The organism is Mesorhizobium sp. WSM4822, from assembly GCF_055811155.1.
This window is the reverse complement of the sequence record NZ_JBVVQM010000009.1, coordinates 1-108,655: the sequence shown is the minus strand read 5'-3', so window position 1 is coordinate 108,655 and position 108,655 is coordinate 1. Positions and strand designations below refer to the sequence as shown.

Here is a 108,655-nt window from a genome sequence, read left to right as displayed (position 1 = left end):
GGTCGCCGCGGTCAAGGCCGCCGGCCTGGTCGACACGCTGCAGGGCGCTGGCCCGTTCACAGTCTTCGCCCCGACTAACGCGGCGTTTGCGAAACTGCCCAAGGGCACCGTCGACACGCTGCTGAAGCCGGAGAACAAGGGCAAGCTCACCAAGGTGCTGACCGCGCATGTCGTGGCAGGCAAGATTTCGGGCGCCGAAATGATGAAGAAGGCCAAAGCGATGGGCGGCAAGTACGAGATGAAAACCGTCTCCGGTGACACGCTTACCGCTGAAGTCAAGAAGGGCAAGCTCTACATCATGGATGAGTCAGGCGGCGAGGCGCGAGTGACGATCGCCGACGTCAACCAGTCGAACGGCGTCATCCATGTCGTCAACAAGGTGCTGTTGCCGAAGTAACGGCTTTCGGCAAAGGGGATCAAGGCAGGTCCGTCGGGGCTTTCTCGGGCCTGCCATCCCCACCTCATGACGAGGTGCCATGTTTCTTGGGAAGTCGTATCGGCATCGGCCGGGGTCCTGTCCCTCACAGGCCCCCGGTTTCTTTTGGTTCATGGACCGAAGACCGTAGAGAACAAATACCTGAACGGAGCGGGTAGCCGAGATGCCGGTTAGCCGTAAGCTGGCACGGACCGCCGCGCACCGGAATGTGGCGTCGCGATGCGACTGCCAACGCGGTTGAGGGGTAGAGAGACAACGCTCACCTAGCGCCCGCAGATGTGACATACTGACTGCATATCGATTTCGTGGCCTTGTTAGGAACACGACGTGGATTGGTTTACCCAACGCAAGCCTTTCCCAAATGCCGCAAAGTCAGCTTTCGGAGTTGGAGCGCTTGGCGATATAGCTGCTGAGGAATTGACTCCCATCGTCGACGACACTTACCGAACAACCTCGAGGCATCTCACATCTGATGGGATCAGCATCTACATTCCCTATCGGTTGCATTTTCTGCCGACCGTAGCTGTCGATTTCGCTAGCTTTTCGCCGGGGTCGCAGTGCTTGCTGACACGTTCGACAGACGGTTATCTGAGGCAAAAATCAGCCAAAATTATCCTTCCGCTGAACGAGCCTTGGACGGTTCCATTCATCGTTCTTCTCTTAGGCGAGTACGTCGTCGAAATTCTCGACGATATCCATTTGGCGATGCCGTATTTCGATCAGACAGCTTACGCCAGTTTCGTCCGGCAGAACCGGCAGGTAATGCGTGCAATACGCGCTAAGGCGACAAGCTATTGGAATGCCTACTACCGCCAAAGTTATCCCGGCAGGAAATCGTATCCGGCGATTGCCGTCCTCAATCAGCTGGATACTTGGGCAACCTAGCATCACGTGCAACGGGACAGCCGACGACGTCGCCATACGTTGTATTTCCATTTTGTCGACAGTGACGCATTCGAAACTTGCTTCAACAAAAGGCCCTCGACCAAAACATCACTCCATCACGGCGCTGTGGTCGATCTTCGCCGGAGTCGCCGGCTTGCGCAGCAACAGAACCAGCGGAATGGCGGCAAGCGACAGGATCATCATCAGCTTGAAGTCGTTCATATAACTGATGATTGTCGCCTGCAGCGTCACCACGCCGTCGAGCGCGGCGCGGCCCGCGGCGCTGTAGGGATCCATCGCCTGGAAGATGGCCGGATTGCTGAAAGCCTGGTTGTAAGGCGTCACATAGGTGGCGATGTTGGCGTGGTTGATCTGCACGTTCTCCGTCAACAGCGCGGTGACGACGGATATGCCGACGCTGGAGCCGATGTTCCGCGACAGATTGTAAAGGCCTGTGCCTTCCGCGCGCCGCTCCGGCGCCAGCGTGGCGAAGGTGATGGTGGTCAGCGGCACGAACAGGAAGCCCAGGCCAGCGCCCTGGATGAAGCCGGTGCTGATGATCGTCCATTGCGACACATCAGGGGTCCAGCCGGTCATGTCGTACATCGCCCAGGCGGTGACCAGCAGGCCGGTCAACAGCAGCCAGCGCGTGTCCACCTTGCCGATCAGCCTGCCGACCAGGAACATGCAAGCCATGGTGCCGAGACCGCGCGGCCCCATGACGATGCCGGCCGTCACCACCGGATAGCCCATCAACGTCTGCAGATAGGGCGTCATCAGGGCCAACGAGGCCAGATAGGTGATGCCGATGATGAAGATGAAGATCATGCCGACGGCGAAATTCCTGTCGAGGAACAACCGCGGGTTCACGAATGTGTTTTTGGCGGTGAAGGTGTGGACGAGGAAGATGTAGAAGGCCGACGCGCAGATCAGCGCCTCGACGATGATCTCGGACGACGAGAACCAGTTGAGCTGCTCGCCGCGATCAAGAAACATCTGCAGCGATGCGATGGTGACGCTGAGCATGCCGAAGCCCAGCCAGTCCAGCCTGGCCTTGAGGTCCGTCTTGGTTTCCTGGACGAACATCGAGACGCCGGCGAAAGCCAGGACCCCGATCGGGACATTGATGTAGAACACCCAGCGCCAGCTGACGTTTTCGGTGAGCCAGCCGCCGATGACCGGCCCGAGCACCGGCCCGACCATCACCGAAACGCCGAACAGCGCCATCGCCGAGCCGCGCTCCTCGACGCTGTAGATGTCGAGCAGGATGCTCTGCGCCAGCGGAACCAGGGCCGCGCCGAACAGACCTTGCAGCAGGCGGAAGCCGACGATCTGCGGCAGCGACTGCGCGAAGCCGCACAGCACCGACGCGACGACGAAGCCGGTGATGGATATCAAAAGGATGCGCTTGCGGCCGAAACGATTGGCAAGATAGCCCGAAGGCGGAGTCATGACGGCCGCCGCGACGATATAGGACGTCAGCACCCAGTTTATCTGGTCGGCGCTCGCCGAAACGCTGCCCTGGATATAGGGCAGCGCGACATTGGCGATGGTCGTGTCCAGCGCCTGCATGATCACGGCCAGGATCACGCAGGCGGTGATGGCGCCGCGATTGGCGACCACGCCACCTGTCGCGGACGCGCCGGTCATGACTTTTGTCCGAACCGGCCGAGCAGGTCCGTCACGAAGTCCGGCAAGCCGCGCGCATGACCGGTATCGATGCCGACCACGACGCTCATCCCGCCACGCAACGGTGGCTTGCCCTGGAGATCGTCGACCGTCACGCGCATCGGAATGCGTTGCACGACCTTGACCCAGTTGCCGGTGGTGTTCTGCGCCGGAAGCAAGGAGAAGCTCGACGACGACGCCGGGCTGATCGAGGCGACCGTGCCGTGCCAGACGGTGCCGGGATAGCTGTCGACGCTGATCGTCCCCGTCTGTCCCGGCCGCACATAGGTCAGTTCGGTTTCCTTCGGCTCCGCCGCGATCCACAGATCGGTCACCGAAATCAGGCTGAAGGCCGGCTGCGAAGCCGGCAGGTACTTGCCGACCTGAAGCGCGTCGACATTGGTGACGATGCCGTCGAACGGCGCCTTGACGATGGAATCGGCAAGATTGCGCTGGGCATCGTCCACCGCCGACTGCGCCTGGAGGTAGAAGGGGTTCTTCTCCACCGGCTGGCTGGCGTCGCCGCCAAGCTGGGCAAGCGTCGCCTGTGCCTGCGCCTGGGCAACGGACACTTTCTGGCGGGCGGCGACGAGGTCGTGCTGGGCGCTGTCGAAGGTCGCCTTGGAGGAGGTGGAAGTCCTGAGCAGATCCTGCTGGCGCTGGAACGCGGCCTCGTAATAGGGGATGTCGGCCTGCGCCTGCTCGATCAGCGCCTGCGACTGCTGATAACTCGCCTGCAGGGTCACCACCTGGTTGCGCACCGTGCCGAGCTGCGCCTGGGCGGCGGCAAGAGCGGTTTCGAAAGAGGCCGGCCGCAGCCGGAAAAGCACCTGGTCCTTCTTCACCGCCTCGTTCTCGTGCACGTCGATCTCGGACACAGTGCCGGAGACATCGGTGGAAACGCCGAGCGACTGCGCCTGGATGTAGGCATTGTCGGTCGTCATGACCTGGCCGCCGATGACGTAGTAATAGCCGCCGACGACCAGCGCGACCGGAAGCAGGGCAAACAGGATCGGCCGTGCCCGGCCGCGCTTGGGCTTGACCGGCGCCGGCGGCGCCACCGTAACCGTGGCCTGTCGTGGCTCCTTGGACGGCGCCTCGAGCGCCGCCGGCTCCAGGGCGACCGGTGCTTCGAGTTCGTCATTGCCGATGAGGGTGCCGGCTCGCCTTTGTTCGCGTTCGCTGTCCAGTCGGATGATCTGGTCGTGCGCCCGGCCGGCGGAGGATCCGTCTTCTTCGACAGGCTTCTTTGGTGAGGTTGATTCAGCCATGTGTTTTCTCCCGGTCGGCGGCAGGCTGGGTGCAAGCCGCGAGCAGATTGGATTTGATGAGGGATAGGGTTTGCAGCAGATGCAGCTGGGCATCCGCGGAAAGACCGACAAAGGCCTCGTCCCGCGTCTTCTGCCCATTGCTGCGCATGATTTCGATGAGCGGATGAGCTTGCGGCTTCAGGTAAAGCAGCCATGCCCGGCGGTCAGCGGGATTGGGCCGGCGCTCGATGAAGCCGCGTGCCTCCATCTTATCGAGCAGCCGGGCGAGCGGGATCGGCGTGATCTCGATAAGGTCCGCCAATTTGTTCTGGTGGATGCCTTCATGCAGGCAGAGATAGGCCAGCACCTGCCATTGGGCGCGGGTCAGCCCCGATGCCCGCGACCTCTGCTCGAACCGCTTTCGAAGCAGGCGCGCGACATCGTGCAGCACGAAGCTGATGTTGGGTGGCGATGGCATGGGAGGTACTGGAGTTTCGGCGCAACTTTTAGTGAGCATGCTTATTATCATCATGCACATAATCCCGCTGGACGCGGTGCGCAAGACGGACTAAGCCCGCCTGGAAAAAATGACGCATGGGCTGCGACCCACAAAAAGGCTCAGGTAGCAGGCCGTTGCCGGGCGAGGATACGACGATGAATCGGCTGAAGATCGCGACCGTGGCGGCCATCGCGGGATGGCCCGGCATTGCGCTCGCAAAGGACGCCGTCAGCTGCGGCGGCGCCGCGATGCTGGGTGGCGCGCAATTGAACTGCAGCCACGTCGAACCCCAGGCGTCGCCTCAGTTTTGCACCTATAGCTGGGCTCTCCACATGCCGGCCGGCGATCAGAAAATCGTCGAAGGCAGCTTCATGCTGCCGCCCGGCGCGGCGAACGTCACCGTCTATCAGGGCAGCGGTTTCGACAGCGCAATGTCCGATCCGATCGTGATCTGTCGCGGCGGCAAATGAGCAAGGCCGTCAAGGAAAGCTCGCTCGTCGCCCGATTGGTGCTATAGGGCGGATCACGCTATTTTGAACGGGCGCATTCGAGTTTCGGATGCGCCTGGCGGCCATTTCTCTGACGGATTTCGACATGGACGGACCCAACCCAGACATCAAGCACCCGATCCCGATGCATACCCGCGTCGGCTTCCTCAAGGGACTGGTGAATGCGCCGAACATCGAGATCGGCGACTTCACCTATTATGACGACCCGGACGGCCCCGACAAATTCGCCGAAAAATGCGTCCTGCATCATTATCCGTTCATCGGCGACAAGCTGATCATCGGCAGGTTCTGCGCCATCGCCGAGGGCGCGCGCTTCGTCATGAACGGCGCCAACCACGCCATGTCCGGCTTTTCGACCTATCCGTTCAATATCTTTGGCCATGGCTGGGAAAAGGGTTTTGACCCGGCGACGTGGTCGAAGGAAGTGCGCGGCGACACCATTGTCGGCAGCGACGTCTGGATCGGCATGGAGGCGGTGATCTTGCCCGGGGTGGAAATCGGCCACGGCGCCATCATCGCCGCGAAATCGGTGGTGACTCACGACGTGCCGCCCTATGCGATCGTCGCCGGCAATGCGGCCAAGGTGGTGAAGATGCGTTTCGACGACCGGACAATCAGGCGGCTGCTGGCGGTGGCGTGGTGGGACTGGCCGGTGGACAAGGTCAGTCGCAACCTCGATGCTATCCGGGGCGCCGATATTTCTCTTCTGGAGGCAGCAGCTTGAACGCTCTGAACAGCAGCATAATCGGCACCGAACTGTTTACGCGGGGGTGGATCTTCATCCGCGGCGTGCCGGCCATGAAATTCCTGCCGCCTGAAGGGCCGCCGGAAATCGCCTTTGCCGGCCGCTCGAATGTCGGCAAGTCGTCGCTGATCAACGCGCTGGTCAACCAGAAGGGGCTGGCGCGCACCTCCAACACGCCGGGGCGCACGCAGGAGCTCAACTATTTCGTGCCGGACGGATTTTCGGGTGAGGGCGCCGACCTGCCGCCCTTGGCGCTGGTCGACATGCCCGGCTATGGCTATGCCACCGCGCCGAAGGAGAAGGTCGACGAGTGGACCAAGCTGGTCTTCGACTATCTCAAGGGCCGCGTCACGCTGAAGCGCGTCTATGTGCTGATCGACGCCCGCCACGGCATCAAGGCCAAGGACGACGAAGTGCTGTCGCTGCTCGACAAGGCGGCGGTGTCCTACCAGATCGTGCTGACCAAGACCGACAAGATCAAGACTGCCGGCGTGCCGAGGCTGATCGAGGAGACGCTGGCAAAGATCAAGAAGCGGCCGGCGGCGTTCCCGTTCGTGCTGGCCACCTCTTCTGAAAAGGCCGAGGGCCTCCAGGAATTGCAGGCGGCCATCGTGCTTGCCGCCAATGGCGGCTAAGCATCCACAGCTTAGAGCATGGCCTACGGCTTGGCCTCGATAGCAATCGTCTGGTGGCCTTCTTCCGCCACAAGCCTTTCGGTGCCGTATGCCTTGAGGAACATGCTGACGCCTGACCTGACGATGCGGTCGATCTCGTCCTGGCTCGGGGCTTTGGTGCGGTAGGCGAAGATGCACTGGCGGAACAGACCGGCCAGGCACAGTTCGGTGAACTGATAGGCGGCAAGATCGACATCGTCGATGCGCAGCAGGTCGCGCTCGATGGCGGCATTGAGAAAGGCCGCGACCTTGTCGTGGCCACGCTTGGGACCGCGCTCGTAAAACCGCGCGCCCATGTCGGGTATCCGGTCGGATGCACCGATCACCGTGCGCTGCGCCTGGATCACCTTGGCCGACGTGATCTTGAGGGCCAGCACCTTGCCGAACTTCACCAGCGTCTCGCGCAGGTTGTCGGCATTGTCCAGCACGTCATACATGTTCTTGAAGATGGTGCCGCGCTCTTCCTCGATCAGCGCTTCGAACAGCTCTTCCTTGTTGGCGAAATAGACGTAGATCGTACCCTTGGAGACACCGGCCTCGCGGGTGATGTCGTTCATCGAGGCGGCTTCGAAGCCCTTGTCGATGAAGACACGACGGGCGCCGTCGATGATCTGGCTGCGCTTGACCGGATCTTGCCCCGCTGCCGGGCGGCCACGACGCAAGCTTTCCAACAGGTCGTCGCACGACTCGTTTTCGACATTGGACGGGGTCTCGGCCATGAAAGTCACACCTCGAAAATAATTCGAACCAAGCGGTTCGATTGCCCTTGATATGGTCCTGTTTACGCGCTATGTCAACGGCCGGATCGAACCGAACGGTTCAGTATTATATTATAACTTTAGAGAGATGTCATGTCCTCGAACGCGCCGACCACTGCCGAAGTCCGTCCCTTTCCCAACGCCAAGGTTGCGCCGGCGACGGAAGCCCCGGAAGTGCCTGTCCAGCCGGTCTCGTCGCCACCGGCAGAGGCTCCGGCCAAGAAGAAGCGTTCGGTGCGTTCCTTCCTGCTGCCGATCATCGGCGTCGCCTTGCTGGGCGCCGGCGCCTGGTATGGTTACGATTACTGGACCACGGGCCGCTTCATGATCTCCACGGACGATGCCTATGTCCAGGCAGACATGGCGTTCATCTCGCCCAAGATTTCCGGCTATGTCGATCAGGTCAAGGTCAGCGAGAACCAGCTGGTCAAGGCCGGCGATCCGCTGCTCGTCGTCGATGACGGCGATTACAAGATTGCCGTCGCCCAGGCCGAGGCGCAGATCGCCACTTTGAGCAAGACGCTCGACCGTATCGACGCCCAGACCGACGCGGCCCGCGCCTCGCTGCAGCAGGCGCAGGCGCAGAAGGTCGCCGACCAGGCCGCCGCCGACAATGCGGCCAAGGTCGCGGCGCGCGCCTCGCAACTGCTCAAGACCCATGTCGGCACGCAGGCGCAGCTGGACGACGCCCAGACGGCGGTCCAGCAGGCCGATGCCGCCCTTGTCGGCGCCGACGCACAGATCGCCGCCGCGCAGGCCAATATCGGCGTGCTGCAGGCGCAACGCGCGGAATCGGCGAGCACGCTGGCGTCCCTGCAGCTCAGCCATGACAAGGCGCTGCGCGATCTTTCCTTCACCGTGCTCAAGGCGCCTTATGACGGCATCGTCGGCAACCGCTCGGTCGAACAGGGCGACCTTGTCAGCCCCGGCCAGAAGCTCGCCGTCATCGTGCCGATGGACAAGCTCTACATCGTCGCCAACTTCAAGGAGACGCAGCTTGCCCGGCTGGTGCCCGGAGAGAAGGTGAAGATCTCGGTCGATGCGACCGACGGCCAGGACTTCGAGGGCACCGTCTCGTCGCTGGCGCCGGCTTCGGGTGCCGTGTTCTCGCTGCTGCCGCCCGAAAACGCCACCGGCAACTTCACCAAGGTCGTGCAGCGCGTTCCGGTCCGCATCGATGTGCCCGCAGATGTCCTGAAGAGCGGCAAACTGCGCGCCGGCCTGAGCGTCATCGTCGACGTCGACAGCCGCACCGCCCCATCCGGGTCGGGCCCAGTGGCCGCGAACTGAGCGGCGACGGGAGCAATGCCATGGCAACCGCAACCCTGACAGCAGGAGCGCCGCCGGCGAGGCCGGCTGTGCCTGACACCATTTCGACGCGGCGCGTCATCGCCTTCCTGGCGATGGTGTTCGGCATGTTTATGGCCATCCTCGATATCCAGATCGTCTCCGCCTCGCTGTCGGAAATCCAGGCCGGCCTGAGCGCCAGCTCCGACGAAATCCCGTGGGTGCAGACCGCCTATCTGATCGCCGAAGTGGTGATGATCCCGCTGTCGGGCTTCCTCAGCCGGATGCTGTCGACGCGGGTGCTGTTCACGATCTCGGCGGCGGGCTTCACCGCGGCCAGTGCGCTGGCGGCGACTGCCACCAACATCGACCAGATGATTGTCTACCGCGCCGTCCAGGGCTTCATCGGCGGCGGCATGATACCGAGCGTCTTCGCCGCTGCCTTCACCATCTTCCCGCCCTCGCGCCGCGCCTTCGTCTCGCCGATGATCGGCCTGGTGGCGACGTTGGCGCCGACCATCGGCCCGACTGTCGGCGGCTATATCAGCCATGCCATGTCCTGGCACTGGCTGTTCCTGGTCAATGTCGTGCCCGGCATCCTGGTGACAGCGGCGGCCTGGACGCTGATCGACTTCGACAAGCCCAACCTCAAGCTGTTCAGCAAGTTCGACTGGTGGGGCCTCGCCGGCATGGCGGCTTTCCTGGGCTGCATGGAATATGTGCTCGAGGAAGGCCCCAACAATGACTGGCTGCAGGACCAGGGCGTCTTCATCTGCGCCATTGTCATGACCATCGGCGCGGTGCTGTTCTTCTGGCGGGTGTTCACCGCCGAGGAGCCGATCGTCGACCTGAAGGCCTTCACCAACATCAACTTCGCCTTCGGCTCGCTGTTTTCCTTCGTCATCGGCATCGGCCTTTACGGCCTGACCTATCTCTACCCGGTGTATCTCGGGCGCATCCGTGGCTACGATTCGATGATGATCGGCGAGGCGCTGTTCGTCAGCGGCCTGGCCATGTTCTTCACCGCGCCGATCTCGGGCATCCTGTCGAACAAGATGGACCCGCGGCTGATGATGATGATCGGCTTCTTCGGCTTCGCCACCGGCACCTGGTGGATGACGCATCTGACCGCCGACTGGGATTTCAACGAGCTGCTCATCCCGCAGATCCTGCGCGGCTGTTCGATGATGCTGTGCATGGTGCCGATCAACAACATCGCGCTCGGCACCTTGCCGCCCGAGCGGCTGAAGAATGCGTCCGGCCTGTTCAATCTCACCCGCAACCTTGGCGGTGCGGTTGGCCTCGCGCTGATCAACACCGTGCTGATCGACCGCAATGCCTTCCACTACGCAAGGCTCTCCGAGCATGTGCAATGGGGCAGTGAAGCCGCGCAGACCAAGCTGCAGAACATGACGCTCAATTTCGAGCAAACCCCCGGCCTGGATGCGACAAGTGCTGCCATCTCCAAGCTGTCGGGCATGGTCCAGCAGCAGGCGGCGCTGCTGTCATTCATGGATGTGTTCTTCATGCTGACGGTGCTGTTTGCGACGCTTGGCCTGTTCACCATGTTGATCCGCAAGCCGGCCGCGGCGGCGGGTGGAGGTGGTGGCGGCGGCCATTGATACGTGGGCAGCTGTTTCGGGAAGCTCCTCCAGTCCACGCCCGAAAAAGCTCTGACCGCGCAAAAAACTCCGGGCCGCAAGCCCGGAGTTTTTCATATCCAGTTGGAATTTGTCAGGCTGTGGCGGGCTTGAAGGTCAGCGCGACGCCGTTGATGCAGTGGCGCAGGCCGGTCGGCGCTGGACCGTCGTCGAAGACGTGGCCGAGATGGCCGCCGCAGCGGCGGCAATGCGCCTCGGTGCGCGTCATGCCGAGCGAGCGGTCCACGGTCGTGCCGATAGCCTTGGGGATCTCTTGCCAGAAGCTCGGCCAGCCGGTGCCGGAATCGAATTTCGTCTCCGACGAATAGACCGGCAGGTCGCAGCCGGCACAGGCGAAGATGCCCTTACGGTGTTCGTTGAGCAGCGGGCTGGTGCCGGGATACTCCGTGCCTTCCTTGCGCAGCACGTCGAAGGCGGCCGGCGACAGGATGGCTTTCCACTCGGCGTCGGTCTTGGTGACTTCGAATTTTTCGGCGGCCTGTGCTGCCTGCGGATCGCCCATGCGCAGCATCGTTGCTGCGGCCCCGACGACGCCGATGGCGGCGGCACCGCTCAAAAGAAAGTCGCGACGGTTCATGACCGGTTCCTCCTGATGTCCTTTTGCCAAACTATACCGCCGCGCGGAAATCAAAAGCCGGTGACGGTAGCCCCCTCGAACGAACACTCCGCGCCCTCCCACATCCGAATATGGGCGGCGCGGAGTGCGCGGGTCAATTGCGGATCACGGGAGCGGGATCGTGCAATCGACGGAGGGCCCTTGCTGCCAGTTCGCCGGCAGCAATCCCCTTGTTACATCTTCGGCAAAAGAACCTTGTCGATGACGTGGATGACGCCATTGGACTGTTCGACATCGGCGATCGTCACATTGGCGACATTGCCGTTCTCGTCGGTGACGGTGACCTTGCCGCCGTCGGCCTTGAGCGACAGCTCGCAGCCGCCGACCGTCTTGACCTTGTGGGCGCCGCCGTCAGCCTTGGCCATCGCGGCGACATCCGCCCCCATCGCCTTGGCGCCGATGACATGGCAGGTCAGGATCTTGGTGAGCTTGTCCTTGTTTTCAGGCTTGAGCAGCGTCTCGACCGTCCCGGCCGGAAGAGCCGCGAAGGCTTCGTTGGTCGGAGCGAACACGGTGAACGGACCGGCGCCCTGCAGCGTTTCGACAAGGCCGGCGGCCTTAACGGCGGCGACCAGCGTGGTGTGGTCCTTCGAGTTCACGGCGTTCTCGACGATGTTTTTGTTAGCATACATCGCGGCGCCGCCAACCATCGGGTTTTCGGCATAGGCGGCGGTGGCAAGGGCCGAAACGGCGATCGTACCGGCGAGCAAAAGGGTGGCGTATCTGCACATGATGTCAAACTCCTCGGGTTTTCTCTTCCCATTTTTGGGGACGCGAGGAGATACGGAACAGAAGTGCGGGAGTTTCAGAAATATTCTTATTTTTTATTTTGCCCGGGATGCCGAAGAGATTTTGCCACGCAACGGCTTGCCGGCTACCATGCTGTCTACGGGCGTGGAAGGTGGGAGATACACTTCAGGTGCTCTATTTTGAGTCTGGCGACGCCAAGAGCCGGTCAGATGCTCTTCAGGTCGCCGGCGGCGACCACCGGTCCGGTCGGCTGTCCGGTCGGCGAACCGCCTGACGGCTCGAGGCTGACGGCAAGCACCGCGCCCTGGGCAAGCTTCTGCTGGGCCGCCGGTGAGACGACGATATGTGCCGTAGCACCGGTCGGAATGACGCCCATCGAGACCGGCGGGTTCTTGCCCTCGATCATCCACAGCTCGAAGTCCTTGCCGGAAGCACGCTCACCGGAGACATGCGACAGGCCGACTTCGTGATGCGCGGCGTCGTAGACGGCAAGATATCTGACGTCGCTGCCTTCGGCGGCCAGCGAAGCGACGAGGCGCGCCTGCGGCTCCTCGACCGGCGGGTTGAGGACTGGCACGGCAATGTAAATCGCCAGTGCCGCAACCGCAGCCGCGGCAAGGCCGCGCCAGAAAGCGAGGCTGGACCACAGGCCGCCGCGCGATTCGGCGGGCGTGGTCACGGCGGCAGCGTTCGCGAACAGCCGGCGGTCGACCGCGGTCTTCACCGAAACCGGCGGCTCGATTTCCGGGTAGGCGGCGGCCAGCGGTGAGAGACGGACCTCCCATCCCTCGACAAGACGAGCAAAAACCGTATCCGCATCGATGCGGCGGGCGACGATCTGGCGTTCGTCGGCATCGAGCACGCCGAGAACGTATTCGGCGGCGAGCAGGTCGTCGCCTCCACGTTCCGGTCCTGTGTCTTCTGCCAGCGTCATCTTTCCAGACATTCTCTGAGTTTCAACAGGCTGCGGCGCAGCCATGTACGCATCGTGTTCAGCGGCACGCCATGGCGCTCCGCCAGTTCGGCATAGCTCTCGCCCTTGAGATAGGCGCCCCGGACGGCGGCTGCCCGGTCCTTCTCCAACTCATCGAGACAATGGTGGATACGTTCGGATTCGTCTCCCGCCACCGCCATCGCTTCAGGCCCCGGCGCCGGATCGGCCACGTCGAGCGCGGCATCGATGTCGGCGGCAGGCCTGCGCCGCGCTCGTATGCGATCGATCGCATGATTACGCGCAATTGCCACCAGCCAGGAGATCGGGCTTAGATCGGAGACGGCAAAACGATCCGCCTTCGTCCATATCTTGACGAAGACTTCCTGTAGCGCTTCTTCCGCATCTCCCCGGTCGTTCAATACACGAAGACAGACGCCAAAAAGTTTCGCGCTGGTCTGCCGGTAAAGCAGATCGAACGCGGCCCGATCCTTCATCGAAGTCCGGACGATCAGCTTGGTGATGTCCTGCGGCGTCATCCGCGGCAAGTTAGGCGATTGCAATGTATTTGCAACGGCGGAAATAACCTTGTGCACGCCTAAGCTTTTGTGTGTCGCCAGCCGGGTCCGTCGACCGATTGCCAATGGAATCGCCACTGGCTAGCTTGCCCTCAGTGATGGGGGGAGCGCGCATGTCGGTCGAACGGATCCTTTGGGAAGAAGATGCCGCGGGCCTCGCCGATCTGGTCCGCAAGGGCGAGGTTTCGGCCGTCGAGCTGACCGACGCCGCGATTGCCCGCGCCGAGGCCACCCGTCCCGACATCAATGCCACGGCCGAACCGCTCTACGATGCCGCGCGGGCCCGCGCCAAGACCGTCGACCCTTCGCTGCCGCTGGCCGGTGTTCCCTTCGCCATCAAGGATCTCGGCATCGCCATCAGGGGCGTGCCGACGCATGGCGGCAGCCGCATTCCGGCATGGCTGGCCGATGTCAATTCGGTGCTGACCGACCGCTACATCGCTGCCGGACTTATCCCGATCGTCACCTCGACATCGCCGGAGCACGGGCTTCGATTGATGACCGAATCCAGGGCCTTCGGCATCACCCGCAATCCGTGGAACACCGGTCACACCAGCGGCGGCTCGTCGGGTGGTGCGGCTGCACTGGTCGCAGCCGGCGTAGTGCCGGTGGCACATGCCTCCGATGGCGGCGGCTCGATCCGCGTGCCTGCCGCCTGCACCGGGCTTGTCGGCCTGAAGACGTCGCGCGGCCGCACACCGCTGACGCCGCTGGTGAGCGAAAGCTGGTACGGCATGGTCGTCGACCATGCGCTCACCCGTTCGGTGCGTGATTGCGCGCTGCTGCTCGACCTCACCCATGGGTCCGATCCTCTGTCGCCCTATGCCGCGCCGCCGCCGAAAGGCACGTTCGCGGCCGCCGCGGCGCGCGACCCCGGCAAGCTCAGCCTGGCCGTGTACCGCAAATCCCCGCTTGGCCTGCCGATCTCGGACGAGACGCTCAAGGCGCTCGACAAGGCGGTGGCGCTTGCCCGCGAGGGCGGCCACACGGTCGAGGAGATCGACCTGCCCTTTATCGGCCGCGATTTCTTCGCCGATTTCTGCAGGACGGTTGCCTCCGCCGTCGCCGGCACGATGCGGGCCGAAGCGCTGCGCGTCGGCCGTTCCGTTACCGGTGACATCGAGCGGGCGACGCGGGTGCTCGCCCGCTTCGGCGAAATGGTGTCGGCCGGCGAGACCTATGCCGACCTGCAGCGGCTGCATGCCGCCTCGCGGCAGCTGATTTCGGAGACCGTGCAGTACGACGCCGTGCTGATGCCGGTCATTGCCCACCCGCCGCTCGCCTGCGGCGCCATGGATCCCAAAGGCGCCGACGAGCTCATCGAGAACCTGCTCGACAAGCTTCACCTGACACCCTTGCTGAAGCTGAAGCCGTTCTTCGGCCAATTGATGGACAAGAGCCTCTGGTTCACCCATTGGCCGGCGATCCAGAATGTCAGCGGCCAGCCGTCGATCGCGCTGCCGGTCCATGTCACTGACGCCGGCCTGCCGCTCGGCGTCCAGGCGGCCGGCCGTCCGGGCGACGAAGAGACGCTTTTGTCGCTCGCCGCGCAGATGGAGAAGATCTCGGGTTGGCTGGACCGCAGGGCGCCGCTGATGGTGCCGACACGATGACGAGGTCGTGAAGCGCTTGAATATGACAGCAAAGCCATTTGCGGGCGGCGCCAATTCCCGCTAAGACGCCGCCGTCCTTACCTGATGCATGTCGCCCAAAAGTGTCCAGGGGTTTTGGGACAACGACGTGCTTAAAATAAAAAGCCGGGAACCAAACCGATGACGGAAATAACCGCCACCGCCGAAATGCAGGCAGCCCTGTTGTCGCGGGCGCTGCCCTACATGCAGCGCTACGAACACAAGACGGTCGTGGTGAAATATGGCGGCCATGCCATGGGCGATATCGAACTCGGCAAGGCCTTCGCGCGCGACATCGCGCTGCTCAAGCAGTCCGGCGTCAACCCGATCGTCGTCCATGGCGGCGGCCCGCAGATCGGCGCCATGCTGGCCAAGATGGGCATCGAATCGAAGTTCGAGGGCGGCCTGCGCGTCACCGACCAGAAGACGGTCGAGATCGTCGAAATGGTGCTGGCCGGTTCGATCAACAAGGAGATCGTCGCGCTGATCAACGCCGAGGGCGAATGGGCGATCGGTCTCTGCGGCAAGGACGGCAACATGGTTTTCGCCGAAAAGGCTCGCAAGACCATGATCGATCCGGACTCCAACATCGAGCGCGTGCTCGATCTCGGCTTCGTCGGCGAGCCGGTCGAGGTCGACCGCACCTTGCTCGATCTTCTGGCACGCTCCGAGATGATCCCGGTGCTGGCGCCGGTGGCGCCAGGCCGCGACGGCCACACCTACAACATCAATGCCGACACCTTCGCCGGCGCCATTGCCGGCGCCTGCCAGGCGACGCGCCTGCTGTTCCTCACCGACGTGCCTGGTGTGCTCGACAAGAACAAGAAGCTGATCGACGAACTGACCGTGGCCGAGGCCAAGGCGCTGATCAAGGACGGCACGGTCTCGGGCGGCATGATCCCCAAGGTCGAGACCTGCATCGAAGCGATCGAACGCGGTGTCGAAGGCGTCGTCATCCTCAACGGCAAGACGCCGCATGCGGTGCTGTTGGAACTGTTCACCGAACATGGCGCCGGCACGCTGATCGTGCCCTGAGGGGCTCGTCAGCCGGCTAACTTTTTCGCCTCGGAATCTTCAATATTGCCGATGGTGGGAATGGCGAGCTTTCTGGCCGGCCGTGAAACCGTCATCGATTCCTCCTCGGCGTCCTGCGGCGCGCCCCAGAATTCAGCCAGCGTCGGGCCGTCTTTCACCCTGACGTCGCGGACCAGAAAACCCCAGACCTCGCGGAACCAGACGCGGCGGCCCATCTGTGTGTACCAGCGCATCGAATGCCGCTGCTCGGGATCCTTGTGTAACAGGATGCGGGCCAGCGCCTTCGGCCGTGATTGCACCGCCAGCTCGATCAGCTTGACGCTGAAGAACAGCATCCAGGGTTTCAGCCGCGTCATCTGCAGCACCTGGTGCTTGTAATCCCACAAGCGCGCATCCTGCTGGATCACCTTGCGATCCCGCGCGATGCGGAAGAACGGCGTCCAGCGATGCGGCGTCACATAGAGCGCCTGGATCTGGTCGGGGTCATAGGCGATGAGCTGGCGAAAGCCGCGCCACAGATCGCGGAACCCTTCGTCCTCGAAGCCGGCCACCCAGGTCGCCATCGACAGGATGCCGTTGAGGCGCAGCAGCCTTATCGCCTCGCGGTCGGATGATGTGCTGCCGCCCTTGCGGATCAATTGAAGCGTCTGCTCGTCGGTGTTTTCCATGCCGAGCAGCCAGCGGATGACGCCGGCCTTGCGGTAGAGATGCAGGGTGTCGGCATCGCGCACTATGTCGTCGGCACGGGTCGAACCGACGATCAGCACCGGCACGTTCTCGGCGATAAGGGCGTCGAGGAAGGCACGCCAGGCCTTCTTCGAGACCGTCGGATTCTCGTCGGCGAGATTGATCAGCTCGACGCCGTGCTCGCGGTGCAGCCAGGCGATCTCCCTGGCGAATTTCACCGGATCGCGATGCCGCCAGCGGGTCCAGAAGCCGCGCTGGCCGCAATAATTGCACAGATGCGGACAGCCGCGCGAAAACTGCATGACCACGGCCCGCTTGCCGCCCCAGTAACTGTACCGCGAGTGCTCAATCAGCTCCCAACCGACGCGGTAGGCGTCGAGGTCGGCAATGGTCATGGCGGCCTGTGTGGCGAAGGGGCGGCTGAGATCGTCGCGATAGGCGATGCCGGCCACGCTCGCCGGCGGCTGGTGCATTTCCAGCGCCTCGACCAGCGCCACGACGGTCGCCTCGCCCTCGCCGCGCACGATGAAGTCGAAAGCATCGGTAGCGGCCAGGATGTCGCGCCAATGATAGGTAGGGAAAACGCCGCCATAGATGATGATGGTCGCCGGCTCCCTCTCCTTGATCATGCGTGCGATCAGCAAGGCGGTCGGGTGCGCCGAGGTCGAGCCGGAATGGCCGATCAGGACGAAGTCGGGGTGGTCCTCCAGTGCGTCGCGCACGACGTCATCGAGCGGTATCGGCCCGAATTCGGCGTCGACGAGCTGTACTTCGTGCCCGGCATCGATCAGAGGCCCGCCGATCGCCAGAAGGCCGAGCGGCGGCAGGTGATCGTCGGGCACGCGGCTGCCGATGGCGGTGTGCGGCGGATTGATCAGGACGATTTTCATGGCGGACCTCTGGGCGGTTGGTCCGCGCAAGCTGGCCGGCGATGTGGACACGCGCTTGGCCCGTTTCAGCAGTTTGCGTGCAGCTTTTCCCCAAGGAGTGCGAAGAGAGGCATTGTCATCGCCTGAGATGCCCGAGCGGCACATGGCCCGGCCCCTTGATGTTCTGCAGCACCAACTGCGTGTGGACGTCGCGCACGCCGTCGAGCCGCATCAGCCGGTGCATAACGAAGGCGTTGAGTTCGTCGACCGACGGCACCATGACATGCAGTAGAAAGTCATGGTCGCCAGTCATCGTCCAGCACGAGGACACCTCGTCCATGCGCTGCACGGCGGCGATGAAGCTTTCGGGCGAGCCGTCGCTGTGGCTGACCAGGCGCACCTGGATGAACACCTCGACCATCAGGCCGACCGCGCGGCGGCTGATCACCGCGGCAAATCCCTTGATGATGCCGGCCTCCTGCAGCGCCTCGAAGCGCCGCGCGCACGGCGTCGTCGACAGGCCGATCTCTTGCGCCAGTTCGGAAACCGGCTTGCGCCCGTCGCGCTGCAGGACATCGAGCATCTTGATCTCGAAATCGTCGAATTGAGGCATTTTCACTCCGATAGAGGGTTTTGTGAGTGGATGTTATCCCAAATATTCCGTTCGAGCCATCATCAAAACCGATTTGCCTCGGCAAATCCGGTTAGCCTTTCGGCACGTCAGCCATTCATGATTTGCGAGGAGGAAAACCATGACGACGATGAGCGTTGCCGAATATGCCCGCGACTGCGCGGCGCAAGGATTGCGCGGTGACTATTCGGTCTGCCGCGCCGATTTCACCGTGTCGCAGGGCTACGATTACAGCGAAGAAGAGCAGGCGGTGTGGCGCACGCTGTGCGACCGCCAGACCAAATTGACGCGCAGGCTCGCCCACCATTCCTATCTCGACGGCGTCGAAAAACTTGGCCTGCTCGACCGTATTCCCGATTTCGACGAGGTCAGCGCCAAGCTGCGCAAATTGACCGGCTGGGAGATCGTCGCGGTGCCCGGTCTCATTCCCGCGGCCCCGTTTTTCGATCATCTCGCCGATCGCCGCTTCCCGGTCACCAACTGGCTGCGGACCAGGCAGGAGCTCGACTACATTGTCGAGCCCGACATGTTCCATGATTTCTTCGGCCACGTGCCGGCGCTGTCGCAACCGGTGTTCGCCGACTTCATGCAGATGTATGGCGAGAAGGCCGGCGACATCATCGCGCTGGGCGGCGACGAGATGATTTCCAGGCTCTACTGGTACACGGCCGAATACGGCTTGATGCAGGAGGCCGGCCAGCCGCTAAAGGCCTTTGGCGCCGGCCTGATGTCGTCGTTTACCGAGCTGCAGTTCGCGGTCGAAGGCAATGACGCCCACCACGTGCCCTTCGACCTCGAAACGGTGATGCGCACCGGCTACGAGATCGACAAGTTCCAGCGCGCCTATTTCGTGCTGCCGTCCTTCGACGCCTTGCGCGATGCCTTCCAGACCGCCGATTTCGCGGCAATCGTCGCCCGACGCAAGGACCAGCCGGCGCTCGACCCGGCGACGTTATAGTGCAGAACCGTCAGGCGGTGACCACCTTGCTCAGATGGTCGCCCAGCCGGCAGGCCAGCGCGGTGATCGTCGTCGTCGGGTTGCATTGGCCCGACGTGCAGAACACCGAGGAGCCGCCGACATAGAGATTGTCCATGCCGTGCACCTTGCAGTTGGCGTCGACCACGCTCTTGCTGACGTCGGTGCCCATGCGCGTGCCGCCCATGTGATGATGGCCCGCCGTCTCGTCGTTGGTCGGATAATCCTGACCATTGCTGATCCAGTCGGCAATACGCACGCGGCCGAGATTCTTCTCGATCAGCGTCTTGCCGAACAGTCTGAGCCCTTCGAGCAGGGTGCGGCGCTCCATTTCCGATTTCTTCCAGTGCAATTCGATGCGTGGCACGCCGGCATGGTCGACATCGGTCTTCGACAACTCGATCTGGTTGGAGGCCAGCGGCGCCTGTTCCCAGGCGACGTAGAGCTGGGCGGCGCAGCGCAGTCTCTGACTGAGCTTGGAGGACATCCACTCGGCCATGTCGGGTGCCGTGCAGGCGAGGTCGGCGATAAGGCTCTTGACGCCGGAATACGGCGTCTCGATCAGCCGGATGCCGAAATTCATGATCTGCAGCCGCTCCATGGCGGCAAGGGTCGGCGAGAAGAAGGCCTCATTGACGGCGTCGACCTCGAACGCGTTGTAGTCGGCCAGGATCGCGTTGCCGCCCTCGAAGGTCGGATGCTCCATCCAGTAGCGGCCAAGCGCCGTCGCATTCGGCACGACGCCGCCGTTCGAACGCTGGTTCGACCACAGAAGCAGCCGCGAATTCTCCAGCCCGCCGGTGCAGACGATGAAATAGTCGGCACTGAAGGAGCCGGCATCCTGCCCGTTCGACCACAGTCTGGCGCCCGTCACACGTTTGCCGTCGCCGGAAAGTTCGGTGGCACAAGTGTTGAGCACCACCGCGATGTTCTTGGCCTTGTCGAGTTCATCGCCGAACTTCTCGGCGAAGCGCACGGCCGGGCTCTTGATCAGCTGCACCCAGTGAATGTCGTCCGAGATCGGCACATCTGGCCGGAGGGCCGGAAGGTCGAGAATGTCGCGCACTTCCGGCAGATAGGGTTCGATGTCGGTGCGGCGGATCGGCCAGCCCGTATCGGGTACCCAGGCCTTCGGCTCGAAATCCTGCTTGTCGAGCACGCGGCACCAGCCGGCCCAGTGGTTGGAACTGCCGCCCATCAACCGCAGCCGGGTTATGTCGAGATCGAAATAGAAATCGCCGACCGTGCTGCCACGGTAAAAGTCCTGCGACTCGTCGCTGAATTCGCGCGGACCGGCCTCCATCACCACCACCGGAATGCCGGCCGCGCCAAGCTTGCGGGCAATGGTCGTGCCGGCCGGGCCGGAGCCTAGGATGCACACTTTTGGGGTGAAGTTCGCGGCGCGATACGCCTCGTAGCTGTCGAAGATCATGCCAGGTCGCTCCGCTTCAGGATCCAGCCATTGACCTCGACGATCTCGTTCGGGTCGGGCTTTGGACCGGCGACATCGGCATTAGGCAGCTTGCGGAACAAAGACAGGGCAGGCAATGCGATCAACGCCTGCACGAGCGCGCGGCGTGACATTTTCTTGATGATGAAACTCATGGCTCGTCTCTCGGCTGGGCTTCGGCACTGCATGGCGTTCCCAGAACGGCAATTCCCGGAACGACACATGCATCACCGTAGAAGCCAGTATCGTGCCAAGTCTGGCCGCAAAGCAGTGAAAACCCGGCTAAGCGGTACAACCGAGTGCAAACAGGGTTAGAATTTTCTTAACAGGCCGGTTGCGGCAGATCGGATCACGCCGCCTCGGAAATGCCGGTGTCGATGATCGTCAGGTTACGGCCCTGGTGCTTCGCCTGGTAGAGGCGCCGGTCGGCGGCGCGCATCAGCTCCGACACACTGGCTTCCTCGCCGCAGACGGTGCCGCCGATGCTGACCGTGAGCGGGATGGTCCGCTCGTCGACGGGCCGGAAGCGGATCAGCTCCACTTCGCGGCGAATTCGTTCGGCGACGCGCTTGGCCTCCTGTTCGGTGGCGCCGATCAGGAAGGCGCCGAACTCCTCGCCGCCGATGCGGCCGAGCACATCGCCGCTGCGCACGCCGCGCTGGATCGCGCTGGCGATCAAAAGCAGCGCGTCATCACCTGTCAGATGGCCGAAATTGTCGTTGATGGTCTTGAAGTGATCGGCATCGATGATCAGCAGCGCGCCGCGATCGGACTTGCGGCGCGAACCGTCGAGCGCGGCAAAGAAGCTTTCCCGGTTGAGCATGCCGGTCATGTCGTCGCGGCTCGCCTTTTCCGCCAGGCGGCGATGCGCGGCGGCGAGCTGGGCATGGGCTCGGGCGAGATCGCGATGCGCGTTTTTCAGCCTGTCGCTTTGCCAGAAAGTGCTTGCGCTGGCAGCCCACGCCAGCACCAGCGGACAGAGGGTGGAGGTCAGCCAGATCGTGCGGTTGACCGGAAATCCCATGGCCGGAACGATGATCAGGGTCAGTAGGAGAGAGGCCGCGACTGAGGCGAAAGCAACGGCGGCGGATCTCAGAATTATGCTGTTCATCGCTTGCTCCCACAAGACTGCCTCTCTGCCAGCAAGCCCTAAAGGCCACCTTTCCCAGATGCCTAAAATTTGAATCGTGAGGCGATTTACGCAACCTCAACGAGCAGAAGTTGTGGATAAAGTCGCTTCCGGAATGCGCGTTTCATGCCATAAGGAGCCCATGACCACGCTCCCTGACCCCGCCCGCTTCGCCCATGTCACCGACTGGGTTTTCGATCTCGACAACACGCTCTATCCGCATCATTCGAATCTGTTCTCGCAGATCGACGTCAAGATGACCGCCTATGTCGGCGAGCTGCTGGCATTGCCGCGCGACGATGCGCGCAAGTTGCAGAAGGAACTCTACCGCGAATATGGCACGACGCTGAACGGCCTGATGACACGTCATGGCATCGACCCCGATGATTTCCTCGAGAAGGTCCACGACATCGACTATTCATGGCTGGTGCCAGACCCCGTTCTCGGCACCGCCATCCGCCAGCTTCCGGGCCGCAAGTTCATCTTCACCAATGGCGACCGCAGGCACGCCGAGCGCACTGCGCGCCAACTCGGCATCCTCGACCATTTCGACGACATCTTCGACATCGTCGCCGCCGGGCTCAATCCCAAGCCGGCGCGCCAGACCTACGAGAAGTTCGCCGAACTCCACGCCGTCACCGGCCACAATGCGGTGATGTTCGAAGACCTTGCCCGTAACCTGTCGGTGCCGAAGTCGCTCGGCATGACCACGGTGCTTATCGTGCCGCGCAATTTCGAGCCCACCTTTTCCGAGATATGGGAGCGCGACCCGGCCAACGAGGACGACGTCGATTTCGTCACCGACGACCTGGCGGGGTTTCTGACGGCGATTGTGGAGGGGGAAGGAAGAGGGGAATTGAAGAATTGAAGAATTGAAGAATGAAGGACGGTCTCTACGGATTCCCCCAGTTCCCGAGTTCCCGAGTTCCCCAGTTCTTCAATTCGTCAGCTCTTCAATTCCCCATTTCCCTACTCCCCTAACTTGTAGAACCGGCTGATGATCCCCCAGGCTTCGTCGGCGGTGTCGACGAAGTCGATGATGTCCTGATCGCCGGGGCTGATCGTGCCCTGCTCGGCGAGAAAATCGAGATTGATCGCCCGCTTCCAGAAGGATTTGCCGAACAGGATCACCGGCACGCGCTCCATGCGCCCTGTCTGGATCAGGGTCAGCGTCTCGAAGAATTCATCCATCGTGCCGAAGCCGCCCGGAAACACCGCGACCGCCTTGGCGCGCATGACGAAATGCATCTTGCGGATAGCAAAATAATGGAAGTTGAAGCAGAGCTCCGGCGTCACATAGATGTTCGGCGCCTGCTCGTGCGGCAGGACGATGTTGAGGCCGATCGACGGCGCGCCGACATCGTCGGCGCCGCGGTTTCCCGCTTCCATCACGCCGGGCCCGCCACCGGTCACCACGACATATTCGCGGTAATAGGAGGTAGCCGACTGCTGCGAGCAGAGGCGGGCGAATTTGCGCGCTTCCTCGTAGTATTTGCTGTTTTCCTCGAGGTTCTTCTTCTGCGTCTCGTTCTTGGCCGCCCAGGCCTCGCCGCCGGGTTCCGGCAGGCGCGCGCCGCCGAACAGGATCACCGTCGAACGGATGCCGCGTTCGGCCAGGATCATTTCCGGTTTCAGGAGCTCGAGCTGCAGCCGGACCGCGCGCAACTCGCGCCGCGTCATGAAGTCGGGATCGTTCCAGGCGAGCCGGTAGGTTTCGGCACGCGTCTGCGGCGTATCCGGCACACTCTTCGACCGCTCCAGATCCTCGTCCGAATGCGGCAGTGGCGTCCAGCCCGCCTTTTCCATAGGTGTCATATGCTCTACCCGTCCAAATTCTTCACTTGCGCCGCCCCAGGACGCAGCCGCGATTGACCCTCACCAAGGCTTCACATAAGCAGGTTCCGCAAAAGTGTCCCGCGGTTTTGTGACAAGAACCTGCTACATGCAAAGATCCAGACAGGCAAAGCCTGCCAAGGGGTCCGCGCGACTTTCAAAACAGGTTAAGGCGCAGCCCCTTAACAGCTTGGTAATGGAGCGAATTCATGTCGAAGCCCGATCTGGCGAGCCTCGAAAAGACCATCGAGAAGGCCTTCGAGGAACGCGACGCGATTTCGACTGCGACGCGCGGCGAAACGCGCGACGCCATCCAGTCGGCGCTCGATCTGCTCGACCGCGGCGCCGTCCGCGTCGCCGAGCGGCAGGCCGACGGCAAGTGGCATGTCAACCAGTGGCTGAAGAAGGCCGTGCTGTTGTCGTTCCGGCTCAACCCGATGGAGATCATCAAGGGGGGACCCGGCGAGGCGGTGTGGTGGGACAAGGTGCCGTCGAAGTTCGACGGCTGGAGTGCCGTCGATTTCGAAAAGGCGGGCTTCCGAGCCGTGCCGTCGTCGGTCGTGCGCCGTTCGGCCTATGTCGCACCGGGCGCCGTGCTGATGCCGTCCTTCGTCAATGTCGGCGCGTATGTCGACAGCGGCACCATGGTCGACACCTGGGCCTCGGTCGGCTCCTGCGCCCAGATCGGTAAGAACGTGCATCTGTCCGGCGGCGTCGGCATCGGCGGCGTGCTGGAGCCGATGCAGGCCGGCCCGACCATCATCGAGGACAATTGTTTTATCGGCGCGCGTTCGGAAGTGGTCGAGGGCTGCATCGTGCGCGAAGGCTCTGTGCTCGGCATGGGCGTCTTCATCGGCCAGTCGACCAAGATCGTCGACCGCGCCACCGGCGAGATTTTCTATGGCGAAGTGCCGCCGAATTCCGTCGTCGTCGCCGGCACCATGCCGGGCAAGCCCTTTCCGAACGGCGAGCCGGGTCCCAACCTCTACTGCGCCGTCATCGTCAAGCGTGTCGACGCCAAGACCCGCTCCAAAACCTCGATCAATGAATTGCTGCGCGATTGATCTTTGCGCAAAGCGAGCGCACCTTCCGCCGGCGCGACAATCGGTCGCGCTGGTTCAAGATGGAGGGGTGACATGGACTGGAAGTATCTGCTCACAAGTTTTGATGGTCGCATCAACCGTGGCAAGTTCTGGGCCGCGATTGGCGTTTTCATCGTCATTGGCATCGTTGCCTTCATTCTCGATGCAATCCTCGGTACACGTCTGACCACCGCCAGTGGCGCCCAGATCGGCATCATCGGCATTCTCATCGCTCTGGCCTCGATCTATTTCGCGCTCGCAGTCTACGCCAAGCGCTGGCATGATCGCGGCAAGTCGGGCTGGTGGAGCCTGATCATGCTGGTGCCGCTCATCGGCCCGATCTGGTTTCTGGTGGAATGCGGCATTCTCGAAGGCGCCAGAGGCGCCAATCAATATGGACCGGACCCGCTTGCCTGACAGATCAGATCTCACCTGGCTTTTCTTCAAAACCTCGGGCCGCGTCAGTCGCGCGGCCTATTTTCTTGGCGGGTTGCTCGTCGCCATCATCCAGGCCTTCCCGCTCTACCGCTTCACGCTGGTGCCGGAAGGTTCGGCCGAGAGCAACATGTGGTCGTTCATCTTCTTCGTCGCCTTCATCGCCTCGCTGTGGTCGAACATCGCCCTGGCGGTGAAGCGGCTGCACGATTTGGACAAGCCGGGCATTGCCGCGCTGATCCTGTTCGTGCCGGTGGTCTCGATCGTCGCCTTCCTTGTGTTGTGCCTGTTTCCGGGGCAGCCTGGACCCAACCGCTATGGCCGGCGCACCAACGAGCCGGAACAATCCTGAGGGCTGATCGGACATGCGCTACCGCACGCTTGATCCGAAGCTGATCATCGAGACCGCGGAACGGCTGGAGACGCGTGTTGCGGAGCGTTTCCCCCAAGCCGGCCTGCGCAGCGTTGCCGCCGAACTGGTCTCGCTGTCGCGCGATCTGGCACAGGGCGCCAAGGCCCTGGAAGCGCCGATCTGGTGGCTGCGCGGCCTCATCGTCGCCGCTGTCGTTGCCGGTGCATTGATGTTCATCTTCGTCGGCACCGTCCTGCCGTTCGACCGCATTTCCAAACCCGGTGATGCCGTCCAGTCGGTACAAGGCATCGAAGCTTCGCTCAACATGTTCATCCTCGCCATTGTCGGCTTTCTCGCCTTGATCCGCTCCGAGGAGCGCATCAAGCGCAAGCAGGTTTTTCGCCAGCTGCATGGCCTGCGCTCGCTGATCCACGTCATCGACATGCATCAGCTGACCAAGGATCCGGCGGCGCTGTCGGCTGATTTCAAGCCGACGTCGCATTCGCCCGCCCGCATCACCAATGCCGCCGACCTGGCCCGTTACCTCGACTATTGCTCCGAAATGCTGTCGATCACGGGCAAGATCGCCGCATTGTTCGCACAGTCGGTCAATGACGACGTGGTCATCGACGGCGTCAACGACATCGAGAACCTGGCATCCAACCTGTCGCGGAAAATCTGGCAGAAGATCACGTTGATCGACGGCCGGCCGGTGCAACAACCTGCTCCGGCGCCAGGCCCGGCGAGCCAAGCCGCTCCGCTTCCGCCGCGCGCACCAAAGCGGTGACCCGCTGAACCGTCGGCACGGGCGTGCCGGCCTTCCCCGCCAGCTGCAAGATGGCGCCTTGCAGGTCGTCGATCTCTGTCGGCCGGCCGCGCTGAAGATCGTCCCACATCGACGAGCGCGCCTGCGCGTCGATCGCCAGCATGCGGCGCGCCAGCAGCTTGAACAGCCAGTCCGGCAGCCTGAGCACCTTCGGCAGCAACGCCGGCGGCAGGCCGGCGATCCGCGCCGGCTCGATGCCGGACGATCTCATCGCTCTCAGGGCCTCGTCGATCTGGCTGGCCAGGATCAGCCGCCAGCGCCGATCGGCCAGTTCGGTCGCCAGCGGCAGGCCGGAAAGCGCCACCAACGCGTTGTTCAAATTCATCAGCAGCTTGCCCCACAGCACGGCTTTCATGTCGCCATGGGCTTCGACCGCAAACCCTTCGACGCCAAGCAGGCCGACCAAGCCGGCGGCGCCATCCTCGACCATTACCGTGCCGTCGCTGGCGCGGTGCACGCGCAGCGGCAGCTCGCCATCCGGCGACTGCACCACATTGAACGGCACCATGCCGGCCAGCACCGTACGTCCGGCAAGTTCAGCGCGCAGCCTGTCGGCATTGTCGACACCGTTCTGCAGGCTGATCACCACGGCGTCGGGCCGGGCATGGGCTTTGATAAGATCTGCCATGTCCTGGGTGGCGCCGCTCTTGACCGTGACCAGGACCACGTCCGCCTGCGGCAAGGCGACGGCGGGATCGGCTGTGACGACAAGCGCCTCGGGCTTGATCGAGCGATCGCGGCCCTGGAGGTCGCTGACCCGCAATCCATCCTGCCGCAACGCTGCCTCGAGGCGCGGCCGAGCCAGCAGAATGACCTCTCGACCGGCCAGCGCCAGGCAGCCGCCGGCATAGCAGCCGATGCTGCCGGCACCGGCAATGACGATCCGTTTGTCCTTGTCTGCCATCCTGTCGCCCGCGCCGGGTCGCAACTATACGACATGAAAACCATAATATCGGCGGTATCGCCAGCCATGAGGCTGGCCCCTATGTCTGGCCGTGACAGGCCCTGCGCTTTCGACTATCGCTTTTGCCATGACGCTGCCGACCGATCCCGCCGAAAACCTCGCCGCCCTTATCCGTTGCGCTTCGGTGACGCCCGCTGAGGGCGGTGCGCTGACCGCGCTGGAGACGATGCTCAAACCGCTCGGCTTCCTAGTCGATCGGCCGGTGTTTTCCGAAGACGGCACGCCCGATATCGAAAACCTCTATGCAAGGCGCTCCGGCAATGGCCCGCATCTGATGTTCGCCGGACACACTGACGTGGTGCCTGTCGGCGACGAAGCCGCCTGGACGCATCCGCCTTTCGCCGCCGAGATCGCCAATGGCGAGATGTATGGCCGCGGCGCCGTCGACATGAAGGGCGGCATTGCCTGTTTCATCGCCGCCGTGGCGCGCCATGTCGAGGCCAATGGCGGTCCGAAAGGGTCGGTCTCGCTGCTGATCACCGGCGACGAGGAAGGCCCGGCCATCAACGGCACGGTGAAGCTGCTCGAATGGGCGGCTTCGCGGGGCGAGAAATGGGATGCCTCTGTCGTCGGCGAGCCGACCAATCCGGACGCTCTCGGCGACATGATCAAGATCGGCCGCCGCGGCTCGATGTCCGGCGCGGTCACCGTCAATGGCCGCCAGGGCCATGTCGCCTATCCCCTGCTTGCCGACAATCCGGTGCGCGGGCTGATGAGCCTGGTCGACGCCTTGCTGCATCCGGTTTTCGACAAGGGAACCAGGGATTTCCAGCCGACCAATCTGGAGATCACCTCCATCGATGTCGGCAACCCCGCCACCAATGTCATTGCGGCCAAAGCGACCGCGACCTTCAACATCCGCTTCAACGACACCTGGACGGACGAGACCCTGCAGGCCGAGATCCATAACCGGCTCGACCAGGCGGCCAGGCGCAGGAAGTACCGGCAGGGCAAGAAGACGCCGGTCGACTACGAGCTCGTCTGGCGCGACCGGCCGAGCCATGTCTTCCTGACCCGCGACGATAGGCTGATCGAAACGCTGCGCGGCTCGATCAAGTCGGCGGTCGGCAAGGAGCCGACACTGTCGACCTCCGGTGGAACGTCCGACGCGCGTTTTATCAAGGACTATTGTCCGGTGGTCGAGTTCGGGCTGGTCGGCAAGACAATGCATATGGTCGACGAGCGCGTCGCCATTGCCGATTTGGAAACGCTGACGCAAATCTACCAGCGCTTCATAGAAGACTGGTTCGGACAGGGCTGAACGGCATGCTTTCGGCGGACGAAACCCAAGCTTCGCTGACGGGCGCCTGGCGATTGATGCTCGGCAAGGCCGACGGCCTGCGCCTGCTCGACCTGTCGGCCGACGGCTTCTGGAATTCCTTCTTCGCCATTGTCGTTGCAGCACCGGCGCTGATCGTCGGCTGGGTCAGCATCGCCAACGAAATCGGCGATCCCGACGCCTTCGCGGGCCGCTTCAGCATGCTGGTCCGCCTGGCGACGGTCGACATCGGCTCCTGGGTGCTGCCGCTGGTTGCGCTCGCCCTGATCGCGCCGCGCGCCGGCATAGGCGGCCGCTTCGTCCACTACGTCGTCGCCAGCAACTGGGCTTCGGCCATCACCGCATGGCTGATGCTGCCCTCGGCGCTGATCCGGCTTTTCCTGTCGTCCGCAAGCCAGGCTGCGAGCCTTGTGTCGCTGTTCCTGTTTGCCCTGTCGATGGTGCTGACCTGGCGCATGACCAACGCCACGATCGGCAGGGGCGCATCGGTCGGCACCGCCGTTTTCGTCGGCATGTTCATCGTCTCGCTGCTGGTGCTGTTCGGCCTGCAGGCGCTGCTCGGCATCACCGTGCCGGAGGATGTCGGAGTTCAGAGCCTGTCCGGGCTCGTCTCGACTGGATAATCGACACCGGTGAGAAACAGCCCGTCGGGCGGCGCCACTTGGCCACAGGCGGCGCGGTCGTGCGCCTCGAGCGCCGTTTTCAGGTCGGCCGCGGTCCAGCCGCCGTCGCCGACGCGCTTGAGCGAGCCGACCATCGAACGTACCTGATTGTGCAGGAATGAGCGCGCCGAAGCCCTGACCTCGACCATGTCGCCCTGTCGGCTCACATCGAGCCGTTCCAGCGTCCTGATCGGGCTGTTGGCCTGGCACTGGGTCGAGCGGAAGGTGGTGAAATCATGCCGTCCGAGCAGGACTTTCGCCGCTTCGTGCATGGTGCCGACGTCGAGCCGCTTCGGCACCCACCATACCTTGCCCTTGTCGAGCGCGGCCGGGGCACGGCGGTTCAGGATGCGGTAGAGATAGTGGCGGCCGATGGCCGAGAAGCGGGCGTCGAAGCTGTCGGAGACGACTGTCGCTTTCAGGATGGCGATGCGGGCCCCGCCCGCCTGCAGATGGGCGTTGACGGCATCGCGCACCTTGTCGCCCGGCCACGCCTTGGCGAGGTCGGCATGCGCCACCTGCGCGGTCGCATGGACGCCGGCATCGGTGCGGCCGGCGGCGCGCAGCCGGATCGCTTCGCCGCAGAATTTTTCGATCGCCCGCTCGATCGCCTGTTGCACCGAAGGCTGATCCGCCTGGTGCTGCCAGCCGGCAAACAGACTGCCATTATATTCGATGTCGAGGCGAAAACGCGGCATGCCGGGCGGCTATACGCTCTCGCCTAGGCGGCGAGAGCGGTGAAGGCGGAGGCGTAGACCAGTGTGCCGGCCTCAGGCGCGTCGCCCCAGGCCAGCGCCTGCAGCGCTTCGCCCTGGTATTCGCTCTCGAAGTTCTCGGCACGCGTGTGGCTATATCCGAAACGCCCGTAATAGATGGGGTCGCCGAGCACCACAGCCAGCGTTTCGCCGGCATCCCTGAGGCGGATATGCGCCTCGCGGATCAGCGCGCCGCCGATGCCGCTGCCATGGAACGAGGGCTCCACCGCCAGCGGTGCCAGCGCCACGGCCGCGAAAGTCTTGCCGCCATTCTGGACGAACAGCCGCGAAAACAGGATGTGGCCGACCACCTGGCCGTCCTCTTCCGCCACCAGTTCGGCAACAGCGTCGCCGCCGGTCACCAGCGCGTCGACCAGACCGGCCTCCGCCTGCTGGCCGAAAGCGTGTTCCTCGACGAGGCGGATGGCCTCGCGATCCCGCGGCGTTGCCGCGCGTATCGACATCATGCTCATGAGAATTTCAGTCCTTTTTCGATCTTGGCCCCGCGCAGGAACTCCGACGCGGCAGCGGGCTTTCCGCCCGCGCGTTGAACTTCGACCAGCCTGATCGCGCCTGCCCCGCAGGCGACCGTCAGCCGGTCATCGAGAATTCCTCCCGACTCGCCCAACTCTTCCCAAAGCGACAGGCCTTGCGACAGCGTCGAGCGAAGCAGTTTCAGCCGCTCCTGACGGCCGCCAATTCCTATCTCCGACCACGCGCCGGGAGAGGGTGACAGGCCGCGAATATGATTGTGGACCTCACTTGCTGAGTGAGTCCAGTCCACGCGAGTCTCGGATTTATCGATTTTCTTGGCGTAGGTCACCCCATCCACAGCTTGTGTGGTGAATGTCAGGGTATTCCTTTCCAGTCGCGCCAGCGCTTCCACCATCAAGGCAGCACCGACACTCATCAACCGATCATGCAGATCGCCGGCTGTCATATCGGGTTCGATGGCGCATTTTTCAACCAGCCCGACCGGGCCGGTGTCCAGCCCCTCTTCCATGCGCATCACCATCATGCCGCTTTCCAGGTCGCCGGCCATGATGGCGCGCTGGATCGGCGCGGCACCGCGCCAGCGCGGCAGAAGCGACGCATGGCCGTTGATGCAGCCGAGCCGGGTCGCCTCGAGAACCGCCTTCGGCAGCAGCAAGCCATAGGCGACGACCACGGCGACATCGGCCTGCAAGGCACGGAAAGCGGCCTGCTCGGCCTCGCCCTTGAGCGAAACCGGCGCCCGGACTTCAATGCCCAGCCGCTCCGCCTCGCGCTGCACCGGCGATGGCGTCAACTCCAGCCCGCGCCGCCCTGCGGCGCGTGGCGGCTGGGTATAGACGGCCGATATCTCATGGCCAGCCTCGGCGATCGCGCGCAAAGTCGGCACCGAAAACTCCGGCGTGCCCATGAAGATGACGCGAAGGGGCATTTTTCTTCTGGTATCCTGTCTTCTTGGTCGCACCGTGTGCCGGCTCAGGCGTCCGCTTCAAACGGGTTTACGCGCTTCAGGTCAAGCTCGTCGAAGTCGCGAACGTTGCGCGTGGCAAGCGTCGCATCATGGGCGAGGCAGATCGCGGCAATCATGGCGTCGGAAAGACTGATCGGACGGCCAATTCTTTCCCGCGTCGCCCGCAGCTTGCCGGCAAGTCGGGGGATCGAACCGGAAAATTCCACGATACGGCCGGCGAACTGCTGCGAAATCAGCTGATCGAGCACGCGAATATAACGGTCTGATCCCGTCTTGTTCAAAAACCGTTCGGCCCCGAAAGACTGCTCCATGATGACTGGCCCACACATGTAGAGTGCGAGAAGATCCTGTTTGCGGAACCAGGCGGAGACATTCAAGTCGGGCGCCGGTTTGCTGGCTTCGGAAACAACATTGGTATCGAGGATGATCACTCGAAATCCTCAACTGGATGGCCGAAGTCGCGTTTTCCGTCCGCTTCGATTTGGTCCATTATCTCGGAAAATTCATCGCCTATTGCATTTTCAGCAGCGAACGCCGAACGAATGGCATCCCACGCGGAAAGTCCCGGCTCCGGTTTGGCTTCTTTCTCCGCGACCATGCCTTTACGCAAGAGATCGATCGCCTTGCCCGACAGACTTTGGCCGCCCTTGCGCGCCGCGTGTTCGATTTCGCGCTTCAAGGGTTCGGGAACATCTCTGATCAACATATCGCCCATGGATGCCTCCAAGATTTGATATCACTGATATCACTCCCGGAGTCATTGATCAACAAGAGTTCCGCCCCTTCACCCAGCCACTCAAAACGGTCCATTAAGTCTACACCAACTGTTCAGGCGTATGCTTCGCGGATCTGTCCTGGGAGCTTCATATGCAGCGCGCTCAAAATCCCTTTGGGAAACGCAGGAAGCCAATAGCTGAATACAAATCGGTCGAAGAACGATACGAGAAAGGCGAATTGTCGAGGCGAAGAGAGAGCAATTTCGCCATTTATAACACCCTGCTAATGATGGTGTTAGCCGTGGTTGTCTCTCTGGTGCTGATCATCTCGCCAGAATCTCGCGCGCTTGCGTTAGAGATCGGTGCAAAAGCGTTCGAGCTTGGCAGGGATTGGGTTTTGCGTGGCGTGCTCGAATGATCCCTATCCCGCCAGCTTGCCCGGCGCCTTGTCCCTGGCGAGCTTCTTGAATTTCTTCACCACCATGTCGCGCTTCAGCTTCGAGATGTGGTCGATGAACAGGACGCCATTGAGGTGGTCGATCTCGTGTTGCAGGCAGGTCGCCATCAGGCCTTCGGCCTCCATCTCCTGCAATTTGCCGTCGCGGTCGAGATATTTGACCCGCACGGCGGCCGGGCGTTCGACCTCGGCGTAATAATCCGGGATCGACAGGCAGCCTTCCTCATAGACCGAGCGCGCGTCGGCGCTCTCCAGGATTTCCGGGTTGATGAAGAAATGCGGCGCCGGCGTCTCGTCTTCCTTGGCCAGATCGACCACCAGTAAGCGCAGCGGTTCGCCGATCTGGATCGCCGCCAGCCCGATACCCGGCGCGTCATACATGGTCGCCAGCATGTCGTCGGCTAATCTGCGCAAAGGCGCGTCGACACGCTCCACGGGCATGGAAACCTGGCGCAGGATGGGGTCGGGAAGGATGATGAGCGGCTTGATCGACATGGCGTTCCACCTAAGACCTCCAGAGAAAAGCGTCAACCGGTAGGCTGGAGGCTCGTTCACGTTTTGATCTGTGCCGGCAGCGCGAATCGTTTATGCTGTCCACATGAATGATTTGAGCACCATCCTTTCCGAACCTGTCGCCCGGCTTGGCGCCACAACCGTCACGCTCGGCCATGCGCTGGCCTTCGGCGCTTTGCTGTTTCTGGCCCTGTTCGTGGCGCTGGTCATTGCGCTGTGGCGGTCGGCGAAGGCGCGCGCCGTCACGGCCGCGGAAGCCGCCGATCATGCCCGCGATGCGGAAGTGCGGATGGCCGGCATTCTGCAAAGCCAGGCCGAAATGCAGGGTCGTATGGGCGCCATCGCCGAAGTGTTCGGCGCACGGCAGGCGGAGCTGACGCAATCGATCGGCCAGCGCCTCGACGCCATGACCGGCCGGCTCGGCCAGACCATGACCGAGCAGACCAAATCCACGCATGAGAGTCTGGCCAAATTGCAGGAGCGGCTGGCCATCATCGATGTCGCGCAGGGCAACATCCAGTCGCTCGCCGGCCAGGTGGTGCAGCTGCAGGCGATCCTCTCCAATAAGCAGACGCGCGGCGCCTTCGGCCAGTCGCGCATGGAGGCGATTGTCGCCGACGGCCTGCCGCACGGCGCCTATGAATTCCAGGCGACGCTGTCGAACGGCAGCCGTCCTGACTGCCTGGTGAAGATGCCGAACGGCGCACCGTCGCTGGCCATCGACGCCAAGTTCCCGCTCGAAGCCTGGAACGCCATCCGCGCCGCCGACGGCGCCGACCTGCAGAAGGCCGCCTCGCAGGCCTTCCGCCGCGACATCGAGATCCATGTCCGCGATATCTCGGAAAAATACCTGATCCAGGGCGAGACGCAGGACACCGCCTTCATGTTCGTGCCCTCGGAATCGGTGTTCGCCGAGATTCACGAGAATTTCGAGGCGATCATCCACAAGGCGCACCGCGCCCGAATTGTCATCGTCTCGCCGTCATTGCTGATGCTGTCGATCCAGGTCATCCAGGCGATCCTCAAGGATGCCCGCATGCGCGAACAGGCGCACCTGATTCAGGGCGAAGTCATCCGGCTGATGGAGGATGTCGCGCGCGTCGACGAGCGGGTGCGCAAGCTGCAGGTGCATTTCGGTCAGTCGGCCAAGGACATCGACGACATCCTGGTTTCGACGTCGAAGGTCACCAAGCGCGGCCAGAAGATCGAGGCACTGGAATTCGGCGCGCAGCCCGACGGCGATGCCGCCGCGGACGCCGCGTCACGGGCTCCCGCCGCGAAGGTCGATTCCGGCGCGCGCGTTGCCGATTCGAAAACCGGGCAGCTCAGGCTGAGGGTCGTCGAAGGCGACGATTGAGGCGCGGCGCCGGACCGGCGCTACTGCTCTTCCTTGGTCGTCATACCCGGGAATTCCGGCAACCAGGGCAGCGCCGAGCGGTGCCAGCTTTGCCGTCTCGGGACTAACTGTTCACGTTGTCGCGCCGTGCCGACCCGGATGCCATAAACCTTCGGCCCGTCGCCAACCGGTGTCGCGTAGAGATGCGAGCCGCACTCGCCGCAAAAGCCCTGCGCGCGCTTGTCGCCGCTCGATCCTGTCTTGATATAGACCTTTGGCGCACCCTTGGTGATCCGGTAGTGGCCTTCCGGCGCGCCCACGGTCACGCGAAAAGCCGTTCCGGTCAGTTGTTGGCAATCGGTGCAGTGGCAGATTCCGGTGTTCTCCGGGTCGACCTCCGCCTCGTAGGTGATGGCGCCACAATGGCAGCCGCCGTCGATTTTCATCTTCGCTCCTCCAAACTCCCTTTAATCCTAGCGGGGCAAGACCGTGAGGCAATGGCGGCGCTAGTCCAGAGCCGGATCGGATGCGGTCTCGATCAGCTTGCGCCGCTGCTCCCAGGTGCCTGTCGTCTGTGGCTTGACGAACAGCCGCGTGATCTCCGGCATTTCCTTCTTCAGCTGCGCCTCCAGGCGCTCGACGCAAGCTTCGATCTCAGGCGCCGTCAAATGGTCCTCGAACTCGATGCTGAGCCCGGCGACGATCTCTGCCGGCCCCATATGGACGGTCAGGACGCCGTTCGCCCGCTGCACCGCCGGATCCTGCTGGGCGATCGCCAGCACCTTCATCTGCACCTCGGGCGATGCCGGCTCGCCGATCAGCAGTCCCTTGCTTTCGCGGGCCAAGAAGATCGCCGTCGCGCCCAGGATCAGCCCAATGCCGATCGAGGCGGCGCCGTCGAGTTCCGGCATCTCCAGAACTTCCGCCGCCAGGATGCCGACGAACGCGACGATCAGGCCGAGAAGTGCTGCACTGTCCTCGAACAGCACGGTGTAGACGCTCGGATCCTTGCTCGACTGCACCGCCCGCAGCCAGCCCTGCTTGCCCTTCTGCTGGCGGAACTCCTTCAGCGCCACCCACCACGAACTGCCTTCGAACAGGAAGGAAAGGCCAAGCACGATGTAGGTCACCTCGGCGTTGGCGACCGGCTCCGGCGCCATCATATGGATCACGCCTTCGTAGAACGACACGCCGGCGCCCAGCGCGAAGACGAGGAGCGCGACGATGAAGCTCCAGAAGTAGAGTTCGCGGCCGTGACCGAGCGGATGCGTGCGATCGGCCGGGCGGGCGGCGCGGTGCATGCCGTAGAGCAGCAGGCCGCCATTGCCGGTATCGACCAGCGAATGCACGCCCTCCGACAGCATCGCCGAACTGCCGGTGAAGGCGGCGGCGGCGAACTTGGTCAGCGCGATGGCGAAATTGCCGGCGAGCGCCGCGTAGATCACCTTTTTTGAGCCGCCGTGCCCGGCCATGGCATTTGTTCCCATTCAAGGCGCAGTCTAGCGGCCAGGCCGCTAAAGCTCCACAGGCATCACACCGCGCGAATGTCGGGTCGTCCAAGCCAGCGGTCATGAGAGATCGGCCTATGGAAAACGGCGACTACTCGACGATCTCGCTGGTCCACACCTTGAAGCCGGCAAGCGTTCCCGGGCCGAATATATGGGTCAGCGGCACGTCGGCGGCGTCGCGGCCGGAGGCGATCAGGATGCGGCCGATGCGCGGTGCATTGTTGCGCGGGTCGAAGACATGCCAGCGGCCGCCGAGATAGACTTCCATCCAGGCGCAGAAATCCATGCTCGCCCACGGCTTCGGCATGCCGATGTCGCTGATGTAGCCGGTGCAATAGCGCGTTGGGATGTTGAGCGCCCGGCAGAAGGTGACGGCGAGATGCGCGTAGTCTCGGCACACGCCGCTCTGTTCGCGATACGCTTCCGCGGCGGTGCGTGTCGGCCGAGCATTGCCGTAGTTGAAGACGATGTGGTTGTGGACGAAGTCGCAGACCGCCTGCACGCGCGGAATGCCCAGCGGCGTGTTGCCGAACAGCCGCCACGCTTCATCAGCCAGAAGGTCGCTTTCGCAAAAACGGCTGGGCAGCAGGAACAGCAGCGTGTCCGCCGGCAGGTCGCGAACCTCGTGCTGCCAGGCCATCAGATCGCCCATCTCGAAAGTGCCGGGATCGCGGATCACCGCGTCGGTGCCGAAGGTGAAACGCCCGGGCGGCGCGACGAACCGGTTGCACCAATTGCCGAAACTGTCGCGATAGCTTTCGATCGGCACCGGCGGGTTGGAAATCAGGAAATCCGGCCGCTCGAGATCGGAGGCACGCGAATAATGCACATTCAGCATCGCGATGAGCGGCGTTTCCTGCGGAAAGTCGAAGCTCATCTCGCAGCCGATGTGGATTCGCATTGTCGTCCTGACGGCCTGCCTGACGATCACCCGGCGAAGCTCGGGTCGATGCTGCAGTGCGAAAATGACCATCGCACGGACCGTCATGGTTTACGAGCAAATTAGAAACCGGTTGAAAGCGATCCGGCGACGCCGGCAACGGTCGCTAACCCCTTGCGGTCGGGCGGTTCTCTTGTTTCACTTGGCGTCCCACATCAGGAGGAACGAATCATGGCTAAAGGTGCGATGAAGGCAGGCAAGGAAGCCCGCAAGCCGAAGAAGGACGCCAAGAAGCCCGCTCCGGCTCCCGCGCTGAAGGCGCCGCCGGTCAAGGCGATGAAGCTCAAGGACAAGTAGGTCCGGCGATCCACTTCGCAATAAGGGTTACGGCCGGCGACACTGTTGCCGGCCGCTGTTGATCGAGCGCTCGAAGTTCCTATATTGGCATGGCGGGGACGACCTCGCGCTTCCCCAAAATCCGGACGGGACGACCCGCCATTGTTTGACTGATCGTCGGACGCCGAAAATCGCTTTTCGGTCCGATGCTCTGATGGAGCGTTGTCGATGTCGTGGATTCTTCTCTTTTTCGCCGGCCTGTTCGAGATCGGCTGGGCAATCGGCCTCAAATACACAGATGGCTTCTCGAAGCTGGTGCCGACCGTGCTGACCGTTGCCTCTATGGTCGTCAGCCTCACTCTGCTCGGCCTGGCGCTGAAGGCGCTGCCCGTCGGCACCGCCTATGCGGTGTGGACCGGCATCGGCACCGTCGGTACGGCACTGCTCGGCATCTGGCTGCTCGGCGAACCAGCCACCGCGATCAGGCTGGCCTGCATCGCGCTCATCGTCTGCGGCATCATGGGGCTGAAGTTCGCCGCCTGACGGTCTTTTGGTTTGCGCATGTCGTCCTCTCAGAACCGGGACCAATATTTGGGCGACGGACAAACACCTTCAGGGCCGCTGTGAGGCGACCCTGATTGTCGAAGCTGGCTGCTTCGGTAATCCTGAGGCTAGCGGGCGGAGAAGCCCGGCGGCGTCCTGCCGGTGCGCTGCTTGCGTGCCGCATAACGCGCGTCACGCTTGGCCTTGCGTTCGGCTTCGTCGGCCAGAAAACGGGCGATGCGCTCGTTCTCTTCGGATTCCCGAATCTTGGCCTCAGCCTGTGCAGCTTCCTCGGCGGCGATACGTGCCGCTTCGGCTGCTGCCTCGCGCTCGGCCTTCTCGACCGCTTCGCGTGCCAGCTTCTCCTGCTTCAGCCGAGCCTTTTCAGCCTCGCGGATTTCGCGGGCCGCAAGGATCGCCTTGCGTTCAGCCTGCCGTGCCAGCACAGCAGGATCATCCGCCGCCGGCTTTGCCTTGAAGCGCTCGAGGAGCGCCTTCTTTGCCTCGTTTGCGGCATTGCGCCGCTCGAAAACGTCTTTTTCCCTGTAGATAGCCAAGTCCACTTCCCTGAAGTCAATTCGCGACGCTTACATACGCGCGAAAACCGAGAGTTCAAGCGCCAAAACGGCATGGCAGCCATGAAATTGTCGGCTGTTGCACTCGGGAGACGCCTTTGGAGCAATTTCAGGGAAGGTGTGAAACGGTTTTCCGGGAAAAGCGCGCAGCGCTTTCCCTTGGGAATTGCGACGAAGAGATTGAACCGAAAACGACATGCACTGTTCACCGTCGCGCCTCTGGCGGCGAGGTTGGCGGATGGCTACGTCTAGCGGCAAATTCCAACACCAGGATGACATTAGATGGAACTCGGTCTCTACACCTTCGCCGACGTCAGCCCGCAGCCGGGCCCCGGCGCCATCGGCCCGCATGAGCGGCTGCGCAACCTGATCGAGGAGGTTGAGTTGGCCGATCAGGTCGGCCTCGACGTCTTCGGCCTCGGCGAGCATCACCGGCCCGACTATGCCGCCTCCGCACCGGTCGTGGCCCTGGCCGCGGCCGCCGAGCGCTCGAAGCGCATCAAGCTGACCAGTGCCGTCACCGTTCTGTCTTCCGATGACCCGGTGCGCGTTTTTCAGCAGTTCGCCACGCTCGACCTTCTGTCGGGCGGCCGCGCCGAGATCATGGCCGGGCGCGGCTCGTTCATCGAATCCTTCCCGCTGTTCGGTTACAACCTCGAGGACTATGACGAACTGTTCGCCGAAAAGCTCGATCTGCTGCTTGCCATCCGCGACAGCGTGAAGGTTACCTGGTCCGGCAATCTGCGCGCGCCGATCAACGATCGCGGCGTTTATCCCCGGCCGTTCCAGGACAGGCTACCGGTCTGGATCGCCATTGGCGGCACGCCGCAGTCTGCCGCCCGCGCTGGCGCGCTCGGCCTGCCGCTGGCGCTCGCCATCATCGGCGGCGAGCCGGCGCGCTTCGCGCCGCTGTTCGATCTCTACCGTGAGGCCGCCAAGCGCGCCGGCGGTGACCCGGCGGGCCTTGCCACCAGCATCAACGTGCACGGCTTCATCGCCGAGACGACCGAGCAGGCGGCCCACGATTTTTACGGCCCGCAGGCGGAGGTGATGAACCGCATCGGCCGCGAGCGCGGCTGGGGTCCGACATCCCAAGCGCATTTCGACCAGTCGCGCGGCCCGAACGGCGCGTTGTTCGTCGGCGGTCCCGAGCAAGTGGCCGAAAAAATCGTCGCCCAGCACAAGATCTTCGGCAATGACCGCTTCCTGCTGCAAATGGCGATCGGCACCATGCCGCATGCCAAGATCATGAAGGCGATCGAACTCTACGGCACCAGGGTGGCGCCGATCGTGCGCAAGGAAACAGCCAGCGCTGGCACAGCCGTCACCGCGCCGGCAGCCTGACGGAAATGTCGGCTGCTGGCTGCTGCAATTGAGAAGGCCGGATTTTTCGTCCGCGTCGCCACGACATTGGGAAGAAAGCCAAATCTCTCTTCCAATGCCGTGAGTGCAGGCCTGGATGCTGCGGCGCGCTCTGATTTCCGGACCCGTGCAAACGGGCCTCATTCCGGAAGCCGGCTCATGGAACCTGCGCCCATAACTCTGCGTTCATGCAAGCAATAGCCGATCGCCGAGGGCGCCGGCTCGAGGGTGAGCATGAAAACCGAACCCGCTGCCTTGGGCCGCGCCATCGCCGACGAGTCGGATTCGCGCGTTGCGGCCCGCGCCGACACGCATCTGATGCGCTCGCTGCTCGTCGGCATTTTCCTGTTCATGGCCATCTATGCGCTCTACTTCGCTCGCGCTTTCTTCATGCCGGTCATTCTGGCTTTCCTGCTGGCGCTGACGCTGACGCCGATCGTTAGGCTCCTGCGCAGGCACGGCATCTCCGAAGTGGTTTCGGCGACCCTTCTGGTGCTGTTGTCGATCTGCATCTTTGCCAGCGTAGGCTACCTGCTCAGCGGACCGATCATCGACCTCATCAACAACACCTCTTCGATAGGCCAGCAACTTGCCGAACGGCTGGCGCAATTGCGCCGCCCACTCGAGAAGATCATGCAGATTTCGCATCAGATCGAACAGCTGACCCAGACGTCGCAGGAGCCGGGCATCCAGAGGGTGGCGATGGCGCAGTCCGGCATCCTGTCGGCGGCCGCCAGCAACATCCTGTCGGCCGGGACAGGCCTGACCATCATCTTCGTGCTATCGCTGTTCCTGCTCGCCTCCGGCACGATGTTTTATGAAAAGATCATCCAGTCCTTCGCCAGCCTCAGCGAAAAGAAACGGGCGCTGCGCGTCGTCTATGACGTCGAGCGCGAAATCTCGCACTATCTGCTCACCGTCACCATCATCAATGCCGGCCTCGGCACGGTCATCGCTCTCGGTCTGTGGGCGCTCGGCATGCCCAACCCGCTGGTCTGGGGAGCCGCCGCGGCGTTGCTCAACTTCTTGCCCTATGTCGGAGCGCTGATCACCATCGTGCTTGTCACGGTCATGGCGTTGATCAGCTTCGATACCATCTTCTACGCGCTTCTGGCGCCGGCCTTCGTGATCTTGTGCGACATCGTCGAAGGCCAGTTCGTGACGCCGATGGTGGTCGGCCGGCGTCTGGAGATCAACGCCGTGGCAATCTTGATCGCCATCGCCTTCTGGTCATGGTTGTGGGGCTTCGTCGGCGCCCTGATGGCGGTGCCGCTGCTGGTCGTCATCAAGGTATTCTGCGATCATTTCGACGGGCTCAGCCATGTCGGCAATTTTCTCGCCGCGCAGCACGCGGTTGTCGTCGAGGAGGACGACATCGCCGACCCCGAAGCTATCAAAGGCTGATCAATATTTTTGAATTTGCGGCGCCGCCGGATGCTTCCTACATGCGGTCCTGACACAGGATCCCATCCATGACCGCTCTTTCCGTTCTCGACCTGTCGCCGATCGTCGAAGGCAGCGATGCCTCGCAGTCGCTGGCCAACTCGCTCGTTCTTGCCCGCCATGCCGAGCGCTTGGGCTACAAGCGTTTCTGGCTGGCCGAGCATCACAACATGCCGGGTATCGCCAGCGCGGCCACAGCCGTCGTCATTGCCCATGTCGCCGGCGGAACCAAGACCATTCGTGTCGGCGCCGGCGGCATCATGCTGCCCAACCATTCGCCGCTGGTGATTGCCGAGCAGTTCGGCACGCTGGCCGCCTTGCATCCGGGCCGCATCGATCTCGGCATCGGCCGGGCGCCCGGCACCGACATGGGCACCGCCCGTGCCTTGCGCCGCAATCTCGAGGCCGGGGTCGACAATTTCCCTCAGGATGTCGTCGAGCTGATGGGCTATTTCCAGCCGGCCGAGGAAGGCCAGCGAATTCGCGCCGTGCCCGGCGAAGGCCAGAACGTGCCGGTCTGGATCCTCGGCTCCAGCCTCTACGGCGCGCAGCTCGCCGCCATGCTCGGCCTGCCCTACGCCTTCGCTTCGCATTTCGCGCCGGCGGAGCTGGATCACGCGCTGGATGTCTACCGCTCGCGCTTCCAGCCGTCCGAGCAGCTCGACAAGCCGCATGTCATGCTTGGCCTCAATGTCTTCGCCGCGCCCACCGATGCGGAGGCCCGTTTGTTGTTCACCTCGCTGCAACAGGCTTTCGTCAATCTGCGCACCGGTCGGGCCGGCCGGCTGCCGCCACCTGTCGAGAACTATGACCGCGATCTCGATCCGATGGCAAAGACAATGCTCGGCCAGGCATTGTCCTGCGCCGTCGTCGGCTCTCCGGAAACGGTGCGGCAAGGCCTCGATGCCTTCGTGCGCCGCACCGGTGCCGACGAGCTGATGGTCACCGCGCAGATTTTTGATCATGCGGCACGGGTGCGATCGTTCGAGATCCTGGCCGACGCGCACAAATCCCTGTCGCAGGCGGCCTGACAAATCCTGGTACGACTTACGCCGGGGGAAGGCTACGCGCTCACGCTCTGCGCAATCGCGCCGAGCGGACGGCATGAATTGCGGATCATCAGCCGGCCCTTGAGCAAAAGCTTGCGCGGCGGCGCGTCCCTGTTGCCGGCGAGACGGTCGAGAAGCAGATTGGCCGCCTGTTCGCCGATCGCCTGCACGGGCTGGGCCACCGTGGTCAACTGCGGCTGGAACACGTCGGACCATGGAAAGTCGTCGAAGCAGGCGACCGAAATATCTTCCGGGCAGGACAGGCCGATGTCGCGGATCGCCTTCATGGTGCCGATCACCATCGGATTGTTGGCCGAGAAGATCGCGCTTGGACGATCATGCGAGGAAAGCATCTGCATGGTTTCGTTATAGCCGTCGATCTCGTGGAAATTGCCGAAGCGGATCAGCTCCTCGGCGATCGGCAGGCCGGCGGCGTGAAGCGCCTCGCGATATCCCGCCATGCGGTCATGCATCGGCGAGATGTCCGAGGTGCCGGTGATGTAACCGATGCGCCGGTGGCCGAGATTGATCAGATAGGTGATGGCGTCGAACACCGCGCGCTGGTTGTCCAGCACCACGGCATCGGTGTCGATGCCTTTGCAGATACGATCGAGCAGCACGACCGGCACGTTGGCGTCGTCGACGATCCGCTTGAGGATCGCGCCGTCGCCGACGCGCGCCACGATCAGCCCGTCGACCATGCGGTCGAGCAGCAGCCTGATCTGGTCGTCCTGGGTGTTCAAATCCTCGTCCGTGCAGCACAGCATGACGGCATAGCCGGCCCGGTCGAAGGCCTGCTGGATGACCGAGACGACATCGGTGAAGAACGGGTTGGTGATGTGCGGCACAGTCAGTCCGATGGTGCGGGTCGTGCCCATCTTCAGGCTGCGGGCGATCGCGTTGCGCTTGTAGCCGATATCGCGGATTGCCTGCTCGATGCGCTGGCTAAGCTCCGGGCTGACCGTCGCCGTGCCATTGATCAGCGCCGAAACGGTGGCGACAGAAACACGCGCCGCTTCAGCCACATGAAGCATGGTGGGCGCGGTGGATTTGCGGTGTCTTTTTTGCCCTGACGCTGTCATTTTCGAAACGTTTCGCCACCTTTGCTGGCCAATACGTACGGAATCCTGTCCTTTTTAGCAAGAATCGAATTGCACCAAACGTCCGGCACCTTATATCGGCTTGACATGATCGAAACGTTTAGATTAGCGTTTGCGGGAAGTTGACGACGACGGAAGGGAGGCCGCCATTGTCATGCAAGAGAGCAATTGCCTGTCCCCGCAGCACGGTGCGGCCGATCGGTCGCACATCGTTCTGAGTGCCGAGCGCATTTCCAAGAGCTTCGGCGGCATCGCCGCGCTTGTCGATGTCGGCTTTGAGCTGCGTCGCGGCGAGGTTCATGCCTTGATGGGCGAGAACGGCGCCGGCAAGTCGACGCTGATGAAAATCCTCTCCGGCGTCTATACCGGTTATGACGGCACGGTGAGCGTCGATGGCCGCCCCGTCAGCTTCGCCGGCGTGCGCGACGCCGAGGATGCCGGCATCGCCATCATTCATCAGGAACTCAACCTGGTGCCCGAGCTCAGCGTCGCCGACAACATCTTCCTCGGCCGCGAGAAGCTGATCGCCGGGCTGATCGTCGACCGCAAGGCGAGCAGCCGCGCGGCAGGTGCTTTGTTGCAGCGGCTCGGCATCGAACTCGATCCGCAAGCCCGCGTCGGCGCCCTGCGTGTCGGCGAGCAGCAACTGGTCGAGATCGCCAAGGCTCTGTCGATGTCGGCACGCATCCTGATCATGGACGAGCCGACCTCGGCGCTTTCGCCGGCCGAATGCCAGCGGCTGTTCCGCATCATCCGCCAGCTTGCCGACAGCGGCGTCGCCATCGTCTACATCTCGCACCGCATCGACGAGGTCATGCATCTGGCCGGCCGCGTCACCGTGTTTCGCGACGGCCGCCATGTGCTGACCGAGCCGATGGCCAGGCTCGACGAAGATACGATCATTTCGGCGATGGTCGGCCGCAACCTGCTCGCTTCCTCCGAGGAAGAGCGCAACACCAGCGGCATGACCGTGCTTTCGGTCGAAAACCTGTCGCTGTCGAAGCCCGATGCGCATGGTTGGCGCACGGTGATCGACGGCGTCGGCTTCGATCTTGCCGCCGGAGAAATCCTCGGCATTGGCGGGCTGCTGGGTTCGGGCCGCACCGAGATCCTGGAAGCGATCTTCGGCTCGAGCAATGGCCGCACCGGCGGCGAAATCCGTATTGACGGCCATCCCGTGGACATCCGTTCGCCGCGCGATGCGAGGCGGCTGGGCATTGCGCTGGTGACCGAGGACCGCAAGACGCAAGGGCTGCATCTGCAGGCTTCGATCGCGGACAATGTCGCGCTGCCGCTGGTCGGCTCGCTGGCCCGCTTCGGCATCCGCTCGCTGGCCGGCGAGCAGGGGCTGGCGCGGCAGGCGGTCAAGGCCCTCGGCATCCGCTGCCGGGACATCGACCAGCCCGCCGGGACGCTGTCGGGCGGCAACCAGCAGAAAGTTGTCATCGGCAAATGGCTGGCGACGAAGCCGAGGGTGCTGTTGCTCGACGAGCCGACGCGCGGCATCGATGTCGGCGCCAAACGCGAGATCTACGACCTGATCTTCAAGCTGGCGCGCGACGGTCTCGCCATCGCCGTCATCAGCTCCGAACTGCCGGAGCTGCTGCACCTCTCCGACCGCATCCTGGTGATGGCCGATGGCCGCCAGACAGGCATTCTTTCCCGCGACGCGGCCAGTGAGGAGGCCATCATGCGCCTCGCCGCCCCGCGCCGGACCATATCGAGACCAGCCGCATGACCGTTTTGAAACTCCTGTCCCGGACCAAGCTCTATTGGGGCCTGATCGCCATCTTCCTGATCGGTGTCCTGGGCTCGCCGATGAGCTCGAAGGGCAACAACATCTTCCTCTCCTACGGCAATCTGCTCGATGTGCTGCGCCAGGTGTCGACCACCGGCCTGATCGCCACTGGCATGACGGCCGTCATCATCACCGGCGGCATCGATCTCTCCGTCGGCTCGCTAATGGCCATCTGCTCGGTGGTCTGCGCCATGCTGCTGACGGTTCCAGGCGTGACGCCGGGCGTCGTGCTGGGCGTGCCAACCGTCGCCCTGGTGGCGCTTTGCCTCGGTTTCGTCGTCACCCGTTTCATTTTCCAGAACCTGGCAAAATCCCGTGCCGGCGCCGACCTCCTCCGTGAGATCAAGCTGGACGGGATTCGCGGCCTGGTCACGCCCGCCGTCGTCGGCGTGGTCCTGTGCTGCCTGTCGCTGTGGTTTCTGCTGCCGCAGATCGAGCCGAAATTCGGTGTGCTCGGCGTGCTGCTGGTGGCGCCGTGCGTTGGTTTGCTGTTCGGCGCGCTCAACGGCTTCATCATCGTTGCCGGGCGGCTGCAGCCCTTCATCGTCACCCTGGCGATGATGGTGACGGCGCTCGGCATCGCACGGTTGACCGCCGGCCAGAACAATGCGGTGCTGCCGGTCTATACCGGCTCCAACGCGACCGCCGATTTCGAGATCCTGCGCTCGCTGGTGTTCGGCATCATCCCGATGCCGGGCCTGTTCTTCCTCAGCGCCATCCTGATCTATGGCGCGGTGCTGCGCTTCACGCCGTTCGGCCGTTACGTCTACGCCATCGGCGGCAACGAGGAGGCGGCGCGCCTCTCCGGCATCGCCGCCGGCCGCGTCAAGATCGCAACCTATGCCGTCTCGGGGCTGCTCGCCGGCATCGCCGCCGTGCTCTATGTCGCACAGTACCGGCAAGGCAAGCCGGATGCCGGCGCCGGGCTGGAGCTCGACGCCATCGCCGCCGTGGTCATCGGCGGCACCAGCCTGATGGGCGGGCGCGGCAGCCTCACCGGCACGTTCTGCGGCGTGCTGATCTTCGGTCTGCTCTCCAACATCCTGCAGCTCCACAACATCAATTCGAACCTTCAGCTGGTGCTGAAGGGGATGATCATCATCGGCACCGTGCTCGTGCAGGAGCGCAATGCCGGTGATCTCCTGGCCTATCTGCGCCTGCCCGGCGGGCAATCGGCGCACAAGGAAACGGCCGCGGCAAAGCGGCCGTCGCAAGAGACACCGTCACTCAATCTCGGAGGAAACAAAAAATGAAACGACGTGACATGCTGAAGCTTGCCGCCGTGACCGCGGCACTGCTGACCACCACCGCGCTTCTGACCACCGGCAGTGCCTTCGCCCAGGACAAGAAGTGGAAGATCGGCTTCTCGCAGGTGACGACCATCGAGCCCTGGCGCGCGCAGTTCAACAAGGACATTCTGGCCGAAGCCGCCAAGCATCCCGAGGTCGAACTGATCATCACCGACGGCGAGGACAAGACCGAAAAGCAGGTCGCCGATGTCGAGAACCTGATCCGCCAGGAAGTCGATGCGCTGTTGGTGTCGCCGAAGGAATCGGCCGGCCTGACCGGCGTCGTGCAGCAGGCGATCGATGCCAAGATCCCGGTCTTCGTGCTCGACCGCAATGTCGAGACCAAGGACTACACGCAGTTCGTCGGTGGCGACAACGCGCTGATCGGCCGCGCGGCCGGCGAATATGCCGTCGAACTGCTTGGCGGCAAGGGCAAGGCTGCAGGCAACGTCGTCGAGATCTGGGGCGGCATGGGCACCCAGCCGGCGCATGACCGCCACGACGGCTTCCACGAATTCACCGACAAGGAGCCGGGCATCAAATATCTGCTCGACCAGCAATCGGGCGACTGGAAGCAGGATCAGGCCTACAATCTGATGGCCAACGCGCTGAAGAGCAACGAGAAGATCGATCTCGTTTACGGCCACAACGACCCGATGGCCTATGGTGCCTATCTCGCCGCCAAGGATGTCGGCCGCGAGAAGGACATCAAGTTCATTGGTATCGACGGCCTGCCCAACGAAGGCGTGCAGATGGTCAACAAGGGCGAGCTGACGGCAACCTTCACCTATGTCACTCCCGGTGCCGAAGGCCTGCGCCAGGCGATCAAGTTCCTCAACGGCGAGAAGGTCGAAAAGACCATCACTCTGCCAACCGAGAAGATCACCAAGGAAAACGCCGCCCAGGTGCTGAAGGACAACGGCCTCTGAGCCAAGCTTCCTGCCGGGTGCCTTTTTGGCGCCCGGCGGTCTAAGCCAGCTTCACCAGCAGCTTCATGAAGGTGGCGATCTCCTTGGCGGAGAGCGGCGCCAGCGTTTCCTGGGTGATCTCGCGCGCCAGCGGGATCAGGCGGTCGATGGCATCGCGGCCTGCCGCGGTCAGATTGACCAGCAGCCGTCTCTTGTCGACCTCGTGCCTGGAAAGCTCGACCAGGCCGCGCGCCTTCAGCCGGTCGATGACGCCCTTCACCGTCGCCGCATCCATCGCGATCAGCGTGCCGAGCTGGTTCTGCGAGGTCTCGCCGACGTCACGCAGCTTGGCCAACGCCGCGAATTGCGGCGGCGTCAGATCGCCGATATGCGCGGCAAAGATCGCGACATGGCGCTGATGCGCCTTGCGCAGGATGAAGCCGACCTGCTCCTGCAGCAGGTAATCCTGGTCGTCCGGGGTCTCGACCTCGACCAGCTTGAGCAGATTGTCCTCGCCGCTCACCGCAAGCCATCCCAGGCTTTGATGTCATCGGCCGCCAGACCACCCATGCGATTGTGGATGCGCGGGCCACAGGTCATGGCGAGGCAGAACAGGATTTCGTCCGGGCGCGGACCATCGCTGATGCCGACTTCCATGGCGTCGAAATGGCTGCGCACATAGGCGGCGTTGATGTGGCCGAGCGGTACATCGAGCTTTGAACCGAACGCGCCGACCTTCTTGGCCGACGGCACGATCGCCTTGGCGTCGCCGAGCCGTTCGCGCATGGCGTAGCCGCCGGGCACATGCCACAGCGCACCGTGCTCCAACTCGCCCGCCGTGCCGACAATGGCGCCCTTGCCGTAGCCGTCGATCTGCTTGACGTCGCCGCCGAGCGCCGCGATCAGCCGGTCGGCGAGCAACAGGCCGAGCGGCTTCAGATCGTCCATGGCGCTCTGCAAGTCTTCGACATAGCGCCCGGCGAACGGGTTTTTCACCAGGGCCATGGCGGCGGCGCGGCGGCGCGGCACCTGGGCCACCGGCCCGCCCTCGTGAAAAATCTCTTCGGTCAGCACCGCGATTTTGCGGATCGAAAACTCAGGCATGGGCAACTTCCTCCCTCGAACTTTTGTTGGGCGCTGCAAGCGCGACCGAGCCACTGATGCGGATCTCACCGCCAAGAAACAGCGCCGATGCGGCAATCAGGCCGCGCCGGCGAAAATCTTCGGCGACGGCAAGGCCATTGTCCAGCGCCCGCGCCACTTCGCCAAGGCCAAGCGTGCCGACACCATGTGTCACCAGGCGCGCGCCGAGATCGCTGTCGGGCGACAGTTCATGTGCTGGAATGCGCTTGATGGCCGGATTGCCGGGCAGGTCCACCGCGTTGGCAATGAGGGTCGCTGCCGCATCGGCCTCGGCACCGGTCCGCGCCAGCACGGTGACGGCGTCGGCAATGCCAAGCGAGAAGGAGCGGCCGCGCCAGCCGCTGGTGGCAACGCCGCGAACGCCATCTTCCGCGCGGATCGTGATCCGGTCCGCCATGCCGTTGCCGGTGCCGGCGACCGCCAGACCCATCGACTGGCCCTTGCCGATATGGAGCGCGCAGTCGCCTCCATTATTGACATAGGCGCGCTCGAGCTTGCGACCGGCAAGCAATGCGGCGAGCATTTCGTCGGCTACCGATCCTGCGACCGCGGCCATCGGAGTTATGAAGCATTCCGCCAGGGGCATGACGGCTGTTTCCATGCGGCGCGCCGTCGAGCCCGCGAAGGTGCGCGGCGCGAGGAAAAACGTCGGGAGCCGCAATTCGGGGAGCTCCTCGACCAGCTCCATCAGGATCGTCTGGAACCGCGCTACGGCCTGTTCATAGGCTTGGCGGCATTCTTCCGCCTCACCAAAAACCTCGACGATCAGGTCGATCGGCCCGTGGTTGAGATGCAGCCGCTTGCCGTCCTGCAGCCAGTGGGCTTGCGGGCCTTGCATCACCCGGCCCCGTCCGAGCCGGCACGACGTAGCTGCGCGAGTGGCGGCCATGGATTGGTGGCTTCGGCGCCTGTGCCGCGGCGCGGATTGAGGTACTCACCGCCTTTTGCGACAATATCCTCGACGCTGCGGATCTCGGCCTCGTACCCGCCGAGCCTGACATAGTCGTCGCGGCGCAGCGTGAATTCGATAGGCGCCACCAGCGCCGGCGTCGGCACATAGCCGAAGGCACCCTCAGGCACTCTGGTGACATCGACCATCAGCGTGATGCCGCCGCCCGGCCAGACATAGACCGGCGCGCCGCCGACCGTGACATAGGTGGTCAGGCCCTGAACCGAGCGGGTGAGGTTGACCGGGTTTTCGGTGACGCCGGCCCGCAGCGAGCCGCCGGCGCCGCCGATGAACAGCACTGTGCACAAAGCTGGCTCGCAATTGTCCTCGATCAGCCCGACCGACTTCTGCAGCCGTTCGGGGAAAGGTTTTTGCACCGGTTTCAGTTCGTCGTCGAGTTCGTAATAGGCGAACTGTTCCCCGGTGGTCGACACCATCAGCAGCGACAGCCCCGGCCGCGCGCCTTTCTTGGCGTTCCACTCTCCGAGGATCGACAGCGGGTCTGAAATGCTGGTGCCGCCCCAGCCAAGCCCGGGTTCGGAGACCTTGAAATAGCGGCCCGGCGTCGAACGGCGGCCGATGATTTTTATCCCGGTATCCTGCCAGCCCAGCACCTTGCCGGCCTGATGCTCGGAAACGACGCCGGTGATGTGGTCGTCGACCACCACCACCTCGTCGACAAGGCCGCGCCATTGCGTGGCGAACATGCCGATGGTGGCCGAGCCGCAGCCGACGCGCATTCGGTGTTCCTGCTTGCCGTCGATGACAGGTGCTTTGCCGGCTTCGACTATGATGGTGGCGCCGCCGTCGATGGCCAGTTCCACCGGCTTGCGGTTGCACAGATTGAGCAGCGCGTCACAGGTGGCGCGTCCCTCGGCCTTGGAGCCGCCGGTCAGATGGTGCACACCGCCCAGCGACAGCATCTGCGAGCCATACTCGCCCGTCGTGACATGGCCGATCGCTTCGCCGGCTGCGCGGACTATTGCCGTCTCGGGACCGAGGTGACGGTCGGTATCGATCTTCACCTTGACGCCGCAATAGGAGAAGATGCCCTCGGTGACGACGGTGACGAGATCGACGCCTTCGACCTCCTGGCTGACGATGAAGGGGGCCGGCTTGTAGTCGGGATAGGTGGTGCCGGCGCCGATTGCGGTGACGAAGCGGCGGCCGGTGTTGACCAGTTCGCCATCCCATGCCTCGCCCTCGGCGACGAACGGCACGATCGCCGCGCCGGTCTCGGCCGCATGATCGAGGATGGTCAGCGGATCCATCCGCACGATCCTGCCGCCGACATTTCCGTAGCGGTCGCAGGCGCCGGTGCGCCCGTCAGCGATGTAGCACATCACCGGACAGGCATCGCAGCGGATCTTCTCCGCCACCAGCTTCTCGCCGGGATCATGGGTCTCGAAGCGTTCGGCAAGCTCGCTCATCGGCGTGCCTCCTTTTCGCGGATGCCATCTTTTTCGCGGATGCCAGCGCGGATACGCGTCGGCGTCGCCGGAATCTTGGTGACCAGCACGCCGGTGGCGTGGCGGATGGCGTTGAGGATCGCCGGCGCCGTCGGGATCAGCACGTGCTCGCCCAAACCCTTGGCACCAAAGGGTCCTTCCGGATCCGGAACTTCTATCAGGATGGTTTCGATCGGCGGCACGTCGCCAATGGTCGGGATGAGATAATCGTGCAAATTCTCGGTGCGGCCGGGGATATACTCTTCCATCAGCGCCATGCCGATGCCTTGCGCAATGCCGCCTTCGATCTGGCCCTCGGCCAGCAGCGGGTTGATCGCCTTGCCGACATCATGCGCGGCGGTGATTTTCAGCAGCTTCACCGTGCCGAGCTTGAGGTCGACCTCCAATTCGGCGATCTGCGCGCCATAGCCGTAGACGGCGTAGGGTTTGCCCTGGCCCTTGGCGTCGAGGGGCAGCGTCGGCGGGTCGTAGGTCTCCTCGGCGCGAAAGACGAAGCCTTCGGCATCCACGTCCAATGTGGTGAGATCGATGCGGCGGGTGGCTTCTCCCTCGCGGATGACGATCGCCGAACCGTCCAGTTGCAGAGCGGCTTTTTCCGAAACATTGGCGAAGCGCAGGATCTTTTCGCGCAAGGCGCGGCCAGCCTTTTCGGCCGCCTTGCCGGTGACGAAGGTCTGGCGCGAGGCCGAGGTCTTGCCGGCGTCGGGGGTGATGGCTGTATCGGCGCTCTTCAACTGAAATTTCTCAAGCGGCAGGCCGAGCGCGTCGGCGCATATCTGGGCGATGACCGTGTTCGAACCCTGGCCGATATCGACAGCGCCCTGGTGCAGGATGACCGTGCCGTCAGCCGCGATGCCGACCCGGATGGTCGACGGGTTGGGCAGCGAGGTGTTGCCGCAGCCATACCAGCAGGACGCGATGCCAACACCGCGCTTTCTATCCCTGCTGGCGCTGTTGAATGCATCCGCATCAGCCGTTGCGCGCACCCAGTGCGGCTGCAGCGATTCGAGGCATTCGGCAATGCCGACGCCGGACTCCAGAAGCTGCCCGGTAACCGTTTCGGATCCGTTACGAAGGCAGTTCTTCAAGCGAAAATCGAGCCGGTCCATGCCGAGCTTGCCGGCTAGCTCGTCATACAGCGTCTCCTGCATGATCGTCGCCTGCGGCACGCCGAAGCCGCGGAAGGCGCCGGAGATCGGCCCATGCGTGTGGATGGCGCGGCCTTCGGCGCGGTAATTCGGCGTCGCGTAGGGTCCGGAGGCGTGCACCGGCACGCGGTTGGCCACGGTAGGGCCCCAGCTTGCATAGGCGCCGGTGTTGAAGTCACCGTCGAAGATCATGCCGGTGACAAGGCCGTCGGCATCGGCGCCGATGGTCGCTTTCATCTCGGCCGGATGGCGCTTGGTGGTCGAGATCATCGATTCGGTGCGAGTGTAGGCAAGTGCCGCCGGCCGCCCCGTCTTCATGGCCACAAGGCCGATCAGCGGCTGCAGCGAAACGTCGAGCTTGGAGCCAAAACCGCCACCGGTCGCGGTCGGCACGATGCGCACCTTGTCGACGGTTAGGCCGAGCACCTTCGCCGTCTCGTCGCGGTCCATGTAGGGCGCCTGGGTGCAGGCGACGACCACCAGCGTGTCGCCGTCCAGATAGGCATAGCCGGCTTCCGGTTCGATATAGGCGTGCTCGACATAGGAGGTGTCGATGGCGCCGGACACGGTGAACGCAGCGCCGGCAAGCGCCATTTCGGGGTCGCCTCGCTCGACCAGGCCGGAGGTGAGCAGGTTCGCCGGCCGACTTTCATGGATCAGCGCAGCACCCTCAGCCTGCGCCTCAGTAGGTTGCAGAAAATGCGGCAGCTCGCTCCAGCGGACAGGAAAACCCGACAAATCGAGATCGAGGATCGCCTCGCGCTCGCCGGCAACCAGCGCCACCGCCTCGCCGCGAAGCCGCGCAAACCCTTCGGCCAGAGCCGGCTGGTCGGCGAACGGGCCGATAGCGCCGAAACAGTTTTTTCCGGGAATGTCGGCGGCTGTGAAGACACCGGCTATGCCGGGATGCGCCTTCGTCCAGCCGTCGAGGTCGCCAAAGGCGAAGCTGGCGTGATAGTGCGGCGAGCGGACCACCAGCACGGCCAGCGCATTGGCGGGGAAGGAATCGCCGCCGAATTTTTCACCGCCAGTAACCTTCGGCACGCCGTCGAGCCGGATGGGCGAGGAGCCGATTGCTTGGCCTGATTGAGGCAAGCGGAAATCAAGGCTTGTTGCCTGCAGGGAGGCATCCATCACCGCCGCGATGATCTTACGGTAGCCGGTGCAGCGGCAGAGAATACCGCCCAGTGCGTCCTGCACCTCCACCTCGGTCGGGCTTGGCTGTCTGTCCAGCAATGCGGTTGCAGCGACAAGCAGCGCCGGCGTGCAGATGCCGCATTGCGCCGCGCCATGGGCGAGGAATGACGCCTGCAGCGCCGACAGCCGGCCATTGGCGAGGCCTTCGACTGACGTCACCGACGTCCCGGCGGCGGAAGCCGCTGACATCAGGCAGGCGCAGACGGGATCGCCGTCGACCAGCACCGTGCAAGCGCCGCAGTCACCGGCATCGCAGCCGACCTTGGTGCCGGTCAGCCCCAATTCATCGCGCAGCACCAGGGACAGCCGGCGCAGCGGCGGCACATTGACCGAGACGGCGGTGCCATTGACCTCGAAGGCGATGTCAGCGCGCTCCGGGCCGAAGCCAGGCTGGACGTTGCCGAGATCGGACAGAGCTTCACGCACTTCAGGTTGAACTTGGCTCATGCCGCCGCCACCTCGTCATCGGTCGTCCGTCTCACAGCCGCAAGCACGGCGCGGGCAACGATTTCGCGCACCGCATCGAGCCGGTATTCGGCGCTGCCGCGCACATCGGCGATCGGTGACAGTTCGCTCATCGGCGCGGCCAGGACCGCGTCGGCAAGTCCGCCGTCCACCGGCAGTCCGCGCAGCGCGGCTTCGACGCCGGCCAGCCGCTTGGCCACCACCGAGCAGGATCCGGCGGCGACGGCGGCGTCGTTGACGATGCCATCCTCGACGACCAGACGCGCCGCCACCATGGCGATGGAAATGACGAGATAACGGCGCGCGCCGAGCTTTACGAAAGCCGACGTGCCGCTGGGCTTCGGCACGCGGATGGCCGTGACCATCTCACCGGGCAGCAGAGCGGTTCGGCGGTTGCCGAGAATGAAGTCCTGCAACGGCAGATGCCGCGTCGCGGCCACCGAGCGCAGCTCGACCTCGGCATCGAGGATGAGCAGGCCCGGCACCCCGTCGGCGGCCGGCGAGGCGTTGCAGAGATTGCCGGCGACCGAGGCGACGTTCTGGATTTGCACCGAGCCGACCTCTCGCGCCGCCTGTTTCAGCGCATCGAAGGCCGGAGGCAAGGGATGGCGGACGATGTCGGTCCAGGTCGTGCGCGCGCCGATGACGAAATGGTCGTGCGTCTCGGCAATGCCGCGCAGCGCCGCCAGGCCGTTAATGTCGAGAACATTGTCGCGGAAGGGTTTGCTGCCCTGTGCCGGATAGAAATCGGTGCCGCCGGCAAGGATGCGCCAGGCGCCCTCGCCAAGCAAAGCGAGCGCTTCGTCGACCGAGGTGGGTTTCGCGTAACGGATCACGCTTTGCCTTCCAGAAAGGAACTTTCCGAATCCGGTATTTCCGGCGTTCGAGCCGAGAAACTCATTCGTATGCAAATGATATCAAGCCCGCAGGATTTGTCAAAGCCCGAGTTTGCGGCGGCCCGGCCGGCACGCATTTGTTATGTCGCGAGAGGGTTGACGCCGCCGGCCATCTGGTCAAGTTTCTGCGTCCGGTCGCGTCAGCGGCATTTTCCACTGGAGCCTGCATACGGAAGAGGAAAGCCCATGGCCGACGAAGCGCTTGTCGTCATCGACCTGCAGAACGATTTTTGTCCGGGCGGTGCGCTGGCGGTTGCCGGCGGCGATGAGATCGTGCCGCTGGTCAACGACCTGATCCGGCGAACCGACCATGTCGTGCTGACGCAGGACTGGCATCCCGCCGGTCATTCCAGCTTTGCCTCCAGCCATCCGGGCGCGCAGCCTTTCACGATGATCGAAATGCCCTATGGTCAGCAGACGCTGTGGCCGGACCACTGCATCCAGGGCAGCCTGGGCTCGGATTTCCATTCCGGCCTCGCCTGGACCAAGGCCGAGCTCGTCATTCGCAAGGGATTTAGGCCTGATATCGACAGCTATTCGGCTTTCTTCGAGAACGACCGCACGACCCAGACCGGCCTTGCCGGCTACCTCCGGGAGCGCGGCATCGACACGCTGACCCTGGTCGGGCTGGCGACCGATTTCTGCGTCGGCTTTTCGGCGCTGGACGCCGTCAGCCAGGGCTTCAAAACCACAGTGCGGCTCGATGCCTGCCGCGGCATCGATCTCAACGGTTCGCTCGATGCCATGCTGCAGCGCCTGCGCGACGCCGGCGTGACGCTCGAAGACCCTTTGTCGGATTGAACGGCCCTTGGGCAAGCACCCCCTCACCCGGATTGCCAGCCGAATTGCGAAGGGCAATTCGGGGCAATCCGACCTCTCCCCGAGGGGAGAGGAGGCTGCCGGCGCCGAAGCTCGTCTCTTCTCCCCAGCGGGGGTCCGAAGGACGGGCGAGGCCCGTGACTCGCCCCGGCATAGGTGGCCGCGTAGCGGCCGGATGAGGGGGCCTTTCTCGTACGCGATCCCATGCGCTGTAACAGTTTTCGCAATACTGTTTCCTGGAACAGCTTTTGCCGCCGAAGACCACGGCCTGCCCGGCGCTTCGATGTCGCTGTGGTGGGCGCTGCCCTTTGCCGGGCTGCTGTTGTCGATCGCCACCGGTCCGCTGCTGTTTCCTCATGCCTGGGAACATCACTACGGCAAGATATCGGCCCTTTGGGCCGCGCTGGTGATCGTGCCGCTGGCGATTGCCTTCGGTGTTCCCACAGCGACCGAAGCGGTGCTGCATGCGTTGCTCACGGAATACATGTCGTTCATCATCCTGCTGTTTGCGCTGTTCACCATTTCGGGCGGCATTCTCCTTGCCGGCAACATTCACGGCACGCCGCTGGTGAATGCAAGCCTGCTGCTGGTCGGCGCGCTGCTGGCCTCGGTGATAGGCACGACCGGTGCCTCGATGATCCTGATCCGGCCGATCATCCGCGCCAACGATAACAGGCCGTTCAACGCCCATGTCGTCATCTTCTTCATCTTCCTGGTGTCCAACATCGGCGGCTCGCTGACGCCGCTTGGCGATCCGCCGCTGTTCGTCGGCTTCCTCAGAGGTGTCGACTTCTTCTGGACGACCGCCAATCTCTGGCGCGAGACCCTGTTCGTCGGCGGTGCCGTGCTGGCCGTCTTCCTGGGCATCGACATCATCCTGCATCGGCGCGAGGCTGGCGCGCCGAAGATCAAGGATCCGACGCCGGACACGACGGTGCGTCTGCGCGGCCTGGCCAACCTTCCGCTGCTGGCAGGTGTGATCGGCGCCATCCTGCTGTCGGCGGCCTGGAAGCCGGGCGTCAGCTTCTCCGTGTTCGGCGTCAGTCTCGAACTGCAGAATCTGGTGCGCGACGCCATCATCCTGGCGCTCGCCCTGCTGTCGCTTCCGCTCTCCTACAAGAGCCACCGGGAGGCGAACGGCTTCAACTGGGGCCCGATAGCAGAGGTGGCAAAATTGTTTGCCGGCATCTTCATCTGCATCGTGCCGGTCATCGCCATCCTAAGGGCAAGCCATGACGGCGCGCTGGCACCGCTGGTGTCGCTTGTCAGTTCACCCTCGGGTACGCCCAACGATCTCGCCTATTTCTGGCTGACAGGGGCATTGTCGTCCTTCCTCGACAATGCGCCGACCTATCTGGTGTTCTTCGAGCTTGCCGGCGGCGACCCCCGGCACCTGATGACGGAGTTCGCTTCGACGCTTGCCGCGATCTCGGCCGGCGCGGTGTTCATGGGCGCCAACACTTATATCGGCAATGCGCCGAACTTCATGGTCTACGCCATCGCCCGCCATCGCGGCGTGAAGATGCCGGGCTTCTTCGGCTACATGCTGTGGTCTGGGCTGGTGCTGATCCCGATATTTTTGGTCGCGGGCTTTCTGTTCTTCGGCTGATCACCCGACGCCGACATAGCGGCGGACCGCCGACGGGTCGGCGCGCAACTCCTCGACGTCGACCGTCTCGCGGTTGCGGCCGTTTTCGATGAAGGCAACGTGGTCGGCGACCGAAAGCACTGCATCGACACGCTGCTCGACCAGGATGGTCGAGACGCCCATGTCGCGCAGCTTCGACACCGTCTCGCGGATCTTGGCGATCATCGACGGCATCAGCCCTTCGGTCGGCTCGTCGAGCAGCAGCACTTGCGGTTCGAGACAGAGCGCGCGCGCCATGGCCAGCATCTGCTGTTCGCCGCCGGACAATGTGCCGGAACGCTGCCGCAGCCGCTGGCGCAGCAATGGAAAGAGGTCGAGCACGTTTTCACGCGTCGCCTTGCCCTTGCTGCGGGCCATCAGGCCGATCTCGATGTTTTCGGCCACCGTCATTTCGGCGAACAGCCGCCTTCCCTGCGGCACATAGGCGGCGCCGGCCTTGGGCACCTCATGCGCCGGCAGCCCGGTCAATTCTTGGCCAGCCAGTTTGATCGAGCCGGCGCTTGAGGGAACCAGCCCCATGATGGCTTTGAGCGTCGTTGTCTTACCGGCGCCATTGCGGCCGAACAGGCACAGCACCTCGCCCTTGTTCAGCACCAGGTCGAGGCCATAGAGCACCTGGACCTCGCCATAGTAGCAGTCCAGTCCAGAGATGGTCAGCGCCTCGGACTTTGCCTCGGTCATGGGGCGGTCCCCAGATAGGCTTCCTGCACCGCCGCGTTCTGGCGGATCGCTTCGGGGGTGCCTTCGGCCAGGATCTTGCCGGCATTGAAGACGGTGATGCGGTCGGCGAGTTGCATGACGACAGGCATGTTGTGCTCGATCAGAAGCACGGTGGCGTTCTTGGCGATCTCGCGCACCAGGGTGATGAAATTGTCGATCTCGCTGTCGGCCAGCCCTTGCGTCGGCTCGTCGAGGATCAGCAGGCGCGGCTTCAGCGCGAGGCCCATCGCCACTTCCAACAGGCGCTGATGGCCGTAGGACAATTGGCCGGCCGGCATGTGGGCACGATCGGCCAGGCCGGTGCGTTCCAGTGCGGTCATGACAGCGGCCTGTATCGCGCTCTTGGAATGGCTGCCATGCCGCAGCGTCAGTTGCGCGGGCAGCGCGACGTTGGCGTAAACGGACAGGTTGGCATAGACGCTGGTGAGCTGGAAGGTGTAGGCGATGCCCCTGCGCACCCTGACATAGGCAGGCAGATTGGTGATGTCGGCGCCGTCGAAGACGATCATGCCGGCAGACGGCTGGATGCGGCCGCTGACCAGGCTGACGAAGGTGGTCTTCCCCGCCCCGTTGGGGCCGATCACGGCGCGGATCTCGCCCGGCATCAGCGCGAAATCGACATTGTCGACGGCGCGCAGACCACCGAAATTGCGCGACAGGCCCTTGGTGGTCAAAAGCGGCATCATGGCAGCCACCCGAGCCAGCGCTGGCGGATGCTGCCCAGAATGCCTTTCGGGAAAAACAGCACCAGCAGGATCAGCGCGATGCCGACGATCAGCAGATAGGCGGAGGTGTAGCCGCTGGTGATATCAATGACATAGTACATGAACAGCGTGCCGATCAGCGGTCCGAGCGTCGTCGCGGCACCCCCCAGCAGCACCCACAGCAGCGGCAGGATCGAATACTGCACCGACGCGAAGCTCGATCCGACATAGCCGAACAGCAGCGCATAGGCGGCCCCCGAGGCCGCGCAGATGATGCCGGAGATGACGACGGCGGCGAGCTTGTTCGAAAACGTATCGTAGCCGAGCATCTTCGTGCGCTCCTCATTCTCGCGGATGGCGACCAGCACGCGGCCATAGCGGGAGCGGACGATGGCCAATGTGACGAGCAGCACGATGGAAAACAGCGCCAGCGCTGTCATGTAGCGCACCGTCGGATTGGTGAGTTCGAGCGATGTAGCGCCAAAGCTGAGCACCCGCGCCGGCTGCGGCACGACCATGCCTTGGTCGCCGCCGGTCCAAGTCGCGAAGTAGAGGATGAGGAGGTAGAACACTTGAGCGAACATCATGGTGACGATCATGAAGGCGACGCCCGTGGTGCGCAACGCCAGCAGGCCGATCACGAGTGAAACAACAACACCACAGCCGAGGCCCGAGGCGAATGCCGCTGGTACGCTCCAGCCGAGCTGGATGACGGCAAGGCCGGCGCCATAGAGCCCGGCGGCGAAGAACATCGCATGGCCGAGGCTGAGCAGGCCGACATAGCCGAACAGCATGTTGTAGCCCATGGCAAAGACCGCCAGCACCATGATGCGGGCAAGCAGGCCGTGATAGTAGTCCGGCAGCAGGAAGCTCAGCACGAAGAGCAGGGCGATGACGCCGAGATGCAGGGCATAGGCTTTTGCCGGCGAAGCTTCGCTCATCGCGATGCCGTCCCGAACAGGCCTTGCGGGCGGAACACCAGCACCATGGCGACGAGCAGCGTGGCAATGATCTTGGCCAGCGTCGGCGAGAAGAACATCGAGATGATGCCGTCGGAGAGGCCGATCAGCACGGCGGCGACGACCGTGCCGCGCAGCGAGCCGAGGCCGCCGATGATGACGACGATGAAGGAGAGCAGCAGCGGATCCTGTCCCATCAGATAATGCGCCTGGCTGATCGGCACGATCAGCACCGCGGCAATGGCCGCCAGCATGGCACCGAGCGCGAAGACGCCGCCATAGACACGGCCGACAGGGATGCCGAAGGCCTGTGCGGTTTCGCTGTCATACTGCGTGGCGCGCATGACGAGGCCGATCCTGGTGCGCGTCAGCACCAGCCATGTCGCGGTGAGCAGCAGCGCGGAAGCGGCGATAACAGACAGTTTGTAGCCGGAATAGCCGAACCACGGCAAAAGGATGCGGTAGCTGAACGGCGGCTCGACCGGCCGAGCCTCCGGGCCATAGAAAGTCAGCGCCAGCTGCTGGATGATGTAGAGCATGCCGATGGTGGCGACGATGGTGGCTTCCGGATTGTAATTGAGCCGGCGCAGCACCAGCCGTTCGGCGACCAGCGCAATGGCGCCGACGATCAGCGGGGCAATCACCAGCGCCGCCAGGAAGCCGAGCGCAGGGTGACCGCCGATGGCCGTGGTGATCGCCCAGGCGAGCACCGCGCCCAGCATGAAGAACTCGCCATGCGCGACATTGACCACCCGCATGACGCCGAACACCAGCGACAGGCCGAGCGCCGTCAGGGCTAGCACTGACGAGGTGACGAGGCCTTCGAGAGCGGCGAGGAGGAGATGGGGACCGAAGTGCATGGGCTAAGCACCAGCGGATGCGCGAGGCACCCCCCTCTGGCCTGCCGGCCATCTCCCCCTCAAGGGGGGAGATTGGCTGTCCCCACGGCCTTCGCCAATAGCCAAGGGTGATAAATGGCCGCCTTCGCATGAACTGCCAATCTCCCCCCTTGAGGGGGAGATGGCCGGCAGGCCAAAGGGGGGTGGGCCGAAGGGCACTGTGCTTACAAAACCAGGCTCACAGCGCCTGCGTCGTATAATCTCCCTCGGCCTCGTAAAGCCCGTCCTCGATCTTGGTCTTGTGCACGACCTTGAGCTTGCCGCCCTCGACCTTGGAGATGTTCTGGATACCAAAGCACTGGTGGATCTTGCCGTTGAAGGTTTTTGGCCCCTGCGGATGCTGCGGGCCTTCGGCGAACTCGGTCAGTGCCTCGGTCGCCTCGACCAGCTTGGCGCGGTCTTCCGGACCCTTGTAGCCGGCGTCTTCCATTGCCTTCTTGACGACATAGAGCGTCTCCCAGCAGCCGAACATGTGGGCTGCGGTGGAGACATCCTTGGGATCGCCGACGGCAGCGCCATTGTCATCGATGCCGACAGCGGTGCGGTAGGCCTTCTGCGCTTCGGAATCGTTGGCCTGCGCATAACGCGGCGAGCCTTCCCAGAAATGGCTGCCGTCGAGGAATTCGAGGCCGGGGCTGTTGATGTCGGTGGCCTCGAGCGAATCGATGAAGCCGAACAGTTGCGGTCGGTTGGAGCCGTAGAATTCGCCGAGCTCCTTGACGAAAGTGAGCACGGCCGGGCCGACCATGACGTGGTAGATCACCTCGGTCTCGGCCGGGATCTGCGGGAAGTATTTGGTGAAGGACGATTCCGTCGGCGGGATGGCGATCTGCGCGATGACCTCGCCGCCTTGCGCCTTCAGTGCCGGCGGCAGGTAGTCGCGATGGTCGTAGCCGAAGGCGAAATCGGGGAATATCTGCGTCACCTTCTTGCCGGCATTGGCCGCGATCCAGGGCGCCATCGACTGGATCTGGCTCTTCACGTCGGTGATGCCGGGCTGGAAGACATAGCGGTTCAGCTTGGTTGAAGCGACGTGGTGGCCTTCGCTGACGACGAAATAGGGCATCTTGTTTTCGCCGGCGGCGGGCGCAGAGCCGATGACGACATGCGAGAACAGCGTGCCGAAGACGATGTCGGTCTTGTGCTGGGTGGCGAACTTGCCGACCACCTCGGCGCCACGGCCGGGATCGGTGCCGTCATCCTCGATGATCACCTCAACCTGACGGCCGTTGATGCCGCCGGCGGCGTTGATCGCCTTGACCGCGGCAGCGGTGGTCTTCTCGTACCAGCGGCCATAGGCGGCGCCGATGCCGGTTCGGTGCGACTGAAAGCCGATCTTGATCGGCGCCGAGCTCTGCGCCTGCGAATAACGGACGAAGCCGGGGGCAAGGCCCAGGCCGGCGCCGGCGGCCAGACCCTTCAGCGCTGTGCGGCGAGTCAGGGCAGTCTTGGAGAGGTCGAAAAATCCGTTCTTGTCAGCCATGTTCGTTCCTCTGTTTTTCAGTTTTGACCAACGATAAGGCGGCTTCGGCATCCTCGCTCAGAGGACGCAAAAAATTGCATGTGTACAAACTAAATCACCAAAGCCTTGATGTGGCAAGCGAGCTTCCCGACGATATCGAGGCCGTCCTTTTCTCATCCGGTGGTCGGCGTGGCAAGCAACCAGAGGCCGAAGACGGTGTAGGCGATCATCAGCAAGGTAAGCGGGAACTGGCTGAGGGCTGCACGGGCAGGCTGTGGGTGCAGGCGCCAGGCGAAGCCGTGGGCGACGAGGACGGCGAGCACGTGGCCAAGGATGATGGCGCCGGCCTGGACATTCCACAACCACCACGCCGAGTCCGCCCCGGCAACGATGCCGGCTTCGATCTGCATGTCGGCGGTGCCGAACAGGTTCCAGCCCATCGCGAACGGGTCGGAAAGTGCCGCAAGCGCATATTGGCCGTCGACGAGCAGCGCCGTCAGATAATGCGCGACATGATAGGCGAGCGCGATCGGCACGATCGACCACACCAGCAGGCCGGCCGCCTGGGCAAGGGTGTGATCGCTGCCGGCAAGACGCTGGCCAAGCCAGACGGCAAGCAGGAACACCGCCGCAAGCAGCACGAATGTCAGGATCAGCCCGAAAGTGCCGCTGCCGATCAGCGCGGTGCGGCCGGGAAATTCGAGCGGATTGATGCCGAACAGGCCGAGCCAGAAGAAGGTTTTCGACAGGCCGTCGAAGGACACCGACGACAGGGCGAGCAGCAGGAAGGCGATGCCGCTGGCCGGCAGGGGCTGCGCCGTCAGCAGCTTGGCGCCGGGCCAGCACAGGCCAAGCCGGCCGTCTTGGTTGCGTTCGGCCACGGCGAAGCGCGCCACCATCGAGAAGAAAACCGTCAGGAATTCACCGCTGCGGCTCCAGTCGCGATAGCCGAACGCCAGCATGGCGAGGAAAGAGAACAGCCAGTAGAGGCCGGCGGCCAAGGCCAGCCGCCCCGGATCGTCGGGCGCCGGATCGATGAGTTCGAACCAGGCGAAGGCGAAGAACAGGATGACAGCCGGCCAGCAGCCGACCCATCCGGGCAGGCGCCATGCTCCGTGATCCCTGGTCCCGAACAGGCGCGAGGCGAGACGCCATGCTCCATACCAGGGGTTCAGCCATGACCAGAGGTCGCCGAAGACACCCTGCAGCAGCGTGACGCCGGCCCACAACAGTGTCCAGATCACCAGTGGCAGAGGATTGGAAAGCGGGTCGCGGCTGCCGAAAAGGCCGGCGGCTATGAGGATTACAAAGCCGGCAAAGGAGAGCAGGCTGATGACGGTGCGGGCGGCGTTGCTGAGGGCAAACAACGGCAGGCGCCGGCGCCAGAAACGGTCCAGCAAATCCGCAGGCAGCAGCGCCAGGACGAGGAAGCTGACGGCCACGGCGAAGGCGCCGCCGATCAGATAGTAGCCGGTCGGCAGCAGCAGGACGTGGCCACGGTCGGAGGCGTGGGCGAAGGCGGGGGTGGGCAATATGAGCGATGCGGCCGTAACCAACAAAGCCAACGATAGGTGATGGCGCTCTACGGCGCCCCCCTCTGTCCTGCCGGACATCTCCCCCTCAAGGGGGGAGATTGCGCAGCCGTTACAGCTTTCGCCAATCTTCAACGTTGAAGAAGAAGAGCCGTCGGCGGAACTGCCGATCTCCCCCCTTGAGGGGGAGATGTCCGGCAGGACAGAGGGGGGCGCCAAGGAACTCGAACTATCCAGGAGCCCCATCACCGCTCACACCTTGACCAGTTGCTCCACGCGATCCTTCTCGCCAAAAATCCTGATATAGCGTTCGATCTCGTTCTCGTCGCCGGTCGCCTTGGCCGGATTGTCCGACAGCTTCACCGCCGGCCTGCCATTGGCCTCGGTGACCTTGCAGACCAGCGATATGGCGTCGAGGCTGTTGGTTTCCGTCGGCGCGCAGCCTTCGAAATCATTGGTCAGATTGGTGCCCCAGCCGAAGGACATGCGCACCTTGCCCTTGAAGTGGCGATAGGTCTCCTCGATGGTCTCGACTTCAAGCCCGTCGGAGAAGATCAGCAGTTTCTGCCGGGGATCTTTGCCCTTGTCGCGCCACCAGGACAGGATCTTTTCGCCGCCTTCGATCGGCGGCGCGCTGTCGGGGCGAAAGCCCGTCCAGTCGGCCACCCAGTCCGGCGCATCACGCAGGAACGATGCCGTGCCGAAGGCGTCGGGCAGCACGATCAAGAGATTGCCGCCATAGTAACGCTGCCAGTCCTGCAGCACCTTGTAGGGCGACTGCCTCAGCTCTTTTTCCGAGTCGGCGAGGGCGGCGAACACCATCGGCAGCTCATGTGCGTTGGTGCCGAGCGCTTCGAGGTCGTTGTCCATGGCCAGAAGCACGTTGGAGGTGCCGGTGAACGCTTCGCCGATGCCTTCCTTCAGCGCCTCGACGCACCAGCGCTGCCACAGGAAGGAATGGCGCCGGCGCGTGCCGAAGTCCGAGATGCGGATGCCGGGCAGCGCCTTCAGCCGCTCGGTCTTGGCCCACATCTTGGACTTGGCGCGGGCATAGAGCACGTCGAGCGCGAAAGGCCCGAACGCCCGCATCGCCGCGCGCGATCGAAGTTCATTGATGATGGCGAGCGCGGGGATTTCCCACAGTGTGGTGTACATCCACGGCCCGCTGAAGGTCAGTTCATACTGCCCGTCGCGCTTCGACAGCTCGTATTCGGGCAGCCGGAAGCCTTCCAGCCAGGCGAGGAATTCCGGTTCGAAGATCTGCTTGCGGCCGTAGAAATTGTTACCGCCGAGCCAGATCATCTCCTTCTTGGAGAAGCGCAAGGTGCGGGCATGGTCGAGCTGTTCGCGCAATTCGGCCTCGTCGATCTCGTCGGCAAGGCGCACCGAAGTCGTGCGGTTGATCAGCGAGAAGGTTGCGTCGACCTTGGGATACATGCCCCAGATCATCTGCAGCATCAAAAGCTTGTAGAAATCCGTATCGAGCAGGCTGCGCACGATCGGGTCGAGCTTCCAGGTGTGGTTGTAGACGCGCCGCGCAATATCGGTCTTAGCCATGTCTCAACACCGCCTTCGCTGCCTGCCATCCACAATCGCGACAGGCCTCATAGCATCGAATCGGCCAGAACGCTGCCCGCTTTCAGGCTGGCCCGACAAAAAGAGCTGCCTGCATGCGGTGGCGCAGAGCTTGGCATCAACTTGCGGATTTTCCGCCCATCACCCTGAGCGCCGGACGCTTGCGGCGGCTGACGATGCGGCCGGCCACAGGGGCGTCGGCGCGCCCGTCATCCCCGGCCTTCTCGGCGAACAGCCAGTCGATGAACACCTGCACGATCGGTGTCGCCCGCATCTCGTTGCGGCAGACGACATAGAAATCGTCGACCGCCGGCACCGACAGGCTGAACGGCGCGACCAGCATGCCCCTGGCCAGCAGCGCACTTGCCGTCACGGAGTCGCCCAGCGCCACGCCATGGCCATGCACCGCCGCCTCGGTCGCCATGCGCGCATCGCCGAGGTGATGGCGGCGACCCCGCTCCAGGTCCAGCGCTTCGGCGGCCGCCAGCCAGGTGTGCCATTCGCGGCCGTCATCGCCATGCAGGAAGACATGGTCGGCGAGATCCCTGACGCTGCGGATCGGCCGGTTGTTGATCAGGGTCGGGCTGACCACGGGAAACAGTTCGAGGCCCGACCATTTGCGCATCCAGCAATCGGTCCAGCTGCCGTCGCCATAATGCACGCAGACATCGATGGTGGGCGCCCGCAAATCCTTGGGATCGTTGGAAGGGATAAGCGTCAGCCTTATGTCGGGATATTGCGCCATGAAACTGCCGAGCCGCGGTGTCATCCACAACAACAGAAGCGCCGGCACGCAGGAGACCGAAAGTGTGCCGCTGCTCGCCGGCCTTGTCATGCGCTGGGTGGCGGCGGCGATGCCGTCGAAGGCGGTCGACACCGCCGGCAGAAGCTCCGCGCCATGCGGTGTCAGTTTGACCCGCTGGCCGGCCCGCTCGAACAGCTTGACACTAAGCGACTGCTCGAGCGCCTTGATCTGATGGCTGACGGCGCCATGGGTGACATTCAGCTCAATGGCCGCCTTGGTCAGCGAGCCATGTCGGGCCGTTGCCTCGAAGGCGCGCAGTGGATTAAGCGGTGGCAGGCGCTTGGTCATGGGTATCAACTTTATTGTGAGATTTTCTCACAGAAAACACCCTAACAATATCAATTGATTTTTCAATGCCGCTGCCGGACACTGAACCTGGACAGCATCAAGACGTGAATCTGCAGGCAGCCAGCGGGACAGCGGCCCGGCCGGATGACGGTCGGTTCGCAGGCGTCATCCGCGGCGGCACTGCATCAGCCCAGGAGGAGCGGACATGGGATACGATCGCGGCAAGCTCGACGCGTTGCGTCGCAAATATGGTGAAAGCCATGGCGGCGAGATGTTCGACCCGAAATTCCGCAAGGTCGCCGACAAGATCTTCTCCAAGAGCGGCACGCGGCTGGCGCCCTATTCAGGCATCCCGACCTTCCTCGCCGCGCCCTACCGCGAAATATCGGCCGACAATCCGGATTTCGGCGATTTGCAGGTGGCGATGATCGGCGTGCCGATGGACCTCGGCGTCACCAACCGGCCAGGCTCGCGCTTCGGGCCGCGAGCGCTGCGTGCCATCGAGCGCATCGGCCCCTACAATCACGTTCTGGAATGCGCGCCCACACATGAGCTCCGGGTCGCCGATATCGGCGACACGCCGTTCCGCAGCCGCTACCGGCTTGAGACAAGCCATGAGGATATCGAGCGCCGCACCAACCAGATCGTCGATGCCGGCGTCATCCCGCTTTCGATCGGCGGCGACCATTCGATCAGCCACCCGATCCTGAAGGCCGTCGGCAAGAAAGCTCCGGTCGGGTTGATCCATATCGACGCCCACTGCGACACCAGTGGCCTGTTCGACATGACCAAGTTCCACCATGGCGGCCCGTTCCGCAACGCGGTGCTTGACGGCGTGCTCGACCCGACGCGCACCATCCAGATAGGCATCCGCGGCTCGGCCGAATATCTGTGGGAGTTCACCTACGAGTCCGGCATGACCGTGGTGCATGCCGAGGAGGTGACCGGTCTCGGCATTCCGGCCATCATCGAGAAGGCGCGCAGAATAGTCGGCGACGGCCCGACCTATGTCTCCTTCGATATCGACAGCGTCGACCCGGCCTTCGCGCCCGGCACCGGCACGCCGGAAGTTGGCGGGCTGACGACACGCGAAGTGCTCGAACTGCTGCGCGGCCTCAAGGGCCTCAACATCGTCGGCGGCGACGTCGTCGAGGTGGCGCCGCAATATGACGCGACCACCAACACGGCGCATGCCGCCGCACAGGTGCTGTTCGAGATATTGAGCCTGATGGTGTTCAGCCCGGCTATCACCGGCAAGGGAGCCTGACCTCTACGAATCCAAACGAAGGCGGCCGCCGCGCTGGAGCCGGCGGCCGTATCCAACAAACAAGCGTCCAGACAGGGGAATAACAATGACAATCCGCAAGACATTTGCCTCCATCGCCGCCGTGCTGATGCTTGGCACGGCCGGTTTCGGCTTCGCCACACAAGCCGCAAGCGCCGATGCGCTGGCGGACATCACCAAGGCCGGCACCATCAATGTCGGCGTCTTCGCCGACTTTCCGCCCTTCTCCTCGGCCAGCGCCGATATGAGCCTCAAGGGCTATGACATGGATGTCGCGCAATACATTGCCGATACGCTCAAGGTGAAGCTCAACCCCATCGCCGTCACCGGCCAGAACCGCATCCCGTATCTGAACGACAAGCGCGTCGACATCCTGATGAGCGTCGGCTACTCGAAGGAACGCGAACAGGTCATCGACTTCGCCGCCGCCTATGCGCCCTACTACATCGCCGTGATCGGTCCGGCGGCTCTGACGGTCAAGGGCAAGGAAGACCTCGCCGACAAGTCGATCGCCGTCAATCGTGGCACGCTGGAAGACACCTCGCTCACCGAGGCAGCACCGGCGTCGGCCGACATCAAGCGCTTCGACAACTACAATTCGGTGATCCAGGCCTTCATCTCCGGCCAGACGCAGCTGATGGTCGTCGGCAACGATGTCGGCGCGCAGGTGCTGGCCAAGCAGGACGCACTGAAGCCGGAGCAGAAGTTCCAGCTTCTGACCTCGCCCTCGCATATCGGCCTCAACAAGAATGAGGACGGCCTGAAGAAGGCGGTCAACGATGCCATCGCCAAGATGCTGGCCGACGGCAAGCTGGATGAAAGCTCGAAAACCTGGCTGAAGACGCCGCTCAATCCCGAAAACCTCAAGGATTGAGTTTCCGTGGCCTTTGCCTGGCTCCCGGGTGCTCTGGGCGACATCGCGCACGGCGCGGCCACGACGATCCTGCTGATCGCCGTGACCACGCTGGCCGGAACGCTGCTCAGCATCCTGGGTGCCGCGGGGCGACGAAACGGCCCGGTTCTGCTCAAGCGGGCGATCGCCTGTTACGTCGAGGTGATGCGCAACACGCCGTTCCTGGTGCAGCTGTTCTTCATCTTCTTCGGCCTGCCCAGCCTGGGCATCCGGCTCGATCCGATCCTGGCCGCCATGCTGGCGATGACGCTCAACATGGCGGCCTACACGATCGAGATCGTCGGCGCCGGGCTTGACGCCGTGCCCGGCGGACAGACGGAAGCAGCGCTCGCACTTGGGCTGCGGCCACGCCAGGTGTTCGTCAAGATCGTGCTGCCGCAGGCACTCAAGATTATCTATCCCGCGCTCACCAGCCAGATCGTCATCATGATGCTGGAGTCGGCCGTGGTGTCGCAGATCGCCGTGCGTGAACTGACCTACGAGGCCGACATGCTGCAGGCGCGCACCTTCCGCTCTTTCGAGACCTATTTCGTCGTGACGCTGGTCTATCTCGCTCTGTCGATGGCCTTGCGCCGGCTGCTGGTGTCAGGCGGGCGCCGTGCGCTCGGAGCCGGCGTATCATGATCGAGTTCACCTCCTGGGACATCGTGCGCAACCTGCTGCTCGCCGCCCGCTGGACGGTGCTGCTATCGCTGGCCGCCTTCATCGGCGGCGGCATCGTCGGCCTGGTCGTGCTGTTCTTCAGGATCGCCAAAAACAAGTGGAGCAGGCGCATAGCCTCGGGCTACATCGCCCTGTTCCAGGGGACGCCGCTCTTGATGCAGCTGTTCCTGATGTTCTTCGGGCTGCCGATGCTCGGCCTGCGCATCGAACCGTGGACGGCGGCGGCGCTCGGCCTCACCTTCTTCGCCAGCGCCTATCTCGCCGAAATCTGGCGCTCCGGCGTCGCGGCGCTACCCCTGGGGCAATGGGACGCCGGCGCAAGCCTTGGCCTGCACTATCTGCAGGAGCTGAGGCTGATCATCCTGCCGCAGGCCTTTTCGATCACCCGCGCACCCACCGTCGGCTTCCTGGTTCAGCTGATCAAATCGACCGCGCTCACTTCGATCATCGGCTTCGAGGAGCTGGTGCGGACCTCCAACGCCATCAACAATGCGACCTTCGAACCGTTCAAGGTCTACGGGCTGGTGGCTCTGATCTTCTTCGTCATGTGCTTTCCGCTGACGCAATACGCCCGCAGGCTCGAGAAACAGGCGGCTGCTCGCTGACGCGCCAAGGCAGCGCTCGATTTCAGGCCGGCAGCCCAAGCTGCTTGCGCAGGCTCTTGTCGAATGCGGACGCGGGGACGAAACGACGCAGGAAACTGACCTGGCGCGCCATTTTTCCCGCCGCATAGCGTTTCTTCGGCGCGGGATCGGTCGCTGCGGCCAAAACGGTGTTGGCGACCACTTCGGGCGCATCGCCTTTTTCCATCGATTTCCGCACGGATACAGTCATCCCGGCGCGCGCGGAATCGTAGATTTCGAGCGACCGGTCGGGGGCGGCAAGATTGTCCTCGAATGCCGTGCGGGTATAGGCGGGCTCCACCAGCGAAACGCGGATGCCGAACGGGCGCAATTCGTGATCGAGCGACTCCGAATAACCCTCGATGGCATGTTTGGTCGCCGAGTAGAGTGCGAAATAGGGAGCGGGGATGAACCCCTGCACCGAACTCAAATTCACGATTCCGCCCTTCCCTTGGCGCCGCATTGCCGGCAGCACCGCGTTGGTCACACGCAAGACGCCGAAGACGTTCACGTCAAACAGCGCCTTAGCCTGGGCGGTCGAGGACTCCTCTGCGCCGCCAAACAGGCCCATACCGGCATTGTTGACAAGCAGGTCGATGCGTCCGGCCTTGGCCAGAACGTCATCGACCATTGTCGCAACGGACGCGTCGTCGGTCACGTCGCAGGTCAGCATGGTCACGCCGGCGGATGGCCGGGAGGCCGCGCGACGGCTGGTTCCGAAGACGCGAAAGCCGGCGCCTAGCAAGGCATCGGCGGTAGCGCGCCCGATGCCGGAAGATGCCCCTGTGACCAGGGCGACGCCAGGATTGGTCTTGTTCATGGAAATCATATCCTTCTTTGCGTTGGATCGGATTGGGGAAAGCATGAGAGGCCGGGGCAAAGGGCGTTGGTCATGACTGCGTCTGGCAACCGATTAGTTCCAGCGTCTGAACAGGGCGCTGGCATTCACGCCGCCAAAGCCGAAGCCATTGGCGATCGCGTACTCCATCTCCATGGGCCGGGGCGCGTTTGCGACGAAGTCGATTCCGTCGCCGGCTGGATCGGCCTCGCCCAGGTTGAGGGTTGGCGGGGCGACCTGATCCCTGAGCGCCAGGATTGCGAAGATCGCACCAAGCCCGCCGGCCGCTCCGAGCAGATGTCCGGTCGCCGATTTCGTCGCACTGACAGCTATCGCGGAATCGCGCCCGAACACGCTCTTGATCGCTTCGATCTCACCCAGGTCACCGACTGACGTGGATGTCGCATGCGCATTGAGATGGCGAACCTGGCGTGGCGAAATCCCTGCCTGGGCAATCGCGATCTGCATGGCCCGGCGCGCGCCGTCGCCGTCCTCCGGTCCGGAGGTGACGTGGTGGGCATCGGCGGTCGTGCCGTAGCCGACGAGCTCAGCCAACGGCTTTGCGCCGCGCGCCAACGCGTGGTCCAATGCCTCGATGACCAGCACGCCGGCTCCTTCGCCCATGACGAAGCCGTCCCGCGATGTGTCGAAAGGGCGCGAGGCTTGAGCCGGCGCCCAATTGAAGCCGGTTGAAAGAGAGCGCGCCGCGGCGAAACCGCCGAGGCTGACGGTGTTGATGCACGCTTCCGTTCCGCCGCACACGGCGATGTCGGCTTCGTTCGCGCGGATCAGGCGGGCGGCGTCGCCGATCGCCTGGATGCCCGCCGCGCATGCCGTCACCGGTGCGCCGAGTGGACCTTTGAAACCATGACGGATCGAGATGTGGCCCGCCGCGAGGTTTACCAGGAAGGACGGCACCGTAAAGGGCGACAGGCGGCGGGCGCCACGCAGGTCCACCGTGCGCACCGCCTCGGTGATGGCGGGAAACCCGCCGACCCCTGAAGCGATGATCGTGGCCGTGCGCAGGCGATCCGTTTCCAGGGCAGGCTTCCATTGCGCCTGCGCGAGCGCCTCTTCCGCCGCAGCCAGCGCAAAGAGAATGAACCGGTCCACCTTGCGTTGATCCTTCGCGGACAGGACGGCATCGGCATCGAACCCAGCCTCCGGATCTTCGCCCAGGGAGGGAACCACGCCGCCAATCTTAACCGGCAGCTCTCCCACCACATCGTCCGGAAGCCTGCGAACGCCCGACCGGCCGGCAAGCAGGCGTGACCAGGACGCTTCGACATTGGCGGCAAGAGGCGTGACCGCTCCCATGCCCGTGACGACAATCCGTTGCATCTGCTCTCCTGTCCTTGGTGTGCCGGCGGCACTGCTCGCGCCGTTCAAGGGGCGACTGCTTCGCGAACCTGATCGGCCGCCGCATCCAGAAAAGCCCGCGCGAGGTCGGGGTCGTTGACGACCCGCGAGAGCACCACCGCGCCGACCATCGTCGAGAGAACGGCCATTGCCTTGTTGCCGGTCTTTTCGCTGTCGCCCTCGCCAACCCAACCGCCGAGCATCTCAAGGTACGCCTTGATGCCGGCTTCGAATGACGCCTTCACCTCGGCACCCTGCCTGGCTGCATCCGAACCGAGCGCAACGACCGGGCAGCCGTCCATCTTTTCCCCGCGATGATCCATGCTGAGGTAGAATGAGATCACCCCGTCGAGCGGGCTCCCAGGATGTGCGGCGGTCGCGGCCGACCATTTGTGGGTGGCGCTTTCCATCGCCCGCCTGGACGCCAGCGCCGCCAGATCGTCCTTCGACTCGAATTGCTTGTAAAAGGCGCCCTGGGTCAGCCCGGCACCCTTCATCAGGTCCTTGAGGCCGATGCCGTCAAAGCCGCGCTCCCGGAAAAGCCGGCTTGCCACATTGATCACGGTCTCGCGGTTTTCCGCGGCCTGAGTGCGACTCACACGCATCGTCATCTCCTTTTTTAGATTGCATTCGTAATCTATACCCTATATAGAGGGTGAACGCAATCTAAAAAAGGACAAATGAGATGATCCGCAAAACCCTGAGCGCCTCGCTGCTGGCAGCGCTGTTTCTTGCAACCCCGGCTCTTGCCGAGGAAGCCACCATCGGACGCCCGATCGAAGGCGGCAGCCTGCACCAGGGACACCTGGACATGGTGGCCTACTACGTTCCGCGCGGCGACCTGCTTGAGGTCACCGCCACTTTCGCACCGAAGGCCGGGGGTGATCCGCTGCGGGTTGTCATGGGCCTCGCCAACAGTGACGCTGTGTCGTTTTCCATACCGGGCTACCCGGGCTCGCTCTACTCGTTCTCAAGGTCCGGTAAGGAAGTGACGGTCTCGACCGAGACTGACACATCCCTGCGAGCCGACGCGACAATGCCCTGACCTGACGCGCAGGCCCGCGGCCGCGCGATGCTGGCCGGGGCTCTCGCGTCGGAACGGCGCGCCACCAATAAGTTCGGAGAGAGGTCACATGCTTTACAGCTATTTTGTCGAGAAATCGATCCGGCAGAGCTTCGACGACGTCAACAACCATCGCTGGGACGCGGCGGTGAAGGCCATCGCGCCGCATGTCCATCACCGGGTTGGTGGCGCCCACGCGCTTGGTGGGGAGCGCCACGACAAGCAAGCCCTGCGCCGCTGGTTCGAGCGCCTCGGCCGTGTTCTGCCCACTCTCCATCTCACGGTCAACCACGTCTGGGTGAAGGGTTGGCCGTGGCATACCACCGTGTTTGCCCAGTGGGATGGCACCGCAACCCTGCTCAACGGCGATACGTCCTACATCAACCGTGGTCTCCACGTGTTCACGCTGCGGTGGGGCACGGTTCATGCGCTCGAGGAGTTTTACGATTCACAGGCGGCGGCGCGCGGTCTCGCCGCTCAAGCCGCAGCCGGCCTCGAAGAGGCTGTCGCCGAACAGATAACAAGCTGAAGCGCGGTTCGAGGACGGCCGGGTTGCCCATGCGCCGACCGGCTCGGGTCCCGAGCCATCTCCGCTGCCGCGCTCCAACTTGTTGCAAGACGTTCAAATTTGAGCTTCCGCACTCATGCTTTGTCGAGAGTATCTCCTGTATTCACTTAAACGGTCTGCGCCGTAGTTTTTAGCCGTTCTGAATCGCCGTCGGCGACGATGACGACGAAATAGGAGAACGCAATGACTCGCAATCACGTTGAACGTCTTGGAGAGTTCAGGGAAATCCTGGTCGCAACCCGACGCGAAGGAGTCCGCAACGTGCACCATACCCGCGACGCAATGCGGGCAAGTGGCTTTCAGATAGGGGACAGCGATGGCTCCAGCTACGGAGCCGAGCTGAAGGCGCTCCAGGAAGAAATCGAGGCAGTCGATCGCGCCATAGAAGACGAGAAGCGGTTGGCCCAGGCCCTCGAGAGCGCAGCTCAATCCCGCCGGCCGAGCAAGCCGAGAATCGTGAAGGGAACATAGTTCCGCTCTCGGCCAAGACGTTCATTGCCTCGGTGCCAAGCGCCGGCTCACGGCACGAACGTTTCTGCAGGCGCCGCTTAATCAGCTACAAGGTCGGGACATGGCGACCGTCCTGTTTCAACCCCCGAACACCAGCGGCGGCGCGATCCGATCCCGCCGCAGCCAGCGCGCCAGAAGCAGCGCGGCCACCACGGCCAGCCCCGTCGACAGGCCGATCCAGATGCCGACGCCATGCAGGCCGAAATGGAAGGCGAGCAGCACGCCGAGCGGCAGGCCGATGCCCCAATAGCCGATCGCGGCATAGATCATCGGCACCTTGGTGTCGTGCAGGCCGCGCAGCATGCCGGCGGCAACCGCCTGCGCGCCATCGAAGACCTGGAACAGCGCGGCAAAAGCCAGGAACGACACGGCAAGCGCGATCACCCTGGCATTGGCCGGATTGCCCAGATCGATGAAGGCGCTGATCAGCGGATGCGGCCACAGGATCATCACCAGCCCCATCAGCGCCATGAACGAGACGCCGATGACAAAGGCGGTCCAGCCGGCGCGCGAGACGCCTTCCGGATTGCCGGCGCCGTGCGCAAGGCCGACGCGCACCGTCACCGCCTGGTTGAGGCCGAGCGGCACCATGAAGGAGATCGAGGCGATCTGGATGGCGATCGCGTGCGCGGCCAGCGAATCCGCGTCGATCAGGCCCATCAGCAGGGCCGCCGCATTGAAGATCGTCACCTCGAAGGCGAGAATGCCGGCGATCGGCAGGCCGAGCCGCAACAGGCCCTTGAAGCGCGGCCAGTCGGCGCGCCAGAACCGGCCGGCGTGGCCGGAGACCAGTTGCCTGCGCCAGGAGGCCAGCGCCGCAGCATGCGCGTCCGTCACTCTGCAGTCAGAACAACCTTGACGCTTTGGGAGCGGTCGGCGGCGAGGCGGAAGGCCTCGGGTGCGGACGAAAGGACGCGTTCGGCGGTAACCAGCTTCAAGACGTCGACTTCTCCATCGACGATGAGAGCGACCGCCTGATTGAATTCGGCGCCGAAACGGAATGACCCCTTCAGGTCGATCTCCTTGGCCATGACGGCGTTGGCCGGTACCGGGATCTGGCCGCCCGGCAGATTGCCGACCTGGACGACGACGCCGCCGCGCCGGACGCTGGCGATCGCCGCGGTGAGGCCGGCCGCGGTGCCTGAAATTTCGAAAGCAACATCGAATGGTCTGTCGGCGGCAAGCGCCTTGAGTTCGGCATCGCCGCCGGAAAGATCGATCGTCTGTTCTGCACCCAACCGGGTGGCGAAGGCGAGCGGCGCCGCGGCTATGTCTGCGACAGTTATTCCGCCGCAGCCTTTGAACCTGGCCGCGAGCATGGTGAGAAGTCCGATCGGCCCGGCGCCGAAGAGGATGACATTCCTGTCAGCGATCGCGCCGGCCCGCGCCACTGCATGCAGGCTGACGGCGAGCGGCTCGGCGAGTGCCGCCGCTTGATATGCCACATGCTGCGGGACCTTGACGCATTGCGCCGGCGTGGCGTCGAAGACGCTGGCGAACCCCCCTTGCATATGCGGCGTCCTGGAAGCCGAACCCATGAAGTAGATGTTCTCGCAGAGATTGGCGCGGCCTTCAGCGCATCGCGCACAGTGCCCGCACCACCGCGAGGGGTTGACCGCAACGCGGTCACCGACGGCAAGTCCGGACGCTGCCGCGTTGATCTCGACAATCTCTCCAGCAACCTCGTGACCGAGTACGAGCGGAGATGTGACGACGAAATCGCCGGTCCGCGCATGGCGAAAATAGTGCAGGTCGGAGCCGCATATGCCGCCAGCGCCGAAACGCACGCGCACCATGCCCGACACAAGGGGTTCGAGCGGACGCTCCACCATGCGCAGGTCTTCGGGGCTGAACAACGTCGCGGCGATCACATTGCCGGTCATTTGATCAGTCCCATTTGTGTCGGCAGCCACAGCGTGATGGCCGGAATGAAGGTGATCAGGATCAGCGCGACCAGCAACGGCACGAGCCAAGGCAGGATCGCCATCGTCGTGCGCTCGACCGACAGCTTGGCGATCCGCGAGAGAACGAACAGCACCATGCCGAGCGGCGGATGCAGCAGGCCGATCATCAGGTTGAGCGTCATGATTAGGCCGAAGTGCACGGGGTCGATGCCGTACAGGACGATGATGGGCAATAGGATCGGCACGAGGATGGTGATCGCGGCGATGGTATCAAGAAAGCATCCCACCACCAGCATCAGGATGTTGATCAGAATTAGGAACACCCATTTGTTCTCTGTCAGCGAGGTGATGAATATCGAGAACATCTGCGCCGCTTGGCTGACGGTTAGCAGCCACGCGAAGATCGACGCCGCGGTGACGATGAACAGAACCGACGCCGTCGTCTCAATCGTGTCGAAGCTGGCCTTGGCCAGCGTTGCGAAAGTCATCGTGCGATAGCGCACCAGCCCCAGGAACAGCGACCAGATGACCGCGGCCATGGCCGCCTCGGTTGGCGTGAACCAACCCATTGTCATGCCGCCGATCAGGATGATGGGCGTCATCAAAGCCATCACGGCGGAGAAGTCGAAATACCAGTCGCAGGCGATCAGAACCGCGAGAGCGATGCCGACGGAGATGTTGAGCGACAACCCGGCGCTGACCAATATGTAGACCAGAACCGGAAAGCAGGCGACGACCAGGATCTCGAGAGACGCGGCGCCGAGTTTGCGCAGTTCGAACGGCGTGTCGGAGCCCCAGCCGCGGCGATAGGCGAAGATGGCGACCGTCACCATCATCAGCACCGTCATGACGACGCCGGGCAGGATGCCTGCCATGAACAGGGCACCGATGGAGACGTTGGCCATCATACCGTAGATGACAAAGGGCAGCGACGGCGGAAAGATCGGGCCGAGCGTCGACGATGCAGCGGTGACGCCGACCGCCGCCTCGACCGGATAGCCGTGATCGCGCATGGCCTTGATCTCGATCGTGCCGATCCCGGCAGCATCCGCGAGGGCCGCGCCGGACATGCCAGCGAAAACCACCGATCCGATAATGTTTACCTGAGCGAGGCCGCCCTTCATCCAGCCGACAAGCGCTAGTGCGAAGGAATAGATGCGCCCGGTGACGCCGGCGATGTTCATGAGATTGCCGGCAAAGATGAAGAAGGGCACGGCGAGCAGCGGAAAACTCTCGACGCCGGCGATCATGCGTTGCGCGGCGATGATGTCGGGCGCCACACCATAGAAGACGAGGTAAAGCAGCGACGAGACGGCCATCGACACGGCGACGGGCACACCGATTAGCATCAGGACGAGAAAGGCACCGATCAAAAGCAGCATCGCCTTACTCCCCCAACCCGTCGAATGCGGCGGGGCGCTCGAGCACCGAGTAGCCGCGGCGAACATTGCCGACGAATACCTGGACCGCGCGAAGCATCATCAGCACGAAGCCGGCGAATACGGAGTAGAAGACGACGTTGCGCGGCAGGTTGATCGTGACCATCCGCTCGCGGTGGACGATCCCGACATAGCGCCACAGAAGCCAGGACATGTAGGCGAAAAAGCCGATGGTGATCAGGTTCACCGCAAGCGCCAGATAGCGCCCGACCCGCGCCGGCAGATAGTGGTAGAGCACATCGACCTGGATGTGGCGCGACATGCGGGTGCACATCACGGACCCCAGAAACACGACGACGACAAGGCAGTTGATCGCGATCTCTTCGGTCCAGGCATAGCTGTTGTTGAGGACATAGCGGGTGAAGAACTGCAGGAAGACGCAGAACGACATGCCCCAGAACACGGCGAGCGTCGCCCAGTCCTCGACTGCGTAGCGAGAGAGGTCGACGGGCGCGGTCTCCTCCTCGAAGGCATGCGCCAGTTCTTCGGCTGTCACCGGGTTGTGAATCTCTTCAGTCATCGGCATGGCTCCGGGTTGAACGACCTGCGCTGTCATTGTTCAAACCGGTCCGGACGCACTCCGGACCGGTTTGAAAGCGATTACTTGATGGCGCGGATCGCCTCCCAATCTGCCTTGCGGTAACCGAACTCCTCGAACGTCACTTTTTCCATCACGTTCTTCTCGAAGTCGGCCCGATCGACTTCGGTCACGGTCAGGCCGCGGTCCTTGAAGGTCTGAACGAGGGCCTTCTCGCGATCCACGATGATCTTGGTGGCGCGCGCGGCGGCTTCCTGCATCACTTCGGTGAGGATCGCCTTGTCCGCGTCAGAGAGCTCGGCCCAGCGCGATTTCGACACGATCGTGTTGAGATGGTCGACGATATGACCGGTCAGGACGATGTGCTTCTGCACCTCGTAGAATTTCTTCGCGTCGATCGTCGTCAGCGGGTTTTCCTGTGCCTCGACGGTGCCCTGCTGCAGAGCCAGATAGACCTCGGCGAAGGCGATCGGGGCAGTGTTGGCACCGCAGGCGCGCGGCATTGCGAGGTAGGCCGGCACATCCGGCACCCGGATCTTCAGGCCCGCCATGTCCGCGCATTTCGCGATAGGCCGGTTCGAGGTGGTATGGCGCGTGCCGTAGTAGGTCGTTGCTGTGATGTGATGGCCGGATGCTTCCTCGTAGCCGCCGGTCAGTTCCTTGTATTTGTCGCTTTTCGCGTAAGCGAGCAGGTGGTCGGCGTCGCGGAAGGTGAACGGAAAATAGGTCACCCCGATCGGCGGGAATTCGCGCGCCGCGAAGCTTGATCCGGAAATGATGATGTCGACCGTGCCCAGAGTCAGACCCTGATTGATATCTGCTTCCTTGCCGAGTTGGGACGCCGGAAACACGTCGATCGTATAGCGCCCGTCGGTGCGCTTCTTGATTTCTTCTGCCGCCCACACGGCCTCCGTGTGGAAGGGCTCGGACGTTTCATACACATGCGCCCATTTCAACGCCGTTTGTGCCGAGGCCGAAGCCATGGGCAGAGCGACCGTGGCGATCGCGCAGAGCAGTGCGGTATACCTTGAAAACATCTTCATTCCTCCCTGTGGTTGGACCGATGACGGCCGGATCTCCTCCCGGCCGGTTCTATTCCGCAACCTCCATGGTTGCGGGGCTCTCACCGAAATTGCGTGAGAATCGAAGTTGCGACCGACGCAGATGCTCCTGCATCGCCGCCTTTGCCCTTTCCGGATCGCGCGCCGCGATTGCGTCGCGCACCGCGCGATGCTCTACCGCGGCGGCCCGCCATGAGTCCTTGTTCTCGAAATAGCTCGAGAGACGTTCGAAATAGGGGTTCATGCGCTGGTCGAACATCTCGCCGATAAAACGCACCAGCACCGCGTTGCCGAGGATGCCCGCCACCGTCGTATGGAATTCCCGGTCAAGCATGATGGTCGTGGTGGCGGGCAGGCTTATGTCGTCCATCCGGCGCAGCGCATCTTCGAGCAGATCGAGATCGGTCGGCCGAACCTGGAGAGCGGCTTCCGCGGCGATCGCACCTTCGATGAACTCCCGCGCCCGCAGCAGTTCGAACGGGCCTTCATCCGTTTCTGCGGCGAGTATTTCGGCGCGCGGCGGGGCAGTGACGTAGATGCCAGAGCCTACGCGAATGCGTATGCGGCCCTCAACCTCAAGCGCAATCAGCGCTTCACGGACCGTCGGGCGCGAGATCCCCAACTGGTCGGCTAGTTCCCGCTCCGTCGGCAGACGGTCGCCAACGGCAAACTCACCAGAGCCGATCAACTGCCTCAGTTGATCGGCGACCTGTCGATAAAGCCGACGCGGCTCAACAGCCTGAATAGGCATCGCTCCCTGCTCCCGAAGTCGCCTTCAATACAACAGGTAAATTGGTCTGGCCAATTGACCTTTAGCTTGTGGGTGGCACGAGTCAAGAGTGATGAGACGTTCATTGCCTCGATGCCAAGCGTCGGCTCATGGCGCTTAGCGGACGTTTCGAGGCAATTCTGCAGGCCCGGCAATGAGCCTCAATGTTAGCAAAAACGACCGCCGGTGCCCGGCGGCCATTTCTACTTTCAATGCCCAAACGCAAAAGTCGGCGCGATCCGATCCCGCCGCAGCCAGCGCGCCAGAAGCAGCGCGGCCACCACGGCCAGCCCCGTCGACAGGCCGATCCAGATGCCGACGCCATGCAGGCCGAAATGGAAGGCGAGCAGCACGCCGAGCGGCAGGCCGATGCCCCAATAGCCGATCGCGGCATAGATCATCGGCACCTTGGTGTCGTGCAGGCCGCGCAGCATGCCGGCGGCAACCGCCTGCGCGCCATCGAAGACCTGGAACAGCGCGGCAAAAGCCAGGAACGACACGGCAAGCGCGATCACCCTGGCATTGGCCGGATTGCCCAGATCGATGAAGGCGCTGATCAGCGGATGCGGCCACAGGATCATCACCAGCCCCATCAGCGCCATGAACGAGACGCCGATGACAAAGGCGGTCCAGCCGGCGCGCGAGACGCCTTCCGGATTGCCGGCGCCGTGCGCAAGGCCGACGCGCACCGTCACCGCCTGGTTGAGGCCGAGCGGCACCATGAAGGAGATCGAGGCGATCTGGATGGCGATCGCGTGCGCGGCCAGCGAATCCGCGTCGATCAGGCCCATCAGCAGGGCCGCCGCATTGAAGATCGTCACCTCGAAGGCGAGAATGCCGGCGATCGGCAGGCCGAGCCGCAGCAGACCCTTGAAGCGCGGCCAGTCGGACCGCCAGAAGCGGCCGAACAGACGGTAGCGGCGGAACTTCTTCTCCAGCATCACCACGGCAGCCATGCCGATGAACATCAGCGCTGAGGACAGCGAGGTGGCAAGGCCCGACCCGGCAATGCCCATTGCCGGCACGCCGAGATTGCCGAACATGAACACCCAGTTGAAGAAGACGTTGCAGGCGACGGCGACGAAGACGATGACCAGCGCCCAGCCCGGCCGTTCCAGCGCCGAGATGAACGAGCGCAGCACGATATAGCCGTAGAACGGCAGCACCGCCCATTCGAGCCAGCGCAGATAGATGCCGGCCTGATGGGCGAGCGCCGGGTCCTGGCCCATGGCCAATAGAATGCCCTCGCCGTGCCAAAGCACGAGCCAGATCGGGATCGAGATCAGGATCGCCAGCCACAGGCCCTGGCGCACGGTGCGGCGCAGGTCGCGCACCGAATAGCGGCGGCGGCCGAGCTCGGTGGCGATCATCGGCGAGGTCGCCAGCATCAGGCCGAGGCCGAAGATCAGCGGCATGAAATAAAGGTTGGCGCCAAGCGCGCCGCTGGCCAGCGTGTCCGGACCCAGACGACCCATCATCATGACGTCGGTGGCCGTCATCGCGGTCTGGCCGAGATTGGTCAGCACCATCGGCCAGGCGAGCGCCAGCGTCGCCCTGATTTCCTGACGCCAAAGATTTTCCGGCGCGCGAGCGCCGGCTTCGATCGCAGACATTGTTCCGCTCTTTCCAGCTACGGCACGTCGGCCAGAGCCGGAAGCCGCATGTCAAACGGCAAAACCTTCGGTTTCGCGGCGTTTGCGTCAGCTTCTGGACGAAACGCGACATGAAGGCAAGAGAGGAGGGACGGGAACGGATTGAGCCAGCGACCGGCCCAAATGCTCTACCGGATCGCGTCCAGCATCCGCCGCTGGCGGTGCATCTCGAGGAAAACCTTGTAGTCGCGCTCGAAACGCCCTGATGATTTCGGGTTCGACGGGCGCGTCCGGCCGCCTTGCTGCATGGCAAGACAGGCCGCGTTGAGGTCGGGAAACAGCCCGGCCGCGGTGGCGGCGATCATGCCGGTGCCGAGCAGCACCGCCTCGTCGGCCAGCGGCTCGACCACCGTGCAGCCGGTGGCGTCGGCATAGAGCTCCATCAGCAGCGGGTTCTTGGTGTGGCCGCCGGTGACGTGCAGCGTGTCGATCAGATAGCCGTTCTCGTTCAGCGCCTCCAGCACGTGGCGCACGCCGAGCGCGATGCCGACGGCGGTGCGCCAGTAGAGCTTGCACAGGCTGTCGAAGGAGGAATCCAGCGTCAGCCCGCTGACGACGCCGACGGCATGCGGATCGGCGAGCGGCGAGCGGTTGCCATGAAAGTCGGGCAGCACATGCAGCCTTGCGGCGAGGTTGTCGCCCTCGGTGGCGCGCAGCTCGGCGACACGCCCGGCGATCTTCGCATGCATGGCGGCATCTGGCTCGCCGCCGGCGCCGTGCCAGCGGATGATGTGGTCGAGCAGGGCGCCGGTCGCCGACTGGCCGCCTTCCGACAGCCACAGCCTGGGCAGTGCCGCGCCGTAATACGGCCCCCAGACGCCGGCGAAGGGCTGCGGATCCTGCGACATCGCCATGACGCAGCTCGACGTGCCGGCGATCAGCGCCAAATGCCGGCCGATGTCCTGTTCGTCGTCGGCAAAGCCGCCGAGCACGCCAAGCGCGCCGGCATAGGCATCGATGACCCCGGCGCCGACCCGGCATTTCTCGCTCAGCCCAAGCTCGGCCGCCGCTTGCGCCGTCAATCGACCGATATCGGCGCCGACGGGACTGGCCTTTTCCGGCAGGTTGCCGTGCTCGAAAAGATCGCCGAGGCCGACGAGTTCGAAGAAATCGCGCCGCCATCCCGTGTCCTCATGCGCCAGATAGGTCCATTTGGCGGTCAGCGTGCATTGTGAGCGGGCCAGCGAGCCCGTCGCTTGCCAGGTCAGGAAATCGGTCAGGTCGAATAAATAGCCGGCTTCATTCCACGTGCGCGGCAAATTGCGCTTCAGCCACATCAGCTTCGGCGTCGCCATTTCCGGCGACATGACGCCGCCGATGTAATTCAGCACGGCGTGGCCGCTTGCCGTGCATTCGTCGGCCTCGGCGATGGCGCGGTGGTCGAGCCAGACGATGGTGTCCCAGCGCTTGTCGCCGGTGACCGAGACGCTGAGCTGGCCGCCTTGCCGGTCGCGCACCACCAGCGAACAGGTGGCATCGAAGGAGATGCCGACAATGTCCTCAGGCTCGACACCGGCTTTTTCGCGGGCAGCGCGCACGGCGGTGCAGACGGCCGACCAGATATCGCGCGAATCATGTTCGGCGTGATCGGGCTTCGGCTGGTTCATGGCGATCGGCCGCTCGGCGCGGCCGAGCAAGGTGCCTGTGGTGTCGAGAATGCCCGCGCGAGCGCTCCCGGTGCCGACATCGACCGCGCAAACGAACTGTTTCGTCAAGATGCTCTGTCTCTCGCTCCCAGGCCTGCAATCAGATCGGGCAATTGCAGCATGTCAGCGAATATAAAGTCCGGCTCACTCGACGCAAGCCGCGCTTTCAAGGTCGGGTTGCCGGCATGCGAGCCGCCGGTGAAGGCAAACACGCGCATCCCCGCCGCGCGCGCAGCAATGATGCCGGCCGGGCTGTCCTCGACGACGAGGCATTTGCGCGGATGGGCCCGCATGCTGGCGGCGGCATGCAGGAACAGATCCGGCGCCGGCTTTCCCTTGGCCACCATGGTGGCACTGAACAGATGCGGCTCCATCAGCCCAAGCAATCCGGTGACGTCGAGCGCGTAGCGGATGCGGTCGAGCGTGCCTGAGGACGCGACACAGTACGGCAGCCCAAGCTTGGGCAGCATCTTCCTGACGCCGGCGATCGGCTTCAGCTCCTCGCGGAATTTGCGCATCAGTTCGACGCGCATCTCGGTCAGGTGCAGGTCGGTAATATCGAGTCCGAAGTCGCGGCCGAGGATCTCGCGCACGCTTTTCATGCTCTTGCCGAGGAAATGCTCGTAGGCGGCATCCTCACTGACGCTGCCGCCGGCGACTTTGACCATGCCGAGCAGCGCCGAGACGGAGAGCGCCTCGCTGTCGACCAGCACGCCATCACAGTCGAAGATGACCAGTTCAGGCGTCATGGCCGAGAATGGCTCTCAGAGCTTGCCGGCGAGGTAGCGCGTCAGCGTCGCGCGCGCGCCATTCGCCCACAGCACGTTGAGCGCATGTGCAAAGGCCTCGACAAACGCGGTCGCGCGGCCGACATCGCCATAGATGTCCTCCATGGCAAGCCAGGCGGCGGGAGCATCCTTTGCCGCTTTTGCCGTTGCCTGCAGCCGGTCCCAGCTCGGATCGTTGGGCTCGATGACGGCGCCGCTATCCGTCGTGCCGAAGCAGTAGCGGCACCATAACGCCGATTCCAGTGCCAGGCCCGCGACGCTCTTTCCGGCCTTCAGCCGGTCGGCGATGGTCGGGATGATGAACTTCGGCTGGCGGTTGGAGCCGTCGAGGCAGAGCCGGCGCACCGTGTCGCCGATCTTGGGATTGGAAAAGCGGCTCTCGATGAGCTGGTAATAATCTTCCAGAACCGTGTCCGGCACCGGCGGCACCGTCGGGATGATTTCCTCCCGTTCGAGCTTGGCTAGGAAACCGCTCACCAGTGGCTCCTGCATCGCCTCATGGACGAAATGGATGTCCATCAGGCCGGCCGGATAGGCAATCGTCGCGTGGCCGCCATTGAGGATGCGGATTTTCATCAGTTCATAGGGCGCAACGTCTTTGACGAACTGCACGCCGACCTTTTCCAGTGGCGGCCGGCCGCCGGTGAAATGGTCCTCCAGCACCCATTGCCGGAACGGCTCGCAGAACACCGGCCAGTTGTCCTCGAGGCCAAAATCCTTGGCCAGGATGCCGCGTTCGCGGTCCGTGGTCGCCGGCGTGATGCGATCGACCATGCCGTTCGGGAAGGCGACCTTTTCGCTGACCCAGTTCGCCAGGTCCTCGTCGATCAGGCGGGCCAGACCGATGACGCCGTCCGAGGTGACATGGCCATTGTGGGGAATGTTGTCGCACGACATGACCGTGAACGGCACGGTGCCTTCATCGCGCCGCCGCACCAGCCCGGCAAGAATGATGCCGAACACCGTCTTCGGCGTCGCGCCGGGCTGCGCATCGGCGACGATGTCGGGGTGGGTCGGGTTGAACACGCCGGATGCCGGATCGATGAAATAACCGCCTTCGGTGATGGTCAGCGAAACGATCTTGATCGCCGGGTCGGCCAGCCGTTCGATGATGCCGGCCGCATCGCCGGGCATCAGGAAGTCGATCATGGCGCCGGTGACCCGGGCGCTCATATGGCCGCTGTCCTGCTCGACCACCGTGGTCAGCCAGTCCTGCTCTTCCAGTTTGCCGCGGCCGATCTTTTCACCGTCGAACACGCCGGCGCCGATCAGTGCCCAGTCATGGCCGATGCCCGAATTGAACAGATCGTCGAGATAGACGGCCTGATGCGAGCGATGGAAATTGCCGACGCCGAAATGCACGATGCCGGCCTTCAATGTCGCGCGGTCATAGTTCGGCCCGGCGACCTCAGTGGGCAGTTTGGAGAGGTTTGAGGACGAGAGTTTCACGGTCATCTGTTTTACCCTTTGGCCGGATCTAGGCCTTCGTTACGCTCCTCTCCCGGTCGGGGAGAGGATAAGGGGTGGCACTGGCTACGCGCCCGCTGATGTCGGCCTCTGCTCCCCGCGGAGGGACGAGGAGCAGAGGCCGTCCCCCGCCTCAACTCATCCACTGGCCGCCATCGACATTGTAGGTCTGGGCGACGATGTATTCGGCGTCGCTGCTGGCGAGAAAAACCGCCATGCCGGTGAGGTCCTGCGCCGTGCCCATGCGGCCATACGGCACTGCCTCGCCGACCAGCTTCTTCTTCTCGCCCTTCGGCCGGTTCTCATATTTGGCGAACAGCGAATCGACGTGATCCCAGTGCTCGCCGTCGACGACGCCAGGGGCAATCGCGTTGACGTTGATGCGGTGCTTGATCAGGTCGAGCCCCGCTGACTGTGTCAGCGAAATGACGGCGGCTTTGGTGGCGCAATAGACGCCGACCAGCGCCTCGCCGCGTCGCCCGGCCTGGCTTGCCATGTTGATGATCCTGCCGCCCCGGCCAGCGGCGATCATCGAGCGGGCGGCTGCCTGCAGCATGAACAGCGTGCCGGCGACATTGACGGAAAACAATTTGTCGTAGCTTGCCTTGGTGATCTCGACGATCGGTGCCAGATCGAAAAGAGCGGCGTTGTTGATCAGGATATCGAGGCCGCCGGTCTTCGTCTCGACGGCTTTCATCGCCGCCTCGATGGAGGCGAGGTCGGTGACGTCGAGCTTGACCGCATAGGCCCTGCCGCCGATCTCAGCGGCCGTCTTCTCCGCCGCATCCAGATTGATGTCGGCTATGGCGACGGTGGCGCCTTCGCCGGCATAGGCTTCGGCGAAGGCTCTGCCGATGCCGCGGGCCGAACCTGTGATCAGCGCGGATTTGCCGGCCAGCCGCATGTTCAGATTGCCTTCCCGTCGGCGCCGAAGCGATGCAGCTTGGCCTTGTCGGGCGTTAGATAGATGGTATCGCCATGATGGACGCCGAGTTCGCCGTCGGCGCGCACTGTCAGCGGGCCGACGCCATCGGCCTGGACATGCAGGAAGGTGTCGGAGCCGAGATGCTCGGCGACGCCGACGACCGCCTTCCATTCGCCCGCCGTGGTCGAGATCTCCAGGTGTTCGGGACGGATGCCGATGGTCTTGGCGCCGTTTTTGGCAGCCGGCGTGCCTTCGATCAGGTTCATCTTCGGCGAGCCGATGAAGCCGGCGACGAACAGGTTCTTCGGCGTCTTGTAGAGCTCCATCGGCGAGCCGACCTGCTCGATGTTGCCGGCGTTCAGCACGACGATCTTGTCGGCCATGGTCATGGCTTCGACCTGGTCATGGGTGACGTAGATCATGGTCGTCTTGAGCTGATGGTGCAGCTCGCTGATCTCCAGCCGCATGGTGCCGCGCAGTGCCGCATCGAGATTGGACAGCGGTTCGTCGAACAGGAAGGCGGTCGGCTGACGCACGATGGCGCGGCCGATGGCGACGCGCTGGCGCTGGCCGCCGGAAAGCTGGCCGGGCCGGCGTTCGAGATAGTTCGTCAGGTTGAGCACGCGCGCCGCGTCTCCCACCTTCTTGTCGATCGTCGCCTTGTCCTCGCCGGCCATCTTCAGCGGGAAGCCGATGTTCTTGGCCACCGTCATGTGCGGATAGAGCGCGTAGGACTGGAACACCATGGCGAGCTTGCGCTTGGCCGGTGCCTCGCCGGTGACGTCGCGGCCGTCGATGTTGATGGAGCCGCCGCTGGTGTCCTCGAGCCCGGCGATCAGCCGCAGCAGCGTTGACTTGCCGCAACCCGACGGGCCGACGAAGACGACGAACTCGCCATTCTCGATCACCAGGTCGAGACCGGGGATGATGGACGTCGCTCCGAAGGATTTGGAGACGTTCTTGAGCGTGATGTTTCCCATGATTTCCTCCCCGAGGGGTTATTTCTGCCGATTGCTTCGGGCAATTCCGTTACTTCACCGCGCCATCAATTATTTGACCGCACCAAATGTCAGGCCGCGCACCAGCTGCTTCTGGCTGAACCAGCCCATGATCAGGATCGGCGCGATGGCCAGTGTCGAGGCGGCCGAGAGCTTGGCCCAGAACAGGCCTTGCGGGCTGGAGAACGAGCTGATGAAGGCGGTCAGGGGTGCTGCTTCCGTCGTCGTCAGCCGGATCGTCCAGAACGCCTCGTTCCAGGCCAGGATGATGTTGAGCAGCATCGTCGAGGCGATGCCCGGCACCGCCATCGGCGTCAGCACATAGATGATCTCGTTCCACAGCGATGCGCCGTCCATGCGCGCCGCTTCCAGGATCTCGCCCGGGATTTCGCGGAAATAGGTGTAGAGCATCCACACCACGATCGGCAGATTGATCAGCATCAGCATGATCATCAGGCCGATGCGGCTGTCGAGCAGTCCTGTGTCGCGGAAGATCAGGTAGATCGGGAACAGCACCGCGACCGCGGGCATCATCTTGGTGGACAGCATCCACATCAAGATGTCCTTGGTCCGCTTGGTCGGCGAGAAGGCCATCGACCATGCCGCCGGTATGGCGACGAGCAGGGCCAGGATGGTCGAGCCGACCGAGAGCAGCACCGAGTTGAAAAAGAATTTGAAGTAGCCGCTCTGCGCCTGAACCTCGGCATAGCTCTCGAACGTTCCCGACGGGATGATGCTGAAGCCCTGGATGGCTTCCTGCTCCGACTTGAACGAGGTGATGATCGTGTAGAGGATCGGGAAGAAGATCAGCAAGGCGACGATCCAGGCGGCAACTGTCGCAATCGTCTTGTGCTGGGTGGTGACTGAGCGTGCCATCGTAGCCTCCCTTACTTGTCCAGGTTCTTGCCGACGGCGCGCATGGCGAAGAAGGCAACGATGTTGGCGAGAATGACGGCGATCACACCGCCGGCGGATGCCTGGCCGATTTTGAACTCCAGCAACGCCTTCTGGTAGACGAGGAAGGGCAGGTTGGTGGAGGCGTATCCCGGGCCGCCATTGGTGGTGACGAGGATCTCGGCATAGACGGAGAGAAGGAAGATCGTCTGGATCAGGATGACGACCGTGATGGCGCGCGACATGTGCGGCAGCGTCAGATAGATGAAGCGGCTGATGAAGCCGGCGCCGTCCATCTCGGCGGCTTCCTTCTGCTCGCCGTCGAGCGACTGCAGCGCGGTCAAGAGAATGAGCGTGGCGAAAGGCAGCCATTGCCAGGCGACGATGATGATGATCGCCAGCATCGGATGCTGCCCGAACCAGTCGATCGGCTGGGCCCCGAAGAAGCGCGCTATGTCGGCGAACACCCCATATTGCGGGTGCATGATCATGTTCTTCCACACCAATGCGGCCACCGGCGGCATGACGAAGAACGGCGAAATGACCAGGATGCGCACGATGCCCTGGCCCCACATCGGCTGGTCGATCAGCAGCGCCAGAAGGATACCGCCGATCACCGTGATCAGGAGCACGCTGACCACCAAGGTGAGCGTGTTGAGGATCGACTGCAGGAAGGCCGGGTTGGAATAGAACAGCGCGTAATTCGAGAAGCCGACAAAGCCGTCGCGGATCGGATTGAGCGGATTGTACTGCTGGAAGGAGAACCAGATGGTGATGACCAGCGGCACAATCATCCAGACGAACAGCAGCACCACGGATGGCGCCATCATGAAACGGGCAAGCGAACGGGTCTGCTGAGTAGCCATGACGGTCACCCTTCAATGGTCAGACTGAATTTTCAAAAGGCGTTAAAGGCGGCCGCCCGAACTGGGAATTCGGGCGGCCGTTGCCGGTCAAGGAGGCGACCGGCAGTCGGCACCGGGAGGAGCCTTACTTGATGTATCCGCCTTCGGTCATTGCCGCGGTGGCAGCGTCCTGGGCCTGCTTCAGCGCATCGTCGACGCTCGACTGGCCGGCAAGAGCCGCCGAGAAGAGCTGGCCGACCGTGGTGCCAAGTCCCTGGAACTCAGGGATGGCGACGAACTGGACGCCGACATAGGGCACCGGCTTGACGGTCGGATGCGTCGGATCGGCGGCATTGATGGAGTCCAGCGTCATCTTGGCGAACGGAGCCGCCTTCTGGTACTCGGCGTTGGCATAGAGTGAGGAGCGCGTGCCCGGAGGAACGTTGGCCCAGCCTTCCTTCGAAGCGACCAGTTCGGCATAGTGCTTGCTGGTCGCCCAGGAGACGAACTTCTGGGCGGCATCGGCTTTCTGCGTCCCGGCGGGGATCGCCAGCGACCATGCCCACAGCCAATTGCCGCGCTTGCCCAGGCCATTGTCGGGTGCCAGCGCATATCCAACCTTGTCTGCGACCTGCGATGCCTTGGGATCGGAGACGAAGGACGCAGCGACGGTGGCGTCGATCCACATGCCGCATTTGCCCTGCTGGAACAGCGCCAGGTTTTCGTTGAAGCCGTTGGAGGACGCACCCTCGGGGCCGTCGGCCTTCATCAGGTCGACATAGAACTGCAGCGTGTTCTTCCATTCCGGCTGATCGAACTGCGGCTTCCAGTTCTCGTCGAACCAGCGCGCGCCGAAGGAGTTCGACATGGCGGTCAGGAAGGCCATGTTCTCGCCCCAGCCGGCCTTGCCGCGCAGGCAGACACCGTTCACGCCATTCGCGCGGTCGGTCATCTTGTCGGCGGCCTGCCTGATGAAGTCCCAGGTCGGCGCGTCGGGCATCTTCAGTCCGGCTTTCTCCATCAGGTCCTTGCGGTACATGACGAAGGAGCTTTCGCCGTAGAAGGGCGCGGCATAGAGCTTGCCGTCGACCGAAAGGCCGCCGGCGATGGCGGGGATGATGTCCTTGGCGTCATAGTCGTCGCCGAGCTTGTCGAGCGGCAGCAGCCAACTCTGCTTGGCCCAGATCGGAACCTCGTAGGTACCGATGGTCATCACGTCGTACTGGCCGCCCTTGGTGGCGATGTCGGTGGTGACGCGCTCGCGCAGCACGTTTTCTTCGAGCGTGACCCAGTTGAGCTGGATGTCGGGGTTCGCCTTGGTGAAGTCCTCGGTCAGCTTTTGCATGCGGACCATATCGCCATTGTTGACGGTGGCGATGGTGATGGATTCGGCATGTGCGGCGAACGCAAGCGTGCTGGCCGACAACAAGCCCAGGGTGAGCGTGCGAAGTTTCATCAAATTCCTCCCTTGAACCAAGATGAGCATTTGCCTTGGCTTTGGGCAATTACTCACTTGGCGTGAATTATGTCAAGTCGGATTCGATGCTGCAGCGCAGCACCCGGGCGACACCGCAGGCCGGGACGAGCGGAAATTGCCAGGGCGAGAATCATCCCGGCCGGATACAGTGAGGCAGCAGCGGATAGATCTGCGAGAACCAGGTGCAGCCCGAAAGCTTGCCGGTCAGCCGGCGATCTCGGCCAGCAGCCAGTCGCGGAAGGCACGGATCTTCGGCACGTTGCGGCGCGCTTCGGGGTAGACCAGCCAATAGGCATGGCCGTCGTCGCCAACCAGATCGAAAGGCTGGATCAGGCGCCCGTCGGCAAGTTCCGCCTTGAACAGCGCCCTGGTCAGGACCGCGACGCCATGACCGGCGATCGCCGCATTGGCCTCATAGGCCTGCGCGCCCATGCTGCTGCCGGGCCGCTTGGCAAGATCGTGTGAATGCACGCCGGCAGCCTCGAACCATTGCGTCCACCAGATGTCGCCGGGATCGAGGATCGGCAGCCGCAACAGGTCCGCCGGTTCCCTGACGCCGCCGATGGTCGCTGCGAGTTTCGGGCTCAGCATCGGCGTGAAGTCGGCATCGAGCAGCTTGTGCGCCTCCAGGCCCGGCCATTTGCCGCCGCCCGAGCGGATCGCGATATCGGTATCCTCGCGGGCAAAGTCGGTCAGGCGGCTCGACGTTTCGAGCCGCACCGCCAGCGCTGGATGGGCGATCTGGAACGACCCCAGCCGGTGCGCGAGCCAGTTCGAGGCGAATGTCAGCACCGTCGTGACGCATAGCAAGCCGTCGGCCCCGCCACGCGCCGCGGCATAGGCCTGGCCGAGAATGGCAAAGGCCTCGCTGACCGCCGGCGCGAGGCGCTGTCCAGCCTCGGTGAGTGCGATCTGGCGCGGTCGTCGCAGGAACAGCGGCGCGCCGACCCGTTCCTCCAGCACCTTGATCTGATAGCTGACCGCCGCTTGCGTCATGGCAAGTTCGCTGGCGGCCTTGGTGAAGGAAAGATGCCGCGCCACCGCTTCGAACACCCGGATCGCCTGCAGCGGCGGAAGCTGTGCAACCTGCCGAGAGCTGAGGTCCGGCATAAAGCCTCCTTATGGGTCCTTATCGACGTTCGATTGGCAAAGACTGCCGTCAAGACCGACATTCCCAGTCAACCCGTCATTCGGGTTCAGGATAGCGAAGGTTGACGATCATGACCATGGCGCAGCAAAAATGCACTCCCGCACCGGATCACCGCCGGTTTTCGTGGCTGACGGAGGGATTCGGCTGGTTCGCGGCCAAAAGACGAGCACATCTCGACATCAGGGACCTGTCGCCGCATCTGCAGCGCGATCTCGGTTTTCTCGATGGCAATGACCCTTTCGGGCGGCACAGCTAGCGCGGCTGGTTTTATCGCAAATCAGGTGTGGTTCCGGTCAGATGTTGGCCAGCAGGGCGGCGGCGGTCCGTTCATCGGTGATGAGGCCGTTGATCAGCCGCCGGTTCGCGGCCGCCAGGATGCCTGGCAGCTTTCGTTCGCCCATGGCCAGTGCGATGACCAGTGATTTCTCGCGTGACGGAAGCGACGCCGACGACACCCGGTCGTTGGTGATGCCCTCGATCATGCGGCCCTCCCTGTCGAATACCCAGCCGACGATCTCGGCGATGCCGCCGGCCTTCTGCAGCGCCTTCAATTCGCTCTCCGAAATGAAGCCGTCTTCGTAGAGCGGCGCCTTGGGGCCGAGATCGCCGATGCCGATGAAGGTGACGTCGGCCTCGGCGGCAAGCGCAAGCGTCGGCTGGATCATCGGCTGGTTGAGCAGCATCTCGCGCTCCTCCGGCGACGAGGCGATGACCGGCAGCGGCATCGGGAACGAGCGCGCCTTGACCCTGTCGGCCATGGTGAAGATGACGTTGTAGAAGGCTGCCGAGCCGTCCGGCGAGATGTTGCCGGTCAACGACACCACCTTGTGCTGCGGGCATTCCATCGGCGGCAACTGCTCGATCGCCGCCTTCAGCGTGCGCCCGGTGCCGATCGCCATGACGATCGGGGTCGGTGACCGCAGCCGCCGCTCGATCTCGGCGGCAGCCGCCTCGGCGATGCCGATCGTGGTCGAGGACGAATTGGGGTCGCTCGGCACCACCTCGACCAGATCGAGCGCAAAGCGCGATCTCAGCCGTGCCGCCAGATCGAGGCAGTTGGCGATCGGATGGTCGACGCGAACCTTGATCAAGCCCTCCGACACCGCCAGCGACACCAGCCGCTGCGCCGTTTGCCGCGAAATGCCAAGCGTCGAAGCGATCTGGTCCTGTGTGTTGCCGGCAACATAATAAAGCCAGCCGGCGCGCGCCGCATCGTCCAGCCTGTTGCTGCCACCATCCTGCCGGCTATTCAAGGTCCTGCCTCCCGAGACCGCCGGTCATGAGAGCGGCCCATGCCCACTTTCGCAGGGAACGGCCTGCTGCGCAATTGTCAATCTCGGGAGCAATTGCTTGCTATTCATCAACGTAAGCGCGGCCCAGTTTTTCTTCTCCCACGAGGTCTCTGTCGCCAAAGAGACTTGGCCGCGGTCCCGGCAGGCGGCAGGTTCTTGCGCTCCGAAGGTTTATCTCCCGGCTCAAACCCTTTAAGGGATGGCAAAAAGGAGCCTCGCATGATGCCGAAAGCGGTTTTCTGGGACATGGACGGCACGCTGGTCGACAGCGAACCGCTGCACGAAGCAGCCCTGATGGCGGCGATGCGCAATGTCGGCCTTGTCCCGCCGGACGATCTGCATGAGCGCGTGCTCGGCGTTGCCGCCTGGCCGGTCTACGAGATGATGCGCGACGAGTTCGGCCTGGACCTGCCTTTCGACGACTGGATCGTGCGCAAATACGAACATTATCTGCCGTTGGTCGAGGGGCTGAAGCCGCGCCCCGGCGCGATCGAGATCTTCAACGAGCTGCGTGCAAGAGGCATCCAGCAGGCCGTGGTCTCGAATTCGGACCGGATGATCGTCGACGCCAATCTGAGCATGGTCGGCCTGATCTACCCCGGCATGAAGACGATCAGCCGCAACGATGTGCGCGAAGGCAAGCCGCATGCCGAGCCGTTCCTGCGCGCCGCCTATCTGGCCGATGTCGACCCTGCGCACGCCGTGGCGATCGACGACAGCTGGCCGGGCGCCATGGCGGGACTGGCGGCGGGCATGAAGACGATCTTCTGGCCGGAAAAGCCGATGGAGGGCCCGCCCGGCGCCGTCGTCATCAACAGCGCCGAGGAATTGCGGTCAGAACTGGGGCTTTAAGCTTGGGGAAAGTGGGTGGCTCTTCCTGCGACGTCGATGATTGGCGAAACCGGCGAATAAGAGCGTCCTTCTCCCCGTCACTATACGGGGAGAAGTGCCCGGCAGGGCGATGAGGGGCGGCGCCGCGATTGACAATGAAGGCGCTTTCCATGGCGTATTGAGATCACGGTCAGGCCGAGTTTTGGTTCGTCCCACACTTTCGGGGCTTGCGCCGCCCCTCATCCGCCTGCCGGCACCTTCTCCCCGTATAGTGACGGGGAGAAGGGTCTCAATTCCGGTAGGCCGGTTCCTGCTCGTCGAGGATCGCCTTCAACTCGCTGAGATGGCGTTCGGCCTGGCCGGGATAGTCATCCATCTCGCTCGCCGCCTTTTCGGCGATCGCATCGGAAAGCGTGCGCAGCGGGCGGCCGGTCCACAGCGCCTTGATGTAGGTCTCGGCGGCGCGTTCGAAATAGAACATGCGGTTGAAGGCATCGGCGACCGTGTCGCCGATGACCTGCACGCCGTGATTGCCCATCACCATCACCTTGACCTTGGGATCGACGAGAAGCTGCGAGCAGCGCTCGCCCTCCTCCTCGAAGGCCAGCCCGCCATAATGCGCGTCCACGACATGGCGATTGAAGAACATCGCTGAATTCTGGTCGATCGGCGGCAGTGTCGAGTCAGCGAGCGATGCCAGCACCGTGGCGTGGATCGAATGGACATGCATGACACAGCGCGCGTGGCGCACATTGCGATGGATGGCGCCATGCAGTCCCCACGCCGTCGGGTCGGGCGCATTGGGGCCGGAGAGCGTTTCTGGATCGTTGGCATCGATCATCAGAAGGTCGCTCGCCTTGATGCGCGAGAAATGCACCTGGTTGGGGTTCATCAGGAACTGTGTGCCGTCGTCATTGACGGCCAGCGAGAAATGATTGGCGACCGCCTCGTGCATATTGAGCCGTGCCGTCCAGCGGAAGGCGCAGGCGAGATCGACGCGCTCCTCATAGAAGGGCAGGTTGGTCAGCGTTTCCTTTTGCAGGCGGGCGATGCTCATCCTAAAATCCTCCGGTTTCGGCAAGAATGCCGTGGCCAGTCGATCCCCGCAACCGGTTTTGGTTGGTGCAGGGATAGCTGTCTCACGCCGCCGTGCTGGCAGCGGCAGCGCCGGCTCGCAGGCCGCCATGCTCGATGATGAAATCGATCACCTCCTGCAGCCCCTTGCTGCGCGACAGGTCGGTGAAGCCAAACGGCCGTCTTCCGCGCATGCGGCCGGCGTCGCTCTCCATGACATCCAGGTTGACGTTCACGTAAGGAGCAAGATCGCTCTTGTTGATCACCAGGAAATCGGAGCGGGTGATCGCCGGCCCGCCCTTGCGCGGAATCTCCTCGCCCTGGCAAACCGAGATGACATAGAGCGTCAGGTCGGCGAGGTCGGGCGAGAAGGTCGCGGCAAGATTGTCGCCGCCGGATTCGATGAAGACGATGTCGAGATCCGGAAACTTTCGGTTCATCTCGGCGATTGCCTGCAGATTGATCGACGCATCCTCGCGGATGGCGGTGTGCGGGCAGCCGCCGGTCTCGACACCCATGATGCGGTCCTCGGGCAGCGCCTGCAGCCGCGCCAGCATCATGGCGTCTTCCTTGGTGTAGATGTCGTTGGTGACGACGGCGATGGAAAACTCGTCGCGCAGCGCCTTGCACAGCTTTTCGGTCAGCGTCGTCTTGCCCGAACCGACCGGGCCGCCAATGCCGACGCGCAGCGGGCCATTTGTCTGTGTCATGTCGGAAACTCCGTGATGGCGAGGATGGCAAAGCTGAGCCCGATCAGCAGGCACAGCGGCGAGTAATAGCGCAGGTCGAGCCGCGCGAAAGGTTGTTCCGGCGCCAGCCGCCGCCACCATGGCGTGAAGCCGGCTATGCCGCGACCCAGGAACACCAGGCCGATGAGCAGCGAAGTGGCGGCGAGGCCTTCCCGGGGAAAGGGCGAGGCAAAGACGCCCATGAGCGCCAGCGGCCATAGTGTCGCGAGGCAGAGACACGCGGCAACGGCGAAACTGGCGAACGGCGTCGGCATCTCATCGACGCCGCGAAAGCCGACCACGGCGCGAGCGCAAGAGGCCGCATCCTTGCCCGGCCAGATGCCGCCAAGGCCCCAATAAACATGCAGCGCGGTGATCAGCAGCAGCACAAGGGAGAGCGCGAAGGCGAGAAAAATCATGAGCGGAACAGTCGCGAATACTGGGTTTCATGCTTCATCGCCATGACATCGGAGACGAAGGCACAGCCGCCGAGATCGTCCAATGTCGAGCGCGCGGCGCGGCTTGCGGTCACCAGCGCCAGCGGCTCGAAGCCGGCTAACAAGGTGGTCGCGCCGCTCTGGCCGACGATGCCAAGCCGGATCGCTGCCTGCACGAGGTTGGAGAAGAAGGTTTGCAGGAAGGCCGACAGTGCGTCCTGAAGCACGATGCCGTTGCCGCCGGCAATGGCGCCGACGGCGACGCAATAGGCGCATTCGGCCGGCAAGCGCGCCAGCACCGGATTAGGCCAGGCCGCCGCCGCTTTGAGGAAGGCCGCACCCTGCAGCATGGTTTCGGTATGGCGTTCGCGCGAGCCGGCGAGCGCCTCGGCGAGTGCCGCCACTTCATCGAGATCACCGGCGTGGCGTGCGCGGCGCCAGCTCTCGGCAAACAGCACGGCATCGTTCCAGCCCGAACCGATCTCGACAAGCGTTTCCAGCCAGTCGGCAAGGCTTTCGGCATCGGCAACCAGCCCGTCATGCGCCGCGCGTTCGAGGCCATGGCTGTAGGAAAAGCCGCCGACCGGAAAGGCAGGCGACAGCCACGCCATCAGCCGCAGCAGGGCGATATTCGAAGGCTGGTCAGTCATGGTTGTGGTGATGGCCGGCGTGACTGTGCGAATGGGAATGCGCTTCGTCATGAGAATGGCTGTGCGCTTCGGCGTGGCTATGCGCATGCGCATGGCCGTGATCGTGGCTTGGCCCGCCATGCCCGGAGTAGGCGCCGCGCACCGGCTTGAACGGTTCGGAAACGTCGGCCACCGTGGCGCCCAGCCCCTCCAGCATCGCCTTGATAACATGGTCGCGCAGGATGAGGATGCGCCCGGCCTCGATGCTTGCTGCGAGATGACGGTTGCCGATGTGCCAGGCGAGTTCGGCCAGATGCACGCCGTCGCGGGCGCGGATGTCATAGACCTCTTCCGCCGCCGCGACGACCTCGACATGGCCGCCATCCTCCAGCACCAGCCGGTCGCCATCGTTCAAGGCGACGGGTTCGGGCAGGTCGACCAGCACCTTGCTGCCGTCGGCAAGCTCGATGGCGCGGCGGCGCAGATGCCGCTCGTCATGGGCGAGAATGGCCCGGCCCAACGATAGGGTGGTTCCGGCATTGCCGGCGGACAGTACGGAGACGGCGCGCGGGAATTTGGTGAAGTCGGTGTTGAGGTTGAGCTTCATTTCATGGATCCCCCATTTGCTTGCGCCCGTGCACGGGCGGGCCGTGCCAGCACGCGGTCGAAATAGGCGTTGACGCGCGGCTGACCCGGGATCCGCGCGATCCGACGGCCTTGTACATGTCGAACCCTGCCTTTCCCCAACAAGCTAGACCATCGCGTTCGTTCAGACGATGGTGTCGAAGAGCCGCAGGATGAACGATATCTGGTAGATAAGCGCCGCCGTGACGAAGGCGATGTGGAAGCGGCGATCGCGCACCAGGATCGCGACGATACACAGCGCAACGAAGACCGGCGTGCGGAACAGATACTCGCTGCCGAAGCGGGCGAAATGCTCTGGCCCTTTCAGCAGCGTGTCGATCACGTCGAGCAGGTAGGTCGCAGCCAGCAGGCCGAAGAACCAAGCACGGCGCGAATAGAAGAAATCCTCGTAGCTGGTGTAGTCCAGCATCGAATCGGGAAACAAAAGCGCGCACAGCAGGAACAGCGTGATCGCGTAGAAGATGATGAACAAATATTTGCCGAAGGTCCAGGTTTCGATGGCGTAGAGGCCGAACTCCCACCACCAGAAATGCACCAGCATCAGGAGCACCGAGACGACCCAGGCCAGATGCACGGGATAGAGCTTGTACTGGCCGGGATGCTGGACGATGCGCGCCACCCCCGACAGCAGGCGGGCGACGCCAAGCCCGATCACCATGCCCATGACGATGCGGATATGCGGGAAAATGTCGTGGGGGGAGGCGATTTCGGTGGTCATTCGTGTGCCTTACCAGCTGCTTCGACAATTTCGGCTAATCATACCAAAGCCACAGCTTTCGGTAGCCGGCCGGAACTTCAATCTGCTCGGCGGGCAGGTGATCAACATCTCCCTCCCAGGTTTCGTCCGGCTCAAAGCCTGAGGGCAGCCAGCCAATGACATGTTCTTCGGCGGCACGCGTTGTGATGACGACCTTGTCGGAGAATGGCCATTCTCCATCGTCACATTGCACGATCGCTATCCGGACGTCGTGGACTTCAGACCTTTTCCGTATCGCCTGAAAGGCGGCTAGAACCGTATCATTGTCTGGCGCTTCAGCACTGTTGCACAGCAATCCGGCTCCGCCTTCAGCCCCATCGAAATATTCTTCCAATGTCACAAGTGGCATGGCGAGCGGAGCGACGCCGCCATTGTATTTTTGCACTGCGCCCATTCTCGAAATTAAAGCCAGTTTCTTTTGCTCGTCCATGATGCGTCCGATATTTCTCGGGAACGCCAATCCTAGAAGAGAAAATATCTTTGCGCCATCGGCAGCACCGTTGCCGGCTCGCAGGTGAGCAATTCACCATCGGCCCGGACCTCGTAGGTTTCGGGATCGACCTCGACATGCGGCGTGGCGTCGTTGAGCACCATCGAATGCTTGCCGATGCCGCCACGGGTGTTTTCGACGGCGACGAACTGCTTGTCGACGCCGAGCCTGCCGTGCAGGCCTGATTCGAGCGCGGCTTTCGAAACGAAGGTCACCGACGAGTTGGTCCTGGCCTTGCCATAGGCGCCAAACATCGGCCGGTAGTGCATCGGCTGCGGCGTCGGGATCGAGGCGTTGGGGTCGCCCATCGGTGCTGCGGCGATCATGCCGCCGATCAGCACCATGTCCGGCTTGACGCCGAAGAAGGCCGGGTTCCACAGCACCAGGTCGGCGCGCTTGCCGACCGCGATCGAGCCGATGTCTTTCGACAGCCCATGCGCGATGGCCGGGTTGATCGTGTATTTGGCGATGTAGCGGCGGACGCGGAAATTGTCGTTGTTGCCGGTCTCCTGCGGCAGCGAGCCGCGCTGGCGCTTCATCTTGTCGGCGGTCTGCCAGGTGCGGATCGCGACTTCGCCGACACGGCCCATGGCCTGCGAATCCGACGAGATGATCGAGAAGGCGCCGATGTCGTGCAAAATGTCTTCCGCCGCGATGGTCTCCTTGCGGATGCGGCTTTCGGCAAAGGCGATGTCCTCAGGGATCGACGGCGACAAATGATGGCAGACCATCAGCATGTCGAGATGCTCGGCCAGCGTGTTGACCGTGTAGGGCCGCGTCGGGTTGGTCGAGGACGGGATGACGTTGGGCAGGCCGCAGACCTTGATGATGTCAGGTGCGTGGCCGCCGCCGGCACCCTCGGTGTGGAAGGCATGAATGGTGCGGCCTTTGATGGCGGCGACCGTGTTCTCGACAAAGCCGGATTCGTTCAGCGTATCGGTATGGATCATCACCTGCACGTCGTAGTCGTCGGCGACCGACAGGCAGCAATCGATGGCCGCCGGCGTCGTGCCCCAGTCTTCGTGCAGCTTCAGCGAGCAGGCGCCGCCCAGCACCATTTCCTCAAGCGCGGCGGGCAGGGAGGCATTGCCCTTGCCCGACAGGCCGATGTTCATCGGGAAGGCATCGAAGGACTGGATCATGCGGGCCATGTGCCATGGTCCCGGCGTACAGGTGGTGGCCAGCGTGCCGTGCGCCGGACCGGTGCCGCCGCCGAGCATGGTGGTGATGCCTGACATCAGCGCTTCCTCGATCTGCTGCGGGCAGATGAAGTGGATATGCGCGTCGAAGCCGCCTGCCGTCAGGATCTTGCCTTCGCCGGCGATGATCTCGGTGCCCGGACCGATGATGATGGTGACACCGTCCTGGGTGTCCGGATTGCCGGCCTTGCCGATGGCCGCGATACGGCCGTCGCGAAGCCCGATATCGGCCTTGAAGATGCCGGCGCTGGCGTCCACCACCAGCGCGTTGGTGATCACGGTATCGACGGCGCCTTGCGCCCTGGAAACCTGGCTCTGGCCCATGCCGTCACGGATTACCTTGCCGCCGCCGAATTTCACCTCTTCGCCATGGATGGTGAGATCCTTCTCGACCTCGATGAACAGTTCGGTGTCGGCAAGGCGCACTTTGTCGCCGACCGTCGGGCCATACATCTGCGCATAGGCGGCGCGGGTAATTCTGGCCATCAGCGATTGCTCCTGAAATGCGGTTGGATTGAAGCGGTGCTGCACATTGCTGCCATCCTATGGTCACGCAATGACCCGCTGGGCGACACCTTCTGATCCCATTTGGCGGTTGAGGTTAGGGGGTCACCCCAGACCGACCGTTTGCCAATCGATGGAAAGGAAAATCCATGCGCAAAACGATAGTTCTTGCCGCCGCTGCCAGCCTGCTGGCTGGCGCCGCCAGTGCCCAGCAGCAACCCGCGCCACAGCCCGCTCCGGCGCCGGCAACGCCTGCTCCAGCCACACCTCAAGCTCAGCCGGCGGTGCCGACGATCCAGAGCGTCAACATCGTCGACATCACGGAGCTGCCAAAGGACACCCAGACGCAGGTCAACCAGGTGATCGCCCAGCGCGGCGATGACGGCTTGAAGAAACTGCGCAGCTCGATCGACGCCACGCCCAAGGTGAAGTCGGCGCTGGAGGCCAAGGGAATGACCTCGGCGCAGGTGGTCGCGGCCAGTATGGAACCCAATGGCGCACTGACCCTGATCACCAAGAAGGCGAGCTGACGAGACGGCACGGCGGGCCGGCATTCGGCCTGCCGGCCGGATAGGGAAAGGAACCTTCGCCGGGCCGGATTCGTTTTGTTCTTTTCGCGCTAACCCGCGTCCCGAAACGACTTCTCTCAGGAGCGAGCGATGGCGATCACTTCTTTCTCGATCAGAATGCAGGCAGTCGCCGCCACGGCGTTCCTGGCGGCTGCTGGTCCTGCTACCGGATTGAAGGCGCAAGGGCTCGAAAGCACGGAGACCGTCAACCGCATCGTCGGCTCGCAGGTCAAGCAGGAAGAGGCCAAGGCCACCGCTGAGGCCCGCAGCGTCAACACGGCGATCGACCGCACGCGTGAAAACATCGGTACGGTGCGCAAGACGTCCAAGCTCGACAAGGTCGACATCGTGTTCCTCACCGATGCCGCGCGCAGCGAAGGCGGCCCGCCACCGGAGATCGAAAGCAAGGTCAAGCAGCATCAGGACGACATCACCGAGCTGCGCAAGGAGATCGAGGCCAACGCGCTGCTGTTCAACGCCATCGAATCGCGGCGCGTGCAGGCGCAGGATGTCCTTGCCGTCGAATTCGGCGATCCCGGAAAGATCGTCATCTACGCCGCGGCCAAGCCATCGAACTGAGCTGAGCGCGCCGGAAGATCTCACAGCTTGCCCATCACCTTCTGCTGAAATCCGTAGACCTCGCGTTTGCCGCCGAGCGGCACCAGCGTGACGTCGCGCTCCTGGCCCGGCTCGAAACGCATCGCCGTGCCCGCGGCAATGTCGAGACGCATGCCCCTGGCGCGCTCGCGGTCGAATTTCAGCCCCTCATTGGTCTCGAAGAAATGGTAGTGGCTACCGACCTGGATCGGCCGGTCGCCGCTGTTGGCGACTTTCAGGGTGACGGTCGGCAGGCCCTTGTTGAGCTCGATGTCGCCGCCCACCGTGATGATTTCACCAGGGATCATGGTCGCCCTCACACGATGCCGAAGGCGAGACCGATGCCGATCGCCGCACAGGCGGCACCGGCAGCACGGGCCACTCCACGGAACCGGATGCCGAGACTGAGACCGGCAGCGATGCCGGCGGCATGCAGCAACAGCGTGGCGATGGCAAAGCCGGCCATGTATTCAAGCCCGCCGGCATTCTCCGGCACCTCGGTGCCATGCGCGTGGCCGTGGAAAAGTGCGAACAGGCCGATGATGGCGACCCCGGCCGAGACCGGCAGATCGATCGCCAGCGCCACCAGCAGCCCGAGCGTCACGACCGATGCCAGTATGCCCGGTTCGACGAAGGGCAGCGGCATGTGCAGCATGCCGAGCGCGCCGCCGACCAGTATGACGCAGACAAAGGCCGCCGGCCAGGCAAGAACCGCCTTGCCGCCCTTGAGCGCCGCCCACAGCCCGACCGCGACCATCACCGTCATATGATCGAGCCCGGAAAGCGGGTGCATGAAGCCGGCCGTGAAGGAGGAGGCCGTGCCGATGCCGACATGAGCATAGGCCGGCATGGCAGCGGCCAGCAGCAGGATCGCCGACAGGCAGAGGCGTTTGGCAGGGATCATTCTATTTGCCTTTCGTTTTGCTCGGTCTGGTGTTTACGCCGCCTTGCTGGGACCGCAGCCTTCAGCCTTGAGAACGCGTTTGCTCGACGCCGGATATTTCTTCAGCATCGCTGGCGGGCGGATCGGCCGCGCCGAAAAACCACCGCCGCAATTGGGGCAGATGCCGCCCAACACCTGTTCCACGCATCCGGCGCAAAAGGTGCACTCGAAGGTGCAGATCAGCGCATCCGTCGCCTCCGGCGGCAGGTCCTTGTCGCAGCATTCGCAGTTGGGACGCAGCTCCAGCATCCTGTCCTCCTCAACGGATCGGTTCGTGCACGGTCACCAGCTTGGTGCCGTCGGGAAAAGTCGCCTCGACCTGCACGTCATGGATCATCTCGGCGATGCCTTCCATGACTTGCGCGCGGCTGACGATATGAGCGCCGGCTTCCATCAGTTCGGCGACCGGACGGCCGTCGCGGGCGCCTTCTACGACGAAGTCGGTGATCAGCGCGATCGCTTCCGGATGGTTGAGCTTGACGCCGCGTTCGAGCCGCTTGCGCGCCACGATCGCTGCCATGGCGATCAGCAGCTTGTCCTTTTCCCTCGGCGTCAGGTTCATGCGTTTCCCTGGATTGGTAGAGACAGGCCTAGAGTGACCATAATTTGGGCAACCCCGCCCTTCCGTTAAGCAATTCGACGAGTGGAACCAGCCGCTGGCGCAGCCGGTAGCCGTCCCCGGCGTAGAGCCTCGCAAGAAGCTTGCCAGATTTCTTCACGCTCCAGACGCTGGCGCTGCCGTGGTCGCCGACGATCTCCAGAACCCGGTCGAGCAGGGCCTCGGCGCGTGGCGACACCAGAAGCAGCGTCGCCACCGCGATCGCGCCGCCGGCAACCGCCGGGCGGTCGAGCGTAGCGGCGATATCGGGTCCGATGCGGAAATCCTCGGCATGAATGAGGGCGCCATCCTGGCGCACACGCCAGCGGTCATGGAAGTTGCCCTGCGTGGCGCGCTCGCCCATCGCCAGGCGGCCGAAGACGGCGGCTTCCAGCACCAGCGCCTCGGCGCCGACGGCAAGCTCGACGTCGAGCGTGCGGGCAAAGGCCGCCCGGTCGAAGACGATGGTTTCCTGCGGCAGCCAGGCGATGCGGCCATTTTCGCCGACCGACAAATTGACCCGCACTTCGGCACGGTTGGATGCCGCCCGGTAGATCTTCTCGCAGGCCTGGGTGGTGATCGATGCCGAAGCGGTCGCGCCGACATCCACCTCCCAGGCGATACGGTCGCCGCCGGTCATCCCGCCGGCGGTGTTGATCAGCACCGCTTCGAGCGGATCGGTCGAGACGGCCGGCATTCTTATCTTGGCGGCGCCGTCCTGATAGAGGCGCCGCAGGCGCGTGCGGCCCTCACTGAGCGCGCAGGAAAGCCGCGCGACGCCCGCAACGCGCTGCGTCGAAATCCCGTCAAGTTCGCCGCTAGGTTCGCCCATATCCATGCCTGCACGTTAAGCACTCCGTCGGCTTTGTCGATATGGAGTTCGATATAGCTTGTTGCTTGACAACGTTTCGGTTTCTATAGAGGGAACCACCTTGGTACGGTCATGCTGCGCTTGGCGGGGGTAGTAAACGACGACGGCGGCTTGATACCAGGAGAAAAAGGGGCGCTGCTCAGTTGGCGTCGGGAAACGTCGAGATAGTGGGGAAGGAACCGAATGGCCGACCAGCTGGCAACGGATATCATCGCGAAGATCAAGGCTCATGCCGAGCCGGGCGGCGAAGAAATCACCACCACCACCGAATTGACCTCGCTTGGCATCCATTCGCTCGAGCTGACGGAGATTATCTTCGATCTTGAGGAAGAGTATGGCATCGAGATCGAGATGAACACGGTCGACGCCTGGAGCAATCTGAAGAATGTCGGCGACATGGTCGAAGCTGTGCGCGCGCTGATCGCGAAAAAAGCCTGAACTGAATGCGGCAGCGCGTTGTCATCACCGGCATGGGCGGCATTTGCGGGCTCGGCACCAGCGCGCCCGCGATCTGGAACGAGATGCGCGCCGGCCGCTCGGCCATCGGCCAGATCACAAGTCCCCAACTGCATGATTTGAAGGTCAAGGTCGGCTGCGAAATCAAGGCGCTTCCCGATCACGGAATCGACCGCAAGCAGACCGTGTCGATGGACCGCTTCAGCCTGCTGGCGACCATCGCAGCCAGGGAAGCCATGCAGCAGGCCGGCCTGGTTTCGAACGAGAACACCACCTATCGGATGGGCACCGTCGTCGGTGTCGGCGTCTGTGGCTGGGAGGCGATCGAAGAGAGCTATCGCGCCATCCTGGTCGAGGGCAAGAACCGCGCCGGTATCTTCACCGTGCCAAAGGTCATGCCAAGTGCGGCCTCCGGCCATGTCAGCATGAATCTGGGTCTGCGCGGGCCGGTCTTCGGCGTCACCTCTGCCTGCTCCTCCTCCAACCACGCCATCGCCTCGGCCGTCGACCAGATCAGGCTTGGCCGCGCCGATGTGATGGTCGCCGGCGGCACCGATGCGCCGCTGGTCTGGGGCATCCTGAAGGGCTGGGAAGCATTGCGCGTGCTGGCGCCCGACACCTGCCGGCCATTCTCGGCCGACCGCCAGGGCCTGTCGCTCGGCGAGGGGGCCGGCATGGCGGTCCTGGAAACCTACGAGCATGCCATGGCGCGCGGCGCCACCATCCTTGCCGAGGTCGCCGGCGCCGGCCTCTCCGCCGATGCCTCCGACATTGTCGCGCCGACCGTCGAAGGGCCGACGGCGGCCATGCGCGCCTGCCTGGCCGATGCCGGCTTCAATCCCGAGGATGTCGACTACCTCAATGCCCATGGCACCGGCACCAAGGCCAACGACCAGATCGAGACGGCAGCGATCAAGCGCGTCTTCGGCGACCATGCCTACAAGCTTTCGGTGTCGTCGACCAAATCGATGCACGCCCATTGCCTCGGCGCATCGGGGGCGCTGGAGATGATCGCCTGCGTGATGGCGATCCGCGAAGGCATCGTGCCGCCGACGGCCAATTTTCGCGAGGCCGATCCCGATTGCGACCTCGACGTCACGCCGAACGTGCCGCGAGAGCGCAAGGTGCGCGCCGCGATCAGCAACGGCTTCGCGTTCGGCGGCACCAATGCCGTGCTGGCCTTCAAGGCCGTCTGATCTAAGGGGCGCGCGATCTGCCCCAGGCAGACCATTCCGTTGACTGTTCGTGCACGACGAAACCTTCACCGCCATATTGATCGTGCCGTGCGCCGCGTCTAATCCTTGGCCGACCCGCCAAGACCGCGCCGCTCGGCGCGATCCCCATTCAGGAGTTTCCATGGCAGACCTGTCCGCCTTTCCGATCGCAACGCGTTGGCCGGCCAAGCATCCGGACCAGCTCCAGCTCTATTCGGCGACAACGCCGAACGGCGTGAAGATATCGATCGCCCTGGAGGAGCTCGGCCTGCCCTATGAGCCGCATCTGGTCAACATCGGCAAGAACGAAAGCTGGACACCGGAATTCCTGTCGCTCAACCCCAACGGCAAGATACCGGCGATCATCGATCCGAACGGTCCGGACGGCAAGCCGATCGGCCTGTTCGAATCCGGCGCCATCCTGCTCTACCTCGCTGAAAAGACCGGCCTGCTTATGCCTGTGGACGCCGCGCGCCGCTACGAGACCATCCAGTGGGTGTTCTTCCAGATGGCGTCGGTCGGGCCGATGTTCGGCCAGGTCGGCTTCTTCCACAAATTCGCCGGTCGCGAGATCGCCGACAAACGCCCGCTGGAGCGTTATCGCGACGAGTCAAAGCGACTGCTCGGTGTGCTCGACGGCAGGCTGAAGGGGCGCAAGTGGATCATGGGCAATGACTACACCATCGCCGACATCTCGCTGCTCGGCTGGGTGCGCAACCTGATCGGTTTCTACGAAGCGCGCGAACTCGTCGGCTTCGACGATTTCGTCAGTGTCTCGACATGGCTGGAGCGCGGCCTGGCGCGGCCGGCGGTGCAGAAAGGCCTGACCATCCCCGCCAAGGGATAGCCAGCCTCCGAAGCGCGGCTATTTGGCCTTCGCTTTGGCCTTCGAACCGCCTTTGCCCATGACGGAAGCGGCGAGCGACGCAGCACCTCGGGCGGCGACCATGACCGCGCCGGCAGCGACGTTGGCCGTCGCCTTGGCCGTGCGCATCGCACTGCCGCTCAGGGAGTCGCTGGAACTCGCGGGCTTCTTCGGCTTTGCGGCTTTCGGCGCGGCTTTCGCTGCGGTCGGCACCACTTTCTTCGGCGCTGCCTTGCCGAAGGTCGGCTTGGCGTCCTTCGAACGGGCTGTCATCGCCGGGCCGGCGCCGGCCTTGGATTGGGTCGCCTTGCCCTTGGCGGGCGCGGGCTTTCTTGCCTTGATTGCCATTGGACCGAATCCCTCTTTTGGCACAATTGCCGTGTCGGGATAACGGCCTGAAAGTCTTAAGGTTCCCCTTGCGCAATCCGTCGAATCAAGCGGAACGGCCGATCACAAGATCGGCAGCCCGGCGCCGCGCGAGCACGCGCTCGATGTTGGGCAGATCGTTGGACGCGATCCAGGCGCGCGCATCTTCATCGGAGCGGCCATGTCCGTGCCAGCGCTCCATCAGGCGGCGCTCGAGCTCGTTGCGCGGCACGTCGACGAAGATCGAGAAATCGAACAGCGGCGCCAGCCGCGACCATGGCTCTTCGTCGAGCAGCAGATAGTTGCCCTCGACCAGGATGAACTTGGTTTGCGTGGCGACGATCGAAGCAGCGGCGCGTGACAGTTCCATGCTGCGGTCGAAGACCGGGATGGCGATGTCGGGTTCGCCGGCACGGATACGCTTCAGCAGGGCCTCAAACCCGGCAAAGTCGAAGGTTTCCGGCGCGCCCTTGCGCGCGCGCAGGCCGCGCCGCTCGAGCACTGCGTCGTCATAGTGGAAGCCGTCCATCGGCACGACTTCCGAAGCACCTTCGGGCAGCAGTTCATGCAGCCTTGCCGACAGCGTCGACTTGCCGGAGCCTGGTGGACCGGCAATGGCGACGATGAAGCGCTTTGCCTTGCCGGCGCGTTTGAAGATGGTGGCGGCGAGATGGGCGATTTCGGACATGAGAGCCTCTCCGGCCTGGATGATCGGCACGATAATTTCCGCTGTATCTTGTCGGCAGTTGGCGGAAATTTCAAATCGGGGTTTGAGCTATTGGAGGCGGTCTTTTGCCAAAGTTGGCGCCGCCCCTCATCGCCCTGCCGGGCACTTCTCCCCGTATAGTGACGGGGAGAAGGGGCCAGCCGCAATCTCGGCGCCTACTCTGTAACGCTGGTAGTTGGCGAAATCGGTGATGAGAGCACCCCTCTCCCCGTCACTATACGGGGAGAGGGTGCCGGCAGGCAGGTGAGGGGCGGCGCCAACTTTGGCAATTGATGGGAACCCTTGAACGAACAGAAGTCAACTGTGCTGTTCGTTCAGGCAGCCACAGGCTGCCCAATACGCAGGAAATCGCTGTCGAAGGGAACCTCCCGCGCCGCGCCGCCCGTCACCAGTCGTATGCGGCCATCCGCCGTGGTAACCGCTTGCGGTGGCTCGCCGCCAGATAGCGGCATGGCGCCGATGACATGGCGAAAGGAAACGCTTTGGCTTTCGCCCAGCGCAAAGGCGGTCGCTACCCCTTCGCGCCTCAGCCAGTTGTCGCCGATCGAGGCGGCATGGCCGACGGCGGCGCGGCCATCCTCGATGCCGAGCACGCCCAGGTGGCGGCCGCTCCACGGCGCGTAGTCGCGCCCGCCATTGCTGAACCACAGCATGGTGATAGGCAGTTCGGCCGGGTTCTTCAGCACCAGCACCAGATCGTCCTCGGCCTGGCGCGCCAGTGCCGTCCAGCCCGGCCCCGCATGATCGGCCTCGACCAGGGTGATAAAATCCTCGCGCAGGTCGCCCATGCGGTATTCCGTCAGGTCGAACGTGCCGCCGCCGGCGGCGGGAAAACGGCCGAGATCGGCGGATCGTGCCGGATAGGCCAGCAGGAAGCGGCCGCGTGCGGGATCCGGCTCCAGTGGGTCGTCAAGCGTCGCGGCAAACCGTTTCGGTGAAAAGGCCAGCCTGCCGCCGCCGGTCATTGCCGTCATAGGGTGATGGGCGACCGAAATCGCACCCTGGCCACCGGAAAACTTATGCTCCTGGTAGAGGAAGGGATGGCCGTCGCGCAGCGTCAGGATCTTGTCGACCGAAGCGCCCATCACCTTGTGCCGCAGGCGGTAGACGGCTCGCCAGCCATCCCCTGTAGCAGCACTATCGACCACATCCCAGGCGCTGTTGGCCGGCCAGCCATGCAGCGGCGCCTCCTCGACATCGCTGCGCGAAAACGGCGCGCAGAGAAAATCGCCGGACAGCCGAACCGTACCTTCCGGCAGATTGTCCGGCAGCGTCTCGCCCGCATCGACCCAGGGCGCGCGATGCAGCGGCTTCAGCTGCCGCCCGCCGCCCTCGACGACCATATCGGCGATATGGCCGACCGTGAGGTCGAGCGAAACCGAAATGCCCCGGGCCTTGATGGTGTGGATGGTCATCGCGCTCTCACCGATTCTTCAGGCGCAAACTGGCCTGTTCGGCGGCACTTGCGCAAGCACTGCGACAGGCATTTTGCATCAGCGCCCTTTCACCCTCCCCCTTGTGGGGAGGGTCGGCGAGCGGCCGGAGCGAAGCGGAGATCGTTCGACGGGGTGGGGGTCTGGCGCCGGCGTGGGGGGGGCCCCCCCCCCCCCCGCGCGGGGGGGCCCGCCCCCCCCCCCCCGGGGGGGGGGGGGGGGGGGGGGGGGGGGGGGGGGGGGGGGGGGGGGGGGGGGG

Annotated in this window: 118 protein-coding genes and 1 pseudogene (1 of these 119 cut by a window edge); 43 read left to right on the top strand and 76 right to left on the bottom strand. The window is 63.5% G+C overall.

The window, feature by feature from the left end; genetic code table 11:
- Window positions 1-397, top strand: the 3' portion of a protein-coding gene (locus AC0L3E_RS21195; protein ID WP_127271417.1) for a fasciclin domain-containing protein. 164 nt of this gene lie to the left of the window's left edge; the window shows 397 of its 561 coding nt (coding positions 165-561); its start codon lies beyond the left edge, outside the window; the stop codon is at window positions 395-397.
- A gap of 366 nt (window positions 398-763) precedes the next feature.
- Window positions 764-1,321 carry a hypothetical protein gene (locus tag AC0L3E_RS21190; protein WP_128307415.1) on the top strand — a complete coding sequence of 186 codons (558 nt, stop codon included), beginning with the start codon at window positions 764-766 and terminating at the stop codon, window positions 1,319-1,321.
- 108 nt (window positions 1,322-1,429) lie between these two features.
- On the opposite strand, the gene AC0L3E_RS21185 is transcribed toward AC0L3E_RS21190, so the two are convergent.
- The 3 genes from AC0L3E_RS21185 to AC0L3E_RS21175 are packed head-to-tail and all read right to left on the bottom strand — an operon-like array spanning window position 1,430 to window position 4,717.
- Window positions 1,430-2,971 carry a DHA2 family efflux MFS transporter permease subunit gene (locus AC0L3E_RS21185; RefSeq protein ID WP_127328109.1) on the bottom strand — a complete coding sequence of 514 codons (1,542 nt, stop codon included), beginning with the start codon at window positions 2,969-2,971 and terminating at the stop codon, window positions 1,430-1,432.
- Window positions 2,968-4,260: an HlyD family secretion protein gene (locus AC0L3E_RS21180; protein WP_473605551.1), complete on the bottom strand. Its 1,293-nt coding sequence runs from the start codon at window positions 4,258-4,260 to the stop codon at window positions 2,968-2,970. The genes AC0L3E_RS21185 and AC0L3E_RS21180 overlap by 4 nt, the downstream gene beginning before the upstream one ends.
- Window positions 4,253-4,717, bottom strand: a complete 465-nt coding sequence (locus AC0L3E_RS21175) for a MarR family winged helix-turn-helix transcriptional regulator (protein WP_473605608.1) — start codon at window positions 4,715-4,717, stop codon at window positions 4,253-4,255. The genes AC0L3E_RS21180 and AC0L3E_RS21175 overlap by 8 nt, the downstream gene beginning before the upstream one ends.
- Window positions 4,718-4,893: 176 nt before the next feature.
- Here AC0L3E_RS21175 and AC0L3E_RS21170 point away from each other — a divergent pair, with 176 nt between their 5' ends.
- The 3 genes from AC0L3E_RS21170 to yihA all read left to right on the top strand — a co-directional run bounded on the left by AC0L3E_RS21170 (window position 4,894) and on the right by yihA (window position 6,627).
- A complete protein-coding gene (locus AC0L3E_RS21170; RefSeq protein WP_473605550.1) occupies window positions 4,894-5,208 on the top strand; it encodes a peptidase associated/transthyretin-like domain-containing protein in 315 nt (104 codons plus the stop codon).
- Between the two features lie 124 nt (window positions 5,209-5,332).
- Entirely contained in the window at window positions 5,333-5,971 is a 639-nt protein-coding gene (locus tag AC0L3E_RS21165) for a CatB-related O-acetyltransferase (RefSeq protein ID WP_164898497.1), read from the top strand.
- On the top strand, window positions 5,968-6,627 hold the full coding sequence (yihA, locus tag AC0L3E_RS21160) for a ribosome biogenesis GTP-binding protein YihA/YsxC (RefSeq protein WP_024502094.1): 660 nt from the start codon (window positions 5,968-5,970) through the stop codon (window positions 6,625-6,627). The genes AC0L3E_RS21165 and yihA overlap by 4 nt, the downstream gene beginning before the upstream one ends.
- A gap of 23 nt (window positions 6,628-6,650) precedes the next feature.
- On the opposite strand, the gene AC0L3E_RS21155 is transcribed toward yihA, so the two are convergent.
- On the bottom strand, window positions 6,651-7,385 hold the full coding sequence (locus tag AC0L3E_RS21155; RefSeq protein WP_473605549.1) for a TetR/AcrR family transcriptional regulator: 735 nt from the start codon (window positions 7,383-7,385) through the stop codon (window positions 6,651-6,653).
- 132 nt (window positions 7,386-7,517) lie between these two features.
- On the opposite strand from AC0L3E_RS21155, the gene AC0L3E_RS21150 reads away from it, so the two are divergent.
- Together AC0L3E_RS21150 and AC0L3E_RS21145 are read left to right on the top strand one after the other, a co-directional pair.
- Complete coding sequence (locus AC0L3E_RS21150) at window positions 7,518-8,714, top strand: HlyD family secretion protein (RefSeq protein WP_473602095.1); 1,197 nt, start codon at window positions 7,518-7,520, stop codon at window positions 8,712-8,714.
- A 20-nt stretch (window positions 8,715-8,734) separates the two neighbouring features.
- Complete coding sequence (locus AC0L3E_RS21145) at window positions 8,735-10,333, top strand: DHA2 family efflux MFS transporter permease subunit (protein ID WP_127267221.1); 1,599 nt, start codon at window positions 8,735-8,737, stop codon at window positions 10,331-10,333.
- Window positions 10,334-10,445: 112 nt separating this feature from the next.
- Here the strand turns inward: AC0L3E_RS21145 and msrB are convergent, their stop codons facing one another.
- The 4 genes from msrB to AC0L3E_RS21125 form a co-directional block, all read right to left on the bottom strand.
- A complete protein-coding gene (gene msrB, locus AC0L3E_RS21140; protein WP_127267220.1) occupies window positions 10,446-10,949 on the bottom strand; it encodes a peptide-methionine (R)-S-oxide reductase MsrB in 504 nt (167 codons plus the stop codon).
- Window positions 10,950-11,161: 212 nt separating this feature from the next.
- The gene (locus AC0L3E_RS21135; protein WP_473605548.1) at window positions 11,162-11,719 is read right to left on the bottom strand and encodes a fasciclin domain-containing protein; all 558 of its coding nucleotides are present in this window, start codon (window positions 11,717-11,719) and stop codon (window positions 11,162-11,164) included.
- Between the two features lie 224 nt (window positions 11,720-11,943).
- Window positions 11,944-12,672, bottom strand: a complete 729-nt coding sequence (locus AC0L3E_RS21130) for an anti-sigma factor (protein WP_127267218.1) — start codon at window positions 12,670-12,672, stop codon at window positions 11,944-11,946.
- A complete protein-coding gene (locus tag AC0L3E_RS21125) occupies window positions 12,669-13,208 on the bottom strand; it encodes a sigma-70 family RNA polymerase sigma factor (RefSeq protein ID WP_127267227.1) in 540 nt (179 codons plus the stop codon). Before AC0L3E_RS21125 ends, AC0L3E_RS21130 begins: the two co-directional genes overlap by 4 nt.
- Before the next feature lie 152 nt (window positions 13,209-13,360).
- On the opposite strand from AC0L3E_RS21125, the gene AC0L3E_RS21120 reads away from it, so the two are divergent.
- Together AC0L3E_RS21120 and argB are read left to right on the top strand one after the other, a co-directional pair.
- Window positions 13,361-14,860 (top strand): amidase, encoded by a 1,500-nt coding sequence (locus tag AC0L3E_RS21120; RefSeq protein ID WP_127272326.1) that lies wholly within the window; start codon window positions 13,361-13,363, stop codon window positions 14,858-14,860.
- Between the two features lie 159 nt (window positions 14,861-15,019).
- Window positions 15,020-15,913, top strand: a complete 894-nt coding sequence (argB, locus tag AC0L3E_RS21115; protein WP_013528489.1) for an acetylglutamate kinase — start codon at window positions 15,020-15,022, stop codon at window positions 15,911-15,913.
- 8 nt (window positions 15,914-15,921) lie between these two features.
- On the opposite strand, the gene bchE is transcribed toward argB, so the two are convergent.
- Both bchE and AC0L3E_RS21105 read right to left on the bottom strand, forming a co-directional pair.
- Window positions 15,922-17,490 carry a magnesium-protoporphyrin IX monomethyl ester anaerobic oxidative cyclase gene (gene bchE, locus AC0L3E_RS21110; RefSeq protein WP_473605547.1) on the bottom strand — a complete coding sequence of 523 codons (1,569 nt, stop codon included), beginning with the start codon at window positions 17,488-17,490 and terminating at the stop codon, window positions 15,922-15,924.
- A gap of 115 nt (window positions 17,491-17,605) precedes the next feature.
- On the bottom strand, window positions 17,606-18,082 hold the full coding sequence (locus AC0L3E_RS21105) for an Lrp/AsnC family transcriptional regulator (protein WP_027040109.1): 477 nt from the start codon (window positions 18,080-18,082) through the stop codon (window positions 17,606-17,608).
- A gap of 139 nt (window positions 18,083-18,221) precedes the next feature.
- On the opposite strand from AC0L3E_RS21105, the gene phhA reads away from it, so the two are divergent.
- A complete protein-coding gene (gene phhA / locus AC0L3E_RS21100) occupies window positions 18,222-19,058 on the top strand; it encodes a phenylalanine 4-monooxygenase (RefSeq protein WP_473605546.1) in 837 nt (278 codons plus the stop codon).
- 10 nt (window positions 19,059-19,068) lie between these two features.
- Here phhA and AC0L3E_RS21095 read toward each other — a convergent pair whose 3' ends face one another.
- The 3 genes from AC0L3E_RS21095 to AC0L3E_RS21085 form a co-directional block, all read right to left on the bottom strand.
- On the bottom strand, window positions 19,069-20,508 hold the full coding sequence (locus AC0L3E_RS21095; protein WP_473605545.1) for a GMC oxidoreductase: 1,440 nt from the start codon (window positions 20,506-20,508) through the stop codon (window positions 19,069-19,071).
- Entirely contained in the window at window positions 20,505-20,681 is a 177-nt protein-coding gene (locus AC0L3E_RS21090; protein ID WP_128307423.1) for a hypothetical protein, read from the bottom strand. Before AC0L3E_RS21090 ends, AC0L3E_RS21095 begins: the two co-directional genes overlap by 4 nt.
- A 194-nt stretch (window positions 20,682-20,875) precedes the next feature.
- Window positions 20,876-21,637, bottom strand: a complete 762-nt coding sequence (locus AC0L3E_RS21085) for a GGDEF domain-containing protein (protein ID WP_127269432.1) — start codon at window positions 21,635-21,637, stop codon at window positions 20,876-20,878.
- A 160-nt stretch (window positions 21,638-21,797) separates the two neighbouring features.
- Here AC0L3E_RS21085 and AC0L3E_RS21080 point away from each other — a divergent pair, with 160 nt between their 5' ends.
- A complete protein-coding gene (locus AC0L3E_RS21080) occupies window positions 21,798-22,523 on the top strand; it encodes a pyrimidine 5'-nucleotidase (protein ID WP_127395611.1) in 726 nt (241 codons plus the stop codon).
- Between the two features lie 101 nt (window positions 22,524-22,624).
- Here the strand turns inward: AC0L3E_RS21080 and AC0L3E_RS21075 are convergent, their stop codons facing one another.
- On the bottom strand, window positions 22,625-23,470 hold the full coding sequence (locus AC0L3E_RS21075; RefSeq protein ID WP_023810769.1) for an LOG family protein: 846 nt from the start codon (window positions 23,468-23,470) through the stop codon (window positions 22,625-22,627).
- 227 nt (window positions 23,471-23,697) lie between these two features.
- Between AC0L3E_RS21075 and dapD the strand changes: the two genes are divergently transcribed.
- The 4 genes from dapD to AC0L3E_RS21055 all read left to right on the top strand — a co-directional run bounded on the left by dapD (window position 23,698) and on the right by AC0L3E_RS21055 (window position 26,144).
- Window positions 23,698-24,552, top strand: a complete 855-nt coding sequence (gene dapD, locus AC0L3E_RS21070) for a 2,3,4,5-tetrahydropyridine-2,6-dicarboxylate N-succinyltransferase (RefSeq protein WP_127269742.1) — start codon at window positions 23,698-23,700, stop codon at window positions 24,550-24,552.
- A gap of 72 nt (window positions 24,553-24,624) precedes the next feature.
- Window positions 24,625-24,987, top strand: a complete 363-nt coding sequence (locus AC0L3E_RS21065; protein WP_127318322.1) for a DUF805 domain-containing protein — start codon at window positions 24,625-24,627, stop codon at window positions 24,985-24,987.
- Window positions 24,980-25,357 carry a DUF805 domain-containing protein gene (locus AC0L3E_RS21060; protein WP_023810766.1) on the top strand — a complete coding sequence of 126 codons (378 nt, stop codon included), beginning with the start codon at window positions 24,980-24,982 and terminating at the stop codon, window positions 25,355-25,357. The genes AC0L3E_RS21065 and AC0L3E_RS21060 overlap by 8 nt, the downstream gene beginning before the upstream one ends.
- Window positions 25,358-25,370: 13 nt before the next feature.
- Window positions 25,371-26,144 (top strand): hypothetical protein, encoded by a 774-nt coding sequence (locus AC0L3E_RS21055; protein WP_473605544.1) that lies wholly within the window; start codon window positions 25,371-25,373, stop codon window positions 26,142-26,144.
- Here AC0L3E_RS21055 and AC0L3E_RS21050 read toward each other — a convergent pair.
- Window positions 26,047-27,087 carry a 2-dehydropantoate 2-reductase gene (locus AC0L3E_RS21050; RefSeq protein ID WP_473605543.1) on the bottom strand — a complete coding sequence of 347 codons (1,041 nt, stop codon included), beginning with the start codon at window positions 27,085-27,087 and terminating at the stop codon, window positions 26,047-26,049. The two genes, AC0L3E_RS21055 and AC0L3E_RS21050, sit on opposite strands and share 98 nt — an antisense overlap.
- A 127-nt stretch (window positions 27,088-27,214) precedes the next feature.
- Between AC0L3E_RS21050 and dapE the strand changes: the two genes are divergently transcribed.
- Both dapE and AC0L3E_RS21040 read left to right on the top strand, forming a co-directional pair.
- On the top strand, window positions 27,215-28,408 hold the full coding sequence (gene dapE, locus AC0L3E_RS21045; RefSeq protein ID WP_127273255.1) for a succinyl-diaminopimelate desuccinylase: 1,194 nt from the start codon (window positions 27,215-27,217) through the stop codon (window positions 28,406-28,408).
- Between the two features lie 5 nt (window positions 28,409-28,413).
- A complete protein-coding gene (locus AC0L3E_RS21040) occupies window positions 28,414-29,049 on the top strand; it encodes a transporter (RefSeq protein ID WP_473605541.1) in 636 nt (211 codons plus the stop codon).
- Here the strand turns inward: AC0L3E_RS21040 and truA are convergent.
- The 5 genes from truA to AC0L3E_RS21015 are packed head-to-tail and all read right to left on the bottom strand — an operon-like array spanning window position 29,016 to window position 32,020.
- The gene (gene truA, locus AC0L3E_RS21035; RefSeq protein ID WP_473605540.1) at window positions 29,016-29,786 is read right to left on the bottom strand and encodes a tRNA pseudouridine(38-40) synthase TruA; all 771 of its coding nucleotides are present in this window, start codon (window positions 29,784-29,786) and stop codon (window positions 29,016-29,018) included. The two genes, AC0L3E_RS21040 and truA, sit on opposite strands and share 34 nt — an antisense overlap.
- Before the next feature lie 23 nt (window positions 29,787-29,809).
- Window positions 29,810-30,316 (bottom strand): GNAT family N-acetyltransferase, encoded by a 507-nt coding sequence (locus tag AC0L3E_RS21030; protein WP_127271002.1) that lies wholly within the window; start codon window positions 30,314-30,316, stop codon window positions 29,810-29,812.
- Window positions 30,313-31,266 (bottom strand): methionyl-tRNA formyltransferase, encoded by a 954-nt coding sequence (gene fmt / locus AC0L3E_RS21025; RefSeq protein WP_473605539.1) that lies wholly within the window; start codon window positions 31,264-31,266, stop codon window positions 30,313-30,315. Before fmt ends, AC0L3E_RS21030 begins: the two co-directional genes overlap by 4 nt.
- A gap of 44 nt (window positions 31,267-31,310) precedes the next feature.
- Complete coding sequence (locus AC0L3E_RS21020) at window positions 31,311-31,736, bottom strand: type II toxin-antitoxin system VapC family toxin (protein ID WP_127383449.1); 426 nt, start codon at window positions 31,734-31,736, stop codon at window positions 31,311-31,313.
- The gene (locus AC0L3E_RS21015; RefSeq protein WP_473605538.1) at window positions 31,733-32,020 is read right to left on the bottom strand and encodes a plasmid stabilization protein; all 288 of its coding nucleotides are present in this window, start codon (window positions 32,018-32,020) and stop codon (window positions 31,733-31,735) included. Before AC0L3E_RS21015 ends, AC0L3E_RS21020 begins: the two co-directional genes overlap by 4 nt.
- A gap of 152 nt (window positions 32,021-32,172) precedes the next feature.
- Here AC0L3E_RS21015 and AC0L3E_RS21010 point away from each other — a divergent pair, with 152 nt between their 5' ends.
- Window positions 32,173-32,439, top strand: coding sequence for a hypothetical protein (locus tag AC0L3E_RS21010; protein WP_128308759.1), 267 nt, complete (start codon window positions 32,173-32,175; stop codon window positions 32,437-32,439).
- A 3-nt stretch (window positions 32,440-32,442) separates the two neighbouring features.
- On the opposite strand, the gene def is transcribed toward AC0L3E_RS21010, so the two are convergent.
- Window positions 32,443-32,973, bottom strand: coding sequence for a peptide deformylase (gene def, locus AC0L3E_RS21005; protein WP_128308758.1), 531 nt, complete (start codon window positions 32,971-32,973; stop codon window positions 32,443-32,445).
- 103 nt (window positions 32,974-33,076) lie between these two features.
- On the opposite strand from def, the gene AC0L3E_RS21000 reads away from it, so the two are divergent.
- Window positions 33,077-34,348 carry a DNA recombination protein RmuC gene (locus tag AC0L3E_RS21000; RefSeq protein ID WP_128308757.1) on the top strand — a complete coding sequence of 424 codons (1,272 nt, stop codon included), beginning with the start codon at window positions 33,077-33,079 and terminating at the stop codon, window positions 34,346-34,348.
- 20 nt (window positions 34,349-34,368) lie between these two features.
- Here AC0L3E_RS21000 and AC0L3E_RS20995 read toward each other — a convergent pair whose 3' ends face one another.
- The 3 genes from AC0L3E_RS20995 to AC0L3E_RS20985 all read right to left on the bottom strand — a co-directional run bounded on the left by AC0L3E_RS20995 (window position 34,369) and on the right by AC0L3E_RS20985 (window position 36,736).
- Window positions 34,369-34,773, bottom strand: coding sequence for a GFA family protein (locus tag AC0L3E_RS20995; RefSeq protein WP_473605537.1), 405 nt, complete (start codon window positions 34,771-34,773; stop codon window positions 34,369-34,371).
- 60 nt (window positions 34,774-34,833) lie between these two features.
- Window positions 34,834-35,799, bottom strand: a complete 966-nt coding sequence (locus tag AC0L3E_RS20990; RefSeq protein WP_128308756.1) for a cation diffusion facilitator family transporter — start codon at window positions 35,797-35,799, stop codon at window positions 34,834-34,836.
- 127 nt (window positions 35,800-35,926) lie between these two features.
- Entirely contained in the window at window positions 35,927-36,736 is an 810-nt protein-coding gene (locus AC0L3E_RS20985) for a transglutaminase-like domain-containing protein (RefSeq protein ID WP_027040094.1), read from the bottom strand.
- Between the two features lie 210 nt (window positions 36,737-36,946).
- Here AC0L3E_RS20985 and AC0L3E_RS20980 point away from each other — a divergent pair, with 210 nt between their 5' ends.
- Window positions 36,947-37,072, top strand: a complete 126-nt coding sequence (locus tag AC0L3E_RS20980; RefSeq protein ID WP_013528464.1) for a hypothetical protein — start codon at window positions 36,947-36,949, stop codon at window positions 37,070-37,072.
- Between the two features lie 207 nt (window positions 37,073-37,279).
- Window positions 37,280-37,594 carry a quaternary ammonium compound efflux SMR transporter SugE gene (gene sugE, locus AC0L3E_RS20975; protein ID WP_013528463.1) on the top strand — a complete coding sequence of 105 codons (315 nt, stop codon included), beginning with the start codon at window positions 37,280-37,282 and terminating at the stop codon, window positions 37,592-37,594.
- Between the two features lie 128 nt (window positions 37,595-37,722).
- Here the strand turns inward: sugE and AC0L3E_RS20970 are convergent, their stop codons facing one another.
- On the bottom strand, window positions 37,723-38,151 hold the full coding sequence (locus tag AC0L3E_RS20970; protein ID WP_023761392.1) for a DUF6481 family protein: 429 nt from the start codon (window positions 38,149-38,151) through the stop codon (window positions 37,723-37,725).
- Between the two features lie 300 nt (window positions 38,152-38,451).
- Between AC0L3E_RS20970 and AC0L3E_RS20965 the strand changes: the two genes are divergently transcribed.
- The 3 genes from AC0L3E_RS20965 to AC0L3E_RS20955 all read left to right on the top strand — a co-directional run bounded on the left by AC0L3E_RS20965 (window position 38,452) and on the right by AC0L3E_RS20955 (window position 42,005).
- Window positions 38,452-39,513, top strand: coding sequence for an LLM class flavin-dependent oxidoreductase (locus tag AC0L3E_RS20965; protein ID WP_473605536.1), 1,062 nt, complete (start codon window positions 38,452-38,454; stop codon window positions 39,511-39,513).
- 252 nt (window positions 39,514-39,765) lie between these two features.
- The gene (locus AC0L3E_RS20960; RefSeq protein ID WP_127267668.1) at window positions 39,766-40,935 is read left to right on the top strand and encodes an AI-2E family transporter; all 1,170 of its coding nucleotides are present in this window, start codon (window positions 39,766-39,768) and stop codon (window positions 40,933-40,935) included.
- A 68-nt stretch (window positions 40,936-41,003) separates the two neighbouring features.
- The gene (locus tag AC0L3E_RS20955; RefSeq protein ID WP_128308395.1) at window positions 41,004-42,005 is read left to right on the top strand and encodes an LLM class flavin-dependent oxidoreductase; all 1,002 of its coding nucleotides are present in this window, start codon (window positions 41,004-41,006) and stop codon (window positions 42,003-42,005) included.
- Between the two features lie 32 nt (window positions 42,006-42,037).
- Here the strand turns inward: AC0L3E_RS20955 and AC0L3E_RS20950 are convergent, their stop codons facing one another.
- Window positions 42,038-43,057 (bottom strand): LacI family DNA-binding transcriptional regulator, encoded by a 1,020-nt coding sequence (locus AC0L3E_RS20950; RefSeq protein WP_127267670.1) that lies wholly within the window; start codon window positions 43,055-43,057, stop codon window positions 42,038-42,040.
- Between the two features lie 220 nt (window positions 43,058-43,277).
- On the opposite strand from AC0L3E_RS20950, the gene AC0L3E_RS20945 reads away from it, so the two are divergent.
- Genes AC0L3E_RS20945 through AC0L3E_RS20935 form a run of 3 tightly spaced genes read left to right on the top strand, consistent with a single transcriptional unit; the run spans window position 43,278 to window position 47,139 of the window.
- Window positions 43,278-44,861, top strand: a complete 1,584-nt coding sequence (locus AC0L3E_RS20945) for a sugar ABC transporter ATP-binding protein (RefSeq protein WP_128308396.1) — start codon at window positions 43,278-43,280, stop codon at window positions 44,859-44,861.
- A complete protein-coding gene (locus AC0L3E_RS20940) occupies window positions 44,858-46,174 on the top strand; it encodes an ABC transporter permease (RefSeq protein WP_127267672.1) in 1,317 nt (438 codons plus the stop codon). The genes AC0L3E_RS20945 and AC0L3E_RS20940 overlap by 4 nt, the downstream gene beginning before the upstream one ends.
- Window positions 46,171-47,139 (top strand): substrate-binding domain-containing protein, encoded by a 969-nt coding sequence (locus tag AC0L3E_RS20935; RefSeq protein ID WP_473605535.1) that lies wholly within the window; start codon window positions 46,171-46,173, stop codon window positions 47,137-47,139. The genes AC0L3E_RS20940 and AC0L3E_RS20935 overlap by 4 nt, the downstream gene beginning before the upstream one ends.
- A gap of 40 nt (window positions 47,140-47,179) precedes the next feature.
- On the opposite strand, the gene AC0L3E_RS20930 is transcribed toward AC0L3E_RS20935, so the two are convergent.
- The 6 genes from AC0L3E_RS20930 to AC0L3E_RS20905 are packed head-to-tail and all read right to left on the bottom strand — an operon-like array spanning window position 47,180 to window position 54,325.
- Window positions 47,180-47,641, bottom strand: a complete 462-nt coding sequence (locus tag AC0L3E_RS20930; protein ID WP_127328158.1) for a MarR family winged helix-turn-helix transcriptional regulator — start codon at window positions 47,639-47,641, stop codon at window positions 47,180-47,182.
- Window positions 47,638-48,222 (bottom strand): amino acid synthesis family protein, encoded by a 585-nt coding sequence (locus AC0L3E_RS20925; RefSeq protein WP_127271009.1) that lies wholly within the window; start codon window positions 48,220-48,222, stop codon window positions 47,638-47,640. Before AC0L3E_RS20925 ends, AC0L3E_RS20930 begins: the two co-directional genes overlap by 4 nt.
- Entirely contained in the window at window positions 48,215-49,099 is an 885-nt protein-coding gene (locus AC0L3E_RS20920) for a UPF0280 family protein (RefSeq protein ID WP_128308398.1), read from the bottom strand. The genes AC0L3E_RS20925 and AC0L3E_RS20920 overlap by 8 nt, the downstream gene beginning before the upstream one ends.
- Window positions 49,099-50,640 (bottom strand): 6-hydroxynicotinate reductase, encoded by a 1,542-nt coding sequence (locus tag AC0L3E_RS20915; RefSeq protein ID WP_128308399.1) that lies wholly within the window; start codon window positions 50,638-50,640, stop codon window positions 49,099-49,101. Before AC0L3E_RS20915 ends, AC0L3E_RS20920 begins: the two co-directional genes overlap by 1 nt.
- A complete protein-coding gene (locus AC0L3E_RS20910) occupies window positions 50,637-53,471 on the bottom strand; it encodes a molybdopterin-dependent oxidoreductase (RefSeq protein WP_128308400.1) in 2,835 nt (944 codons plus the stop codon). The genes AC0L3E_RS20915 and AC0L3E_RS20910 overlap by 4 nt, the downstream gene beginning before the upstream one ends.
- Window positions 53,468-54,325, bottom strand: a complete 858-nt coding sequence (locus AC0L3E_RS20905; protein ID WP_473605534.1) for an FAD binding domain-containing protein — start codon at window positions 54,323-54,325, stop codon at window positions 53,468-53,470. Before AC0L3E_RS20905 ends, AC0L3E_RS20910 begins: the two co-directional genes overlap by 4 nt.
- Window positions 54,326-54,571: 246 nt before the next feature.
- Between AC0L3E_RS20905 and pncA the strand changes: the two genes are divergently transcribed.
- On the top strand, window positions 54,572-55,186 hold the full coding sequence (gene pncA, locus AC0L3E_RS20900; RefSeq protein ID WP_128309136.1) for a bifunctional nicotinamidase/pyrazinamidase: 615 nt from the start codon (window positions 54,572-54,574) through the stop codon (window positions 55,184-55,186).
- 193 nt (window positions 55,187-55,379) lie between these two features.
- On the top strand, window positions 55,380-56,813 hold the full coding sequence (locus AC0L3E_RS20895) for a sodium:proton antiporter (RefSeq protein WP_128309135.1): 1,434 nt from the start codon (window positions 55,380-55,382) through the stop codon (window positions 56,811-56,813).
- On the opposite strand, the gene AC0L3E_RS20890 is transcribed toward AC0L3E_RS20895, so the two are convergent.
- The 8 genes from AC0L3E_RS20890 to gcvA (AC0L3E_RS20855) form a co-directional block, all read right to left on the bottom strand.
- Window positions 56,814-57,533: an ABC transporter ATP-binding protein gene (locus AC0L3E_RS20890; protein ID WP_128309134.1), complete on the bottom strand. Its 720-nt coding sequence runs from the start codon at window positions 57,531-57,533 to the stop codon at window positions 56,814-56,816.
- Entirely contained in the window at window positions 57,530-58,258 is a 729-nt protein-coding gene (locus AC0L3E_RS20885) for an ABC transporter ATP-binding protein (protein WP_128309133.1), read from the bottom strand. Before AC0L3E_RS20885 ends, AC0L3E_RS20890 begins: the two co-directional genes overlap by 4 nt.
- The gene (locus tag AC0L3E_RS20880; protein WP_128309132.1) at window positions 58,255-59,217 is read right to left on the bottom strand and encodes a branched-chain amino acid ABC transporter permease; all 963 of its coding nucleotides are present in this window, start codon (window positions 59,215-59,217) and stop codon (window positions 58,255-58,257) included. The genes AC0L3E_RS20885 and AC0L3E_RS20880 overlap by 4 nt, the downstream gene beginning before the upstream one ends.
- Window positions 59,214-60,095, bottom strand: coding sequence for a branched-chain amino acid ABC transporter permease (locus AC0L3E_RS20875; RefSeq protein ID WP_127267045.1), 882 nt, complete (start codon window positions 60,093-60,095; stop codon window positions 59,214-59,216). Before AC0L3E_RS20875 ends, AC0L3E_RS20880 begins: the two co-directional genes overlap by 4 nt.
- 217 nt (window positions 60,096-60,312) lie before the next feature.
- Window positions 60,313-61,617: an ABC transporter substrate-binding protein gene (locus AC0L3E_RS20870; RefSeq protein WP_473605532.1), complete on the bottom strand. Its 1,305-nt coding sequence runs from the start codon at window positions 61,615-61,617 to the stop codon at window positions 60,313-60,315.
- Between the two features lie 152 nt (window positions 61,618-61,769).
- A complete protein-coding gene (locus AC0L3E_RS20865) occupies window positions 61,770-63,209 on the bottom strand; it encodes a hypothetical protein (protein WP_473605531.1) in 1,440 nt (479 codons plus the stop codon).
- 171 nt (window positions 63,210-63,380) lie between these two features.
- Entirely contained in the window at window positions 63,381-64,685 is a 1,305-nt protein-coding gene (pncB, locus tag AC0L3E_RS20860) for a nicotinate phosphoribosyltransferase (RefSeq protein ID WP_128309147.1), read from the bottom strand.
- 136 nt (window positions 64,686-64,821) lie between these two features.
- The gene (gene gcvA, locus AC0L3E_RS20855; protein WP_128309146.1) at window positions 64,822-65,796 is read right to left on the bottom strand and encodes a transcriptional regulator GcvA; all 975 of its coding nucleotides are present in this window, start codon (window positions 65,794-65,796) and stop codon (window positions 64,822-64,824) included.
- 205 nt (window positions 65,797-66,001) lie between these two features.
- On the opposite strand from gcvA (AC0L3E_RS20855), the gene speB reads away from it, so the two are divergent.
- From speB to AC0L3E_RS20835, 4 genes are all read left to right on the top strand, one after another.
- The gene (gene speB / locus AC0L3E_RS20850; RefSeq protein ID WP_128309145.1) at window positions 66,002-67,063 is read left to right on the top strand and encodes an agmatinase; all 1,062 of its coding nucleotides are present in this window, start codon (window positions 66,002-66,004) and stop codon (window positions 67,061-67,063) included.
- An 85-nt stretch (window positions 67,064-67,148) separates the two neighbouring features.
- On the top strand, window positions 67,149-67,955 hold the full coding sequence (locus AC0L3E_RS20845; protein WP_127269241.1) for a transporter substrate-binding domain-containing protein: 807 nt from the start codon (window positions 67,149-67,151) through the stop codon (window positions 67,953-67,955).
- Window positions 67,956-67,961: 6 nt separating this feature from the next.
- A complete protein-coding gene (locus AC0L3E_RS20840) occupies window positions 67,962-68,618 on the top strand; it encodes an amino acid ABC transporter permease (protein WP_127808345.1) in 657 nt (218 codons plus the stop codon).
- A complete protein-coding gene (locus AC0L3E_RS20835; RefSeq protein ID WP_127269243.1) occupies window positions 68,615-69,262 on the top strand; it encodes an amino acid ABC transporter permease in 648 nt (215 codons plus the stop codon). The genes AC0L3E_RS20840 and AC0L3E_RS20835 overlap by 4 nt, the downstream gene beginning before the upstream one ends.
- Window positions 69,263-69,284: 22 nt before the next feature.
- Here the strand turns inward: AC0L3E_RS20835 and AC0L3E_RS20830 are convergent, their stop codons facing one another.
- The 3 genes from AC0L3E_RS20830 to AC0L3E_RS20820 all read right to left on the bottom strand — a co-directional run bounded on the left by AC0L3E_RS20830 (window position 69,285) and on the right by AC0L3E_RS20820 (window position 72,082).
- Entirely contained in the window at window positions 69,285-70,100 is an 816-nt protein-coding gene (locus AC0L3E_RS20830; RefSeq protein ID WP_128309144.1) for an oxidoreductase, read from the bottom strand.
- A gap of 93 nt (window positions 70,101-70,193) precedes the next feature.
- Window positions 70,194-71,459: a beta-ketoacyl-ACP synthase II gene (fabF, locus tag AC0L3E_RS20825; RefSeq protein ID WP_473605530.1), complete on the bottom strand. Its 1,266-nt coding sequence runs from the start codon at window positions 71,457-71,459 to the stop codon at window positions 70,194-70,196.
- 44 nt (window positions 71,460-71,503) lie between these two features.
- On the bottom strand, window positions 71,504-72,082 hold the full coding sequence (locus AC0L3E_RS20820; RefSeq protein ID WP_127808341.1) for a TetR/AcrR family transcriptional regulator: 579 nt from the start codon (window positions 72,080-72,082) through the stop codon (window positions 71,504-71,506).
- Window positions 72,083-72,162: 80 nt separating this feature from the next.
- Here AC0L3E_RS20820 and AC0L3E_RS20815 point away from each other — a divergent pair, with 80 nt between their 5' ends.
- The 3 genes from AC0L3E_RS20815 (at window position 72,163) to AC0L3E_RS20805 (ending at window position 73,579) form a co-directional block, all read left to right on the top strand.
- The gene (locus AC0L3E_RS20815) at window positions 72,163-72,522 is read left to right on the top strand and encodes a fascin domain-containing protein (RefSeq protein ID WP_128309213.1); all 360 of its coding nucleotides are present in this window, start codon (window positions 72,163-72,165) and stop codon (window positions 72,520-72,522) included.
- 88 nt (window positions 72,523-72,610) lie between these two features.
- Complete coding sequence (locus AC0L3E_RS20810; protein ID WP_127268437.1) at window positions 72,611-73,069, top strand: nuclear transport factor 2 family protein; 459 nt, start codon at window positions 72,611-72,613, stop codon at window positions 73,067-73,069.
- A gap of 222 nt (window positions 73,070-73,291) precedes the next feature.
- A complete protein-coding gene (locus AC0L3E_RS20805; RefSeq protein WP_127268438.1) occupies window positions 73,292-73,579 on the top strand; it encodes a hypothetical protein in 288 nt (95 codons plus the stop codon).
- 117 nt (window positions 73,580-73,696) lie between these two features.
- Here AC0L3E_RS20805 and AC0L3E_RS20800 read toward each other — a convergent pair.
- From AC0L3E_RS20800 to gcvA (AC0L3E_RS20725), 16 genes and pseudogenes are all read right to left on the bottom strand, one after another.
- A pseudogene (locus tag AC0L3E_RS20800) lies at window positions 73,697-74,392 on the bottom strand (MATE family efflux transporter); the annotation flags it as partial.
- A gap of 59 nt (window positions 74,393-74,451) precedes the next feature.
- Window positions 74,452-75,501, bottom strand: coding sequence for an L-idonate 5-dehydrogenase (locus AC0L3E_RS20795; RefSeq protein ID WP_473605528.1), 1,050 nt, complete (start codon window positions 75,499-75,501; stop codon window positions 74,452-74,454).
- Window positions 75,498-76,904, bottom strand: a complete 1,407-nt coding sequence (locus AC0L3E_RS20790; protein WP_473605527.1) for a TRAP transporter large permease — start codon at window positions 76,902-76,904, stop codon at window positions 75,498-75,500. The genes AC0L3E_RS20795 and AC0L3E_RS20790 overlap by 4 nt, the downstream gene beginning before the upstream one ends.
- A gap of 4 nt (window positions 76,905-76,908) precedes the next feature.
- Window positions 76,909-77,481 carry a TRAP transporter small permease gene (locus AC0L3E_RS20785; protein ID WP_473605526.1) on the bottom strand — a complete coding sequence of 191 codons (573 nt, stop codon included), beginning with the start codon at window positions 77,479-77,481 and terminating at the stop codon, window positions 76,909-76,911.
- A gap of 80 nt (window positions 77,482-77,561) precedes the next feature.
- Window positions 77,562-78,536 (bottom strand): sialic acid TRAP transporter substrate-binding protein SiaP, encoded by a 975-nt coding sequence (locus AC0L3E_RS20780; RefSeq protein ID WP_473605525.1) that lies wholly within the window; start codon window positions 78,534-78,536, stop codon window positions 77,562-77,564.
- A 55-nt stretch (window positions 78,537-78,591) separates the two neighbouring features.
- Entirely contained in the window at window positions 78,592-79,311 is a 720-nt protein-coding gene (locus AC0L3E_RS20775) for a FadR/GntR family transcriptional regulator (protein ID WP_473605524.1), read from the bottom strand.
- Window positions 79,312-79,538: 227 nt separating this feature from the next.
- Window positions 79,539-80,942 carry an MATE family efflux transporter gene (locus tag AC0L3E_RS20770; protein ID WP_473605523.1) on the bottom strand — a complete coding sequence of 468 codons (1,404 nt, stop codon included), beginning with the start codon at window positions 80,940-80,942 and terminating at the stop codon, window positions 79,539-79,541.
- Window positions 80,943-81,109: 167 nt separating this feature from the next.
- Entirely contained in the window at window positions 81,110-82,696 is a 1,587-nt protein-coding gene (locus tag AC0L3E_RS20765; RefSeq protein ID WP_128309211.1) for an FGGY-family carbohydrate kinase, read from the bottom strand.
- On the bottom strand, window positions 82,693-83,376 hold the full coding sequence (locus tag AC0L3E_RS20760; RefSeq protein WP_128309210.1) for an HAD family hydrolase: 684 nt from the start codon (window positions 83,374-83,376) through the stop codon (window positions 82,693-82,695). The genes AC0L3E_RS20765 and AC0L3E_RS20760 overlap by 4 nt, the downstream gene beginning before the upstream one ends.
- A gap of 15 nt (window positions 83,377-83,391) precedes the next feature.
- Window positions 83,392-84,870 carry a mannitol dehydrogenase family protein gene (locus AC0L3E_RS20755; protein WP_473605522.1) on the bottom strand — a complete coding sequence of 493 codons (1,479 nt, stop codon included), beginning with the start codon at window positions 84,868-84,870 and terminating at the stop codon, window positions 83,392-83,394.
- 145 nt (window positions 84,871-85,015) lie between these two features.
- Window positions 85,016-85,786, bottom strand: coding sequence for an L-iditol 2-dehydrogenase (locus AC0L3E_RS20750; protein WP_292695508.1), 771 nt, complete (start codon window positions 85,784-85,786; stop codon window positions 85,016-85,018).
- A 2-nt stretch (window positions 85,787-85,788) separates the two neighbouring features.
- On the bottom strand, window positions 85,789-86,787 hold the full coding sequence (locus AC0L3E_RS20745; protein ID WP_127272484.1) for an ABC transporter ATP-binding protein: 999 nt from the start codon (window positions 86,785-86,787) through the stop codon (window positions 85,789-85,791).
- A 69-nt stretch (window positions 86,788-86,856) separates the two neighbouring features.
- The gene (locus AC0L3E_RS20740; RefSeq protein ID WP_127382577.1) at window positions 86,857-87,681 is read right to left on the bottom strand and encodes a carbohydrate ABC transporter permease; all 825 of its coding nucleotides are present in this window, start codon (window positions 87,679-87,681) and stop codon (window positions 86,857-86,859) included.
- Window positions 87,682-87,692: 11 nt separating this feature from the next.
- Entirely contained in the window at window positions 87,693-88,565 is an 873-nt protein-coding gene (locus AC0L3E_RS20735) for a carbohydrate ABC transporter permease (protein ID WP_013528414.1), read from the bottom strand.
- A 124-nt stretch (window positions 88,566-88,689) separates the two neighbouring features.
- Complete coding sequence (locus AC0L3E_RS20730; protein WP_127268865.1) at window positions 88,690-90,000, bottom strand: ABC transporter substrate-binding protein; 1,311 nt, start codon at window positions 89,998-90,000, stop codon at window positions 88,690-88,692.
- A 225-nt stretch (window positions 90,001-90,225) separates the two neighbouring features.
- On the bottom strand, window positions 90,226-91,131 hold the full coding sequence (gene gcvA / locus AC0L3E_RS20725; RefSeq protein WP_127272481.1) for a transcriptional regulator GcvA: 906 nt from the start codon (window positions 91,129-91,131) through the stop codon (window positions 90,226-90,228).
- 110 nt (window positions 91,132-91,241) lie between these two features.
- Here gcvA (AC0L3E_RS20725) and AC0L3E_RS20720 point away from each other — a divergent pair, with 110 nt between their 5' ends.
- On the top strand, window positions 91,242-91,427 hold the full coding sequence (locus tag AC0L3E_RS20720) for a hypothetical protein (protein WP_473605521.1): 186 nt from the start codon (window positions 91,242-91,244) through the stop codon (window positions 91,425-91,427).
- Window positions 91,428-91,464: 37 nt separating this feature from the next.
- On the opposite strand, the gene AC0L3E_RS20715 is transcribed toward AC0L3E_RS20720, so the two are convergent.
- Complete coding sequence (locus AC0L3E_RS20715) at window positions 91,465-92,424, bottom strand: sugar-binding transcriptional regulator (protein WP_127268413.1); 960 nt, start codon at window positions 92,422-92,424, stop codon at window positions 91,465-91,467.
- A gap of 258 nt (window positions 92,425-92,682) precedes the next feature.
- Between AC0L3E_RS20715 and AC0L3E_RS20710 the strand changes: the two genes are divergently transcribed.
- The gene (locus AC0L3E_RS20710) at window positions 92,683-93,315 is read left to right on the top strand and encodes an HAD family hydrolase (protein WP_473605520.1); all 633 of its coding nucleotides are present in this window, start codon (window positions 92,683-92,685) and stop codon (window positions 93,313-93,315) included.
- 268 nt (window positions 93,316-93,583) lie between these two features.
- Here the strand turns inward: AC0L3E_RS20710 and AC0L3E_RS20705 are convergent, their stop codons facing one another.
- The 8 genes from AC0L3E_RS20705 to ureC form a co-directional block, all read right to left on the bottom strand.
- A complete protein-coding gene (locus AC0L3E_RS20705; RefSeq protein WP_473605519.1) occupies window positions 93,584-94,351 on the bottom strand; it encodes a class II aldolase and adducin N-terminal domain-containing protein in 768 nt (255 codons plus the stop codon).
- 82 nt (window positions 94,352-94,433) lie between these two features.
- A complete protein-coding gene (ureG, locus tag AC0L3E_RS20700; protein WP_473605518.1) occupies window positions 94,434-95,078 on the bottom strand; it encodes an urease accessory protein UreG in 645 nt (214 codons plus the stop codon).
- Window positions 95,075-95,515, bottom strand: a complete 441-nt coding sequence (locus tag AC0L3E_RS20695) for a DUF3995 domain-containing protein (protein WP_473605517.1) — start codon at window positions 95,513-95,515, stop codon at window positions 95,075-95,077. Before AC0L3E_RS20695 ends, ureG begins: the two co-directional genes overlap by 4 nt.
- The gene (locus AC0L3E_RS20690; RefSeq protein ID WP_473605516.1) at window positions 95,512-96,183 is read right to left on the bottom strand and encodes an urease accessory protein UreF; all 672 of its coding nucleotides are present in this window, start codon (window positions 96,181-96,183) and stop codon (window positions 95,512-95,514) included. The genes AC0L3E_RS20695 and AC0L3E_RS20690 overlap by 4 nt, the downstream gene beginning before the upstream one ends.
- Window positions 96,176-96,769, bottom strand: coding sequence for an urease accessory protein UreE (gene ureE, locus AC0L3E_RS20685; RefSeq protein WP_473605515.1), 594 nt, complete (start codon window positions 96,767-96,769; stop codon window positions 96,176-96,178). Before ureE ends, AC0L3E_RS20690 begins: the two co-directional genes overlap by 8 nt.
- A gap of 162 nt (window positions 96,770-96,931) precedes the next feature.
- Complete coding sequence (locus tag AC0L3E_RS20680; protein ID WP_473605514.1) at window positions 96,932-97,525, bottom strand: hypothetical protein; 594 nt, start codon at window positions 97,523-97,525, stop codon at window positions 96,932-96,934.
- 34 nt (window positions 97,526-97,559) lie between these two features.
- Window positions 97,560-97,994, bottom strand: a complete 435-nt coding sequence (locus AC0L3E_RS20675) for a hypothetical protein (protein WP_473605513.1) — start codon at window positions 97,992-97,994, stop codon at window positions 97,560-97,562.
- Window positions 97,995-98,026: 32 nt separating this feature from the next.
- Complete coding sequence (gene ureC / locus AC0L3E_RS20670) at window positions 98,027-99,739, bottom strand: urease subunit alpha (protein WP_128289909.1); 1,713 nt, start codon at window positions 99,737-99,739, stop codon at window positions 98,027-98,029.
- A 167-nt stretch (window positions 99,740-99,906) separates the two neighbouring features.
- Here ureC and AC0L3E_RS20665 point away from each other — a divergent pair, with 167 nt between their 5' ends.
- Together AC0L3E_RS20665 and AC0L3E_RS20660 are read left to right on the top strand one after the other, a co-directional pair.
- The gene (locus AC0L3E_RS20665; RefSeq protein WP_473605512.1) at window positions 99,907-100,287 is read left to right on the top strand and encodes a hypothetical protein; all 381 of its coding nucleotides are present in this window, start codon (window positions 99,907-99,909) and stop codon (window positions 100,285-100,287) included.
- Window positions 100,288-100,416: 129 nt separating this feature from the next.
- Entirely contained in the window at window positions 100,417-100,905 is a 489-nt protein-coding gene (locus tag AC0L3E_RS20660; RefSeq protein ID WP_473605511.1) for a hypothetical protein, read from the top strand.
- A gap of 20 nt (window positions 100,906-100,925) precedes the next feature.
- Here the strand turns inward: AC0L3E_RS20660 and AC0L3E_RS20655 are convergent, their stop codons facing one another.
- Genes AC0L3E_RS20655 through AC0L3E_RS20635 form a run of 5 tightly spaced genes read right to left on the bottom strand, consistent with a single transcriptional unit; the run spans window position 100,926 to window position 103,296 of the window.
- On the bottom strand, window positions 100,926-101,231 hold the full coding sequence (locus AC0L3E_RS20655; RefSeq protein ID WP_027040029.1) for an urease subunit beta: 306 nt from the start codon (window positions 101,229-101,231) through the stop codon (window positions 100,926-100,928).
- Window positions 101,232-101,239: 8 nt separating this feature from the next.
- Window positions 101,240-101,827, bottom strand: a complete 588-nt coding sequence (locus AC0L3E_RS20650) for a HupE/UreJ family protein (protein WP_128307769.1) — start codon at window positions 101,825-101,827, stop codon at window positions 101,240-101,242.
- Between the two features lie 33 nt (window positions 101,828-101,860).
- Complete coding sequence (locus AC0L3E_RS20645) at window positions 101,861-102,115, bottom strand: DUF1272 domain-containing protein (protein ID WP_127398226.1); 255 nt, start codon at window positions 102,113-102,115, stop codon at window positions 101,861-101,863.
- Window positions 102,116-102,125: 10 nt separating this feature from the next.
- Window positions 102,126-102,428, bottom strand: coding sequence for an urease subunit gamma (locus AC0L3E_RS20640; protein ID WP_127269528.1), 303 nt, complete (start codon window positions 102,426-102,428; stop codon window positions 102,126-102,128).
- Window positions 102,429-102,456: 28 nt separating this feature from the next.
- The gene (locus tag AC0L3E_RS20635; protein ID WP_473605510.1) at window positions 102,457-103,296 is read right to left on the bottom strand and encodes an urease accessory protein UreD; all 840 of its coding nucleotides are present in this window, start codon (window positions 103,294-103,296) and stop codon (window positions 102,457-102,459) included.
- Between the two features lie 222 nt (window positions 103,297-103,518).
- On the opposite strand from AC0L3E_RS20635, the gene AC0L3E_RS20630 reads away from it, so the two are divergent.
- The 3 genes from AC0L3E_RS20630 (at window position 103,519) to AC0L3E_RS20620 (ending at window position 105,852) form a co-directional block, all read left to right on the top strand.
- The gene (locus AC0L3E_RS20630; protein WP_013528393.1) at window positions 103,519-103,773 is read left to right on the top strand and encodes an acyl carrier protein; all 255 of its coding nucleotides are present in this window, start codon (window positions 103,519-103,521) and stop codon (window positions 103,771-103,773) included.
- A gap of 5 nt (window positions 103,774-103,778) precedes the next feature.
- The gene (locus AC0L3E_RS20625) at window positions 103,779-104,987 is read left to right on the top strand and encodes a beta-ketoacyl-[acyl-carrier-protein] synthase family protein (protein WP_473605509.1); all 1,209 of its coding nucleotides are present in this window, start codon (window positions 103,779-103,781) and stop codon (window positions 104,985-104,987) included.
- A gap of 160 nt (window positions 104,988-105,147) precedes the next feature.
- Window positions 105,148-105,852, top strand: a complete 705-nt coding sequence (locus AC0L3E_RS20620) for a glutathione S-transferase N-terminal domain-containing protein (protein ID WP_128307772.1) — start codon at window positions 105,148-105,150, stop codon at window positions 105,850-105,852.
- Between the two features lie 18 nt (window positions 105,853-105,870).
- Here AC0L3E_RS20620 and AC0L3E_RS20615 read toward each other — a convergent pair whose 3' ends face one another.
- The 3 genes from AC0L3E_RS20615 to AC0L3E_RS20605 all read right to left on the bottom strand — a co-directional run bounded on the left by AC0L3E_RS20615 (window position 105,871) and on the right by AC0L3E_RS20605 (window position 108,378).
- Window positions 105,871-106,218, bottom strand: coding sequence for a hypothetical protein (locus AC0L3E_RS20615; protein WP_128307773.1), 348 nt, complete (start codon window positions 106,216-106,218; stop codon window positions 105,871-105,873).
- 85 nt (window positions 106,219-106,303) lie between these two features.
- Window positions 106,304-106,924, bottom strand: a complete 621-nt coding sequence (locus tag AC0L3E_RS20610; protein WP_473605508.1) for a nucleoside triphosphate hydrolase — start codon at window positions 106,922-106,924, stop codon at window positions 106,304-106,306.
- Window positions 106,925-107,277: 353 nt separating this feature from the next.
- Entirely contained in the window at window positions 107,278-108,378 is a 1,101-nt protein-coding gene (locus tag AC0L3E_RS20605) for a hypothetical protein (protein WP_473605507.1), read from the bottom strand.
- Window positions 108,379-108,655: the final 277 nt, after the last annotated feature.

Coding starts and splice junctions, on each gene's coding strand:
- AC0L3E_RS21185 (WP_127328109.1), bottom strand. CDS start 2,971: ATGACCGGCGCGTCCGCGACAGGTGGCGTGGTCGCCAATCGCGGCGCC.
- AC0L3E_RS21180 (WP_473605551.1), bottom strand. CDS start 4,260: ATGGCTGAATCAACCTCACCAAAGAAGCCTGTCGAAGAAGACGGATCC.
- AC0L3E_RS21175 (WP_473605608.1), bottom strand. CDS start 4,717: ATGCCATCGCCACCCAACATCAGCTTCGTGCTGCACGATGTCGCGCGC.
- AC0L3E_RS21170 (WP_473605550.1), top strand. CDS start 4,894: ATGAATCGGCTGAAGATCGCGACCGTGGCGGCCATCGCGGGATGGCCC.
- AC0L3E_RS21165 (WP_164898497.1), top strand. CDS start 5,333: ATGGACGGACCCAACCCAGACATCAAGCACCCGATCCCGATGCATACC.
- AC0L3E_RS21155 (WP_473605549.1), bottom strand. CDS start 7,385: ATGGCCGAGACCCCGTCCAATGTCGAAAACGAGTCGTGCGACGACCTG.
- AC0L3E_RS21150 (WP_473602095.1), top strand. CDS start 7,518: ATGTCCTCGAACGCGCCGACCACTGCCGAAGTCCGTCCCTTTCCCAAC.
- AC0L3E_RS21145 (WP_127267221.1), top strand. CDS start 8,735: ATGGCAACCGCAACCCTGACAGCAGGAGCGCCGCCGGCGAGGCCGGCT.
- msrB (WP_127267220.1), bottom strand. CDS start 10,949: ATGAACCGTCGCGACTTTCTTTTGAGCGGTGCCGCCGCCATCGGCGTC.
- AC0L3E_RS21135 (WP_473605548.1), bottom strand. CDS start 11,719: ATGTGCAGATACGCCACCCTTTTGCTCGCCGGTACGATCGCCGTTTCG.
- AC0L3E_RS21130 (WP_127267218.1), bottom strand. CDS start 12,672: ATGACGCTGGCAGAAGACACAGGACCGGAACGTGGAGGCGACGACCTG.
- AC0L3E_RS21125 (WP_127267227.1), bottom strand. CDS start 13,208: ATGACGCCGCAGGACATCACCAAGCTGATCGTCCGGACTTCGATGAAG.
- AC0L3E_RS21120 (WP_127272326.1), top strand. CDS start 13,361: ATGTCGGTCGAACGGATCCTTTGGGAAGAAGATGCCGCGGGCCTCGCC.
- argB (WP_013528489.1), top strand. CDS start 15,020: ATGACGGAAATAACCGCCACCGCCGAAATGCAGGCAGCCCTGTTGTCG.
- bchE (WP_473605547.1), bottom strand. CDS start 17,490: ATGAAAATCGTCCTGATCAATCCGCCGCACACCGCCATCGGCAGCCGC.
- AC0L3E_RS21105 (WP_027040109.1), bottom strand. CDS start 18,082: ATGCCTCAATTCGACGATTTCGAGATCAAGATGCTCGATGTCCTGCAG.
- phhA (WP_473605546.1), top strand. CDS start 18,222: ATGACGACGATGAGCGTTGCCGAATATGCCCGCGACTGCGCGGCGCAA.
- AC0L3E_RS21095 (WP_473605545.1), bottom strand. CDS start 20,508: ATGATCTTCGACAGCTACGAGGCGTATCGCGCCGCGAACTTCACCCCA.
- AC0L3E_RS21090 (WP_128307423.1), bottom strand. CDS start 20,681: ATGAGTTTCATCATCAAGAAAATGTCACGCCGCGCGCTCGTGCAGGCG.
- AC0L3E_RS21085 (WP_127269432.1), bottom strand. CDS start 21,637: ATGAACAGCATAATTCTGAGATCCGCCGCCGTTGCTTTCGCCTCAGTC.
- AC0L3E_RS21080 (WP_127395611.1), top strand. CDS start 21,798: ATGACCACGCTCCCTGACCCCGCCCGCTTCGCCCATGTCACCGACTGG.
- AC0L3E_RS21075 (WP_023810769.1), bottom strand. CDS start 23,470: ATGACACCTATGGAAAAGGCGGGCTGGACGCCACTGCCGCATTCGGAC.
- dapD (WP_127269742.1), top strand. CDS start 23,698: ATGTCGAAGCCCGATCTGGCGAGCCTCGAAAAGACCATCGAGAAGGCC.
- AC0L3E_RS21065 (WP_127318322.1), top strand. CDS start 24,625: ATGGACTGGAAGTATCTGCTCACAAGTTTTGATGGTCGCATCAACCGT.
- AC0L3E_RS21055 (WP_473605544.1), top strand. CDS start 25,371: ATGCGCTACCGCACGCTTGATCCGAAGCTGATCATCGAGACCGCGGAA.
- AC0L3E_RS21050 (WP_473605543.1), bottom strand. CDS start 27,087: ATGGCAGACAAGGACAAACGGATCGTCATTGCCGGTGCCGGCAGCATC.
- dapE (WP_127273255.1), top strand. CDS start 27,215: ATGACGCTGCCGACCGATCCCGCCGAAAACCTCGCCGCCCTTATCCGT.
- AC0L3E_RS21040 (WP_473605541.1), top strand. CDS start 28,414: ATGCTTTCGGCGGACGAAACCCAAGCTTCGCTGACGGGCGCCTGGCGA.
- truA (WP_473605540.1), bottom strand. CDS start 29,786: ATGCCGCGTTTTCGCCTCGACATCGAATATAATGGCAGTCTGTTTGCC.
- AC0L3E_RS21030 (WP_127271002.1), bottom strand. CDS start 30,316: ATGAGCATGATGTCGATACGCGCGGCAACGCCGCGGGATCGCGAGGCC.
- fmt (WP_473605539.1), bottom strand. CDS start 31,266: ATGCCCCTTCGCGTCATCTTCATGGGCACGCCGGAGTTTTCGGTGCCG.
- AC0L3E_RS21015 (WP_473605538.1), bottom strand. CDS start 32,020: ATGGGCGATATGTTGATCAGAGATGTTCCCGAACCCTTGAAGCGCGAA.
- AC0L3E_RS21010 (WP_128308759.1), top strand. CDS start 32,173: ATGCAGCGCGCTCAAAATCCCTTTGGGAAACGCAGGAAGCCAATAGCT.
- def (WP_128308758.1), bottom strand. CDS start 32,973: ATGTCGATCAAGCCGCTCATCATCCTTCCCGACCCCATCCTGCGCCAG.
- AC0L3E_RS21000 (WP_128308757.1), top strand. CDS start 33,077: ATGAATGATTTGAGCACCATCCTTTCCGAACCTGTCGCCCGGCTTGGC.
- AC0L3E_RS20995 (WP_473605537.1), bottom strand. CDS start 34,773: ATGAAAATCGACGGCGGCTGCCATTGTGGCGCCATCACCTACGAGGCG.
- AC0L3E_RS20990 (WP_128308756.1), bottom strand. CDS start 35,799: ATGGCCGGGCACGGCGGCTCAAAAAAGGTGATCTACGCGGCGCTCGCC.
- AC0L3E_RS20985 (WP_027040094.1), bottom strand. CDS start 36,736: ATGCGAATCCACATCGGCTGCGAGATGAGCTTCGACTTTCCGCAGGAA.
- AC0L3E_RS20980 (WP_013528464.1), top strand. CDS start 36,947: ATGGCTAAAGGTGCGATGAAGGCAGGCAAGGAAGCCCGCAAGCCGAAG.
- sugE (WP_013528463.1), top strand. CDS start 37,280: ATGTCGTGGATTCTTCTCTTTTTCGCCGGCCTGTTCGAGATCGGCTGG.
- AC0L3E_RS20965 (WP_473605536.1), top strand. CDS start 38,452: ATGGAACTCGGTCTCTACACCTTCGCCGACGTCAGCCCGCAGCCGGGC.
- AC0L3E_RS20960 (WP_127267668.1), top strand. CDS start 39,766: ATGAAAACCGAACCCGCTGCCTTGGGCCGCGCCATCGCCGACGAGTCG.
- AC0L3E_RS20955 (WP_128308395.1), top strand. CDS start 41,004: ATGACCGCTCTTTCCGTTCTCGACCTGTCGCCGATCGTCGAAGGCAGC.
- AC0L3E_RS20950 (WP_127267670.1), bottom strand. CDS start 43,057: ATGCTTCATGTGGCTGAAGCGGCGCGTGTTTCTGTCGCCACCGTTTCG.
- AC0L3E_RS20945 (WP_128308396.1), top strand. CDS start 43,278: ATGCAAGAGAGCAATTGCCTGTCCCCGCAGCACGGTGCGGCCGATCGG.
- AC0L3E_RS20940 (WP_127267672.1), top strand. CDS start 44,858: ATGACCGTTTTGAAACTCCTGTCCCGGACCAAGCTCTATTGGGGCCTG.
- AC0L3E_RS20935 (WP_473605535.1), top strand. CDS start 46,171: ATGAAACGACGTGACATGCTGAAGCTTGCCGCCGTGACCGCGGCACTG.
- AC0L3E_RS20925 (WP_127271009.1), bottom strand. CDS start 48,222: ATGCCTGAGTTTTCGATCCGCAAAATCGCGGTGCTGACCGAAGAGATT.
- AC0L3E_RS20920 (WP_128308398.1), bottom strand. CDS start 49,099: ATGCAAGGCCCGCAAGCCCACTGGCTGCAGGACGGCAAGCGGCTGCAT.
- AC0L3E_RS20915 (WP_128308399.1), bottom strand. CDS start 50,640: ATGAGCGAGCTTGCCGAACGCTTCGAGACCCATGATCCCGGCGAGAAG.
- AC0L3E_RS20910 (WP_128308400.1), bottom strand. CDS start 53,471: ATGAGCCAAGTTCAACCTGAAGTGCGTGAAGCTCTGTCCGATCTCGGC.
- pncA (WP_128309136.1), top strand. CDS start 54,572: ATGGCCGACGAAGCGCTTGTCGTCATCGACCTGCAGAACGATTTTTGT.
- AC0L3E_RS20895 (WP_128309135.1), top strand. CDS start 55,380: ATGAGGGGGCCTTTCTCGTACGCGATCCCATGCGCTGTAACAGTTTTC.
- AC0L3E_RS20890 (WP_128309134.1), bottom strand. CDS start 57,533: ATGACCGAGGCAAAGTCCGAGGCGCTGACCATCTCTGGACTGGACTGC.
- AC0L3E_RS20885 (WP_128309133.1), bottom strand. CDS start 58,258: ATGATGCCGCTTTTGACCACCAAGGGCCTGTCGCGCAATTTCGGTGGT.
- AC0L3E_RS20880 (WP_128309132.1), bottom strand. CDS start 59,217: ATGAGCGAAGCTTCGCCGGCAAAAGCCTATGCCCTGCATCTCGGCGTC.
- AC0L3E_RS20875 (WP_127267045.1), bottom strand. CDS start 60,095: ATGCACTTCGGTCCCCATCTCCTCCTCGCCGCTCTCGAAGGCCTCGTC.
- AC0L3E_RS20870 (WP_473605532.1), bottom strand. CDS start 61,617: ATGGCTGACAAGAACGGATTTTTCGACCTCTCCAAGACTGCCCTGACT.
- AC0L3E_RS20865 (WP_473605531.1), bottom strand. CDS start 63,209: ATGTCCGGCAGGACAGAGGGGGGCGCCGTAGAGCGCCATCACCTATCG.
- pncB (WP_128309147.1), bottom strand. CDS start 64,685: ATGGCTAAGACCGATATTGCGCGGCGCGTCTACAACCACACCTGGAAG.
- gcvA (WP_128309146.1), bottom strand. CDS start 65,796: ATGACCAAGCGCCTGCCACCGCTTAATCCACTGCGCGCCTTCGAGGCA.
- speB (WP_128309145.1), top strand. CDS start 66,002: ATGGGATACGATCGCGGCAAGCTCGACGCGTTGCGTCGCAAATATGGT.
- AC0L3E_RS20845 (WP_127269241.1), top strand. CDS start 67,149: ATGACAATCCGCAAGACATTTGCCTCCATCGCCGCCGTGCTGATGCTT.
- AC0L3E_RS20835 (WP_127269243.1), top strand. CDS start 68,615: ATGATCGAGTTCACCTCCTGGGACATCGTGCGCAACCTGCTGCTCGCC.
- AC0L3E_RS20830 (WP_128309144.1), bottom strand. CDS start 70,100: ATGAACAAGACCAATCCTGGCGTCGCCCTGGTCACAGGGGCATCTTCC.
- fabF (WP_473605530.1), bottom strand. CDS start 71,459: ATGCAACGGATTGTCGTCACGGGCATGGGAGCGGTCACGCCTCTTGCC.
- AC0L3E_RS20820 (WP_127808341.1), bottom strand. CDS start 72,082: ATGCGTGTGAGTCGCACTCAGGCCGCGGAAAACCGCGAGACCGTGATC.
- AC0L3E_RS20815 (WP_128309213.1), top strand. CDS start 72,163: ATGATCCGCAAAACCCTGAGCGCCTCGCTGCTGGCAGCGCTGTTTCTT.
- AC0L3E_RS20810 (WP_127268437.1), top strand. CDS start 72,611: ATGCTTTACAGCTATTTTGTCGAGAAATCGATCCGGCAGAGCTTCGAC.
- AC0L3E_RS20805 (WP_127268438.1), top strand. CDS start 73,292: ATGACTCGCAATCACGTTGAACGTCTTGGAGAGTTCAGGGAAATCCTG.
- AC0L3E_RS20795 (WP_473605528.1), bottom strand. CDS start 75,501: ATGACCGGCAATGTGATCGCCGCGACGTTGTTCAGCCCCGAAGACCTG.
- AC0L3E_RS20790 (WP_473605527.1), bottom strand. CDS start 76,904: ATGCTGCTTTTGATCGGTGCCTTTCTCGTCCTGATGCTAATCGGTGTG.
- AC0L3E_RS20785 (WP_473605526.1), bottom strand. CDS start 77,481: ATGACTGAAGAGATTCACAACCCGGTGACAGCCGAAGAACTGGCGCAT.
- AC0L3E_RS20780 (WP_473605525.1), bottom strand. CDS start 78,536: ATGTTTTCAAGGTATACCGCACTGCTCTGCGCGATCGCCACGGTCGCT.
- AC0L3E_RS20775 (WP_473605524.1), bottom strand. CDS start 79,311: ATGCCTATTCAGGCTGTTGAGCCGCGTCGGCTTTATCGACAGGTCGCC.
- AC0L3E_RS20770 (WP_473605523.1), bottom strand. CDS start 80,942: ATGTCTGCGATCGAAGCCGGCGCTCGCGCGCCGGAAAATCTTTGGCGT.
- AC0L3E_RS20760 (WP_128309210.1), bottom strand. CDS start 83,376: ATGACGCCTGAACTGGTCATCTTCGACTGTGATGGCGTGCTGGTCGAC.
- AC0L3E_RS20755 (WP_473605522.1), bottom strand. CDS start 84,870: ATGACCGTGAAACTCTCGTCCTCAAACCTCTCCAAACTGCCCACTGAG.
- AC0L3E_RS20750 (WP_292695508.1), bottom strand. CDS start 85,786: ATGCGGCTGGCCGGCAAATCCGCGCTGATCACAGGTTCGGCCCGCGGC.
- AC0L3E_RS20745 (WP_127272484.1), bottom strand. CDS start 86,787: ATGGGAAACATCACGCTCAAGAACGTCTCCAAATCCTTCGGAGCGACG.
- AC0L3E_RS20740 (WP_127382577.1), bottom strand. CDS start 87,681: ATGGCACGCTCAGTCACCACCCAGCACAAGACGATTGCGACAGTTGCC.
- AC0L3E_RS20735 (WP_013528414.1), bottom strand. CDS start 88,565: ATGGCTACTCAGCAGACCCGTTCGCTTGCCCGTTTCATGATGGCGCCA.
- AC0L3E_RS20730 (WP_127268865.1), bottom strand. CDS start 90,000: ATGAAACTTCGCACGCTCACCCTGGGCTTGTTGTCGGCCAGCACGCTT.
- gcvA (WP_127272481.1), bottom strand. CDS start 91,131: ATGCCGGACCTCAGCTCTCGGCAGGTTGCACAGCTTCCGCCGCTGCAG.
- AC0L3E_RS20720 (WP_473605521.1), top strand. CDS start 91,242: ATGACCATGGCGCAGCAAAAATGCACTCCCGCACCGGATCACCGCCGG.
- AC0L3E_RS20710 (WP_473605520.1), top strand. CDS start 92,683: ATGATGCCGAAAGCGGTTTTCTGGGACATGGACGGCACGCTGGTCGAC.
- AC0L3E_RS20705 (WP_473605519.1), bottom strand. CDS start 94,351: ATGAGCATCGCCCGCCTGCAAAAGGAAACGCTGACCAACCTGCCCTTC.
- ureG (WP_473605518.1), bottom strand. CDS start 95,078: ATGACACAGACAAATGGCCCGCTGCGCGTCGGCATTGGCGGCCCGGTC.
- AC0L3E_RS20695 (WP_473605517.1), bottom strand. CDS start 95,515: ATGATTTTTCTCGCCTTCGCGCTCTCCCTTGTGCTGCTGCTGATCACC.
- AC0L3E_RS20690 (WP_473605516.1), bottom strand. CDS start 96,183: ATGACTGACCAGCCTTCGAATATCGCCCTGCTGCGGCTGATGGCGTGG.
- ureE (WP_473605515.1), bottom strand. CDS start 96,769: ATGAAGCTCAACCTCAACACCGACTTCACCAAATTCCCGCGCGCCGTC.
- AC0L3E_RS20680 (WP_473605514.1), bottom strand. CDS start 97,525: ATGACCACCGAAATCGCCTCCCCCCACGACATTTTCCCGCATATCCGC.
- AC0L3E_RS20675 (WP_473605513.1), bottom strand. CDS start 97,994: ATGGACGAGCAAAAGAAACTGGCTTTAATTTCGAGAATGGGCGCAGTG.
- ureC (WP_128289909.1), bottom strand. CDS start 99,739: ATGGCCAGAATTACCCGCGCCGCCTATGCGCAGATGTATGGCCCGACG.
- AC0L3E_RS20665 (WP_473605512.1), top strand. CDS start 99,907: ATGCGCAAAACGATAGTTCTTGCCGCCGCTGCCAGCCTGCTGGCTGGC.
- AC0L3E_RS20660 (WP_473605511.1), top strand. CDS start 100,417: ATGGCGATCACTTCTTTCTCGATCAGAATGCAGGCAGTCGCCGCCACG.
- AC0L3E_RS20655 (WP_027040029.1), bottom strand. CDS start 101,231: ATGATCCCTGGTGAAATCATCACGGTGGGCGGCGACATCGAGCTCAAC.
- AC0L3E_RS20650 (WP_128307769.1), bottom strand. CDS start 101,827: ATGATCCCTGCCAAACGCCTCTGCCTGTCGGCGATCCTGCTGCTGGCC.
- AC0L3E_RS20645 (WP_127398226.1), bottom strand. CDS start 102,115: ATGCTGGAGCTGCGTCCCAACTGCGAATGCTGCGACAAGGACCTGCCG.
- AC0L3E_RS20640 (WP_127269528.1), bottom strand. CDS start 102,428: ATGAACCTGACGCCGAGGGAAAAGGACAAGCTGCTGATCGCCATGGCA.
- AC0L3E_RS20635 (WP_473605510.1), bottom strand. CDS start 103,296: ATGGGCGAACCTAGCGGCGAACTTGACGGGATTTCGACGCAGCGCGTT.
- AC0L3E_RS20630 (WP_013528393.1), top strand. CDS start 103,519: ATGGCCGACCAGCTGGCAACGGATATCATCGCGAAGATCAAGGCTCAT.
- AC0L3E_RS20625 (WP_473605509.1), top strand. CDS start 103,779: ATGCGGCAGCGCGTTGTCATCACCGGCATGGGCGGCATTTGCGGGCTC.
- AC0L3E_RS20620 (WP_128307772.1), top strand. CDS start 105,148: ATGGCAGACCTGTCCGCCTTTCCGATCGCAACGCGTTGGCCGGCCAAG.
- AC0L3E_RS20615 (WP_128307773.1), bottom strand. CDS start 106,218: ATGGCAATCAAGGCAAGAAAGCCCGCGCCCGCCAAGGGCAAGGCGACC.
- AC0L3E_RS20610 (WP_473605508.1), bottom strand. CDS start 106,924: ATGTCCGAAATCGCCCATCTCGCCGCCACCATCTTCAAACGCGCCGGC.
- AC0L3E_RS20605 (WP_473605507.1), bottom strand. CDS start 108,378: ATGACCATCCACACCATCAAGGCCCGGGGCATTTCGGTTTCGCTCGAC.